Source organism: Luteimonas sp. A277 (genome assembly GCF_054052045.1).
In genome coordinates this window covers 1-112118 of record NZ_JBSVRG010000011.1, presented here as the reverse complement: position 1 = coordinate 112118, position 112118 = coordinate 1, and the positions used below count along the sequence as shown (strand labels likewise).

Annotated in this window: 110 protein-coding genes, 1 tRNA gene, 2 pseudogenes and 1 riboswitch (1 of these 114 running past the window's edge); of the genes and pseudogenes, 47 read left to right on the top strand and 66 right to left on the bottom strand. The window is 66.8% G+C overall.

Annotation, left to right across the window (positions count from 1 at the left end; translation table 11 throughout):
* The 9 genes from putP to ACW7G2_RS12070 all read left to right on the top strand — a co-directional run.
* On the top strand, positions 1-1170 hold the 3' portion of the coding sequence (gene putP, locus ACW7G2_RS12110; RefSeq protein WP_456976110.1) for a sodium/proline symporter PutP. The gene continues 321 nt to the left of window position 1, outside the view; only the last 1170 of its 1491 coding nucleotides appear in the window; the start codon falls outside the window, past its left edge; its stop codon occupies positions 1168-1170.
* A gap of 29 nt (positions 1171-1199) precedes the next feature.
* On the top strand, positions 1200-2153 hold the full coding sequence (miaA, locus tag ACW7G2_RS12105; RefSeq protein WP_456976108.1) for a tRNA (adenosine(37)-N6)-dimethylallyltransferase MiaA: 954 nt from the start codon (positions 1200-1202) through the stop codon (positions 2151-2153).
* Between the two features lie 89 nt (positions 2154-2242).
* Positions 2243-2536, top strand: a complete 294-nt coding sequence (gene hfq, locus ACW7G2_RS12100) for an RNA chaperone Hfq (protein ID WP_456976106.1) — start codon at positions 2243-2245, stop codon at positions 2534-2536.
* Positions 2537-2626: 90 nt separating this feature from the next.
* Positions 2627-3937, top strand: a complete 1311-nt coding sequence (hflX, locus tag ACW7G2_RS12095; RefSeq protein WP_456976104.1) for a ribosome rescue GTPase HflX — start codon at positions 2627-2629, stop codon at positions 3935-3937.
* A 102-nt stretch (positions 3938-4039) separates the two neighbouring features.
* The gene (hflK, locus tag ACW7G2_RS12090; protein WP_456976102.1) at positions 4040-5161 is read left to right on the top strand and encodes an FtsH protease activity modulator HflK; all 1122 of its coding nucleotides are present in this window, start codon (positions 4040-4042) and stop codon (positions 5159-5161) included.
* On the top strand, positions 5158-6024 hold the full coding sequence (gene hflC / locus ACW7G2_RS12085) for a protease modulator HflC (RefSeq protein ID WP_456976100.1): 867 nt from the start codon (positions 5158-5160) through the stop codon (positions 6022-6024). Before hflK ends, hflC begins: the two co-directional genes overlap by 4 nt.
* The gene (locus tag ACW7G2_RS12080; RefSeq protein WP_456976098.1) at positions 6021-6212 is read left to right on the top strand and encodes a DUF2065 domain-containing protein; all 192 of its coding nucleotides are present in this window, start codon (positions 6021-6023) and stop codon (positions 6210-6212) included. The genes hflC and ACW7G2_RS12080 overlap by 4 nt, the downstream gene beginning before the upstream one ends.
* A gap of 217 nt (positions 6213-6429) precedes the next feature.
* Entirely contained in the window at positions 6430-7722 is a 1293-nt protein-coding gene (locus ACW7G2_RS12075; RefSeq protein ID WP_456976096.1) for an adenylosuccinate synthase, read from the top strand.
* A gap of 72 nt (positions 7723-7794) precedes the next feature.
* Positions 7795-8694 (top strand): Nmad3 family putative nucleotide modification protein, encoded by a 900-nt coding sequence (locus tag ACW7G2_RS12070; RefSeq protein ID WP_456976094.1) that lies wholly within the window; start codon positions 7795-7797, stop codon positions 8692-8694.
* On the opposite strand, the gene mfd is transcribed toward ACW7G2_RS12070, so the two are convergent.
* From mfd to ACW7G2_RS11970, 20 genes are all read right to left on the bottom strand, one after another.
* Positions 8683-12192 carry a transcription-repair coupling factor gene (gene mfd / locus ACW7G2_RS12065; RefSeq protein WP_456976092.1) on the bottom strand — a complete coding sequence of 1170 codons (3510 nt, stop codon included), beginning with the start codon at positions 12190-12192 and terminating at the stop codon, positions 8683-8685. The two genes, ACW7G2_RS12070 and mfd, sit on opposite strands and share 12 nt — an antisense overlap.
* 62 nt (positions 12193-12254) lie before the next feature.
* A complete protein-coding gene (locus tag ACW7G2_RS12060; protein ID WP_456976090.1) occupies positions 12255-12800 on the bottom strand; it encodes an N-acetyltransferase family protein in 546 nt (181 codons plus the stop codon).
* A gap of 107 nt (positions 12801-12907) precedes the next feature.
* On the bottom strand, positions 12908-13765 hold the full coding sequence (locus ACW7G2_RS12055) for a 23S rRNA (adenine(2030)-N(6))-methyltransferase RlmJ (protein WP_456976088.1): 858 nt from the start codon (positions 13763-13765) through the stop codon (positions 12908-12910).
* A 46-nt stretch (positions 13766-13811) separates the two neighbouring features.
* Positions 13812-14369, bottom strand: coding sequence for a phosphatase PAP2 family protein (locus tag ACW7G2_RS12050; protein WP_456976086.1), 558 nt, complete (start codon positions 14367-14369; stop codon positions 13812-13814).
* Complete coding sequence (locus ACW7G2_RS12045; RefSeq protein ID WP_456976084.1) at positions 14347-15489, bottom strand: glycosyltransferase family 4 protein; 1143 nt, start codon at positions 15487-15489, stop codon at positions 14347-14349. The genes ACW7G2_RS12050 and ACW7G2_RS12045 overlap by 23 nt, the downstream gene beginning before the upstream one ends.
* Positions 15490-15581: 92 nt before the next feature.
* Positions 15582-16751 (bottom strand): OprO/OprP family phosphate-selective porin, encoded by a 1170-nt coding sequence (locus ACW7G2_RS12040; protein WP_456976082.1) that lies wholly within the window; start codon positions 16749-16751, stop codon positions 15582-15584.
* A gap of 72 nt (positions 16752-16823) precedes the next feature.
* The gene (gene gspN / locus ACW7G2_RS12035) at positions 16824-17585 is read right to left on the bottom strand and encodes a type II secretion system protein N (RefSeq protein WP_456976080.1); all 762 of its coding nucleotides are present in this window, start codon (positions 17583-17585) and stop codon (positions 16824-16826) included.
* Positions 17582-18094, bottom strand: a complete 513-nt coding sequence (gspM, locus tag ACW7G2_RS12030; RefSeq protein ID WP_456976078.1) for a type II secretion system protein GspM — start codon at positions 18092-18094, stop codon at positions 17582-17584. The genes gspN and gspM overlap by 4 nt, the downstream gene beginning before the upstream one ends.
* Positions 18091-19230: a type II secretion system protein GspL gene (gene gspL / locus ACW7G2_RS12025; RefSeq protein ID WP_456976076.1), complete on the bottom strand. Its 1140-nt coding sequence runs from the start codon at positions 19228-19230 to the stop codon at positions 18091-18093. Before gspL ends, gspM begins: the two co-directional genes overlap by 4 nt.
* The gene (gene gspK / locus ACW7G2_RS12020) at positions 19227-20207 is read right to left on the bottom strand and encodes a type II secretion system minor pseudopilin GspK (RefSeq protein ID WP_456976074.1); all 981 of its coding nucleotides are present in this window, start codon (positions 20205-20207) and stop codon (positions 19227-19229) included. Before gspK ends, gspL begins: the two co-directional genes overlap by 4 nt.
* On the bottom strand, positions 20204-20794 hold the full coding sequence (gene gspJ, locus ACW7G2_RS12015; RefSeq protein ID WP_456976072.1) for a type II secretion system minor pseudopilin GspJ: 591 nt from the start codon (positions 20792-20794) through the stop codon (positions 20204-20206). The genes gspK and gspJ overlap by 4 nt, the downstream gene beginning before the upstream one ends.
* Positions 20794-21174, bottom strand: a complete 381-nt coding sequence (gene gspI / locus ACW7G2_RS12010; protein ID WP_456976070.1) for a type II secretion system minor pseudopilin GspI — start codon at positions 21172-21174, stop codon at positions 20794-20796. The genes gspJ and gspI overlap by 1 nt, the downstream gene beginning before the upstream one ends.
* Before the next feature lie 2 nt (positions 21175-21176).
* Positions 21177-21677, bottom strand: a complete 501-nt coding sequence (locus ACW7G2_RS12005) for a GspH/FimT family pseudopilin (protein WP_456976068.1) — start codon at positions 21675-21677, stop codon at positions 21177-21179.
* A 6-nt stretch (positions 21678-21683) separates the two neighbouring features.
* On the bottom strand, positions 21684-22136 hold the full coding sequence (gspG, locus tag ACW7G2_RS12000; protein WP_456976066.1) for a type II secretion system major pseudopilin GspG: 453 nt from the start codon (positions 22134-22136) through the stop codon (positions 21684-21686).
* A gap of 22 nt (positions 22137-22158) precedes the next feature.
* Entirely contained in the window at positions 22159-23355 is a 1197-nt protein-coding gene (gene gspF / locus ACW7G2_RS11995; protein WP_456976200.1) for a type II secretion system inner membrane protein GspF, read from the bottom strand.
* Between the two features lie 2 nt (positions 23356-23357).
* Entirely contained in the window at positions 23358-24833 is a 1476-nt protein-coding gene (locus tag ACW7G2_RS11990; RefSeq protein WP_456976064.1) for a GspE/PulE family protein, read from the bottom strand.
* Entirely contained in the window at positions 24830-26968 is a 2139-nt protein-coding gene (gene gspD / locus ACW7G2_RS11985) for a type II secretion system secretin GspD (protein ID WP_456976062.1), read from the bottom strand. Before gspD ends, ACW7G2_RS11990 begins: the two co-directional genes overlap by 4 nt.
* Positions 26965-27792: a PDZ domain-containing protein gene (locus ACW7G2_RS11980; protein WP_456976060.1), complete on the bottom strand. Its 828-nt coding sequence runs from the start codon at positions 27790-27792 to the stop codon at positions 26965-26967. Before ACW7G2_RS11980 ends, gspD begins: the two co-directional genes overlap by 4 nt.
* 144 nt (positions 27793-27936) lie before the next feature.
* Entirely contained in the window at positions 27937-30567 is a 2631-nt protein-coding gene (locus ACW7G2_RS11975; protein ID WP_456976058.1) for a TonB-dependent receptor domain-containing protein, read from the bottom strand.
* Between the two features lie 88 nt (positions 30568-30655).
* On the bottom strand, positions 30656-32119 hold the full coding sequence (locus tag ACW7G2_RS11970; protein ID WP_456976056.1) for a hypothetical protein: 1464 nt from the start codon (positions 32117-32119) through the stop codon (positions 30656-30658).
* A gap of 301 nt (positions 32120-32420) precedes the next feature.
* On the opposite strand from ACW7G2_RS11970, the gene ACW7G2_RS11965 reads away from it, so the two are divergent.
* Positions 32421-33269, top strand: a complete 849-nt coding sequence (locus ACW7G2_RS11965) for a 2OG-Fe(II) oxygenase (RefSeq protein ID WP_456976054.1) — start codon at positions 32421-32423, stop codon at positions 33267-33269.
* Between the two features lie 33 nt (positions 33270-33302).
* On the opposite strand, the gene nth is transcribed toward ACW7G2_RS11965, so the two are convergent.
* From nth to ACW7G2_RS11950, 3 genes are read right to left on the bottom strand one after another with little or no spacing between them, the layout of a single operon-like run.
* Positions 33303-33947: an endonuclease III gene (gene nth, locus ACW7G2_RS11960; RefSeq protein ID WP_456976052.1), complete on the bottom strand. Its 645-nt coding sequence runs from the start codon at positions 33945-33947 to the stop codon at positions 33303-33305.
* Positions 33948-33988: 41 nt separating this feature from the next.
* Positions 33989-34327, bottom strand: a complete 339-nt coding sequence (locus ACW7G2_RS11955; protein WP_456976050.1) for a hypothetical protein — start codon at positions 34325-34327, stop codon at positions 33989-33991.
* Positions 34324-35106 carry an enoyl-CoA hydratase/isomerase family protein gene (locus ACW7G2_RS11950; RefSeq protein WP_456976048.1) on the bottom strand — a complete coding sequence of 261 codons (783 nt, stop codon included), beginning with the start codon at positions 35104-35106 and terminating at the stop codon, positions 34324-34326. Before ACW7G2_RS11950 ends, ACW7G2_RS11955 begins: the two co-directional genes overlap by 4 nt.
* 196 nt (positions 35107-35302) lie before the next feature.
* Here ACW7G2_RS11950 and ACW7G2_RS11945 point away from each other — a divergent pair, with 196 nt between their 5' ends.
* The 3 genes and pseudogenes from ACW7G2_RS11945 to ACW7G2_RS11935 all read left to right on the top strand — a co-directional run bounded on the left by ACW7G2_RS11945 (position 35303) and on the right by ACW7G2_RS11935 (position 37822).
* On the top strand, positions 35303-36004 hold the full coding sequence (locus tag ACW7G2_RS11945) for an FKBP-type peptidyl-prolyl cis-trans isomerase N-terminal domain-containing protein (RefSeq protein WP_456976046.1): 702 nt from the start codon (positions 35303-35305) through the stop codon (positions 36002-36004).
* Positions 36005-36141: 137 nt separating this feature from the next.
* A pseudogene (locus ACW7G2_RS11940) lies at positions 36142-36968 on the top strand (NUDIX hydrolase).
* Positions 36965-37822: a sulfurtransferase gene (locus ACW7G2_RS11935; RefSeq protein ID WP_456976044.1), complete on the top strand. Its 858-nt coding sequence runs from the start codon at positions 36965-36967 to the stop codon at positions 37820-37822. The pseudogene ACW7G2_RS11940 and the gene ACW7G2_RS11935 overlap by 4 nt, the downstream one beginning before the upstream one ends.
* A 34-nt stretch (positions 37823-37856) precedes the next feature.
* Here the strand turns inward: ACW7G2_RS11935 and ACW7G2_RS11930 are convergent, their stop codons facing one another.
* Genes ACW7G2_RS11930 through uvrA form a run of 3 tightly spaced genes read right to left on the bottom strand, consistent with a single transcriptional unit; the run spans position 37857 to position 42062 of the window.
* Positions 37857-38621: an enoyl-CoA hydratase/isomerase family protein gene (locus tag ACW7G2_RS11930; RefSeq protein ID WP_456976042.1), complete on the bottom strand. Its 765-nt coding sequence runs from the start codon at positions 38619-38621 to the stop codon at positions 37857-37859.
* A 50-nt stretch (positions 38622-38671) separates the two neighbouring features.
* Positions 38672-39112, bottom strand: a complete 441-nt coding sequence (locus ACW7G2_RS11925) for an acyl-CoA thioesterase (protein WP_456976040.1) — start codon at positions 39110-39112, stop codon at positions 38672-38674.
* A 7-nt stretch (positions 39113-39119) separates the two neighbouring features.
* Positions 39120-42062 carry an excinuclease ABC subunit UvrA gene (uvrA, locus tag ACW7G2_RS11920; RefSeq protein ID WP_456976037.1) on the bottom strand — a complete coding sequence of 981 codons (2943 nt, stop codon included), beginning with the start codon at positions 42060-42062 and terminating at the stop codon, positions 39120-39122.
* A gap of 274 nt (positions 42063-42336) precedes the next feature.
* Here uvrA and rplU point away from each other — a divergent pair, with 274 nt between their 5' ends.
* From rplU to cgtA, 3 genes are all read left to right on the top strand, one after another.
* Positions 42337-42660: a 50S ribosomal protein L21 gene (rplU, locus tag ACW7G2_RS11915; protein WP_456976035.1), complete on the top strand. Its 324-nt coding sequence runs from the start codon at positions 42337-42339 to the stop codon at positions 42658-42660.
* A 12-nt stretch (positions 42661-42672) separates the two neighbouring features.
* Entirely contained in the window at positions 42673-42933 is a 261-nt protein-coding gene (gene rpmA / locus ACW7G2_RS11910) for a 50S ribosomal protein L27 (RefSeq protein WP_456976033.1), read from the top strand.
* Between the two features lie 182 nt (positions 42934-43115).
* Complete coding sequence (cgtA, locus tag ACW7G2_RS11905) at positions 43116-44159, top strand: Obg family GTPase CgtA (RefSeq protein WP_456976031.1); 1044 nt, start codon at positions 43116-43118, stop codon at positions 44157-44159.
* Between the two features lie 103 nt (positions 44160-44262).
* Here the strand turns inward: cgtA and rpsT are convergent, their stop codons facing one another.
* Complete coding sequence (gene rpsT, locus ACW7G2_RS11900) at positions 44263-44535, bottom strand: 30S ribosomal protein S20 (RefSeq protein ID WP_456976029.1); 273 nt, start codon at positions 44533-44535, stop codon at positions 44263-44265.
* Between the two features lie 39 nt (positions 44536-44574).
* On the opposite strand from rpsT, the gene ACW7G2_RS11895 reads away from it, so the two are divergent.
* The 9 genes from ACW7G2_RS11895 to ACW7G2_RS11855 all read left to right on the top strand — a co-directional run bounded on the left by ACW7G2_RS11895 (position 44575) and on the right by ACW7G2_RS11855 (position 54785).
* Positions 44575-44697, top strand: coding sequence for a hypothetical protein (locus ACW7G2_RS11895; protein ID WP_456976027.1), 123 nt, complete (start codon positions 44575-44577; stop codon positions 44695-44697).
* Between the two features lie 53 nt (positions 44698-44750).
* A complete protein-coding gene (gene murJ, locus ACW7G2_RS11890) occupies positions 44751-46295 on the top strand; it encodes a murein biosynthesis integral membrane protein MurJ (RefSeq protein ID WP_456976198.1) in 1545 nt (514 codons plus the stop codon).
* A 29-nt stretch (positions 46296-46324) separates the two neighbouring features.
* Positions 46325-47284 (top strand): bifunctional riboflavin kinase/FAD synthetase, encoded by a 960-nt coding sequence (locus ACW7G2_RS11885; RefSeq protein WP_456976025.1) that lies wholly within the window; start codon positions 46325-46327, stop codon positions 47282-47284.
* 56 nt (positions 47285-47340) lie between these two features.
* The gene (ileS, locus tag ACW7G2_RS11880; RefSeq protein ID WP_456976196.1) at positions 47341-50151 is read left to right on the top strand and encodes an isoleucine--tRNA ligase; all 2811 of its coding nucleotides are present in this window, start codon (positions 47341-47343) and stop codon (positions 50149-50151) included.
* A gap of 58 nt (positions 50152-50209) precedes the next feature.
* A complete protein-coding gene (gene lspA / locus ACW7G2_RS11875) occupies positions 50210-50710 on the top strand; it encodes a signal peptidase II (RefSeq protein ID WP_456976023.1) in 501 nt (166 codons plus the stop codon).
* A gap of 249 nt (positions 50711-50959) precedes the next feature.
* On the top strand, positions 50960-51910 hold the full coding sequence (ispH, locus tag ACW7G2_RS11870) for a 4-hydroxy-3-methylbut-2-enyl diphosphate reductase (RefSeq protein ID WP_456976021.1): 951 nt from the start codon (positions 50960-50962) through the stop codon (positions 51908-51910).
* A 30-nt stretch (positions 51911-51940) separates the two neighbouring features.
* Positions 51941-52016 (top strand) — tRNA-Thr (locus ACW7G2_RS11865).
* Between the two features lie 156 nt (positions 52017-52172).
* The gene (gene radA / locus ACW7G2_RS11860) at positions 52173-53579 is read left to right on the top strand and encodes a DNA repair protein RadA (RefSeq protein WP_456976019.1); all 1407 of its coding nucleotides are present in this window, start codon (positions 52173-52175) and stop codon (positions 53577-53579) included.
* A gap of 69 nt (positions 53580-53648) precedes the next feature.
* A complete protein-coding gene (locus tag ACW7G2_RS11855) occupies positions 53649-54785 on the top strand; it encodes an alanine racemase (protein ID WP_456976017.1) in 1137 nt (378 codons plus the stop codon).
* A 6-nt stretch (positions 54786-54791) separates the two neighbouring features.
* On the opposite strand, the gene ACW7G2_RS11850 is transcribed toward ACW7G2_RS11855, so the two are convergent.
* Entirely contained in the window at positions 54792-55580 is a 789-nt protein-coding gene (locus ACW7G2_RS11850; RefSeq protein ID WP_456976015.1) for a cytochrome C assembly family protein, read from the bottom strand.
* 101 nt (positions 55581-55681) lie between these two features.
* On the opposite strand from ACW7G2_RS11850, the gene ffh reads away from it, so the two are divergent.
* The 7 genes from ffh (at position 55682) to ACW7G2_RS11815 (ending at position 60768) form a co-directional block, all read left to right on the top strand.
* On the top strand, positions 55682-57052 hold the full coding sequence (ffh, locus tag ACW7G2_RS11845; protein ID WP_343257486.1) for a signal recognition particle protein: 1371 nt from the start codon (positions 55682-55684) through the stop codon (positions 57050-57052).
* Positions 57052-57819 (top strand): aminotransferase class IV, encoded by a 768-nt coding sequence (locus ACW7G2_RS11840; RefSeq protein ID WP_456976012.1) that lies wholly within the window; start codon positions 57052-57054, stop codon positions 57817-57819. The genes ffh and ACW7G2_RS11840 overlap by 1 nt, the downstream gene beginning before the upstream one ends.
* Before the next feature lie 172 nt (positions 57820-57991).
* Entirely contained in the window at positions 57992-58270 is a 279-nt protein-coding gene (rpsP, locus tag ACW7G2_RS11835; RefSeq protein WP_456976010.1) for a 30S ribosomal protein S16, read from the top strand.
* Between the two features lie 37 nt (positions 58271-58307).
* Positions 58308-58829 carry a ribosome maturation factor RimM gene (gene rimM, locus ACW7G2_RS11830; RefSeq protein ID WP_456976008.1) on the top strand — a complete coding sequence of 174 codons (522 nt, stop codon included), beginning with the start codon at positions 58308-58310 and terminating at the stop codon, positions 58827-58829.
* 2 nt (positions 58830-58831) lie between these two features.
* Positions 58832-59581, top strand: coding sequence for a tRNA (guanosine(37)-N1)-methyltransferase TrmD (gene trmD / locus ACW7G2_RS11825; protein WP_456976005.1), 750 nt, complete (start codon positions 58832-58834; stop codon positions 59579-59581).
* Between the two features lie 124 nt (positions 59582-59705).
* Entirely contained in the window at positions 59706-60197 is a 492-nt protein-coding gene (rplS, locus tag ACW7G2_RS11820) for a 50S ribosomal protein L19 (protein WP_456976003.1), read from the top strand.
* 169 nt (positions 60198-60366) lie between these two features.
* A complete protein-coding gene (locus ACW7G2_RS11815; RefSeq protein WP_456976001.1) occupies positions 60367-60768 on the top strand; it encodes an RNA-binding S4 domain-containing protein in 402 nt (133 codons plus the stop codon).
* 71 nt (positions 60769-60839) lie between these two features.
* On the opposite strand, the gene ACW7G2_RS11810 is transcribed toward ACW7G2_RS11815, so the two are convergent.
* The 3 genes from ACW7G2_RS11810 to mutS form a co-directional block, all read right to left on the bottom strand.
* Positions 60840-62339 (bottom strand): catalase, encoded by a 1500-nt coding sequence (locus tag ACW7G2_RS11810; RefSeq protein WP_456975999.1) that lies wholly within the window; start codon positions 62337-62339, stop codon positions 60840-60842.
* Between the two features lie 129 nt (positions 62340-62468).
* Complete coding sequence (locus ACW7G2_RS11805) at positions 62469-63110, bottom strand: DUF937 domain-containing protein (protein ID WP_456976194.1); 642 nt, start codon at positions 63108-63110, stop codon at positions 62469-62471.
* A gap of 230 nt (positions 63111-63340) precedes the next feature.
* The gene (gene mutS, locus ACW7G2_RS11800; RefSeq protein ID WP_456975997.1) at positions 63341-65944 is read right to left on the bottom strand and encodes a DNA mismatch repair protein MutS; all 2604 of its coding nucleotides are present in this window, start codon (positions 65942-65944) and stop codon (positions 63341-63343) included.
* A 208-nt stretch (positions 65945-66152) separates the two neighbouring features.
* On the opposite strand from mutS, the gene ACW7G2_RS11795 reads away from it, so the two are divergent.
* The 3 genes and pseudogenes from ACW7G2_RS11795 (at position 66153) to ACW7G2_RS11785 (ending at position 70215) form a co-directional block, all read left to right on the top strand.
* Positions 66153-66788, top strand: a complete 636-nt coding sequence (locus tag ACW7G2_RS11795) for a DNA-3-methyladenine glycosylase (RefSeq protein ID WP_456975995.1) — start codon at positions 66153-66155, stop codon at positions 66786-66788.
* A 134-nt stretch (positions 66789-66922) separates the two neighbouring features.
* Positions 66923-69268: pseudogene (locus ACW7G2_RS11790) on the top strand (DEAD/DEAH box helicase); the annotation flags it as partial.
* Positions 69265-70215 (top strand): ribonuclease H-like domain-containing protein, encoded by a 951-nt coding sequence (locus tag ACW7G2_RS11785; RefSeq protein ID WP_456975993.1) that lies wholly within the window; start codon positions 69265-69267, stop codon positions 70213-70215. The pseudogene ACW7G2_RS11790 and the gene ACW7G2_RS11785, both read left to right, overlap by 4 nt.
* Positions 70216-70391: 176 nt before the next feature.
* Here the strand turns inward: ACW7G2_RS11785 and gcvP are convergent, their stop codons facing one another.
* On the bottom strand, positions 70392-73280 hold the full coding sequence (gcvP, locus tag ACW7G2_RS11780) for an aminomethyl-transferring glycine dehydrogenase (protein WP_456975991.1): 2889 nt from the start codon (positions 73278-73280) through the stop codon (positions 70392-70394).
* 72 nt (positions 73281-73352) lie between these two features.
* Positions 73353-73454, bottom strand: a riboswitch (glycine riboswitch).
* Positions 73455-73753: 299 nt separating this feature from the next.
* Here gcvP and ACW7G2_RS11775 point away from each other — a divergent pair.
* A complete protein-coding gene (locus tag ACW7G2_RS11775; protein ID WP_456975989.1) occupies positions 73754-75010 on the top strand; it encodes a multidrug effflux MFS transporter in 1257 nt (418 codons plus the stop codon).
* Positions 75011-75176: 166 nt separating this feature from the next.
* Here the strand turns inward: ACW7G2_RS11775 and ACW7G2_RS11770 are convergent, their stop codons facing one another.
* From ACW7G2_RS11770 to ACW7G2_RS11745, 6 genes are all read right to left on the bottom strand, one after another.
* Positions 75177-77108, bottom strand: a complete 1932-nt coding sequence (locus ACW7G2_RS11770) for a M2 family metallopeptidase (protein ID WP_456975987.1) — start codon at positions 77106-77108, stop codon at positions 75177-75179.
* Between the two features lie 47 nt (positions 77109-77155).
* Entirely contained in the window at positions 77156-77704 is a 549-nt protein-coding gene (locus ACW7G2_RS11765; protein WP_456975985.1) for a hypothetical protein, read from the bottom strand.
* An 18-nt stretch (positions 77705-77722) separates the two neighbouring features.
* Positions 77723-77986 carry a cell division topological specificity factor MinE gene (minE, locus tag ACW7G2_RS11760; RefSeq protein WP_456975983.1) on the bottom strand — a complete coding sequence of 88 codons (264 nt, stop codon included), beginning with the start codon at positions 77984-77986 and terminating at the stop codon, positions 77723-77725.
* A gap of 4 nt (positions 77987-77990) precedes the next feature.
* Positions 77991-78800 (bottom strand): septum site-determining protein MinD, encoded by an 810-nt coding sequence (gene minD / locus ACW7G2_RS11755; RefSeq protein WP_456975981.1) that lies wholly within the window; start codon positions 78798-78800, stop codon positions 77991-77993.
* Between the two features lie 90 nt (positions 78801-78890).
* Positions 78891-79652, bottom strand: a complete 762-nt coding sequence (gene minC / locus ACW7G2_RS11750) for a septum site-determining protein MinC (RefSeq protein ID WP_456975979.1) — start codon at positions 79650-79652, stop codon at positions 78891-78893.
* Positions 79652-80251 carry a GNAT family N-acetyltransferase gene (locus ACW7G2_RS11745; RefSeq protein ID WP_456975977.1) on the bottom strand — a complete coding sequence of 200 codons (600 nt, stop codon included), beginning with the start codon at positions 80249-80251 and terminating at the stop codon, positions 79652-79654. The genes minC and ACW7G2_RS11745 overlap by 1 nt, the downstream gene beginning before the upstream one ends.
* Positions 80252-80461: 210 nt before the next feature.
* Here ACW7G2_RS11745 and ACW7G2_RS11740 point away from each other — a divergent pair, with 210 nt between their 5' ends.
* From ACW7G2_RS11740 to ACW7G2_RS11720, 5 genes are all read left to right on the top strand, one after another.
* Positions 80462-81682: a sensor histidine kinase gene (locus ACW7G2_RS11740; RefSeq protein ID WP_456975975.1), complete on the top strand. Its 1221-nt coding sequence runs from the start codon at positions 80462-80464 to the stop codon at positions 81680-81682.
* A gap of 51 nt (positions 81683-81733) precedes the next feature.
* Complete coding sequence (locus ACW7G2_RS11735) at positions 81734-82375, top strand: response regulator (protein WP_456975973.1); 642 nt, start codon at positions 81734-81736, stop codon at positions 82373-82375.
* A 185-nt stretch (positions 82376-82560) separates the two neighbouring features.
* Entirely contained in the window at positions 82561-83715 is a 1155-nt protein-coding gene (locus ACW7G2_RS11730; RefSeq protein WP_456975971.1) for a polyketide cyclase, read from the top strand.
* An 89-nt stretch (positions 83716-83804) separates the two neighbouring features.
* A complete protein-coding gene (locus ACW7G2_RS11725; protein ID WP_456975969.1) occupies positions 83805-84182 on the top strand; it encodes a DUF423 domain-containing protein in 378 nt (125 codons plus the stop codon).
* A 5-nt stretch (positions 84183-84187) separates the two neighbouring features.
* The gene (locus ACW7G2_RS11720; RefSeq protein ID WP_456975967.1) at positions 84188-84862 is read left to right on the top strand and encodes a DNA-3-methyladenine glycosylase family protein; all 675 of its coding nucleotides are present in this window, start codon (positions 84188-84190) and stop codon (positions 84860-84862) included.
* On the opposite strand, the gene ACW7G2_RS11715 is transcribed toward ACW7G2_RS11720, so the two are convergent.
* From ACW7G2_RS11715 to ACW7G2_RS11695, 5 genes are all read right to left on the bottom strand, one after another.
* Positions 84843-85694, bottom strand: coding sequence for a M15 family metallopeptidase (locus ACW7G2_RS11715; protein ID WP_456975965.1), 852 nt, complete (start codon positions 85692-85694; stop codon positions 84843-84845). The two genes, ACW7G2_RS11720 and ACW7G2_RS11715, sit on opposite strands and share 20 nt — an antisense overlap.
* Before the next feature lie 2 nt (positions 85695-85696).
* Positions 85697-86665: an alpha/beta hydrolase family protein gene (locus ACW7G2_RS11710; protein ID WP_456975963.1), complete on the bottom strand. Its 969-nt coding sequence runs from the start codon at positions 86663-86665 to the stop codon at positions 85697-85699.
* A 54-nt stretch (positions 86666-86719) separates the two neighbouring features.
* Positions 86720-87151 carry a DUF3887 domain-containing protein gene (locus ACW7G2_RS11705; protein WP_456975961.1) on the bottom strand — a complete coding sequence of 144 codons (432 nt, stop codon included), beginning with the start codon at positions 87149-87151 and terminating at the stop codon, positions 86720-86722.
* 96 nt (positions 87152-87247) lie between these two features.
* On the bottom strand, positions 87248-87427 hold the full coding sequence (locus ACW7G2_RS11700) for an Arc family DNA binding domain-containing protein (RefSeq protein WP_456975959.1): 180 nt from the start codon (positions 87425-87427) through the stop codon (positions 87248-87250).
* Entirely contained in the window at positions 87427-87702 is a 276-nt protein-coding gene (locus ACW7G2_RS11695; RefSeq protein WP_456975957.1) for a hypothetical protein, read from the bottom strand. Before ACW7G2_RS11695 ends, ACW7G2_RS11700 begins: the two co-directional genes overlap by 1 nt.
* Positions 87703-87862: 160 nt before the next feature.
* Between ACW7G2_RS11695 and ACW7G2_RS11690 the strand changes: the two genes are divergently transcribed.
* The gene (locus ACW7G2_RS11690; RefSeq protein WP_456975955.1) at positions 87863-88153 is read left to right on the top strand and encodes a hypothetical protein; all 291 of its coding nucleotides are present in this window, start codon (positions 87863-87865) and stop codon (positions 88151-88153) included.
* An 11-nt stretch (positions 88154-88164) separates the two neighbouring features.
* Here the strand turns inward: ACW7G2_RS11690 and ACW7G2_RS11685 are convergent, their stop codons facing one another.
* On the bottom strand, positions 88165-89394 hold the full coding sequence (locus ACW7G2_RS11685; RefSeq protein WP_456975953.1) for an endonuclease/exonuclease/phosphatase family protein: 1230 nt from the start codon (positions 89392-89394) through the stop codon (positions 88165-88167).
* 15 nt (positions 89395-89409) lie between these two features.
* Entirely contained in the window at positions 89410-90117 is a 708-nt protein-coding gene (locus tag ACW7G2_RS11680; protein WP_456975951.1) for an arginyltransferase, read from the bottom strand.
* A gap of 141 nt (positions 90118-90258) precedes the next feature.
* On the opposite strand from ACW7G2_RS11680, the gene ACW7G2_RS11675 reads away from it, so the two are divergent.
* On the top strand, positions 90259-90942 hold the full coding sequence (locus ACW7G2_RS11675; protein ID WP_456975949.1) for an EF-hand domain-containing protein: 684 nt from the start codon (positions 90259-90261) through the stop codon (positions 90940-90942).
* Here ACW7G2_RS11675 and ACW7G2_RS11670 read toward each other — a convergent pair.
* The 3 genes from ACW7G2_RS11670 to ACW7G2_RS11660 all read right to left on the bottom strand — a co-directional run bounded on the left by ACW7G2_RS11670 (position 90923) and on the right by ACW7G2_RS11660 (position 92856).
* A complete protein-coding gene (locus ACW7G2_RS11670) occupies positions 90923-91330 on the bottom strand; it encodes a pathogenicity-like protein (protein WP_456975947.1) in 408 nt (135 codons plus the stop codon). The genes ACW7G2_RS11675 and ACW7G2_RS11670 overlap by 20 nt on opposite strands.
* Positions 91327-92211: an acyl-CoA thioesterase II gene (gene tesB / locus ACW7G2_RS11665; RefSeq protein WP_456975945.1), complete on the bottom strand. Its 885-nt coding sequence runs from the start codon at positions 92209-92211 to the stop codon at positions 91327-91329. The genes ACW7G2_RS11670 and tesB overlap by 4 nt, the downstream gene beginning before the upstream one ends.
* Before the next feature lie 75 nt (positions 92212-92286).
* A complete protein-coding gene (locus tag ACW7G2_RS11660) occupies positions 92287-92856 on the bottom strand; it encodes an N-acetylmuramoyl-L-alanine amidase (RefSeq protein WP_456975943.1) in 570 nt (189 codons plus the stop codon).
* A 124-nt stretch (positions 92857-92980) separates the two neighbouring features.
* Between ACW7G2_RS11660 and ACW7G2_RS11655 the strand changes: the two genes are divergently transcribed.
* The 3 genes from ACW7G2_RS11655 to ACW7G2_RS11645 all read left to right on the top strand — a co-directional run bounded on the left by ACW7G2_RS11655 (position 92981) and on the right by ACW7G2_RS11645 (position 96774).
* Complete coding sequence (locus ACW7G2_RS11655; RefSeq protein ID WP_456975941.1) at positions 92981-93511, top strand: hypothetical protein; 531 nt, start codon at positions 92981-92983, stop codon at positions 93509-93511.
* Between the two features lie 85 nt (positions 93512-93596).
* Positions 93597-95843, top strand: coding sequence for a bifunctional 23S rRNA (guanine(2069)-N(7))-methyltransferase RlmK/23S rRNA (guanine(2445)-N(2))-methyltransferase RlmL (gene rlmKL, locus ACW7G2_RS11650; RefSeq protein ID WP_456975939.1), 2247 nt, complete (start codon positions 93597-93599; stop codon positions 95841-95843).
* Positions 95844-95919: 76 nt separating this feature from the next.
* Positions 95920-96774: a pirin family protein gene (locus tag ACW7G2_RS11645; RefSeq protein ID WP_456975937.1), complete on the top strand. Its 855-nt coding sequence runs from the start codon at positions 95920-95922 to the stop codon at positions 96772-96774.
* A 61-nt stretch (positions 96775-96835) separates the two neighbouring features.
* Here ACW7G2_RS11645 and ACW7G2_RS11640 read toward each other — a convergent pair whose 3' ends face one another.
* Positions 96836-97288 (bottom strand): hypothetical protein, encoded by a 453-nt coding sequence (locus tag ACW7G2_RS11640; protein WP_456975935.1) that lies wholly within the window; start codon positions 97286-97288, stop codon positions 96836-96838.
* A gap of 149 nt (positions 97289-97437) precedes the next feature.
* Positions 97438-97986 carry a histidine phosphatase family protein gene (locus tag ACW7G2_RS11635; protein ID WP_456975933.1) on the bottom strand — a complete coding sequence of 183 codons (549 nt, stop codon included), beginning with the start codon at positions 97984-97986 and terminating at the stop codon, positions 97438-97440.
* 121 nt (positions 97987-98107) lie between these two features.
* Here ACW7G2_RS11635 and fdhD point away from each other — a divergent pair, with 121 nt between their 5' ends.
* Positions 98108-98950 (top strand): formate dehydrogenase accessory sulfurtransferase FdhD, encoded by an 843-nt coding sequence (fdhD, locus tag ACW7G2_RS11630; RefSeq protein ID WP_456975931.1) that lies wholly within the window; start codon positions 98108-98110, stop codon positions 98948-98950.
* 44 nt (positions 98951-98994) lie between these two features.
* On the opposite strand, the gene ACW7G2_RS11625 is transcribed toward fdhD, so the two are convergent.
* The 16 genes from ACW7G2_RS11625 to ACW7G2_RS11550 all read right to left on the bottom strand — a co-directional run bounded on the left by ACW7G2_RS11625 (position 98995) and on the right by ACW7G2_RS11550 (position 110996).
* On the bottom strand, positions 98995-99366 hold the full coding sequence (locus ACW7G2_RS11625) for a DUF1428 domain-containing protein (protein ID WP_456975929.1): 372 nt from the start codon (positions 99364-99366) through the stop codon (positions 98995-98997).
* A 39-nt stretch (positions 99367-99405) separates the two neighbouring features.
* On the bottom strand, positions 99406-99795 hold the full coding sequence (locus ACW7G2_RS11620) for a lysozyme inhibitor LprI family protein (RefSeq protein ID WP_456975927.1): 390 nt from the start codon (positions 99793-99795) through the stop codon (positions 99406-99408).
* A 243-nt stretch (positions 99796-100038) separates the two neighbouring features.
* Positions 100039-100779: an energy transducer TonB gene (locus tag ACW7G2_RS11615; RefSeq protein WP_456975925.1), complete on the bottom strand. Its 741-nt coding sequence runs from the start codon at positions 100777-100779 to the stop codon at positions 100039-100041.
* Positions 100780-100911: 132 nt separating this feature from the next.
* Complete coding sequence (locus tag ACW7G2_RS11610; RefSeq protein ID WP_456975923.1) at positions 100912-101181, bottom strand: SHOCT domain-containing protein; 270 nt, start codon at positions 101179-101181, stop codon at positions 100912-100914.
* 140 nt (positions 101182-101321) lie between these two features.
* On the bottom strand, positions 101322-101591 hold the full coding sequence (locus tag ACW7G2_RS11605; RefSeq protein WP_456975921.1) for a hypothetical protein: 270 nt from the start codon (positions 101589-101591) through the stop codon (positions 101322-101324).
* A 2028-nt stretch (positions 101592-103619) separates the two neighbouring features.
* The gene (locus ACW7G2_RS11600) at positions 103620-104192 is read right to left on the bottom strand and encodes a HEPN domain-containing protein (protein WP_456975919.1); all 573 of its coding nucleotides are present in this window, start codon (positions 104190-104192) and stop codon (positions 103620-103622) included.
* A gap of 639 nt (positions 104193-104831) precedes the next feature.
* Positions 104832-105263 (bottom strand): hypothetical protein, encoded by a 432-nt coding sequence (locus tag ACW7G2_RS11595; RefSeq protein ID WP_456975917.1) that lies wholly within the window; start codon positions 105261-105263, stop codon positions 104832-104834.
* A gap of 618 nt (positions 105264-105881) precedes the next feature.
* The gene (locus ACW7G2_RS11590) at positions 105882-106040 is read right to left on the bottom strand and encodes a hypothetical protein (RefSeq protein ID WP_456975915.1); all 159 of its coding nucleotides are present in this window, start codon (positions 106038-106040) and stop codon (positions 105882-105884) included.
* Positions 106041-106854: 814 nt separating this feature from the next.
* Positions 106855-107220, bottom strand: coding sequence for a hypothetical protein (locus tag ACW7G2_RS11585; RefSeq protein ID WP_456975913.1), 366 nt, complete (start codon positions 107218-107220; stop codon positions 106855-106857).
* 123 nt (positions 107221-107343) lie between these two features.
* A complete protein-coding gene (locus ACW7G2_RS11580) occupies positions 107344-107850 on the bottom strand; it encodes a DUF2199 domain-containing protein (RefSeq protein WP_456975911.1) in 507 nt (168 codons plus the stop codon).
* Between the two features lie 113 nt (positions 107851-107963).
* Positions 107964-108410 (bottom strand): hypothetical protein, encoded by a 447-nt coding sequence (locus ACW7G2_RS11575; protein WP_456975910.1) that lies wholly within the window; start codon positions 108408-108410, stop codon positions 107964-107966.
* A 75-nt stretch (positions 108411-108485) separates the two neighbouring features.
* Entirely contained in the window at positions 108486-108755 is a 270-nt protein-coding gene (locus ACW7G2_RS11570) for a hypothetical protein (protein WP_456975908.1), read from the bottom strand.
* Positions 108756-108812: 57 nt separating this feature from the next.
* Positions 108813-109127: a cupin domain-containing protein gene (locus tag ACW7G2_RS11565; RefSeq protein WP_456975906.1), complete on the bottom strand. Its 315-nt coding sequence runs from the start codon at positions 109125-109127 to the stop codon at positions 108813-108815.
* 59 nt (positions 109128-109186) lie between these two features.
* Positions 109187-109480: a hypothetical protein gene (locus ACW7G2_RS11560; RefSeq protein ID WP_456975904.1), complete on the bottom strand. Its 294-nt coding sequence runs from the start codon at positions 109478-109480 to the stop codon at positions 109187-109189.
* A 643-nt stretch (positions 109481-110123) separates the two neighbouring features.
* Positions 110124-110543: a hypothetical protein gene (locus tag ACW7G2_RS11555; RefSeq protein WP_456975902.1), complete on the bottom strand. Its 420-nt coding sequence runs from the start codon at positions 110541-110543 to the stop codon at positions 110124-110126.
* A gap of 18 nt (positions 110544-110561) precedes the next feature.
* Positions 110562-110996: a hypothetical protein gene (locus ACW7G2_RS11550; RefSeq protein ID WP_456975900.1), complete on the bottom strand. Its 435-nt coding sequence runs from the start codon at positions 110994-110996 to the stop codon at positions 110562-110564.
* Positions 110997-112118 lie beyond the last annotated feature (1122 nt).

Genomic DNA, 112118 nt, shown 5'->3' with positions numbered 1-112118 from the left:
GCGCTGACCCTGCCGGATTTCATGACCAACCGGTTCAAGGACGACAGCAAGGTGCTGCGGGTGTTGGCGGCGGTGGTGATCCTGGTGTTTTTTGCTGTGTACTGCGCCTCGGGTGTGGTCGCCGGGGGGCGACTGTTCGAGAGCGTGTTCGGCCTGACCTACGCCCAAGCCATCTGGTGGGGCGCGGCGGTAACGGTGCTCTACAGTCTGGTCGGCGGGTTCCTGGCGGTGAGCTGGACCGATGTGGCCCAGGGCACGATGATGCTGTTTGCGCTGTTGATCACGCCGATACTGGTGGTGACGCACAGCGGCGGGCTGGGTGATGGCCTTGAGCTGATCCGCGAGCTGGATCCCACCAACCTGAACTGGATTGGCGCCGGTGGCCTGGTCGCGGTCGTGTCCGCGCTGGCCTGGGGACTGGGCTACGCCGGCCAGCCGCATATCCTGGCGCGGTTCATGGCCATCGACAGCATCCATTCGATCCCGAAAGCACGCCGGATCGGCATGACCTGGATGATCCTGTGCATGCTGGGCGCGCTGGCGGTGGGCTTCTTCGGCATCGCCTACTTCGCGCTCAACCCGCAATTCGCGGCCCCCGTGGAGGCCAATCCGGAGCGGGTCTTCATCATCGCGGTGGAGCTGCTGTTCAATCCCTGGATCGCGGGCATCATCCTGTCGGCAATCCTGGCCGCGGTGATGAGCACCCTGTCCAGCCAGTTGATCGTGTGTTCCAGCGTGCTGTCGGAGGACTTCTACCGCGGCTTCTTCCGCAAAGATGCCAGCCAGCGCGAGCTGGTCTGGGTCGGCCGCGCCAGCGTGCTGCTGGTCGCGCTGGTGGCGCTGTGGCTGGCGCGCGACCCGGACAGTCGGGTGCTGGGGCTGGTGGCCTATGCCTGGGCCGGCTTCGGCTCGGCGTTCGGTCCGGTGTTGGTGCTGTCCCTGTTCTGGGGCCGCATGACCCGCAATGGTGCGCTGGCGGGAATGATTACCGGCGCAGTCGTTGTGATTGCATGGAAGCAGTTGGGGTTCGCACTGTATGAAATGGTGCCCGGCTTTGTGATGGCGACGCTGGCGATTGTGCTTGTCAGCCTGATGGGGCGGGCGCCTTCGCCAGAGATCCAGGGCCGGCACCAGCAGGTGAGGCAGTCGCTGCGGGAGACCGGCTACTGACTGGTTTCGGGCAGCGCCATAATCCGGGTATGTCAATCCACCATCGCCCGGCGGCCATCGCCATCATGGGCCCGACCGCTTCGGGTAAAACCGCGTTCGCGCTTGAATGCGCGCGCGCGCTGGGCGGGGAAATCGTCAGCGTGGATTCGGCGCTGGTGTATCGCGGCCTGGACATTGGTGCTGCCAAGCCCAGCGCCGCCGAACGCGGGCAGGTGCCGCATCATCTGATCGATGTCCGCGATCCCTGGCAGCCGTACTCGGCCGCGGAGTTCGCCGCTGACGCCCGCGTCGTGCTCGACGACATTGCCGGTCGCGGGCGGCTTCCGATCCTGGCCGGCGGCACCGGACTTTATTTCCGCTCGCTGTTGCGTGGCCTGTCGGCGATGCCGCCGGCAGATCCGGAGACACGTGCGCGGCTGGCGACACGGGCCGAAGCGCTGGGGTGGCCGGCAATGCATGCCGAACTGGCCCGGGTTGACCCGGACGCGGCGCGCCGCATCCACGCCACCGATCCGCAGCGGATCCAGCGGGCGCTGGAGGTCTATGAGCTGACCGGGCGCAGGATCAGTGAACTGCAGGCCGCGCCGTCTTCCGCACCCCTGCCGTTCCGGGTGCTGAAGCTGGTGCTGGCGCCGGATCACCGCGCCGTGCTGCATCAGCGCATCGCCCAGCGCTTCGACGCCATGCTGGAAGCCGGCTTCATTGAAGAGGTCCAGGCGCTCTTCGCCCTGCCCGAGCTGCGCAATCATCCGGCACCGCTGGACTTGCCGGCGCTGCGTGCGGTGGGCTACCGCCAGGCCTGGGAGCATCTGGATGGCGAGGTCGATGTCGACGGCTTCCGCGACCGGGCCATTGCTGCCACCCGCCAGCTGGCCAAGCGCCAGCTGACCTGGCTGCGCGGCGAACTGGACGCGCTCTGGTTTGATCCGCAGTCGCAGGCAGCGGCGCTGCGTGGCACCGTGTCCCGGTTTCTGGGGCGGTGATTTGTGTACCATCGGCCGTCACCGCCAAGGGGATCGAGGCGGTGCGCGGCCTCGGCCGCTTACAACAATAACCAAGCTGGGGATATTCCATGTCCAAGGGACAGTCTTTGCAGGATCCTTTCCTGAATGCCTTGCGGCGCGAGCGCGTGCCGGTTTCGATTTACCTGGTCAACGGCATCAAGCTGCAGGGGACCATTGAATCGTTCGATCAATTCGTGGTGTTGCTGCGCAACACGGTCAGCCAGATGGTCTACAAGCACGCCATCTCCACCGTGGTGCCGGCGCGCAACGTGCGCGTGGGACCGGGCGGGGGGCATGTGCAGGCCACATCGGAGGCTGGCGGCGCCGAGGTGGCGGCTGAGCGCGGGCCGGCTGAGCAGTAATTCCACGGGGCGCCGCGCAGGCGCCCCGCTTGACATCCGGCGTCCGCGGCCCCACATCTGCTGACATACCCCGTCAGGAGCGCACGCCGCTTGTTTGAACGCAGTGACAAGGGCGAGCACGCCCTGTTGATCCAGCCGCAGATCGGTGGCTCGGCCACCGAGGCAGCGCTGGAAGAATTTTCCGAGCTGGCCCGCTCTGCGGGCGCCAGCGTGGCCGCCGTGCTGGCCGCACGTGTCGAACGGCCCAATCCTGCCACCCTCGTCGGCAGCGGCAAGCTGGAGGAAATGAAGGCTGCCGTGGCGGCTACCGGGGCTGACCTGATCCTGGTCAACCACCCGCTTACTCCGATTCAGGAGCGCAACCTGGAGAAGGCCCTGCAGTGCCGGGTGGTTGATCGGACCGGCCTGATCCTGGACATCTTCGCCCAGCGCGCCCGCAGCCATGAGGGCAAGCTGCAGGTGGAGCTGGCTCAGCTGCGGCATATGGCCAGCCGCCTGGTGCGAGGCTGGACCCATCTGGACAGCCAGCGTGGTGGCGCGATCGGCCTGCGCGGACCGGGTGAAACCCAGCTGGAAACCGATCGCCGATTGCTGCAGAAGCGTGTGGATGCGTTGCAGAAGCGCCTGGAAAAGGTACAGGTGCAGCGAGGCCAGATGCGCCGCGCACGGCTGCGCAGCGAGCTGCCCAGGGTGGCCCTGGTGGGCTATACCAACGCCGGCAAATCAACCCTGTTCAACGCCCTGACCGGTGCCGATGCCTACGCTGCGGACAAGTTGTTCGCCACCCTGGACCCGACCGTGCGCAGGATCACCCTGCCCGGGGGCAACGTCGTGCTGGCCGATACCGTCGGCTTCGTGAGCGACCTGCCGCATGAACTGGTGGCGGCGTTCCGCTCGACCCTGGACGAGGCCCGCGAAGCCGACCTGTTGCTGCACTTGGTGGATGCGGCCGATCCGCTGCGCGACGAGCGCATCGGCCAGGTGGATGCGGTGCTCGAAGACATTGGCGCCGGCGACATCCCGCAGCTGCTGGTATTCAACAAGATCGATCGCATCGATGGCGCGACGCCGCGACATGACCAGCCGCATGCGGCCGCTGGCACAGACCAGCCGCAGCGCGAGCGGGTGTGGATCTCGGCCCGTGATCACGATGGCCTGGATCTGCTGCGTTCCGCGCTGGCCGGGAATCTCGGGCTTCGCCGCGTCATGGGCGAGCTGGAGCTGCCCTCCAGTGCCGGTCGCCTGCGCGCCCGCCTGCACGAGCTGGACGCCGTGCGCGGCGAGTCCCATGACGAGCAGGGCTGGCGTCTGCAGGTGGACCTGCCCCACGCTGATGCCGCCCGCTTGGCGGCCGAGGCCGGGGGCGCGCCGCTGCAGGCGCTGGTGGAGCAAACGGGATAAATCAACCGTGGGTGGGGCAGAGCCATCCCATCCTTGTAGAATGTGCGGTCCCGCGTCGGCGGCCCTGCCGTGGCGGCGTGAAATTTCTTTACTGGAGCAGGCATGCCCTGGAACATTCCCGGCAATAACAACCGCAGCGGTGGAGGCGGCAATGGCCGCAGCCCCTGGAAGCCCGGTGGCGGCGGACGCGGCGGCGGTGGCGGTCTCGACGGCCTCATCGACCAGCTGCGCAATCTGTTTGGCGGCGGTGGCGGCCATCCGCTGCGTTGGCTGGTGCTCGCCCTTGTCGCGTGGCTGGTGCTCACTTCCGTGGTGCTGGTGGCAGAACGCCAGCGCGGCGTGGTGCTGCGCTTCGGCCAGGCCGTACGGATCATCCAGCCGGGCCCGAGCCTGAAGCTGCCGTGGCCGATCGAGCGTGTGATCAAGGTCGATGCCACCGGCATCCGTACCTTTACCAACACCGTGCCGGTGCTGACCCGCGACGAGAACATCGTGGTGGTGTCCTTGAACGTGCAGTACCGGGTTGGCGATCCGGAGCTGTTCCTGTTCGGTACGAGGGATGCGACCCGGGTTCTGGAACAGGTGGCACAGGGCGTGGTGCGCGAGCAGGTGGGCCGTGCCGACCTGGATACCGTGCTGGGTGCCCGTGGTCCGCTTTCCGCAGTGGCTGCCAAGCAGCTGCAGGATTCGCTGGATATCTACCGCACCGGCTTGATCGTCACCGAACTGAACCTGCAGGACGCGCGTCCGCCGGACCAGGTCAAGCCGGCGTTCGATGAGGTCAACAGCGCCCAGCAGGTGCAGGAAAGCCTGATCAACGAGGCGCGTGCCTACGCGGCCAAGGTGGTGCCGGAAGCGCGAGGCGCCGCGGCCCGTACCCGTACCGTGGCGGAGGGCTACAAGACCGCTTCGATCGCACGTGCCACCGGTGACGCGACCCGTTTCACCCTGCTGCGCGACGAGTACGCGAACGCGCCGGACGTTACTCGCAAGCGCCTGTGGCTGGAGACGGTGCAGGAAGTGCTGGCTGACAACCGCACCGTGGTCGGCGGTGATGGCCGCCAGCTGATCTACGTACCGATGGATGGCGAGGCCCGCAGTGGCTCGTCGCCACCGATGGTGCCGATCGAAATGCCGCCGGCCAGCGCCGGCGGTTCGACCCAGGATCAGCCCACGCGCAGTTCGCGCACTCCCCGCCCGACCCGTGAAGGAGGCTCGCGATGAGGTTCAAGGCATTGATTCCCGTGCTGGCCGCACTGCTGGTGGTCGGAGTGATGGGTTCGGTTTACATCGTCCGCGAAGGCCAGGTGGGCCTGGTGCTGCAGCTGGGTCGCGTAGTGCGCACGGACATCGGTCCGGGCCTGCACTTCAAGATTCCGCTGATGCAGTCCGCGCACGTGTACGACCGCCGTTTCAACGCGGTCGACTTCTCGCCCGAGCGTTACCTGACCTCGGAGCGCAAGGACGTGGAGGTGGACTTCGTAGCCATCGGCTACATCTCCGACGTGGCCGATTTCTACCGCGCCACCGCCGGTGACATGGCCGTCGCCGAAGACCGGCTGGCGCCGATCATCAAGGACTCGCTGCGCAACGAGATCAACGCCCGCACCCTGACCCAGCTGGTGTCTGGTGACCGGGCGGAGGTGATCGCCAAGCAGCTGACCTCGATCAACGACGGTGCGAGCACCCTGGGCATGCAGATCATCGACATCCGCCTCAAGCGGATCGACCTGCCGACCGACAGCGACGTGATCCAGCAGGTCTACAACCGCATGAGCGCCGAGCGCAAGCAGGTGGCCTCGAGGCTGCGCGCCGAAGGTGAGGAGCAGGCCCGCGAGATCCGCGCCCAGGCCGACCGCGACCAGGCAGTGATCCTGGCCGAGGCCGAGCGCGACGCCCAGACCCTGCGCGGTGAGGGCGATGCGGAAGCGACCCGCATCTTCGGTCAGGCCGCCATGCGCGATCCATCCTTCTATGCCTTCCAGCGCAGCTTGGAGGCGTACCGGGCCGCGTTCGCGGACGGCAACGCGGTGATCGTGCTGGAGCGCGACGATCCGTTCCTGCAGTACATGCGCAGCGACAGATGAGCGAGCTCTGGGCGGCGCTGTGCCTGGTGGCGGTGCTTGAAGGGCTGTTTCTGTTCGCCGCCCCAGGCAGCTGGAAGCGGGCGGCGCATCAGCTGCTGATGATGCCGGACCGCCAGATCCGGACCATCGGCGGCGTGCTATTGGCGGCCGGCCTGCTTGCCCTCTACCTGCTGCGCGGCTCCCTGTAGGAGCGCGCCATGCGCGCGAAGCCGCGTGAATCCAGGCGATGCCACGTGGCTTCGGAAGCCGCGTCGCAACCGACGCCACGCCCGCTGTCCGTATTCACACGGCTTCGCGCGCATGGCGGCGCTCCTACTGGCGGGGGGCTGCTGATTCGCGGATAATCCATTAAAGCCGGTCGGGCACTTCGCCTGCCGGCTTTTTCCGTGTTTGCAGGAGTGTGCCGTGGGTCAGTCAGTAGTGGTTCTGGGCGCCCAGTGGGGCGATGAAGGCAAGGGCAAGATCGTCGATCTGCTGACGCAGGACATCGGTGGGGTGGTCCGCTTCCAGGGCGGGCACAACGCCGGCCATACCCTGGTGATCGGTGGCAAGAAGACCGTGCTGCATCTGATCCCCTCCGGCATCCTGCGTGAAGATGCGCTGTGCCTGATCGGCAACGGCGTAGTGCTCAGCCCGGCTGCGCTGATGAAGGAGATCGGCGAGCTGGAGGCGGCGGGGGTGGAGGTGCGCTCGCGGCTGAAGATCAGCCCGGCCACGCCGCTGATCATGCCGTACCACATTGTCCTGGACCAGGCGCGTGAGAAGGCCGCCGGCGGCAAGGCGATCGGCACCACCGGCCGCGGCATTGGCCCGGCCTATGAAGACAAGGTGGCCCGTCGCGGCATCCGCGTAGCCGACCTGCACTACCCGGACCAGCTGGCCGAGCTGCTGCGCAGCGCGCTGGATTATCACAACTTCGTGTTGACCAAGTACCTGGGCCAGGAAGCGATCGATTTCCAGGAGACCTACGACGAAGCGCTGGCTTTCGGCGAGTACGTGGAGCCGATGAAGTCCGACGTGGCCGGGATCCTCCATGACCTGCGCAAGCAGGGCAAGCGGGTGCTGTTCGAAGGCGCGCAGGGTTCGCTGCTGGACATCGACCACGGCACCTATCCCTACGTCACCAGCTCCAACACCACCGTTGGTGCTGCGCTGGCCGGCACCGGCGTGGGAGCGGATTCGATCGACTACGTGCTGGGCATCTGCAAGGCCTACGCCACCCGCGTCGGTGGCGGACCGTTTCCCACCGAGCTGGAGGACGAGGCCGGCCAGCGCCTGCGCGACCGCGGCCAGGAATACGGCGCCACCACCGGGCGCCCGCGTCGCTGCGGCTGGATCGACATCGTGGCGCTCAAGCGCGCGGTGGCGATCAACGGCATCACCGGGCTGTGCATCACCAAGCTGGACGTGCTGGATGGCTTCGAGCGGCTGAAGATGTGCATCGCCTACCGCTATCGCGGCAAGGAAACCGAATACGCCCCGCTCGATGGCCAGGGCTGGGACGAATGCGAGCCGGTGTACCTGGAGTTCCCGGGCTGGAGCGAGAACACCCACGGCGTCACCGACTGGGACGAACTTCCTCCTGCCGCGCGCGCCTACCTGCGGGCGCTGGAAGAACTGGCCGGCTGTCCGATCTCCATTGTCAGCACCGGCCCGGATCGTGCCCACACCATGGTGCTGCAGGATCCGTTCGCCTGAATCGAAAGCGATGACCGGTGGCGCCGCCGTTACCCGGCCTGCCACCGGTCGCCGTGAAACGGAAAGGCAGGCATGTCGGACATGCACAGGCTGATCCTGTCGCGCAAAGGCTTCGACTCCGGCTACGGCGGCATGGCCAGCCCGATCCTGCCGGACGGGCGGCTGCTGCCGCTGCCGATCCCGGCATCACAGGATGCGTTCCGCCTGGGCGACCTCAACACCGAAGGAGTCCCGCTGGGTCCGCTGCTGCGTGACCTGTCCGGTGGGCGTCATTCACGCCGCACGCGGGTGCATCTGGATCCCGATCTCGACCGCCGCCCGGACCTGCGGCTGCCGGGCTGGCGTCCGGCGCTGGGCCAGAATGGGGCGGCGCAGTCACACCTTGAGCGGCAGGGGGTAGGTCCGGGTGCCGTGTTCCTGTTTTTCGGCTGGTTCCGGCAGACGGAGCGGCATGCAGGGCGCTGGCGGTACGTACCCGGCGCGCCGGATCTGCACCTGCTCCATGGCTGGCTGGAGGTGGAGGAAGTGCTTCCGATCGTGCGCGAACGCGAGCAGTGCCTGCATCGGCATCCGTGGATTGCCGATCATCCGCATGTGGCCAATCCGCAGCATTACCGCGGTGCCGGCAACGTGCTTTACGTCGCTCCGGAACGCTCCGCTTTTGCAGTGCAGGGGCAGGGCGGCGGGTGCTTTACCCACTACACCGACGCGCTGCGGCTGACGGCCGCGGGTGCCAGCCGCAGCGTGTGGGCGCTGCCGGAATGGTTCCATCCCGGCGCCGGACTCACCCCACTCACCTATCACGCCAACCCGGCGCGATGGAGCGTGGCGGAAGGGCGCTGCGTGCTGCGCAGCGTGCCTAAAGGGCAGGAGTTCGTGCTGGATACGGCTGGCCGCAGTGAGCCGCAGGCCTGGGTGCGCGCGCTGGTGGCCCGCCACGCGGCGGGCCAGGCAGGCATGTCAGGCCGGTGACAGCGCGATCAGCAACCCGCGCGCAGCCTTGAGCCGGTCTTCGGGATCCGGCAGATCCAGCTTGATCCGCAGCTTGTCTGGCCCGTCCATGCGGTAGTGCTTGGGCTGGCCCTGGATCAGGCGGATCACCGCCATCGGGTCGACCTTCGGCTTTTCCACGAACTCCACCCGGCCGCCGCTGGATCCCACGTCGAGCTTGCGGATGCCGAGCGCGGTGGCCTGCAGCTTCAGCTCGGCCACGGTGAACAGGGTCTTGGCCTGGACGGGCAGCAGGCCGAAGCGGTCGATCATCTCCACCTGCAGCTCGCGCAGCGCTCCGGTGTCGGCGGCGCTGCTGATGCGCTTGTACAGGGTCAGCCGGGTATGCACATCGGGCAGGTAGTCCTCGGGGATCAGCGCGGGCGAGTGCAGCTCCACCTCGGCGCCGCGATCGGGCGGCTCGTCGGCGTCGGGCAGCTTGCCCTGCTTGATCGAGCGCACCGCGCGCTCCAGCAGCTCGGTGTACAGGCTGAAGCCGACCTCGGCCATCTGCCCGCTCTGGTCCTCGCCCAGCAGCTCTCCGGCGCCGCGGATCTCAAGATCGTGCGTGGCCAGGGTGAAGCCGGCGCCGAGCTCGCCCATCGATGCGATCGCGTCCAGGCGCTTCTTTGCATCCGCGCTGATCGAACGCTTGTCCGGCACCAGCAGGTAGGCATAGGAGCGGTGGTGGGAGCGGCCCACGCGTCCGCGCAGCTGGTGCAGCTGGGCCAGGCCAAAGCGGTCGGCGCGGTTGATGATGATGGTGTTGGCATTGGGAATGTCGATGCCGGATTCGATGATGGTGGTGCACAGCAGCACGTTGAAGCGCTGGCGGTTGAAATCCAGCATCACCTTTTCCAGCTCGCGCTCGGGCATCTGGCCGTGGGCGATGCCGATCCGGGCATCGGGCACCATCTCGGCCAGTTCGCGCTGCATGCGGCCGATGCTTTCCACGTCGTTGTGCAGGAAGTACACCTGGCCACCGCGCGAGAGCTCGCGCTGGAAAGCCTCGCGCAAGAGCGCGCCGTCCCACTCGCCGACGAACGTCTGCACCGCCATGCGATGTGCCGGCGGCGTGGCGATGATCGACAGGTCGCGCATGCCGGCCATGGCCATGTTGAGCGTGCGCGGGATCGGGGTGGCGGTGAGGGTGAGCAGGTGCACGTTGGCGCGCAGGGCCTTGAGTGCTTCCTTCTGGCGCACGCCGAAGCGCTGCTCCTCGTCCACGATCACCAGGCCGAGATCCTTGAACTTCACGTCCTTCTGCAGCAGCCGGTGAGTGCCGACGATGATGTCGATTTCCCCGCGTTCCAGCTTCTCCAGCTCCGCCTTGATCTGCTTGGTGCTCTTGAATCGTGACAGCACTTCCACCCGGATCGGCCAGTCGGCGAAGCGGTCGGCGAAGTTGCGGAAGTGCTGTTCGGCCAGCAGGGTGGTGGGCACCAGCACCGCCACCTGCTTGCCTGCGTTGGCGGCCACGAAGGCGGCGCGTACGGCCACCTCAGTCTTGCCGAAGCCGACGTCGCCGCACACCACCCGGTCCATGGGCTGGCTCGAGGCCAGGTCACCGATCACCGCCTCGATGGCCGCGTGCTGGTCCGGGGTTTCCTCGAACGGGAACGCGGCCGCGAACGGCTCGTACTCGGCGCGGTCCAGGTCCAGCGCCAGGCCGCGACGGGCCATGCGCTTGGCCTGGATCTCCAGCAGCTCGGCAGCGACGTCGCGAACCTTTTCCGCGGCCTTCTTCTTGGCTTTGGTCCAGGCCTCGCCGCCCAGCGAATGCAGTGGCGCGGTCTCCGGCGAGGCGCCGGAGTAGCGGTTGATCAGGTGCAGCTGCGCGACCGGCACGTACAGGCGGTCGCCCTTGGCGTATTCGATTTCCAGGAATTCGGCAGGACTGCCGCCGGCTTCCAGCACCACCAGGCCGCGATAGCGACCCACGCCGTGGTCTTCGTGGACGATGGGTGCGCCTTCGCTCAGCTCGCCCAGCTCGCGGACGATCGATTCCGGGTCACGCCCGACGCGGCGTGTGCGGCGCGGCTGCGTGGCCCGCTCGGGGAACAGCTGGCGCTCGGTGAGCACGGTGAAACGCGGCTCGTCCAGCGCGAAACCATCCTCCAGCGCTGCCACCGCGATCGCGGGCGTGCCCGGCGGCGGGGGCTGCTGCAGGAAAGAAGGGAAGTCGGCCAGCACCACGGGCGAGAGGTCCGCCGGCTGCAGCATTTCCAGCAGGGCCTCGCGCCGCCCGGCGCTGTCGGCGGCAATCAGCACGGCGCCGGGATAGCTGGCCAGGAAGGACTTGAGCGCTGCGGCCGGTTCCTGGTTGCGGACGGTCAGCGGAAGGTCGGGCGCGGGCTGGTCGCCCAGCGGGATGGCGTCGCCATGGCGCGGGTGGGCCGGATCGGCAATCTCCACCACTTCGCCGCGGTTGAGGCGCTCGCGCAGGGCTTCGGCCGACAGCCACAGCTCGTCGGGCGGCAGCAGCGGACGCTCCACATCGTGGCGGCGCTGTTCATAGCGCTCGGCAACCTGGTCGTGGAAGCGGTCGGCGGCCTCCAGCGCGCCCGGGGAGATCACCGGCATCGCATCTGCAGCCAGGTAATCGAACAGGGTCGCAGTGGACCGCTGCGTGGCCGTCGCGCCGAACCGTTCGCGTGGCGGGGCGAAGAACAGCGGCAGGTAATACTCCACCCCGGCCGGAGCAAGCCCGGCCTTGAGGTCCTGGAACAGGGCGCTGCGGCGCTGGTCCAGATCGAAGCGCTCGACCAGCGCATCCATGGCCAGCCCGCGCGCAGCTTCGTCCAGCGGCACTTCGCGGCCGGGGAGCATGTGGATCGCGTCCACCTTGTCCAGCGAGCGCTGGCTCTCGGGCTCGAAGCGGCGGATCGATTCGATCTCGGTGTCCAGCAGCTCGATCCGGTACGGCGTGGCCGCGCCCATGGGGAAAACGTCCAGCAGACCGCCACGCACCGAGAAATCACCCGGGTCCATCACCTGGGGCACGTGCCGGTAGCCGGCGGATTCCAGGCGCCGCTTTTCCGCGTCCAGGTCCAGTTCCTGGCCGACCTTGAGATCGAAGGTCTGGCCGATCACGTAGCCCAGCGGCGGCAGCCGCTGCATCAGCGTGGAGACGGTCACCACCACGATGCCGCGTTCCAGCGTGGGCAGCCGGTGCAGCGCAGCCAGGCGCTGGCTGATGATGTCCGGGTGCGGGCTGAACTGGTCGTAGGGCAGCGTTTCCCAGTCGGGGAACGGCAGCACGGGCAGCGTGTCGTCTTCACCCAGCAGGGTGCGCAGATCGCCTTCCAACTGGTGGGTGTGCTGGCTGTCGCGGGCCACCGAGAGCAGCGGCCGGTCGTGGGCGCGCGCAGCGCTGGCCAGCGCCCAGGCCAGGGCGGAGGGCGAGGACGGGGCACGCCACCAGGCGCGCTGCTGGCCGCGGCGGGGCAGCGGAGGGGCGGAAGAAGTAGGGGATTTCATCGAACCGCCTATTGTAGACCGCCGGCGCTACGGCTGGTCAGCGGTCCGGGCCCGAAACTGCCTCAGGACTCGGCCTCGAGATCCAGGACCACCCGCACCAGGCCGTCCTGGGGCACGCCTTCGCGCTGGAACCCGAGCGATTCGGCCAGTGCCAGCATCGGCTCGTTCTCCTCGGGCACCCTGCCGTAAAGGCGCAGCAGCTTCTTGCCCTTGGCCCAGCGCACCAGGCGCAGCATCAGCTGCCGGCCAATGCCCATGCCGGCGATGTACTGCGCCACCAGGATCGCGAATTCGGCGTCACGGCTGCCGGGCTGGGCCGCAACGCGGGCCACCGCGCCCACAAGGGCTTCGCCCGGGGGCAGGTTCTCCGCGGCAACCAGGACGAAGGCATAGCGCGGATCCGGGCGGGTCAGGCGCTCGGCGAGTTCAGGGGTCAGTTCCCGCATTTCCTGCAGGAACCGGTGGCGGATGCGGTCGGGCTGGAGCAGGCTGAACCCGGCCCGGATCGGCACCGCGTCATCGGGCCGGATGGGGCGGATCAGCAGCTCGCGGCCATTGGCGAGCCGGACTTCATCGTGCCATGGGGGGAGTCGGTTTCTGGCGGCCATATGCTTCCATTGCTGCCAAGGGTGGGTGATCCAGTGTCGCCGCTGCTATCTGAACAGCGCATCGACATCTACGCCAAGCGGTGTGGAGATGGTGCGATGGCGTGCCTTTACGGTGGCGTGCGCAGCCAGCGCACCGAATGGCTCGCGCCCGGTTCGCCCAGGCGGGTGCGCAGATGGGCCAGGGCCGGTGCCAGGGCCTGGTCCAGCTGCCACGGCGGGTTGAGCAGCAACATGCCGCTGCCGTTCATGCGCAGCGGTGAGTCGTCGCTGCGCACCAGCAGTTCGCACGTCAGTGCGGATTTCGCCTCCAGCGCGGCCGCCGCGCGCAGGAAGGGATTCAGGCTGCGGCGCAGCTTGATCGGATACCACAGCGCATAGCAGGCCTGCGGCCAGCGGCGCAGGCCCTCTGTAAGCGCCGCCAGCGCAATGTCGAATTCAACCAGCTGGCGCTCATAAGGAGGGTCGATCAGGACCAGGCCGCGGGCAAAGCGGACCTGGTCGATGCGCGGCGGCAACAGCGCGCCCATGGCCGCATAGCCATCGCGCTCGTGCACTGACACGCGCGGCTCGCCGCGGAAAACATCGCGCAGGGCCTGGGCCTCTTCCGGATGGAGCTCGCAGCTGGCGATGGCATCCTGCTCGCGCAGGGCGTGCGCCAGCAGCCAGGGGGAGCCCGGGTAGGCGGATACGCCATGTTGCTGGCGGCAGGCCTGTACCGCCTCCAGGTAACGGCGCACGGGAGCCGGCGCGCCGGCTCCGTCACCGAGTCTGGTCACGCCTGCGGCCGATTCGCCGGTGCGGACGGCTTGGCTGCCGTCTAGCTGATAGAGGCCGCGGCCGGCGTGGGTGTCCAGGGCGAAACAGGGTGCGGGCTTCACGGTCAGCGCGTCGCAAAGCGCCAGCAGCACGACGTGCTTGAGTACATCGGCATGGTTGCCGGCATGGAAAGCGTGGCGGTAATTCATCCGTCCATGGTATCGATTTGCGGCCGGCGCACGGGCAGTGCTGCGCTTATCCCCAGCCGAGCAGGCTGACCCCCGGTGCGAGCCGGATCGACAGGCCGGCCAGGGCGCAGGCGATGGCAGTGGCGGCCAGCACATCGCTGGGGTAATGCAGGCCCAGGAACACCCGTGACGCGGCCACGCTGACGGTAAATGGCAGCAGCACCCAGCCCAACGGCGGGTAGTAGGCCAGCGCCACCAGGGTGAAGGTGACCGCGTGCAGGGTATGACCGGAAGGGAAGCTGAACTCGTCCAGGGGCGCTGTCCAGGCGCGGATGCGCACGTCGGAGGCGAATGGCCGGGGCCGCCGGGTCCAGCGCTTGAGCCACTTGTACAGGCTGAGAGCCACCGCGCCCGTTGCCGCAAGATGCAGCGATGCCTGCAGGCCTTCCATGCCATCGAGCAGGATCATGGCGGCCATCAACACGTACCAGAACACGCCATCGCCCAGCCGGCTGACGGTGCGGAAGTAAGCCCGCACGGCCCGCCGGGCGGCCATGCGGTTGGCGGCCAGGCACCATCCCGAATCGCTGGCCAGAAGCCGGCTACGCAGTGGCAACGGTTGCATCTTCACGCTCCTTCATGGCGATCTCGCGCAGCAGGGCATCAAACTCCGCGGCCACCCGCTGCGGACGCAGGGCTGCTACCGATTGCCGTGCCCGCACGCCCATGGCCTCACGCAACGGACGGTCGCTGCCGATGCGGACGGCGGCCTGGATGAACTCCGCTTCACTGTCCACGCAGGCGCCGTGGACGCCATTGGCAAGGTGCTCTCCCGCTGCGCCGTAATTGAAGGCCACGGTGGGGATACCGCTGGCCATGGCTTCCAGGGTGACGTTGCCGAAGGTTTCCGAGACGCTGGGAAACAGGAACAGGTCGGCACTGGCGAAATGGCGCGCCAGGTCGGCCCCGCGCTGGATCCCGCAGAAGATGAAATCCGGGTTGTCGCGCTGGATGGCCGCCCGCTGCGGGCCTTCGCCCACCCACACCATGCGCGCCTGCGGGCGATGCGACTGCAGCTCGCGGAAGGCCCGCACGGCCAGTTCCAGGTTTTTTTCCGGGGCGATCCGGCCCACGTGGATCACCGCGGCTTCCTCGCGGCCCACGCCCCAGGCCTGGCGCAGGGACTGGTCGCGCAGTTCCGGATCGAAACGGGTGCTGTCTACCGCCCGCGCAAGCCTGCGCACCCGATCAAAGCCCGCCTGCTGCAGGAACTGCTCCAGCTCGCGGGTAGGGACCAGGGTGGAGTCGCAGCGGTTGTGGAAACGCCGCATCCATCCCAGCGCCGGACGTTCCATCCAGCCCAGGCCGTAATCGCGCATGTACAGGTCGAAGCGGGTATGCACTGCCGAGGCCACCGGGATCGACAGGCGTCGCGCTGCGCGCAGTGCGCTCCAGCCGAGCGGTCCTTCGGTGGCAATGTAGATGGCGTCGGGGCGGTCCTTGGACCAGGCCTGGCGCAGTCGGCGTGCCGATGCCAGGCCGAATTTCAGCCCGGGATAGTGGGGCAGGGGCACCCCGCGGACCAGCATCTCGTTCGCGTCAGGCGTGTGGCCAGGATGCTGGCGGGGGCGGACCACATCCACGCGATGACCGCGACGGCGCAGGCCTTGCTGCAGGCTGCGAACGGTCAGGGCCACGCCGTTGACTTCGGGAGGCCAGGTTTCGGTAACGATGGTGTAGTGCATCGGACTCTCCAGTTATGCCCAGAGTGTCCGTGCGCGGTGTCGCCCGTATTGCGGTCAGGTGACCGCAAGATGACGCCGATTTCAGGTAGCGATCACCAGTGCAGCTGCACCCGTGCGCTGGCGATCTCCGGCTCCACGTCAAGGATGCTTCCGGTGGCGGCGTCACGGCGGCTGGTATCGGCCAGCACGTAGTTGAACGCAACCTTCAGCCGTTCGCTCCAGTACCAGTTCACGCCGACGGTCAGGGCGTCCATGCTGCCACCAGCGATCCCCTCGACGCCGGTCGAGCCGGACAGTACGCGATAGTCGTCCAGATCAACGCGATCCCAGCGCAGCCCCAGCTGCCACAGGCCGGCCTGGCCATCGCCATCGGTCGGGGTGCGGATCACGCCGTCGCGATAGGTCCAGCGCTCACCGGTCACATTCCACAGCGCCGAGACGTAGCCGCCGCTGGCGTCGAAGTCGGGCTCAAGGCGCCGCTCAACGCGCGACTCGAACCACTCGGCCTGCAGCTTCACCGGGCCGCGGAACCACGCGGCTTCGGCGCCAATCGTCAGCTGCCGCTGGGCATCCCCCATCAGGCCGGTATCAATCAGCCGCTGGTCAGCCAGGTCGGCCTGGGGTCGTGCCCGCAGCCTGCTTCCGCTGTCCGGCGCATCGAACCTGGCCGCGGACAGCCCCAGGTGCAGGGCTTCGCCATCTCCAAGCAGCGGTGCCCACGTACCCCGGGCGGCAACGCCCTGGCCTGCAGTCCCGCCGCGGCTCATTTCACGATCAAACCAGCTGCCGGCAACGCTCCAGTTTCCGCGGTCCAGGCCCCAGCCCGCACCCAGCCGCCGGGATACGGCGAACACGTTGGTCGCAGCGGCCTTGGAAATGAAGTCATTGGTGCTGGCAGAGCTCAGTTCCTCCAGGCCCACCGGCTGTTTGAACTGGCCCACGCGCAGGTACTGGCTGTCTTCGGCAAAGCGGAGCCGGCCGTTGACGTCCAGCCAATTGTCCCCGTGGGCGTCATAACCCACCACCCAATCGAACCCGCCCGGGCCTTGGCCCTTGAGCACCAGCTCGGCGCGGCGGAAATCGGTGTCGTCGCCCAGGTGGTTCCAGTCGCCCCGGTAGCGGTAGCCATCCACCTGCAGCATGCCCTCGAAGGCGATCTCGAACGGGCCGGCGGTGCCCCAGTCAATGGCGCGCGCCTGCGGGGCTGCGGCCACGCACGCGGCCAGGGCCACGGAAGCACAGAAGGTACGGGAAGAGCGCATGGGGGCAAACCGTCAGGAGAAAGACCGTGCAGTTTACTGTCTCCCTCCTGACGCCCGCATGAAATGAAACCGTCACATTGGAGGAACGGAACGATCTGCAGACCCGCTCGCTGGCGGGGACGTGGTCTGGTAAAGGTTGCCCCGTTCCAGCCGCGACCAGCCTCCGGGGCCGGGCTGGAAGCCCATTGCTTCCAGTACCGAGCCTGCGGCGGGATCGTCGACCACCGGCAGCCGGGCTTCCATGTCCCAGCGGCCATCGGGATCGATCCGTGCGGTCAGGTGCATCCGGGCCAGCGGGCCTTCGCCGGATTGGGCGGCCAGCCTGAAGACCGCGCTGCGACCTTCGCAGGTGGGAGCGCCGTGCAGCACGGCCAGAGTGGTGCCGTCGGGCCGGGAGGCGATGATGCCCAGCTGTCCGCTCGCCTGATGACATGAATCGCCGGAAAAAAGCAGCTGCAGCTGCTCGGCCTGCAGTTCCAGCCCGGCCCCGGGCAGCAGCGCTGTAGCCGGCAGGGACAGCTTGCCCGCCGCCGCGGCCAGACCGCGACGGCGCCCGTGCTGCAGCCGCAGGGTCGCGGCGGACGTGTCCAGTGCGACCGTACCGCTGCCCGTCACCAGCCACAGCGGGGACAGGCGGATCCTGGCATCGCCCAGCGCTACGTGGCCGATGCTGGCCGCATGGAGGCGGCCGTTCCAGACGCTTCCCGTGGCGCTGCGGGCGGACAGGGCCGCCTCCCCATCCACCAGCTCCAACGCCAGCCGCAGCGGGAAGCCCGCGGCCAGCAGTACCGGCAGCGCGAGGGCGAACACCAGCAGCAGGGTGCGTAGTCTCACGCCGGCGGCCCGAACCGCAGGCGCGCGCGCAACCGTCCTTCGCGGCGCTCGATATCAACCGCCTCCGGTGCGATGCCGTGCTCAAGCCGCAGCGTATCCAGCCAGGCGAACAGTGCGTTTGCAGGGACGGCATCGATGCCGACCTCCACACCGCCGTCCGGCGACGGTTCCTGGCGCTCGAGGCCGATGCCGGCCGCGCCGGCGCTGTCGGCGACCAGCGCGTGGAAGCGGTCGACCGGGGGTGGAGCGGGCCGGTCCTGCGATGCCGCCGCGACCCGCGCCAGGGTTTGTTCGATCTCGACCCGGTCCTGGATTGCCGATGCATGGCGCTCCGCAGCCCGGTCACGCGCGACCAGCAGCGGGGCCAGCACCCCGTACCAGCCGATGAATACGGCAATCGCCGCACACATCAGCGAGAGCATCCACTGCTCACGGCGCGCCCGGCCGTGCCACCAGTCGACCAGCCGGGCGCGGGCATTGGGTTCCGCTTTCCCCAGGGAGAGGTTCATCGGGTTGGCTCCAGTTCGATCCCGCTGTGCAGGCGTCCATCCGCGCGCCGGGTTCCGGCGGATGTCACTTCCATGCCGCCCTCGGTTGCGACCCCGGCCAGGATTTCCAGCTCCTCCGGGGTCTGGTGGACGACGGTGGCGTGCAGCGGCGCCCCGGCCTGCCAGGCCAGGCGTTCGATCGCCGCGCCTTCGAGCCGTTGCAGTCCGGCCGACAGCGTGCCGAATGCGCGGGGGAAACCGTCATGGGCGTGCGCACGGGCCAGTGCGGAGCGAGCGGCAGCCAGCGGCGCGAGACCCGCCGGGGCGGTGGGCAGGGCGGCGGCCACCAGACTGGCGCTGTGGGCCTCCAGTGTGCGTGCCGACAGCAGGTGGCGGGCGGTTTCCGCTGCCCACAGCAGCGGTAGCGAAGCCAGCAGCACCGCGGCAAGCACGGCGGCCCGCCGCCATGCGCGCGTGCCCGTAACGTTCGCATCCTCCCGCGCGTATCGGTCCTGCAGCAGGTCCAGGGGGGCGGACAGGGCGCCACGCGCCAGCAGGCCTTCGAGCGCCGCGGTATCGACGGGCGGTGCGTGGGGGCGTTCGCCCAGGATCATCGCGGCCAGCGGTGCTTCGGTGCGGAACGACCGGGTGGCGGTGCGCACCAGCCAGTCACCGTTGCATATCGCAACGGTCGCCTCGTCCGGGTCCCGGGGCGGCGGGAGGGCCAGATGGTCCGGCAGCACGGCATCGGGCCGCAGGCCGAGCGCGGCGGCACGGGCCAGCCAGTCGTCCATCACCGCGCTGTTCACCGCCACCACCGCACGGGGCGAATCCGGTTGGCTGGAGAGGGCGATTGCCAGGTGTGTCTGTGATCGGTCCGCCGCCAGTTGGCCCTGCAGCTGCGCCCGCGCGGCTGCGCGCACCTGCGCCGGGCTGTGTGCAGGCACTGTCAGCCACTGAGCCGGTGCATCCGTACCGGGTACCACCAGCACCACCCGCGATCGAGGCATTGATGCCGGCGCGGATTGGCTGTCTCCGGCGGCGAGCAGTTCGCGGGACAGGACCTGGCCGTCGGGGCCGACCGTCAGGCAGGGTGCCGGGGCAGTGACAGTGGATGGAAGCAGGACCACGCGGGTCGTGCGTTCGGGTGGATTCATTCTTCAGGGCTCCAGCGTCGGGACAGCAGGCGGGCAGGAGAGTCCGGGGGGGCGTCGATGAGGGCGGTGAGAACGACCTGGGCAGGACCGCTGTCGACCTCGGCGTGCAGGCGGAAGTAGCGACTGCGCAGCTGCACCTGGGTGAGCACGGCATCGTCCGGCACCGCCTCCGCCATGCCTGGCGTGTCCCAGAATTCGTCATGACTGCGCCAGCCGCCAACCGGGCGCGAGGCGATCACCCGGCGTGCGCGCTCCACTTCGACCAGGCCACCGGTGAGCATGGACAGCACCGGAGCGTCGTGGTCCTGCAGGGTGTTCGGATTGACGGGTGCCAAGGCGGTGCTTGGCAACGCACACAGGTGCGGTCGCAGGCGTGCGTATACCGCCGGGGTATAGCCGTGGATGGCACGCAGCTCGCTGGGTTCGGCCAGCAGCGTGTCGCCGGTGCGGTAGCCATCGCGGCCCCGGGCATAGCCGGCGTCCTCGTGGCCCAGGCCCTGGCGCTGCTGGTCGCTGTCGATCCAGTCGGCCAGCGCGTCGGCCAGCGCCTGCGCCTGGCCGGCGTTGAAGCCGAGCGCCTCCAGCAGCGCGACGTATTGGAGCACGCCGGCCTCGCGCCGGCTGAGCATCTCGCCGGCGCCCTGGACCACGCTGTTGAGGTTGAAGCATGCGCTGGCATCGCTGAGGGTGGCGCGGATCACCCCGTCGTCGAGCGGAAACAGGAAGGCGCGGCCGTTCCAGCCGCCCTCCAGCGTGGTTATCCCGGGATCGCGCAGTGCCAGCCGTTCGATCTGCGCCATCGCCAGCGCCTCCGCTCCCAGGGCGTGCCATTGCGCCTGGGCGACGGCCTGGGCATTGCCAACGCGGCGCAGGCCGAAGCGGATGTCGTCGAGCATGGCCATCACCAGCACCGCCATCACCGCCACCAGCAGCAGCACGGTGAGCAGGGCCAGCCCGCGCTGGCGACGCTGGCTCATGGCCATTGCCCCGGCATCAGGAACGCTTGTCCGATCCGGCCCAGGCCTTCCAATTCCAGCTCCAGGCGCAGTGCCTCGGGCACCTGGTCAATGCCACCGGGCCAGCCATCCAGCCATTGGCCCTGGTAGCGGTAGTGCACCCGGGCCGCGCGTACGCCGTCGATCACGGTCTGCGGAGGATCCAGACGGGCCCCGTCGAGCATCGGCCGCGCGCTGCGCTCCAGCCGGCCATCGTGCAGGCGGTACTCCACGTACTGCAGCGAGGCCCGCGGCGCGCCCTGCGGGTTCTGCCAGCCACGCCGGGTGAATGCGAACAGCACGGGGCCTTGCGGGTCCGCACTGCCGGTGAAGGCCTGCACTGAGCCGCCACCAGCGGCATTGCGGGTGCGACGCGGCGCTGCCTGTGAGAGATCGGCGTGAAGCATTGCCCGCGCGCGCTGCAGTTCGCCCACGCGAGCCATCCGCGCGCCGGCGATGCCCTGGCTGGTGCTGGCCCAGGCCATCACCGTGACCCCGCCGGCGGCCAGCAGCGCGAACACCGCCAGCGCGACCAGCATCTCGACCAGGGTGAAGCCACGCGCGTGCATCAGCGGACGCTCCGGAACAGCACGGTTTCCGCGGCGACACGATCGCTGCCAGTGGCATGGACCGTGATGTCGATGCGCACCAGGGCCTCATCGTCGGTACCGCCGAGGGAGCGGGTCCAGCGCCAGTCGCGGTCGCCCAGGTGCTCCTCGCCCCCGGTGTGCGCGGCCAGCGTGTCCAGCGGCTCAACCGCCGCCTCGACCGCGCGGTTTCCGGCCACGATGCCGGCCAGCACCCGCTCTTCCACGATCACCGCGGTGCGGGTGCTTTCGCCCGCCAGGTTGAGCAGGGCCAGCACCACCAGCGAGAACACCGCCAGCGCCACCAGCAGCTCCAGCAGGGTAAAGCCGTGCATGCGGCGCGGGCAGTTGGCACGCCCCATCGTCAGCGCGCCTCCAGTACCTGTATCGCGCCGCCGGCATCCACCTGCACCCGCAGGGCGCCACGGCCGTCGGCCAGGTCCAGTGCCAGCGGTTCGGCGGTGCCGATGGGATCGAACATGAACCACATCGCCCCGCCATCGTCCGGCAGCGCCGGCGCCACACCGGTCGGCCAGGCGACCGGATCGAACGGGGTCTCGCCCAGTGGTTGCCAGCCGCCGCTGCGCGCAACGTGGAAGCGGTATCCGGCCGGGTCCACTTCCACCCGCACGGCGCGCGTGGACAGGATTGCCTCCTGCTGGGCGCGCATCAGCCGCGCTGCCAGCATGTCGGCCTCGCGCCGCAGCGTGGCTTCCGGCGAGGGTGCCGTCAGCAGCACTACCGAGCCGAGCAGGCCCACGATCGCCAGGACCACCATCAGCTCGACCAGGGTGAAACCGGCACAGCCCCGCGTGCGCACCCTTGGTGACGAAAGGGGATGACGTGCGTGCAGCGGCCCGGTCACGGCTTGCTAGTTCCAGTTGCCAATGTCGGCCGCGTCGCCCTCGCCCCCCTCGCTGCCGTCGGCACCGAAGGAGAACACGTCAAAGGCGCCGCCTCGCGCGCCGGGATAGCGGTACTGGTAGGGGTTGCCCCACGGGTCCTCGGGCAGGCGCCGGATGTAGCCCCCCTGGCGGTAGCGTTCCGGGCGGGCCAGGCCGGCCGGAGCCCGCAGCAGGGCCTGCAGGCCGTCCACCTGCGGCGGATAGGACAGGTTCTCCAGGCGGTAGGTTTCGGTCGCCTGTTCGAGCACCGAAATATCGGCGCGCGCCTTTTCGGCCATGGCCCGGTCCTGGCTGGGCATCACGTTGATCATCACTACCGTGGCCAGCAGGCCGATGATCACCACCACCACCATCAGTTCGACCAGGGTGAAGCCGGTGGCGTTACGGCGGCGGCGGAAAGTACGGGGGATGGGGGGCATGGGACGACTCCGGACGGTGTGCTCAGCCGAGCACCAGGGTGTTGAACTGAAGGATCGGCAGCAGGATCGACAGCACGATCAGCGCCACCAGCGCGCCCATGGCAACGATGATCGCCGGCTCGAGCAGGCTCATCGCGGTCGAGGTGAAGGTGGCGAACTCGCGCTCCAGGTAATCGGCGGCGCGCTCGAGCATCGGCGCCAGCCGGCCGCTGTCCTCGCCGCTGGTGGCCATGTACAGCAGGGTGGGAGGGAACACGCCGGCCCGGCGCATCGCCGAGGACAGGCTGGCGCCTTCCCGGATCGCTTCGGCCATGCCTTCGGTGGCGTCGTGCAGCACGCGGTTGCCCACCGTGCGCGCGGTGATCCGCAAACCCTCCATCACCGGCAGTCCACTGGCGAGCATGATCGCCAGGGTGCGGGCCAGGCGCGCGGCGTGCAGGTCGCGCAGCAACCGGCCCAGGAACGGCGCACGCAGCAGGGCGGCGTCAAAACGCAGTCGTGGCCCGGGCCGGCGCAGCAGCGCCGCGAAGGCCACTGCGGCCAGGGCAAACGCTGCCAGCAGCGCCAAGCCCCAGCCGGTCATTACCTCCGACACCCCGATCACCGCCCGCGTCAGCCAGGGTAGGGCGCGGCCCATGGAATCGAACTGCTCGACCACGCGCGGCACCACGAAGGTCATCAGCGCAATCACCACCAGCAGGGCGGTGGCCGCCAATGCGGCGGGATAGACCAGGGCGGCCAGCAGCCTGCCGCGGACCTGCTGCTGGTGCTCAAGCAGCGCGGCGAGGCGCTCGAGTATTTCCGGCAGCGCGCCCGTGCCTTCGCCAGCGGCCACCATCGCCCGATACAGCGGCGGGAAAGCCTTGCCCTGGCGCGCCATCGCTTCCGACAGCCGGAAGCCCTCCACCACGGCGGCATGGGTTGCCAGCAACACCCGGCGCGTGCCCGCCCGTTCGGCCTGGGTGCCGATGGTGCGCAACGCTTCCTCCATCGGCGCCACTGTTGCCAGGGTTGCCAGCTGGCGTGTCACCAGCGCCAGGTCGCGCGCGGTGAAGCGTCCCCGGCCCGCCGACGCAGCGGGGGCTGCAGGCGACAGCCGCACCGGCACCAGACGGCGTCCAGCCAGCCGCTCGCGGGCCTCGTGTTCGCTGCCGGCAGACACGGTGCCGCTGCGGCTGCGACCTTGGGTATCCAGCGCCTCATAGTCGAATGCAACCACGCTCACGCCCGGTCCCCGTCCTGGCGGACCACGCGCAGCGCTTCCTCGGGCGTGGTGTCACCGGCGGCAACGCAGGCTCGGGCCGAATCGCCCAGCCAGTCGCCGGATACCGCGGCCTCACGCGCCAGCGCATCCTCGTCGGCCCCGGCGGCGATCAAGGCGCGCAGGCGGCCATCGATGGCCACCGCCTCGTACACGCCCAGGCGCCCGGCAAAGCCGGTGTGCTGGCAGTGTGGGCAACCCGTGGCCGCGAATAGCGGACCGCCGTAGTCGGCCCCCATCAGCCGCGCGCTCAGCGCGTCGGCCACGCGCGGCTGGCGGCAGTGCTGGCACAGCCGCCGGATCAGCCGCTGTGCCAGCACCACGCGCACGGTGCTGGCGAGCAGGAACGATTCGGTGCCCATGTCGCGCAGGCGGGTGATCGCGCCCAGCGCGTCGTTGGTATGCACGGTGGAGAGCACCAGATGGCCGGTCAAGCTGGCCTGGACCGCGATCTGCGCGGTTTCCGGATCGCGGATCTCACCCACCATCACCACGTCCGGATCCTGGCGCAGGATCGCGCGCAGGCCCGCGGCAAAGCTCATGCCCACCCTTGCGTTCACCTGGGTCTGGCCGACGCCTTCCACGGCGTATTCAACCGGGTCCTCAACGGTGAGGATGTTGCGGCTGCCATCGTTGAGCCGCTGCAGACCGGCGTACAGCGTGGTGGTCTTGCCAGAACCGGTGGGGCCGGTCACCAGCACGATGCCGTTGGGCTGGGCCAGCGCGGCGGTGAATGCGGCCCGTACCGGCGGCGGCATCCCCAACTGGTCCAGCCCGCGTGCGCCCTGGTCCTTGTCCAGGATGCGCATCACCACCCGTTCGCCGTGGCGTGCGGGCAATGTGGATACGCGCACGTCCAGCGCCTTGCTGCCCATCGCCAGCGAGATCCGACCATCCTGCGGCAGCCGACGCTCGGCGATGTCGAGTCGCGCCATCACCTTGACCCGCGACACCAGCATCGGCGCCACCCGCGGTGCCAGGTTGAGCGCCTCGCGCATCATGCCGTCGATGCGGAAGCGGACCCGCAGCACGCTCTCGAACGGTTCGATGTGCACGTCCGATGCGCCGTTGCGCGCGGCCTCGGCGATCAGCCCGTTGATCAGCCGGATCACCGGCGCATCGTCGCTGGTGTCGAGCAGATCCGCCGCGGCGGGCAGGTCGCCCGCCAGCGCGTCCAGGTCGGCCGCCTGTTCCAGCCCGTCGGCGCCGGCCAGACCGTCGACGGCGTAGGCCTCCGACAGGCGGCGGTCGAACTCCGGCGCCGGCAGCACCTGGACGTCCAGCGCCCGGCCCAGTGCACGCCGCGCCTCGACCAGGCCATCCGGCGGGCTGCCTGCGCGCAACCCGAGCTGCACGGGATCGCCCTGGGACAGCACCACCAGTCCATGGCGGTGGGCGAAAGCGTAGGGCAGCGGCGGCGTCACCGTGGGGGTCACGGCAGCGGCTGTTCCTGCGCCGATGTGTCGGGCGCGGTCGGGGCAGGCAGGGGCGCGGGTGGCATCACCGGTGCGGTGGTGCCGAAGTAGTCCTGGATCAGCGCGTCCAGCAGCGCGCGGCCGTCGGCGGCAGTGCCGCCGCCGCCCAGTTGCCGGGCCCGCATGTAGTCGTAGCGTGGCGCGGTGATCGCCTGTGCCTGGGCGGCGTCACGGACGATGGTGGGGCGGATGAACACCATCAGGTTGGTCTGGTTGCGTTCGCGCGCGGTGCTGCGGAACAGCGCACCCAGGCCGGGGATATCGCCCAGCACCGGCACCTTGTTGACCGTGTTGCGGTCGGCCTGGTCCAGCAGGCCGCCCAGCACCACGATCGAACCGTCGTCGGCCAGCACCCGGGTATCGATCTGGCGCTTGCTCAGGATCAGTTCGTTGAAGTCCTCGCTGACCGGTCCGGCGATCGAGGACACCTCCTGGCGCAGGGCCAGGGTGATGCCGCCGCCCGCGTTGATCTGCGGCCGCACCACCAGCTGCACGCCCACGTCCTGGCGCTGGATGGTGCGGAACGGGTTGCTGTTGGAATCGCCCAGCACCTCGCCGGTGGTGATCGGCACTTCCTGGCCAACCAGGATCCGCGCCTCCTCGTTGTCCAGGGTCAGGATCGACGGCGTGGACAGCAGGTTGGAGGCGGTATCGCTCTTCACCGCGTCGATGATCAGCCCGAACACCGCGCTGCCGGTCTCGCCGGCCAGGCCCATCAGGCCGCCGTTGTAGCCAAGCAGAGAGCGCACCGCGTTGTTGACCGCCGACGAGTCGAGGTCGCCAGCGCGGGCCGCCGCTGCGCCTGCCGCCAGTTCGCCCACGCCCGGCGCGCTGCCCGGGAAGTTCGTGTAGCCAAGAGGGATATTGCCGTCGCGGCCGGCCACCATCAGCTGGGCACCGAGCTTGCGCGCGGCGGCGTCGGAAATCTCCACCACCAGCGCTTCCACCAGCACCTGCTCGCGGCGCGTGTCCAGTTGGGTGATCACGTCGACCAGCATGCGCTGGGTCTCCGGATCGGCGTTGATGATGATCGCGTTGGCGCCCGGGTAGCGGGCGATGGTGGCGCGGCGGCCGGGCGCCAGCATCACCGAGGCGGCCAGCGGCCCGCTGTGGCCCTGGGCATCGCGGCCAAGGGCCATCGCGGTATCCATCATTCCCGTCGTGCCGGCATCGGTTGCAGGCATGGACAGCTGGCGCGAAGGCGTCATGCCGCTCCCGCCCCGCTGGGCCGACGCCGCTGCGGTGTCTTCCGGGGTGCCGAGGACCTGCTGCAGCACCGGCAGCAGGTCCTCGGCGCTGGCGTGCTGGAGCCGGATCACGCGCACGTCGCCGCTGCTCTCGGCGCGTCGGTCCAGGTCCTCGACCACCCGCCGTACCGTGTCCACCAGCTCGGCGTCGCCGCGCAGCATCACGGCATTGCTGCTCTCCACCGGCAGCACCGTCAGCACGCCGCCGCGGCCCTGACCGCCGTACAGGCCGTTGACCACGCTGGCGATTTCGCGCGCCGAACTGTTGCGCAGGCTTACCGCTTCCACCCGCGAGCGGTCCTGGTCGATCTGCCGGATCAGCCCGCGCAGGCGGCGCAGGTTGTCGACATAGTCGGCCACCAGCAGGCTGTTGCCCTGGGGCGTGGCCAGCACCACGCCGCCGCGGCCCACCAGCGGGCGCACGGTATCCACCGCCGAGCCCGCATCGACATGGCGCAGGGTGAAGACCTCGGTGGAGAATCCAGCGCCCCCCGCGGACACCGCGCCCGGCTGCTGCGCGGCGGTGTCGTCGGGGACCACCCGGTACACGCCGTCGCCCGCCGGAACCGCGATCAAACCGTTGGCGCGCAGCGTGGCCACCAGGATCCCGAGCAGTTCGGGCTCGGTCAGCGGCTCCTCGTTGGACAGGGTGATCGTGCCCTGCACCCGCGGATCGACCAGGAAGGTGGTTCCGGTGGCCCGGGCCACGTCCTGGATGAAGGCTCGGATATCCGCGTTCTGCACGCTCAGCGCCGGGGCCGGCAGCGTTGTCTCCTGCGCACGCAGCGTTGCCGGCGCGGACGCAGCGAAGACGGCTGCAAGCAGCCACGGGGCGATTCGAAGATTCAAGGTGATGTCGTCCGCAGGGTCAGGGTCTGCAACTGGCCGTCGCGCTGCACGGTCAGGCGGACCTCGTCGCGGCCGGCAAGCTGGGATTCCAGCTCGGCCAGCCGTTCGGGATTGAGCTGGTTGCCATCAACGGCCACCAGCACGTCGCCGGCCTGCAGGCCGGCCTGGCGCAGCAGCTCGCCGCCGCCGCGGGGGATCAGGGTGTAGCCGGTGATCCGGCCGCCTTCGGTGCGGGCACGCAGGCCGGCCTGGGCAAGCAGCGCCGCCGGGTCGACTGCGACGCTTTCCCGGTTTGCGGCTGGAGGCGCCGCCGAGGGCAGGTTGCCGGTGGCCGGCGCGGCCCGGGAAGGCAGGGTGGATGCAGCCGACTCCAGTTCCAGCCGCTGGTCACCGCTGCCGGTATGCAACACGGCGTGGCCCGCCCCGACACTCGCCAATGTCACGCCCGGGGTGATTTCATCGCCAACCTGGAAGGCGGCCTGGTCGCCGCCGCTGGCGGTCGACAGGATTGCCGAGCCGGAGGCGCCGGCAACGCGCACCGCGTGCAGGCGATAGCCGCTGGTATTGGCCGCTGACGGGCCGCTGCCCGAACCGGGATGGAAAGGGTCGAAGGCGAGCGCAAGGGCAGGGACCGGCCCGACGGTGAGTCCTGCATCGCTCGCAGGCCAGTCGCCCACCGGCCCCGACGGAGTGACCAGCAGCCAGATCAGGCGCGCGGCCTGGGCGGCAAGCAGCAGCACCAGGACAACTTCAACGGCTGATCGCAGCAGGGCGCTGCGATCAGCTTGAGCCAACGACTGCAATGACGCGGGGAATCGGGGCACGGGCGTCCGCGGTGGCGCGGCCAGGTTCCAGGAGTCCGCACAGGATGCGACCGGTCAATGACAGTTCCGCGTCAACTGCCATATTTGCCCCGGGACACCCATCCACCCGGCCAGGATCGCCGGGTGGTTGGGCGCAGCAGCCGGTCAGAACGACGCTGACAGACTCAGGGTGTAGGACACGCCCGGCTCGTACCGGTACACGTCCACCTTGTTGCCGCCGGCCTGCTGGTACTCGCGGAAATCGGCTTCCAGGATGTTGCGGGCGCTCAAGCCCAGGCTCATCGCGTGGCCGCCCAGGTTGAACTTCTGGCGAAGCACGAGATCCAGCGAGGTGCCCGGGTTTTCCATGTAGTCGGGCTGGCCGGGACGGCCGCGGGCGCTGACCCGCTCACCCACGTAATTGGCGATCAGGGTGGCCTGGGTCCCCGAGGTCTCGCTCTCGATGCCCAGCTGCAGGTTGCCGATATGGCTGGACTGGCCCTGCAACTGGCTGCCGTCGCGCACGAACAGGGTGGCGTCCTGCGAAGTGGAGAAGCCGTACGGATGCACGGTATCGCCATCCTTGACCTCGACTTCCGAGTCCGACCAGGTGTAGTTGGCCGCCAGGTACAGGCGCTTGTCGCCCCACCAGTTGGCCTGGATGGGCAGGTCGACGTACTTCTTCACTTCCGCCTCGAACCCGAACAGCGTGGCCGACGGCGCGTTGAGGAAGCTCTGCAGGATGCCGCCGCCCGGGGCGTCGTTGACGTTGCTTTCGATCGGGCGGTCGATGTCCTTGTAGAACGCGCCCAGGGTGACGTATTCGCCGGAGCCGAAGAACCACTCGTAGCGGGCGTCCAGGTTCACCAGCTCGCTGTCGACGAGGTACGGGTTGCCATAGAAAGTGCGGTCGATGTCCGGGTCCAGGTACTGCAGCGGCGACAGCTCGCGGAACTGCGGCCGGGCAATGGTCTTGGATGCGCCGAAGCGGATCTGCTGGTTGTCCGAAAAGTTCCAGGTCACCGTCGCCGCCGGTAGCACGTAGCTGTTGCGCAGTGGCTCCACGCCGCCCTGCCGCTCGCCGGTGAAGATGTTGTAGGTATGCACTGCCTGGGTCGCGTCCTCGTAGCGCACGCCCACGGTGGCGCGCACGAACGGGTTGATCTCCGCCTCGGTCTGCAGGTACCCGGCCTTGACCTTGAGCGTGGCGTCGTAGGCGGCGTCGCCGGAGTTGCCGGTGACCTCGCGCAGGCGCAGCAGATCGTTGCTCAGGTTGTAGTCGGAGAACAGGTAGTCCGGCCGCTGAAAGCGGTTGTAGTGCGGCAACGGGCCATCCAGCGCCAGGAAGCGGAACTCGCGGTTTTCGGCGTTGCGGTCGTTGTCCGAGTACGCAAAGCCGCCGGTCAGGGTGATGTCGCGTTCGACCGGCAGGCGCCAGGTCACGTCGACGCCGCCGCTGGCGACTTCGTCTTTGACATTGCTGAAGCGCAGGTAGTTCTGCACCCGCGACCCGTCATGCGACCAGTAACCGTCGATGTTCTCGTAGCGGATGCCGGTCTCGTAGGGGGCGTCGCGGGTGGCCCGGGCCACCGCTCCGCGCCATTCGATCTTCAGGTCGTCGAACTCGCCGAAGCTGTGGCTGCCGCTGACCTGGTTGTTGATCAACTCGCGTTCGAACCACTCGGTGTAATCGTCACGGGCGTCGAAGCCGGCGAGGTTGTCGTGGCCGGCGCGGCTGCGGGTTTCCTTGAGCGTGTCGTGCACGTACAGCGAGGTCAGCGCCACCCGGTGGCGCGGACTCTCCCAACCTGCGCCCAGCAGCACGTTGACCTTGGCGTTGTTGGTGGTGGAGAGGAAATCGTAGCTGGAGTTGTACTGGACCACGTCATCGATGAACACCGGATCCTGCTGGACGCCGAAGCGGGTGCGCCACTCGTTGTCGAAGCCGCCCACCGCAATGAAGCCCAGGCGGGCGTCGTTGCCCATGTCCATCGACCAGCCGGCGCTGCCGCCGAAGCTCAGGTCCGGGTCGATGCTGTCCTTTTCCTGCAGCACGCGGATGTTGGCATTCTGCAGGCTGCGGCCGATGCGGCGGATGTCCTCGCGGCCGAACTCGCCCAGGTCCACGCGGCGACCGGTCGCCATGGCGTCGGCAAGCTCGCGTGGGACCTTGCGGGTGCCGTCGTCGTAGCCCCAGAAATCATCGTCCGAGCCGAAATGGGTCAGACCCTTCTCGAAGGTGGTGACGCTGTTGCCGCCGGTCCCGATGGACAGGTTGAAGAACGGCTGCTCCGGCACCGCCAGCGACTGCAGGTCGATCACGCCGCCGCCGAACTCGCCGGGATAGCGGGCGGAGTAGGTCTTCTGCACGGTGACGCTCTCGAGCACTTCGCTCGGGAACAGGTCCAGCGGCACCACCCTTTGCAGCGGCTCGGGGCTGGGCAGCGGCGAGCCGTTGAACAGCGCCGAGGAATAGCGCTCGCCCAGGCCGCGCACGTACACGAACTTGCCGCGCACCAGGCTCAGGCCGGTGACGCGGGCCAGTGCGGCGGCGGCGTCGCTGTCGCCGGTGCGCTCGAAGTCCTCGCGGGTGACGAACGAGGCCACCTCGGAGGTCATCAGCATCGGTTCGGGAATGTATTCGCCGCGCACCTGCACGGCATCGAGCTGGGTGGCCGACGGCAGCGTATCTGCGGCCGGGTCGCCGGCCAGTGCCGCGCATGGAGCGAGCAGCGCGGAAATCGCCAGCGGAAGATGGCGCCGGACCAGCCGGTTTCGGTTGGAAATGCGGTTCATTGGTTGGCCTCTGCGAACGGGACGGTCCTGGTGGTGATTGCAACGGGGCGGCGTTGCCGCCGCCCCGTGCCGTGTCGGTCGTTTCCGGTCAGCAGCCCGGGGAATCGGCCGTCAATCCGCAGGTCCAGCCCTGCCACCAGGTGTCGTTGGCGTCGCGCACGCCGCCGATGTAACCCACGTCCTCAAAGAACGCGTGTTCCGCGCTCAGGTTCTGGTAGGCCGGTACCGCGCTTTCCTCCGGGCCGTTGATGAAGCCGTTCACCAGACTGGAGGTGCCGACCACGTTGTTGCTGCCGGCTTCGAAGGCGTCCTGCGCGCGCTGGTCCTCGAACGCCACCGGGCATGAGAAGTGCACCGAGTGGAAGGTGCCGGCGGTGTTGGCGTCACGGATCTCCAGGCAGCGCTCACCCGAGCCGCTGCCACCCGCCGGGCGGGTCACCACGGTGTTGTAGAACGAGGCCTGGGTGCCCTGGTTGAGGTGGATCGCGGCGCCGCCGCCGGGACGGCCGATGTATGTGATGTTGGCCACGCGCGGCTGCGAGTACGGGGTGCGGTTGATGCTGCTCCACTCGTTCATGCGGTCGCCGCCGCCGGCACGCTGGATCACGATGCCGAACTGGATGCCGCCGTCCCAGCCGGTGTCGGTGTCGATCGAATCGTCGTCGGCGCCGGTCACCACCAGGTAGCGGGCGTTCATGGTGCCGCCGAAGATTTCGATGCCGTCGTCGGAGCTGTTGTGGATGTGGAAGTACTCGAGCACGGTGCCGGCGCCGGCGCCGGCGGCGGTGATGCCCTGCAGCTCGTTGTTGGGCGAAATCTCGAAGCCCGAGTACTTGACCTGCACGTAGCGGATGCGGCCGCTGCTGTCGTTGGGTGCGTTGCCGCCGTAGAAGGCATTGGTGCCCTCGACCTGGCTCTGGCACTGCGGCGTGCCCGACACGGTGTCGCCCGGGCAGGCGTTGATCGGCGCGCGGCCGGCCAGGATCAGGCCGCCCCACAGGCCGATGGTGTCGGCGGTGGTCTCGCCTTCCACATCCGCGCGGGCGGTGAAGATCACCGGCTCGTCCGCGGTGCCCTCGGCATGGATTTCCGAGCCGCGGTTGACGATCAGGTAGTCGTTGCCGGATGACGCGTATACGGTCACACCGGGCTCGATGGTGAGCGAGCCGCGCGGCACCGGGTTGGGGTTGGCGGCATCGCCGCCCTGGTCCTGGCCCACCTGCACCGCGCCGGAGATGGCGTACACCGTGCCGTCGCGCTTGGGCACCACCAGGTTGCCGGTGATCAGCTGCGGCAGGCGGCAGGCCCGCAGCGAGCCGTCGGCCACGGTGCCGACGTTGGAAAAGCCGGTCGGGCAGTCATCGGCCGGGCCACCGCTCGGCGGGGGCTGGCTCGGCGGCGGCGGGGCCGGCGGTGGCGGGGCGGTGGGCGGGGGCGGAGGAAACGCGCCTTCGCCAGGGGATGCAACGCGATCGGCGCCGTTGCCGCAGGCACTCAGGGCGAGCGCCGCGCCAAAGGTCATCATCAGGGTCCGGTAATTGTTCGCAGCCATCGTGAATCTCTCCGAGATCATTCGGTAAGGCGGTTGGATGAAGGGACGTGGTGGTACGGGAGGGGCGGCGCTGACAGCCAGCGTTCGTGCCTCCGCCTTCCCCGGCGGAGCAAAAGACAGCGCTGTTTTAGCGGTGGCCGATGACAATTTCGGGACGCGGGGATGACATCGCCCGGCTCTTGACAGCGCGCCCGCTCCGGCCGTGAGCCCGTTCCCGTGATGTCATGCCGCCGTCATTGACGGCCGATAGCCTCGCGGGGCCGTCGTGCCGGACCGGCGACGAACTGTGCAGGGGAACCGCGTGGGACAGCAGATCGATCCTGAACTCGAGGCCTGGATCCTGGGCCAGGTGCGCGCCGGCCATCCACCCGAGGCGGTGGTAGCGCCGATGCTGGCCCGCGGCTGGCAGGAACAGGTCGCAATCGACGCCGTCGAGGCGGTGCTGCGCCGGCACCTTGAGGATCACGCCCGTGACAGTGAGCTTCCGGTTCCAGTCCCGGTGCCCGCACCGCTGTCGTGGAACGGGGCATCGGTTGTGCACGCCGGTGATCGGCAGGTGCAGGTGCTGGCACACCTGGTGCACCCGCAGCTGATCGTGTTCGGCGGTTTGCTATCGGATCAGGAGTGCGACGCGCTGGTTGACCTCTCGCGTGATCGGCTCGCGCGCTCGTCGACGGTGAACCTGGATACCGGCGCCGACGAGGTGCACGTGGCGCGCACCAGCCAGGGCATGTTCCTGCGCCGCGACGAGAATGCCCTGGTCGCGCGGATCGAGGCCCGGATCGCCGCGCTGCTCGAATGGCCGGTGGAAAACGGCGAGGCCATGCAGGTGCTGCGCTATGGCGTCGGCGCGGAATACAGGCCGCACTACGACTATTTCGATCCCGACCGGCCCGGCGTAGGCGGCATCCTGGCTCGTGGCGGCCAGCGCGTGGCGTCGGTGGTGATGTATCTCAATACGCCTGCCCGCGGCGGCGCGACCACCTTCCCCGATGCGCGCTTCGAAGCCGGCGCGGTCAAGGGCAACGCGGTGTTCTTCAGCTACGACCGGCCGCACCCGATGACCGGCACCCTGCACGCGGGAGCGCCGGTGCTTGAGGGTGAAAAGTGGGTGGCAACCAAATGGCTGCGGGAGCGGGCCCACAAGTAACCCGCGCATCCCTCCCGCAGCAGTCGTGACGGGTCAGGCCGGCTCGCCGGGGGTCTTGTCGGGATAGCGGCACAGGTCGCGGATCACGCAGACCGGACAGTCGGGCTTGCGCGCCTTGCACACGTAGCGGCCGTGCAGGATCAGCCAGTGGTGCGCGTCCAGCAGATACTCGGCCGGCACCCGCTTCAGCAGTGCATCCTCGACCGCGCGCACGTCCTTGCCGGGGGCCAGGCCGGTGCGGTTGGAGACGCGGAAGATATGGGTGTCCACCGCCATGGTCGGCTCGCCGAAGGCGGTGTTGAGCACCACGTTGGCGGTCTTGCGGCCGACGCCCGGCAGGGCTTCCAGCGCGGCGCGATCGCGCGGCACCTCGCCGCCGTGCCGTTCCACCAGGATCCGGCAGGTGGCCATCACGTTTTTGGCCTTGGTGTTGAACAGGCCGATGGTGGCGATGTGGCGCCGCACCTCCTCCTCGCCCAAATCCAGCATGGCCTGCGGCGTGTTGGCGACCGGATACAGGCGCCGGGTGGCCTTGTTGACGCCCACGTCGGTGGCCTGGGCGGACAGCAGGACCGCGATCAGAAGCTCGAACGGCGTGGAATATTCCAGTTCGGTCTCGGGATTCGGATTGAGCTCACGCAGGCGCGCGAACATTTCCCCGATTTCGGCGCGTGTCATCTGTCGGCCGCGGCGTCGGCGCGGCGCGTCCACCACCGTACTCAATTGCCGGTGCCCCGCGCACGCTGGCGTGCCCGCTCCAGTGCGGCGGCCGCCGTCGCTGGCAGTCCGGGCCTGTTGATGGACGGTGCCGCAGCTGCCCGGCGCTGGCGCAGGGTCTCGGCACGCCGGGCCAGCCGTGCGTTGCGGGCCTGGTGGCGCGCACGTGCGGCCCAGGCCTGCAGCCGCCGCTCGCGTGCAGCCTGCAGCCGCTCCTGGTCCGCGGGCGGCAGGGCGCAGTCCGCAGCCTCGAAGTTGGCCAGGCCGGCATCAATGGCCGCGTCCAGTTCGTCGTGGTCAAGCAGGTCCAGCAGTCGCCGGGCCTGCGCTTCGCTGCTCACTTGCCGCTGAACTCCGGCTTGCGCTTTTCCAGGAATGCGCGGGTGCCTTCGCGCATGTCATCGGTGGAGAACACCAGGCCGAACTGGGCGGTTTCGAATTCCAGCCCTTCGGTGATCCCGCATTCCCCACCGGTGTTTACGCAGTCCAGGATGCCGCGCAGGGCCAGCGGTGCGGCCTTGGCCAGCTGCCGGGCCAGGGCCATGGTGCCGTCTTCCAGCTCCGCGGCCGGCAGCACCCGGTTGACGACGCCCAGCTGCAATGCGCGCGCCGCATCCACCGGGGCGCCGACCAGGCACAGCTCCAGCGTGGCGGCGCGTCCAGCCAGGCGCAGCAGGCGCTGGGTGCCGCCAAAGCCGGGTACCAGGCCGAGGTTGATCTCCGGCTGGCCCATCTTTGCCGTGTCTGCTGCCACCCGTAGATGGCAGGCCATGGCCAGTTCCAGGCCGCCGCCCAGGGCGAAGCCGTTGATCATGGCGATCACCGGCTTGGGCAGGGTTTCGATCCGGCGCATGGTGCGCTGGCCGCGCTGGGAGAAATCCCGCGCCTGGGTCGGGGTCAGTTGGGACATTTCGGCGATATCGGCCCCGGCCACGAACGCCTTGGGACCCGCGCCCGTCAGCACGGCAACGCGGATATCGGGATCGTTGGCGACGTCTTCGAACGCGTCGTGGAGTGCGTCCAGGGTGGCCGCGTTCAGCGCGTTGAGTCTGTCGGGTCGGTTGACGGTAACCACGCGGATGCCCTCGTGGTCCTCGATCTGCAATGGTGAATGGCTCATGAGCACCTTGGTTTGGAAATTGTTAAGCGCCCGAGGACAACGGAACTTTGCAGACATTTTGCAAGTCCCAGTCGCTGTCCTCAGTGACAGTTAAGTACCCGGGCCGCTATCCTAGCGCGTTCGACCGCAGGTGGTCCGCCGCCAGCGCGGGCTGGATCCCATCCCTGAAACACCGGAAACTCTGGAGAACCACTGCATGAAGTTGCGCTTTCTGGCCGTCACCGTTGCGGCCCTGACCCTTGCCGCTGGCACCGCCTCGGCCCAGGACACCTCTACCGAACAGGGCCAGCTCAGCTACGCGCTGGGTTACGACCTGGGCCGGAACCTGGTGGAGAGTGGCGAGCAGATCAATGTCGACACCGTCATCCAGGCGCTGCGCGATGGCTACGCACGCCGCGATCCCACGGTCTCCGTCGAGCAGCTGCGTACCGCCGTGGAGAACATGCAGCAGCGGCAGATGACCCGGGCCCAGGAGGCTTTCAACCAGGCCGCGGCTGAGAACAAGACCAAGAGCGACGCCTTCCTGGCCCAGCATCGCAGCCAGTCCGGCGTGCAGGTGCTGCCCAGCGGCCTGCAGTACCGGGTGATCGAGAACGGCAGCGGCGCCACGCCTGCGGCCGACAGCCAGGTGCAGGTGCACTACAAGGCCAGCCTGCCGGAAGGACCGACCTTCATCGACACCACCGCCCCGCGGCCGGATGGCGAAAGCGGCCCGATCGATGCCCGCGTGAGCGAAATTCCGCTGGCGGGCCTGCGTGAAGCCATTGGCATGATGCAGGCCGGATCGCGCTGGGAAGTGGTGATGCCGTCGAGCCTGGCTTACGGTGATACCCCGCAGTCCCCGATCGGCCCGAACCAGGTCGTGGTGTTCGAAGTGCAGCTGGTCAGCGTCAACTGATCCATGCTGCGGCCGCCGCCGTCCGCGCGTGCTTCGCGCGAACGGATGCGGCCCGATAGGCAAACAGCCGTGCCGGTGCAAGCCGGCACGGCGTTTTTCATTGCGGCGCCCGCGCGCCGCCTGTGTCGTGCGAGCTCATGAACGTTCCATTCCGCGCTGTCCTCAGCCCCTGTATCGGCGTATGCACGCTTGATGAAGCGGGCAGCTGCCTGGGCTGTCACCGCACGGCCACTGAAATCGCCCTGTGGAGCCAGCTGGGCGATGACGAACGCCTTTATCTGATGGAAACGGTGCTTCCGGAAAGGGAAGCACGGCGAACGTGACCCCGTATCCGTCGCTGCCGGCCCTGGCACGGGCACTGCACCCGCTGCAGTCGCCCCCAGCCAGCGAGGCCTGGAACAGCGACGAAGTGGCGGATTTTCTGCCCCCTGGCCATGTCCACCGCGAGGCGGCGGTGCTGGTCGGACTGGTGCTGCGCGAGGATGGGCCCCGGGTGGTGCTGACCAGGCGCACCGAAATGCTCAGGCATCACCCTGGCCAGGTCAGTTTTCCCGGTGGCGGCATCGAACCGGCTGATCGCGATGCATTGGCTGCGGCGCTGCGCGAGGCGCGCGAGGAAATCGGCCTGCATCCCGGCCAGGCGCGGCCGCTGGGCTGGCTGGATCCGGTCGTCACCATCAGCGGCTACCGGGTGATGCCTGCCGTGGCCACCATTGATGCCGCCTTCGTGCCGGTTCCGGATCCGGGCGAGGTAGCCGAGGTGTTCGAGGTCGAACTCGGATTCCTGCTTGCTCCGGGCAATCTGCGCCGGCTCGAGGTTGAATACGCCGGGCGTCGGCGCCCGCTGCTGGAGTTCCGCCACGGGCCCGGCCAGGCGCCACACCGCATCTGGGGGGTGACCGCGTCTATCATTTACAACCTGCGCGAGCGGCTGTCGCGCGTGGCGAAGGAGGAAGGCGCATGAATCTCCAATGGACCACCCTGGTACAGGCGGAAGTCCTTGCCAGCGTGCTGGACGACGAGGACATTGTGGTGGTCGACTGCCGCCATTCATTGGCCGATCCGGAGCATGGCGTCACCGAGTTCGCCCGGGGCCACGTGCCCGGAGCGGTCCACGCCCATATGGACCGCGATCTGTCTGCTCCTGCCGCTCCCGGCCGGGGAGCGGGGCGCCATCCGTGGCCACCGGCCTCGCAGCTGTGCGCGCGGCTGGGCGCCTGGGGCATCACCACGCATCACCAGGTGGTGGCCTATGACGGCGGCGACGGTGCGTTCGCGGCGCGGCTGTGGTTCCTGCTGCGCGCGCTGGGTCATGCGCGGGTGGCGGTGCTTGACGGTGGCTGGGCGCGCTGGCGCGGATTGGGCCTGCCGGTGGAAACGGCGCTGCGTAATCCCGCCCCGGCGCGCTATGTGGCCGAATTCGATCCATCGCAGCTGCTGGGCGCGGACCAGGTGCAGGCGCATCTGGAGGCCGGTGGATTGTTGCTGGATGCGCGTGCCGCGGAACGCTTCCGCGGCGAGATCGAGCCCATCGACCGGGTGGGCGGGCACGTGCCCGGGGCCACCAATCGACCCTTCACTGAAAACATGGGGGCGGACGGGCACCTGCGCGAGCCGGGCCAGCTACGCGAGGATTTCCTGGCACTCATGGACGGGCGCGAAGCCGAACAGGTTGCGGTGATGTGCGGTTCCGGCGTCACCGCCTGCCACCACCTGCTGGCCATGGCCCATGCGGGCCTGCCCGGCGCCCGGCTGTACACCGGCTCGTGGAGCGGGTGGATCGAAGCGGGCAGCCGTCCGGTGGCCGTTGGTCCGTAGCGGGCCGACTTGTAGCGGCCCGAGCGGACCGATCTCAGCCTTTTCCGATCCGTGCCACCATCGCCCGCAGCGCCTGCTGAGTGTCGGGTGAGCGCCAGGATTCCAGGCACTGTTCCAGCTGCATGCTTTGCGGCGCCACAGCTTCGACCAGGTCGGCGCGCAGAAGCTTGCGGGTGGCCAGCATCGGTTCGCGCGGCAGGCTGAGCAGCAGCTCGATGCGTTCAACGGCGCGTGCCAGCACGTTGTCCATTTCCGCCAGCTCGTCGACCAGGCCGATCTCGAACGCGCGCGTGGATTCCACCATCGCACCGGCCAGCAGCAGGGCTTCGGCCTGGCGCGCGCCCACCGTGCGCTGCATCAGGTGCATGATGCCCGGCGGAATGGCGATCCCCACCTGGGTTTCATTCAGGCCGATGGCGAACGGGCCTTGCGCCATTACCCGCCAGTCGCAGCACAGGGCCAGCACGCAGCCGCCGGCCGGGGCATGGCCGGCGATGGCCGCCGCGACCGGCACCGGGCAGGAGGCGAGCGCACGGGCGGCATCGAAGAAGTCGTTCCAGGCCTCATGGAGCGCAGGGCCGTCGTCCTGGATCGACAGCAACAGCGGAACATCCAGTCCGGCGGAAAACACCTTCGGGCCGCCGGAGAGCACCAGACCTTCGGCGCCGTTGCCGATCGCCGCGTCCATGGCCTCGCGCAGGGCCTGGCACAGTGCCGGGTTGATGGCGTTGACCGGCGGCCGGGCCAGCCGCAGCTCGTGGACGCGGCCGTGGGAAATGGTCTGGACCAGCTCGCTCATGCGGATGCCTCTTTGCGGGTAGGCCGCGGATTATCCACCGCGCGGAGGATTCACGCTCCGCCGGGTCCCGCGGCAGCGCGTCGCACGGCACCGGGAAGCGGGGTGGGACGGCCGGAGGCGCGTTCCACCCACACCATCACTACATGGCCGTCCGCATACAGCGTGGCGCCGTCCGCGCTGACAATACGATGGCCGATGGTGACGCTGGTATTGCCCAGTCGCTCGCAGTACAGCTGCACCAGCGGCTCGGACGGGTACGGGATCGGCGTGCGGTAGTTGATCTGCACCGCGGCCAGCAGCGGCGCGGTGGTTTCGGTCACCCACTCCTCGTCCAGGGACTCGAACCAGCGGATCCGGGCTTCTTCCAGGTAAGTGAGGAAGTTGGAGTTGTTGACGTGGTTGAAAGCGTCCAGGTCGCGCCAGCGCACGCTCAGCGGCATCTGGAACAGCGGGGCCCGGGCGCCGGGATGGTTCGGGGGAACGTTGCTCATGCGGTCCTCAGCTGCTGGCGCGCTTGCTGGCAGCGCGTTTCTTCGACACCGGCCGCGCGAAGCGCTTGGGGTCCGGTTTGGCGGCGGGAGCCGTGCCAGGCGCCGCGTCGCCCAGCATCTTCGCCAGGAACTGGCCGGTATACGATTCCGGCACCGCGGCCACTTCCTCCGGGGTGCCCTGGGCGATGATCATGCCGCCGCGATGGCCGCCTTCCGGGCCCAGGTCGATCACCCGGTCGGCGGTCTTGATCACGTCCAGGTTGTGTTCGATCACCACCACCGTGTTGCCGTCGTCGCGCAGCTTGTGCAGCACCGCCAGCAGGTGCTCGATGTCGTGGAAGTGCAGGCCCGTGGTGGGTTCATCGAGGATGTACAGGGTGCGGCCGGTATCGCGGCGCGAGAGCTCTTTGGACAGCTTCACCCGCTGCGCCTCGCCGCCGGAAAGCGTGGTCGCCGGCTGGCCCAGGCGGATATAGCCCAAGCCCACGTCCATCAGGGTTTCCAGCCTGCGCGCGATCGCCGGCACCGGGGTGAACAGCTCCAGCGCGGCCTCGATCGTCAGGTTCAGCACGTCGTGGATGCTGTGGCCCTTGTAGAGAATGTCGAGGGTCTCGCGGTTGTAGCGCTTGCCTTCGCACACGTCGCAGGGCACGTACACGTCGGGCAGGAAGTGCATCTCCACCTTGATCAGGCCGTCGCCCTGGCAGGCTTCGCAGCGGCCGCCGCGCACGTTGAACGAGAACCTCCCCGGCGAGTAGCCGCGCGCGCGCGCCTCCGGCACCTGCGCGAACAGCTCGCGCAGCGGGGTGAACAGGCCGGTATAGGTGGCCGGGTTGGAGCGCGGCGTGCGGCCGATCGGCGACTGGTCGATGTCCACGACCTTGTCGAACAGGTCCAGGTTCTCGACCTCCCGGTAGGACGAGGGCTTGTGCGATGCGCCGTTGATCTCGTTGGCGGCCAGCTTGTACAGGGTGTCGTTGATCAGGGTCGATTTGCCCGAGCCCGACACGCCGGTGATGGCGGTGAACAGCCCCGAAGCGATAGCCAGGTCCACGCCCTTGAGGTTGTTGCCGGTCGCGCCGCGCAGGTGCAGCTGCATCTTCGGGTTGGCCTTGTGGCGTCGCGCGGGGATCTGGATGCTGCGCGCGCCGGACAGGTATTGCCCGGTCAGCGAGCGCGGTTCGGCCAGGATGTCCTCGAAGCTGCCCTGGGCCACCACCTCGCCGCCGTGCACGCCGGCCCCGGGGCCGATGTCGACGATGTGGTCGGCCTGGCGGATGGCGTCCTCATCGTGCTCCACCACGATCACCGTGTTGCCAAGGTCGCGCAGCCGTACCAGGGTGTCGAGTAGGCGCGCGTTGTCGCGCTGGTGCAGACCGATGGAAGGCTCGTCGAGCACGTACATCACCCCCACCAGCCCGGCGCCGATCTGCGATGCCAGGCGGATCCGCTGGGCCTCGCCGCCGGACAGGGTGTCCGCCTTGCGCTCCAGGCTCAGGTAATCCAGGCCCACGTCGACCAGGAAGTTCAGCCGCTCGCGAATTTCCTTGAGGATCTTGTCGGCCACTTCGCCGCGCCAGCCGGGCAGGCGCAGTTCGCTGAAGAACGCCAGCGCATCGCCGATCGGCAGCACCACCAGGTCCGACAGCGGACGCTCGGCCACCAGCACGTTGCGGGCCGAGCGGTTCAGGCGCGCGCCTTCACAGGTGGGGCAGGCGCGCTCGCTGATGTATTTGGCCAGCTCTTCCCGCACGGCCGCCGACTCGGTCTCGCGGTAGCGGCGCTCCAGGTTGGGCAGGATCCCCTCGAAACGGTGGCTGCGCTGGCTGCGGCTGCCGCCCTCGGTGATGTAGGTGAAGCTGATTTTTTCCTCACCGCTGCCGTGCAACACCGCCTGCCGGGCTTCTTCAGTGAGCTCGTTCCAGGGCGTGTCCACGCTGAAGCCGTAGTGCCTGGCCAGCGAGGCGATGAGCTGGAAGTAGTAGTGGTTGCGCCGGTCCCAGCCGCGCACCGCGCCGGCTGCCAGGCCCAGCTCCGGATGCACCACTACCCGGTCCGGATCAAAGAATTCGCTTATGCCCAGGCCGTCGCAGCCGGGGCAGGCGCCCACGGGCGAGTTGAACGAGAACAGCCTGGGTTCCAGCTCCGGCAGGGCGTAGTCGCAGACCGGGCAGCTGTAGCGGGAGGAGAACAGCATCGGCTCGGCGCCGTCGTCGTCCAGCGGGCGCACCTCGGCCATGCCGTCGCCCAGCCGCAGCGCGGTCTCGAACGATTCGGCCAGGCGCTGCGGGATGTCCTCGCGCACCCGGAAGCGGTCGATCACCGCCTCGATGGTGTGCTTCTGGCGCAGTGCCAGCGTCGGCACTGCATCGATCTCGTACACCACACCGTCCACCCGCACGCGGACGTAACCCTGCGCGCGCAGCTGTTCGAACACCTGGGCGTGTTCGCCCTTGCGTCCGCGCACCACCGGGGCGAGCAGCATCCAGCGCCGCTCCGCGCCGCCGTCGGTGTCGCCCAGCGCCATGACCTGGTCAACCATCTGGCTGACGGTCTGCGCCTCCAGTGGATAATGGTGGTCGGGGCAGCGCGGCAGGCCCACCCGCGCGTAGAGCAGGCGCAGGTAGTCATAGATCTCGGTGATCGTGCCCACGGTGGAGCGCGGGTTGTGCGAAGTGGACTTCTGCTCGATCGAGATCGCCGGGCTCAGGCCCTCGATATGGTCGATGTCCGGCTTTTCCATGACACTAAGGAACTGACGCGCATACGCTGACAGCGACTCGACGTAGCGGCGCTGGCCTTCGGCGTAGATGGTGTCGAAAGCCAGCGACGATTTGCCGGAGCCGGACAGGCCGGTGATCACGATCAGCTTGTCGCGCGGCAGCTCGATGTCGACGTTCTTCAGATTGTGGGTGCGGGCACCGCGGATGCGGATGTAGTCCAACGCCATCGGGGAAGTCCGGAGTTGTCCCGGCGGGTGGCCGGGCGGGTGGGGGAGGGTCGAAAGGCAATCAATCAGCCTACCGAGCCATGGATATGGGGGCAAACGGCGTAATGCCCACCCCCGCGGGCAGCCTGACGGGGAGCTGTCCGCGGGTTGCGGCGAATGGGCCCGTTGTTGACCCGAAATCACCGCATCCCCTACAATTCCGCTTCTGTCCGCCCGCAAGAGGCTGGGCAGATCAAATAATAACTACAGAATCGAACATCACGAGAGGCTCCACATGTACGCAGTCATGGTCACCGGCGGTAAGCAGTACCGCGTGGCGCAGGGCGAAACGCTCCGCGTAGAAAAGCTCGAGGTCGAAGAGGGCAATGAGATCACCTTCGACAACATCCTGATGCTGGGCGACAGCGATGGCATCAAGGTTGGCGATGTGCTGAACGGCGCAGCCGTCACCGCCAAGGTCGTGTCCCACGGTCGTGGAGAAAAGATCAGGATCATCAAGTTCCGCCGCCGCAAGCACAGCATGAAGCGGAAGGGACATCGCCAGTACTACACCGAAATCGAGATCACCGGAATCAGTCCTTCCGGCGACGGCAAGTAAGGAGAAGCAGGCATGGCACAGAAAAAAGGCGTAGGTTCCTCGCGCAACGGCCGCGACTCCAACCCGAAATTCCTCGGCGTGAAGATGTACGGTGGCCAGGCCATCGAGGCCGGTAACATCATCGTCCGCCAGCGCGGCACCCGGTTCCATCCGGGCAGCGGCGTCGGCCTGGGCCGTGACCACACCCTGTTCGCGCTGGTCGACGGCAAGGTGGAGTTCACGACCAAGGGCGCCAAGAAGCGCCGCACGGTGAGCGTGATCGCGGACGCCTGAGGGCTCTGCGCAAACCGTGCAAGCGAAAGCCCCGCACCTCGCGGGGCTTTTCTTTTCCCCGGGTTTTGTTTGCCGGGCGGCCTGTTGGCGGGTGAGGTTCCGGCGGCAACTAGCAGTTAAACTCGTTCAGGCATCACCCATGCTTTTTCCACCACTTCCATCAGCAACCACGAACCCAGCCAATGAAACTCGTCGACGAAGTTGAAATCACCGTAGCCGCCGGAAAGGGTGGCAACGGCTGCGTGAGCTTCCGGCGCGAGAAGTACATTCCCAAGGGCGGGCCGGATGGCGGTGATGGAGGCGCCGGTGGCAGCGTGTGGCTGGTGGCCGATGAAAGCCTCAACACCCTGGTCGACTTCCGCCACCAGACGCGCTTCCATGCGCGCAAGGGCGAAGGCGGCATGGGCCAGCAGAAGTACGGCAAGGGTGGCGACGATCTCGTCATCACCGTGCCGGTGGGCACCGTGGTCACCAACGTGGATACCGACGAGGTGATCGGCGACATGACCGCGGATGCCGAGCGCCTGCTGGTGGCCCGCGGCGGCAAGGGCGGGCTGGGCAACATCCATTTCAAAAGCTCCATCAACCGTGCGCCGCGCCGGTCGACACTCGGCGATCCGGGCGAAGAGCGCGTGCTGAGGCTGGAGCTGAAGCTGCTGGCCGATGTCGGCCTGCTGGGCTTCCCCAATGCCGGCAAGAGCACCCTGGTCCGCGCCGTTTCCGCGGCCACGCCCAAGGTGGCGGACTATCCCTTCACCACCCTGTATCCAAACCTCGGCGTGGTCAGCGTGGAGCCGCACCGCAGCTTCGTAGTGGCCGACATCCCGGGCCTGATCGAGGGTGCCGCCGATGGTGCCGGACTGGGCGCGCTGTTCCTACGTCATATCCAGCGCACCCGGCTGCTGTTGCACCTGGTGGAGATCCAGCCGCTGGACGGTGGCGATCCGGTCGATCAGGTGAGGGCGATTGAGCGCGAACTGGAGAAGTTCGACGCCGGGCTGCTGGACAAGCCGCGCTGGCTGCTGATCAACAAGGCCGACCTGATGGATCCGGCGGACGCCCAGGCCGAGGCGACCCGGGTGATTGCCGGGCTCGGCTGGGATCAGCCCTGGTTCCTGGTGTCCGGACTGGCCCACGAGGGCACCCGCGAGGTGATGCTCAAGATCCAGACCGAGCTCGACCGGCTTGATGAGCAGGCGCGGATTGAGGCGCAGGATGCGGGCTGAGACGCCCGCCGCCAACAGCGGCCAGGAGTGTCGTAGTCAAGAATGGCGCACACGAAAAAGCCCGGCCGGAGCCGGGCTTTTCAGTCATGCGGTGCGCTTTGCCTCAAGCGGCGCTCTGCAGCGCTTTGATGCGGGCGCTCAGGCGGCTCTTGTGACGGGCAGCCTTGTTACGGTGGATCAGGCCGCGAGCGCCGAAGCGGTCGAGCAGCGGCTGGGCGGACTTGAACGCCTCCTGCGCGGCCGCGGCGTCATTGGCGTCAAGCGCCTTGATCACCTTCTTCACGGCGGTGCGGAGCTGCGAGCGCTGGCTGCCGTTGCGCTGGTTGCGCCCGACGGCCTGCTTGGCGCGCTTCTTGGAAGATTTGATGTTGGCCACGGTGGAATCCTGGAAACTTTGGGTGGTCAGGCGCGTCCAATGACGCAGCCCGAAGGCGGGGCCGTGATTGACGACCCGATTGAAAAGACAAGCGAGCAGGAAATTATGGAGGATTCAGTGGCTTGGGTCAACACCGCCCGTCAGGGCAGGGTGCTGGCATGAGCGTGCCCGACCCGGCACCGGCCGCGCCGGCCCGCCAATCCAGGGGTGCAGGCCTGTTGCGGTCGACCGCCGTGTTCAGCGCCATGACCCTGCTGTCGCGGATCGCCGGCTTCGCCCGCGACATGCTCCAGGCCACCCTGTTCGGCACCGGTGGCGCTATCGGCGCCTTCATCGTGGCTTACCGGATTCCGAACTTCCTGCGCCGGATCTTCGCCGAAGGGTCGATGGCGATGGCCTTCGTGCCGGTGCTCAACGAGATCCGCGAGAAGGGTGACCGGGCCGCGCTGAAGGATTTCATCGACCACATGGCGGGTGCCCTGTGCGCCGTGGTTCTGGTGGTGTGCGGGATCGGGGTGATGCTGGCCCCGTGGCTGGCACGGCTGTTCGCGCCCGGCTGGCTGGACGATCCCGAGCTGCTGCACCAGACCGGGCAGATGCTGCGCATCACCTTCCCGTACCTGCTGTTCATCTCGATGATGTCGCTGGCGGCTTCGGTGCTGAACACGTTTGGCCGTTTCGCCCTGCCGGCGTTTACCCCGGTGCTGCACAACCTGACCATGATCGCCGCCATGCTGTGGCTGGCGCCCAGGTTCAGCGTGCCGCCCCATGGCCTGGCCTGGGGCGTGCTGATCGCCGGCTTCCTGCAGCTGGCCCTGCTGTGGCCGGCGCTGGGGCGGCTGGGACTGCGGCCGCGGCTGCGGCTGGGTTTCGGCCACGCCGACGTGCGCAAGGTGGGACGGCTGATGCTGCCCACCCTGTTCTCCTCCTCGGTGGCCCAGGTGAACCTGATCGTGGGCACCGCGTTCGCGTCGCTGCTCGCCGCCGGCAGCGTGGAGTGGCTGTACTACTCCGACCGGCTGGTGGAATTCCCGCTGGGCCTGTTCGGCGTGGCGCTGGGCACGGTGATCCTGCCGCACCTGTCGCGACGCCACGCGGCCGGGGATCCGGAGGGCTACAACCATTCCCTGGACTGGGGGTTGCGGATGGCCCTGCTGGCCGGGGTGCCGGCAGGGCTGGGGCTACTGCTGCTGGCCGAGCCGATCGTGGCCACGGTCTACAACTACGGTCAGTTCAGCCCGTTCGATGCGCGGATGGCGGCGATCAGCCTGTCGGCGATGAGCCTGGGCGTGCCGGCGTTCATGCTCAGCAAGGTGCTCTCGCCAGCGTTCTTTTCCCGCCAGGACACCAGGACTCCGATGCGCGCCGCGATATGGACGGTGGCGGCCAATGTTGGCCTGACGGTGGCGATCACCACGCCGCTGTGGCTGAACGGAGTGCAGGGCGCGCACGGCGGGATCGCGCTGGCCACGGCGCTGGCGGGGATCATCAACGCGCTGCTGCTGTGGCGCTACCTGCGCCGGGCGGGGCTGTACCGTCCGCTGCCGGGCTGGGGCGCGTTTGCACTGCGGTTGCTGCTGGCGTGCGTGGCCATGGCCGTGGCGGTGCTGGCGCTGCGGGGGTGGGTGGGGGAATGGGCAGCAATGGACGGGTGGCAGCTGCGGGTGGGCTGGCTGCTGCTGATCGTGGCTGCCGGCGCTGTCACCTATGGGGCGGCGATGTTCGCCTGCGGCCTGCGGCCGCGGCATCTGCGGTTGTAGCGGGTGCACCGGTATACTGCCCGGTTCCTATGAACAGGCTTTTTCGCGACGTCGACGGCGGGCTCCTGTGCCCGTACGGCAGCGTGGTCTGCATTGGTGCTTTCGACGGGCTGCATCTTGGCCATCGGGCGCTGGTGGGCCATGCGGTGGCGCGTGCCCGTGTGCTCGGCGTGCCGGCCGTGGCGCTGGGCTTCGAGCCGCTGCCGCGTGAGTACTTCGCCCCGGCCGAGCCGCCCGCGCGGGTGATGCTGCCGCGGGCCAAGGTGGAGGGTCTCTGGCGCCTTGGCGTGGACGTGGTGGGACTGCTGCGCTTCAACGGGCCGTTCACCGCCATGTCCGCGGAGGATTTCGTGCGCCGGGTGCTGGTGAAACGGTTGCGTGCATCCGAAGTGTGGGTAGGGCCGGACTTCCGCTTTGGCCACCGTCGCAGTGGCGATCTCGAGACCCTGCGCCGGGAAGGGGCCGAACATGGCTTCCAGGCCGGCGAGATCGCGCCGGTGCTGCTGGACGGAGAGCGGGTTTCAAGCACCCGCATCCGCGCCGCCCTGGCCGCGGGCGATTTCGATACCGTGACGCGCATGCTGGGCCGGCCCTATGCCATTTCCGGGCGCGTGGTGCACGGTCGCCAGCTGGGGCGCACGCTGGGCTTTCCCACCGCCAACCTCCGCTTCGGCGGCAAGGTGCCGGCGCTGCGCGGCATCTACGCCACCCGGGTCCACGGGGTGGGCGATGACGGCCGCTCCTGGCCTGCGGTCTCCAGCTTTGGCACCCGGCCCACCGTTGGCGGCGTGGAGCCGCTGCTGGAAGCCCACCTGTTCGATTTCGAGGGCGACCTGTACGGGCGCCGCATTGAAGTTGAATTCGTCGCCAGGCTGCGCGACGAGGAAAATTTCCCCGACCTGCCGACCCTGGTCGCGCAGATGGATCGCGACGCCGTCCAGGCGCGCCAGATCCTGCAATCCACACCTTCCCGACAGGCCTGCGCGTGAGTCCCGATCCCAATCGCTACAAATCCACCATCCTGCTCCCGGCCACGGAGTTCCCGATGCGCGGGGACCTGCCCAGGCGCGAGCCGCAGACGCTGGCCCGCTGGGAAGAGGAGGGCCTGTACGGCCAGATCCGCAGCCACGCCAAGGGGCGGCCCACCTGGGTCCTGCATGACGGCCCGCCGTATGCCAACGGCGTGATCCACATCGGCCACGCGGTCAACAAGGTGCTCAAGGACATGATCGTCAAGTCGAAGCTGCTGTCCGGCTTCGACGCGCCGTATGTGCCCGGCTGGGACTGCCACGGCCTGCCGATCGAACACGCAGTAGAGAAGAAATTCGGCAAGGTGGGCCAGAAGCTCGACGCCGCCGCCTTCCGCCAGAAGTGCCGCGAATACGCCGGCGAACAGATCGAGCTGCAGCGCCAGGACTTCAAGCGCCTGGGCGTGATTGGTGACTGGGACAACCCCTACCGCAGCATGGATTTCCGCTATGAGGCGGACATGCTGCGCGCGCTGGCGCGGATCCATGAGCGCGGCCACGTGGTGCGCGGCTTCAAGCCCGTGCACTGGTGCTTCGACTGCCAGTCGGCGCTGGCCGAGGCGGAAATCGAGTACGCCGACCGCGTCTCTCCGGCCATCGATGTGGCCTACCTGGCGCAAGACCCCGCCGCTGTCGCCGCCGCTTTTGGCGCCAGCATCGGTGCCGGTACCCTGGTGGCGGTGCCGATCTGGACCACCACGCCTTGGACCCTGCCGGCTTCGCTGGCGGTTTCCCTGGGTGCGGATCTGGACTACGTGCTTGTGGAAGGCCCGGAGCGTGACGGCCAGCCGCAGCTGCTGGTGCTGGCTGAGGCGCTGGCCGAGGGTGCGCTGAAGCGTTACGGCGTCGAATCGATGCAGGTGCTCGGCCATGCCAAGGGCCAGGCGCTGGAAAACATGCCGCTGCAGCATCCGTTTTATGCGCAGCGCGACATCCCGCTGATCCTGGGCGAGCACGTCTCGGCCGAGGACGGCACCGGTGCCGTGCACACCGCCCCCGGCCACGGCCAGGAGGACTTTGCGGTCGGCCAGCAATACGGCATCAACGCCCGCTACGGCGCCGCCGAGCTCAATCCGGTTGACGCCCGCGGGGTGTATCTGGACGCGACCGCGCCGGTCGCGGGGACGGTCATCGCCGGCCTGCACATCTGGAAGGCCAATCCGCTGATCGTCGAGGGCCTGCGCGAGGGCGGCAGCCTGCTGGCCCACCAGGACCTCAAGCACAGCTATCCGCACTGCTGGCGGCACAAGACGCCGGTGGCGTTCCGGGCCACGCCGCAGTGGTTCATCTCCATGGACCAGGCCAACCTGCGCCGCGACGCGCTGGCCGCGATCGAGGACGTGCAGTGGGTACCCGACTGGGGCCGCGCGCGCATCGCCGGCATGGTCGGTGATCGACCGGACTGGACCATCTCGCGCCAGCGCTACTGGGGCGTTCCGATCGCCCTGTTTGTCGACCGCGAAACCAGCGAGCCGCATCCGGATTCGGCCGAACTGATGCGCAAGGTGGCCGAACGGGTGGAGCGCGAGGGCGTGGACGCCTGGTACGCGCTTGATCCGGCGGAACTGCTGGGCGCGGAAGAGGGCGCCCGCTACGAGAAGGTCACCGACATCCTCGACGTGTGGTTCGATTCCGGCGTGAGCCATGCCTGCGTGCTCGCGCAGCGCCCGGAAGACGGCCTGCGCAAGCCCGCCGATCTGTACCTGGAAGGTTCCGACCAGCACCGCGGCTGGTTTCAGTCCTCCCTGCTCAGCGGCGTAGCCATGGACGGGGTGGCGCCGTATCGCCAGGTGCTCACCCACGGCTTCACCGTGGACGCGAGCGGCCGCAAGATGTCCAAGTCGCTGGGCAACGTGATTGCCCCGCAGAAGGTGATGGACGCGATGGGCGCCGACGTGCTGCGGCTGTGGATCGCCGCGGCCGACTACCGCCACGAGATGTCGGTGTCCGATGAGATCCTCAAGCGTGGCTCCGACGCCTACCGCCGGATCCGCAATACCGCCCGCTTCCTGCTGGGCAACCTCAACGGCTTCGATCCGTCCGAACACCTGCGTCCGCTGGACGACATGGTGGCGCTGGACCGCTGGATCGTGCATCGCGCCTACCTGCTGCAGGAGAAGATCACCGCCGCCTACGCGCGCTATGACTTCCCCGAGATCGTGCAGGCGCTGTCCAATTTCTGCAGCGTCGATCTCGGCTCGCTGTACCTGGACGTGACCAAGGACCGCCTGTACACCATGGGCGAGGATTCGCGCGGCCGGCGCAGCGCGCAGAGCGCCATGTACCGGATCACCGAGGCCTTCGTGCGCTGGATCGCGCCGATCCTGGCCTTCACTGCCGAAGAAATGTGGCAGCACCTGCCGGCGGTGACCGATACCGGTCCGCGTCCGGAGAACGTGCTGTTTGCCACCTGGTATGAAGGCCTGGCGCCGATGTCGGCCGATGCGGCCCTGTCGGCGGAGGAGTTCGACCGGTTGCTGGACCTGCGCGAGCGGGTCGCGGCGGTGCTCGAGCCGATGCGTGCCAGCGGCGAGATCGGCGCCGCGCTGCAGGCGGAGATCACCCTGCGCTGCGATGAGGCCACCCGCGATTGGCTGGAGCCGCTGGCCGATGAGCTCCGCTTCCTGCTGATCAGCGGTGATGTGGCGATCGAGACCGGCGGCGACAAGGCCGAGCCCGGTATCGTTGCCAAGGCCTCTGCAAAGCCCAAGTGCGGACGTTGCTGGCACTACCGCGCCGACGTCGGCACCCATGAGGAGCACCCGCAGATCTGCGGCCGCTGCGTGTCCAATATCGAAGGTCCCGGCGAGGACCGCCAATGGTTCTGATGCCAATGCCCACCGTCACGCGGCTTCGCGCGCATGGCGCGCTCCTACGGGGGGAGTCATGAGTCCGGTGGTCAAACCCAACGCGTTGCCGTGGCTGCTGGTGTCGGTGCTGGTGCTGGTGCTTGACCAGCTGACCAAGTGGTGGGTGCTCACCAGCCTGCCCGAATACACCCCGATCCCTGTCATCGAAGGCTTCTGGAACTGGTACCGCACCTACAACACCGGGGCGGCGTTCAGCTTCCTGGCCGGGCAGGGCGGGTGGCAGAAATGGTTCTTCACCGTGCTGGCCTTCGGCATCAGCGCCATGCTGGCGTGGTGGATGGCGCGCACTCCGCGCGGCGACTGGAAAACCGCGCTGCCGTTCGCGCTGGTGATCGGCGGCGCGATTGGCAACGTCATCGACCGCCAGCTGCATGGCCACGTGGTGGATTTCATCCAGTGGTACTGGGGTGACTACTACTGGCCGTCGTTCAACGTGGCTGATGCGGCCATCGTGGGTGGCGCCATCGGCATCGCCCTGTTCGGCATCCTCGGCGCCAAAAAACCTACACCCCAGTAGCAGTGCCCCGCCCCCGGCACGAGCGCACCGCTCCTGGTAGGAGCGCGCCATGCGCGCGAAGCCGCGTGAATCCAGCTGTGTTCCGCTGCTTCGTCAGGGAACTGGCTCCGGCACCCACGCAGTCGGGCCGGGGGCAACTTGGCGTCCGGGAGGGTGCGGGATTGCAGACGTCACGCGGCTTCGCGTCTATGAGACGCTCCTACAGGGCTGGTGCAGGTAACCCGTTGCGGCGACAGGTAGAATTGGCCCATGGATATCGTCCTTGCCAACCCCCGCGGCTTTTGCGCGGGCGTCGACCGCGCCATCGAGATCGTCAAGCGCGCCATCGAGACCCTGGGCGCGCCGATCTACGTGCGCCATGAAGTGGTGCACAACCGCTACGTGGTCGATGACCTCAAGCAGCGCGGCGCGATCTTCGTCGAGGAACTGGACGAGGTGCCGGACGGCAATACGGTGATCTTCAGCGCCCACGGCGTGTCCCAGGCGGTGCGCGCCGAGGCCGACCGCAGGGGCCTGAAAGTGTTCGATGCCACCTGCCCGCTGGTCACCAAGGTCCACTTCGAAGTAGCGCGCAACTGCCGCGCGGGCCGCGACGTGGTGCTGATCGGCCATGCCGGCCACCCGGAAGTGGAAGGCACCATGGGTCAGTGGCAGCGTGAGGCCGGCACCGGCGAGATCTATCTGGTCGAAGCCCTGGAAGACGTTGCGGGACTGGAGCCGATCCAGCCTGGGAATCTCGCCTACACCACCCAGACCACGCTGTCGGTGGACGATACCCGCGAGATCATCGAGGCCCTGCAGGCGCGCTTCCCCACCATTCAGGGGCCGAAGAAGGACGACATCTGCTACGCCACCCAGAATCGCCAGGACGCGGTGCGCGAGCTGGCCCGGGTCTGTGACCTGGTGCTGGTGGTAGGTTCGCCCAACAGCTCCAACTCCAACCGCCTGCGCGAGCTGGCCGAGCGCGACGGCGTGGAATCCCATCTGATCGACGGTGCGGAGGAGATCGAGCCGCGCTGGCTGGAAGGCCGAAGCCACGTTGGCGTTACCGCCGGTGCCTCCGCCCCGGACGTGCTGGTGCAGGGCGTGCTTGACCGCCTGCGTGAGCTGGGCGCCAGCGGCGTGCGTGAACTGGATGGCGAGCCGGAGAACATGGTGTTCGCCCTGCCCAGGGAACTGCGCGTACAGCTGGTGGACTGAGCGGACACCAGATAGAATTCCATCCCCAACGCCGTTGTAGCTCAGTCGGTAGAGCAACTGATTCGTAATCAGTAGGTCGGGGGTTCGACTCCTCTCAACGGCACCATACGCTGCACAGAAGCCCCGTGAATCGATGATTTGCGGGGTTTCTGCTTTCCCGGGGCCGCCCAGCCCTTTCCCGTGGCGCCAGGGCAGTGGCGCGATCTCTCCGGCTGCGACCCGGGCCGGCTAAAGTGGTCGCCAGTCCAATCCGGTCCAGTCCATGTCCCAGCCAGCTGCCAAGTCCGCGCGTTCCGCCTCCAAGGCCAAGATCGCCTACGTCTGCACCGAGTGCGGCGCCGACCACTCCAAGTGGCAGGGCCAGTGCGGGGAATGCAGGGCCTGGAACACGCTCAGCGAATTCGTGGTGGAGCCGGCCGCCGGCAAGGCCGGCCCTGCGTCCCGACGCAGCGGCTGGGCCGGCAAGGTGGATGCGCCCAAAGTCACCGCGCTCAAGGACGTGCGCCACAGCGAAGATGCGCGTGTATCCACTGGCATTGGTGAGCTGGACCGGGTGCTGGGTGGTGGCCTGGTCGAAGGGGCGGTGGTGCTGGTGGGCGGCGATCCGGGCATTGGCAAGTCGACGCTGCTGCTGCAGGCGGTGGCCCGGTTGGCCCCGGTGCTGCCCTCGCTCTACGTCACTGGTGAGGAATCGCTGGCCCAGGTGGCCGGGCGCGGGGCGCGCCTGGGATTGGATCTGGACGGCGTGATGGCACTTGCCGAGACCGGGGTCGAAGCGATCCTGCGCCACGCCGCGGAAATGAAGCCCAAGCTCATCGTGGCCGATTCCGTGCAGACCCTGTGGACGGAAACCCTCACCGCGGCCCCGGGCTCGGTCAGTCAGGTGCGTGAATCGGCCGCGCGCCTGGTGCGCTACGCCAAGGAAACCGGTGCGGCCGTGTTCCTGGTCGGCCACGTGACCAAGGAGGGCGGCATTGCCGGCCCGCGCGTGCTTGAGCACATGGTGGATGCGGTGCTGTATTTCGAAGGGGAGAGCGGCAGCCGGTTCCGGGTGCTGCGCGCGTTCAAGAACCGCTTCGGCGCGGTCAACGAACTGGGCGTGTTCGCCATGGGCGACAAGGGGCTGAAAGAGGTGTCCAACCCCTCGGCGATCTTCCTGTCCGGCGCCTCGCAACAGCCCGGCAGCTGCGTGATGGTCACCCGCGAAGGCACCCGTCCGCTGCTGGTGGAGGTGCAGGCGCTGGTGGATTCCTCGCCGCTGTCCAACCCGCGCCGGGTGGCGGTGGGCATGGAGCAGAACCGCATGGCCATGCTGCTGGCGGTGCTGCACCGCCACGGCGGGGTTGGGGTGGGCGACCAGGACGTGTTCGTCAACGTGGTCGGCGGTATCCGCGTGCAGGAAACGGCGGTGGACCTGCCGGTGCTGCTGGCAGTGCTGTCGTCGCTGCGCGACCAGCCGCTCGCGGACAAGACCGTGGCGTTCGGCGAGGTGGGCCTGTCGGGTGAAATCCGTCCGGTGCCCAACGGCGAGGAGCGGCTGCGTGAAGCCGCCACCCACGGATTCAAGCGCGCGATCGTGCCCAAGGGCAATGCGCCCAAATCGGGTGCATTCAAGGGGCTGGAGGTGATCGCCGTGGAGCGGCTGTCCGAGGCATTGGAAGTCGCGTGAACGGCCCGGGCCGGCGCCAGCGGGGATGCGCGCTATGCTCGCTGTTCCGTGATCACAGGCGTGGGCAGCATGCAGGCAGACACTCTCGAACAGCTTGATACGCCGACGCTGGTCCTCGATCGCGCACGCATGGAAGCGAACATCCGCAGCATGCGTGATCGCGCCACGGAGCTCGGCGTCACCCTGCGACCGCACCTGAAGACCTGCAAAAGCGCCGACGTCGCCCGCCGGATGGCCGACCTGGGCGACCCGGTGACCGTATCGACGCTGCGCGAAGCCGAATATTTCGCCGGCGAAGGCTTCACCAACATCTTCTACGCGGTGGCGATCGCGCCGCAGAAGCTGGAGCGGGTGGCCGCGCTGCGCCAGGGTGGGGTGCGGCTCCTGCTGGCCGCGGATTCGTTCGAAGCCGCGCGGGCGATCAGCTTGGGTGCTGAACGCCTGGGCGTGGGCATGGAGGTTCTGATCGAAATCGACAGCGGTGATGGTCGCTCCGGCATCGCCACGGACGCGCCGCAACTGCTGGATATCGCCGCCGCGCTGGGCGGCGCTGCCAAGCTGGCCGGGGTGTTCACCCACGGCGGGCATTCCTACGCGGCTCGCAGCGCCGAGGCGCATGCAGCAGTGGCCGAACAGGAGCGGCTGGCGGTGACGGCCGCGGCCGCCAGGCTGCGGGAAGCCGGGCACGCCTGCGACATCGTCAGCCTGGGTTCCACTCCGTCAGTGGTGCACGCACGTGACCTGCAGGGCGTGACCGAAGTGCGCGCCGGCGTCTACGTGTTCTTCGACCTGTTCCAGGCCGGCATCGGCAGTTGTCGCCGCGAGGATATTGCCCTGGGCGTGTTGACCACGGTGATCGGCAACCATCCCGGGCGTGGCCAGATCGTGGTCGACGCGGGCGCCCTGGCTCTGAGCAAGGACATCAGCACCCATGCGCTGGGTGAAGCAGGCGACTGCGGCTACGGCCTGGTCGCCGATGCACAGACCGGCGTCATCATGGATGGACTGTATGTGCACGGGGTATCGCAGGAACACGGCATCATCCGCAGCCGCAGTGCGATCGAGCACGCCGGCTTTCCCATCGGGCGACGCCTGCTGATCCTGCCCAATCACGCCTGCATTACCGCCGCCGCCTACGACCGTTACCACGTGGTCAATGGCAGCACCGCGATCGAAGCGCTCTGGCCGCGCGTCAACGGCTGGTAACGCGTTTCAGCCGCGCTGCAGCACCAGCTCCAGCACAAACTTGCTGCCAAAAAACGCCAGCACCAGCAGCGCCATCGCGGTCAGCGTCCAGCCGATTGCACGCGAGCCGCGCCAGCCATAGCGCCAGCGGCCGACGAGCAGCGCGCCGAAGACCAGCCACGACAGGATGCTGAGCACGCTTTTGTGGATCAGGTGCTGGGCGAAGAAGTCGTGCACGAACAGGATGCCGGTGAGCAGCGTGGCGCTCAGCAACACGAAGCCCGCCAGGATGGTGCGGAACAGCAGGAATTCCAGCGCGGTCAGGGGCGGCAGGGCGCGCAGCCAGTTGCGGAATTCACGCCGGCGCAGCCCCCGCTCCTGGGCCCACAGCAGCACCGCCAGCAGTGCTGCCACTGCCAGGGTGGCGTAGGCCAGCAGGGCAAACCAGGCGTGCAGCTGCAGCCGCCAGTCCAGCGCCGCGTTGCCGACATGGGGCGTATTGGCGTAGAGGATCACCGACACCGCGGACAGCGGAAACACGATCACGCCCAGGGCGCCCAGGCGCCCGCGCAGGCCCACCATCACGGTCAGGGTCGCCATGCCCAGTCCCACCAGCGACAGCGCCGAGAAGAAGTGCATGTCCGCGCCGCCGACTTCGCGCCAGGTGAGCACGTGGTAAATCGCGTGCATCACCACTGCGGCCACCGCCGGTGGACCCCAGCCGGAGGTGCCTGGCTGATGTCCATGCGCCACCCTGCGGGTCAGCAGTCCAGAGGCGAGCAGGTACAGCCCCACGGCAATGAGAACGGATGTCATCGGGGCAGTTTCTCACATGCCGGCCGGTCTGGGGCGCGGAGGCATGGGCCGGGAAGGGCGGCGGGCTATAATCGCCGGCCCGTTCCGAGAGCTGATTCCCGATGTTCGAATCCCTGACCCAGCGCCTGTCCGGCACCATGGAGCGCCTGCGCGGGCGCGGCCGGCTGACCGAGGAGAACATCCGCGAGGCCACCCGCGAGGTCCGCATCGCCCTGCTGGAGGCCGACGTGGCCCTGCCGGTGGTGCAGGCCCTGATCGAGCGGATCAAGGTGCGCGCGGTCGGCCAGGAGGTGCTGAAGTCGCTGACGCCGGGCCAGGCCCTGATCAAGGTGGTGCGCGACGAACTGACCGCGGTGATGGGTTCGCAGGCCAGCGGACTGGACCTGAGCGTGCAGCCGCCGGCGGTGATCCTGATGGCCGGCCTGCAGGGCGCGGGCAAGACCACGACGGTTGGCAAGCTCGCAAAGCACCTCAAGGAACGACATAAAAAGAAGGTGATGGTGGTCAGCGCCGACGTGTACCGTCCGGCCGCCATCGAACAGCTCAAGACCCTGGCCGAACAGGTCGACGTGCAGTTCTTCCCGTCCGATGCCGGACAGAAGCCGGAAGCCATCGTCCGCGCGGCAATCGATGATGCGCGCAAGTCCTATGTGGACGTGCTGATCGTCGATACCGCCGGCCGTCTGGCGATCGACGAAGCCATGATGGCCGAGATCAAGGTCCTGCACGCCGCGGTGGATCCGGTCGAGACGCTGTTCGTGGTCGACGCCATGACCGGCCAGGACGCGGCCAACACCGCCAAGGCCTTCAGCGAGGCGCTGCCGCTGACCGGCGTGGTGCTGACCAAGACCGACGGTGATGCCCGCGGTGGTGCCGCGCTGAGCGTGCGTTACATCACCGGCAAGCCGATCAAGTTCATCGGTACCGGCGAAAAGACCGATGGCCTGGATGTGTTCCACCCGGAGCGCGTGGCCAGCCGCATCCTCGACATGGGTGACGTGCTCAGTCTGGTCGAGCAGGTCGAGCAGCAGGTCGACAAGGACGCCGCCACCCGCTTGGCGGAGAAAGTGGCCAAGGGCCGCAAGTTTGATCTCAACGACATGCGCGAGCAGCTCGGCCAGATGCAGAACATGGGCGGCATCTCCGGCCTGATGGACAAGCTGCCGGGCATGGGCAACATCCCGGACCACGTCAAGCAGCAGGTGCAGCAGGGCAAGGAAGTCCCGCAGATGATCGCCATCATCAACTCGATGACGAAGAAAGAGCGCCGCAATCCGACGCTGCTCAACGGCTCACGCCGCAAGCGCATCGCCGCTGGTGCCGGGGTGACCCCGGCCGATGTGAACCGGATGATGAAGCAGTACCAGCAGATGGAAAAGATGATGGGCAAGATGGCCCGCGGCGGCATGAAGGGCATGATGCGCGGCCTGCAGGGCATGATGGGCGGTCGCGGCGGCATGCCGTTCCGCTGATGCGCGGGGAGGCCGCCAAAGCCGGCCACTTCACCACCATGCAGGTAAGGGGTGGCCTCGTTCAGGGGCGGGACCTGCACCTGGCGCGGCTGCTGACGGCTTCGCGCAGCCTGTACGGCGCCAGCCCCGGCAGGTCTGTGTTGAGAAGGCGTATCCGCGAGGCACTTGCGGTCGCCGGGCAGGAGACGGGCGACTGCACTGTCAGGGTCAGGGTGCTGCCGCCGCATCCGGACTGCCACAGCGACGGCGAGCCGGACGGCCGCGACCCGCAACTCCGCATCGAAGTGGACATCGAGCCGCCGCGTGAGCCGCCCGCCTCACCGCTGCGGGTGCGCACGCATCCCGGCCTGCGCGCTGTTCCTTGCGTGAAACATCTGGCGCTGGATTTCCAGCTCAAAGCGCGCGCGCAGGCCCGGGAGGCCGGGTTCGACGACGCCTTGCTGCTGGCGGCTGACGGCCGCATCAGCGAGGGCACGTTCTGGAACGTCGTCTTCTGGGACGGCGAGGCCGTGGTCTGGCCCGACGCCCCGGCCCTGGCCGGGGTCACCCGACAGCTCCTGCGCACGGCGCTGGATCAGGCCGGACTGCCGCAGCGGTGCGAAGCTTTGGACACGGGTTCGCTGGGCGGTTTCTGCGCGGCCTTTGCGCTCAACTCATCGGGTATCGGCGACATCGCCGCCATTGACGGCCACGCGTTCCCCGGCGATGCCCGGGTCGGTGCCTTGCTGCGCCGGTTGCTTGCCGCCGTCCCCCGCGACCCGCTCTGAGGGCAGGGCGACCGCGGATCGCCTGACTTTGCCATTGCGCCCCCGAGGAGGGGCCATGTGGCGGGCCTGAACCATATTCCGCCGCGGCCACTTTCCTGCGGCCTGGCGATGGATTACAATTGCCCGCTTACCTCGCCGTCCTGGCGACTGGGCAACACAGGAAACTCCCGAAATGGTCAAGATCCGACTGACCCGTGGCGGCGCCAAGAAGCGTCCGTTCTACCACATCATCGTCACCGATTCGCGCAGCGCTCGTGACGGCCGCAACATCGAGCGTCTGGGTTACTACAACCCCGTCGCCGCCGGCGCCGAGCCGCGCGTGGTGCTGGACACCGCACGGGTCGAGCACTGGGTCGGCCAGGGCGCGCAGATGAGCGACAAGGTGCGCTCGCTGTACAAGGAAGCGAAGAAGGCTCCGCAGCCCGAGCAGACCGAGCAGGCCGCGGCCTGACTCCCCGGCCGCGCCACGCGCGCGGCCGTTTCCTCATATGAATGATTCCGAACGTCGAATCCTGCTGGGCAGGGTTGTCGGCGCCTTTGGCGTGCGCGGAGAACTCAAGTTCGAGTCGCATACCGAGCCGCTGGCGCAGGTGCTCCGTTACCAGCCGTGGATCCTGCGCGATGCGCAGGGGGTTGAGCGCGAGCTGTCCGGCGTGCGTGGCCGTGAGACCGCGAAAGGCCTGGTGATCCGCATTCCGGGGGTGGAGGACAGGGATGCCGCGCAAGCCCTGCGCGACAGCGAAGTCCATGTGCCGCGCTCGGCGCTGCCGCCGCCTTCTGAAGACGAGTTCTACTGGGTCGACCTTGAAGGCATGGCAGTGGAAACCGTCGACGGCGTGGCCCTTGGCATGGTCTCGCACCTGTTCGCCACCGGCGCCAATGACGTGGTGGTGGTGCGCGATGGCGCCGATGGGCGCGAGCGCATGATTCCGTTCGTACGCCCGGATTTCATCACCAGCATCGATATGGACGCCAGGCGCATGGTGGTCGATTGGGACCCGGACTTCTGAGCATGCGCATCGACGTCATCAGCCTGTTCCCGGACTTCATCCAGACCTGCGCCGGCTTCGGCGTAACCGGGCGGGCGGTGGAGCGGGCGCTGCTGACGTTGCACGGCTGGAACCCGCGCGACTATGCGGAAGGCAACTACCGCCGGGTGGATGACCGCCCGTTCGGCGGCGGGCCGGGCATGGTGATGATGATCGACCCGCTGCGCGCGGCCATCGCTGCCGCCCGCGCCGCGGATCCGGAGCCGGTGAAGCTGGTCTACCTCAGCCCCCAGGGGCGCCGCCTGGACCAGGCGGGCGTGCGGGAGCTGGCCGGACGCAAGCGCCTGATGCTGCTGTGTGGGCGCTACGAAGGGGTTGATGAGCGCTTGGTGCGGACAGAGGTGGACGAAGAACTCTCGATCGGGGACTACGTGCTGTCCGGTGGCGAGCTGGCCGCCGCGGTAGTGGTGGACGCCGTGGCCCGGCTGCAGCCGGGCGCGCTCAGTGACGCCGACTCCGCCGAGCAGGACAGTTTCGAGACGGGGCTGCTGGATTGGCCGCATTACACCAAGCCGGTCAACCACGATCTGGGCGAGGTGCCGCCGGTGCTGCTGTCGGGCAACCATGCGGAAATCGACAAGTGGCGGCGCCAGCAGGCCCTGCTGCGCACCCTGGAACGGCGTCCGGACCTGCTCGAGTCCGCAAGCCTCGACGACGCGGACCGCCGTTTCCTCGCCTCCCGGGAGGCGCCCGGCTCACCCGGCAGCCGCTGAATACCCGATTTGATCTGTCACCCTGATATCGGGCTATAATAGCGGGCTGTTTTGTTTTGCAATCCATGCCAAGAGCGTGCGTCCACGTGCACCACGCCTACAACTACACCAACAGGCCATTGCCATGAACACCAAATCGTCCATCAGCACCCTCCTGCAGGACTTTGAGACCGCGCAGGTCCAGAGCAAGCTTCCCGACTTCGGCCCCGGCGACACTGTCGTCGTCAACGTCAAGGTCAAGGAAGGCAACCGCGAGCGCATCCAGGCCTATGAGGGCGTGGTCATTGCCCGCAAGCATGCAGGTCTGAACTCCTCCTTCACCGTGCGCAAGATCTCCCACGGCTTCGGAGTGGAGCGCGTCTTCCAGAGCCACAGCGCCCTGATCGACTCGGTTGAAGTCAAGCGCCGCGGCGCCGTCCGCGCCAGCAAGCTTTACTACCTGCGTGGCCTGGAAGGCCGCAAGGCGCGCATCAAGGAAGACCTGTCCGCCCGTGCCCGCGCCCGTAACGAGCGCGCACGTGAGGACATCAGGGCTGCCAAGGCCGCTGCTGATGAAAAGGCCGCCGCCGACGCTGCAGCTGCAGAAGCGGCTGCTGCGGAATCCGCTGCAGAATAAAAGTCTCCCGCCGCCGGCAACGGCGGTCCGGAGGATTGCCAGAGGCCCGCGTAAGCGGGCCTTTTGGCGTTGGGCGGTCGGTCCGGCGCAGGCAGGAGCGGTCTTACGATGGAATCCTGCGCCGGGACGATCGGCGGCAAAGAGAGAAGCCCATGATGGCTGCACGATTGTGAACGAACCCCTGCAATCCGTCCGCCTCGACATCTGGCTGTGGGCGGCGCGGTTCTTCAAGACCCGTGCGCTGTCCAAGCAGGCGATCGAGACCGGCAAGGTGGAAATCAGCGGCCAGCGCGCCAACAAGCCCGCGCGCGCGGTGCGCGTGGGAGACATGCTGCGGGTGGAGCGGGGCGAGGAAATATTCCAGATCCAGGTGGCGGATCTGTCAGACACCCGTGGTCCGGCCAAGGTGGCGCAGACGCTCTATGTTGAATCCGAAGAGTCACGTCGGGACCGGCTCGAACGCTTGGCCCGGGTGCGCGCCGAGCGCGCCGGCTATCGACCTCCGGAACAGCGCCCGGACAAGCGTGCCCGCAGGTTGATCCGTGCCCTGGGCGATATCGACGCCAGCTGACGGAAAATACCTCGCACCACGAAAAAGGCCGCGATCCCGGGGGATCGCGGCCTTTTTGCCATCAGGCGTGATCAGTCGATGCTGTTGGGCGAGTCCTCACCCGCAAACGCCCCGAGCTTGCGCAGGGCTTCTTCCACCCCCGCACCGTAGGCCGGGTCGGCCTTGGTGCAGTTGCCCACGTGGCGCCGCTTGATGAAGTCCGGCGCATCGCCCATGGCGCGGGCGGTGTTGTCGAACAGCGCCTGCTGCTGCTCCGGCGTCATCAGCCGGAACAGATCGCCCGGCTGCTTGTAGTAGTCCGAATCGTCCTCACGGAAATCCCACCAGTCCGCATTGCCGTTGATCTTCAGCGGCGGCTCGCGGAACTGCGGCTGTTCCTGCCACTGATTGAAGCTGTTGGGCTCGTAGTGGGGCAGGCTGCCGTAGTTGCCGTCCATCCGGCCCTGGCCATCGCGGTGGTTGCTGTGCACCGGGCAGCGTGCGGCATTGACTGGAATCTGGTGGTAGTTCACTCCCAGCCGGTAGCGCTGCGCGTCGGCGTAGTTGAACAGGCGCGACTGCAGCATCTTGTCCGGCGATACGCTGATGCCCGGTACCAGGTTGCTGGGGGCGAACGCGCTCTGCTCCACGTCGGCGTAGAAGTTCTCCGGATTGCGGTTGAGCTCGAACTCACCCACCTCGATCAGCGGGTAGTCGCCCTTCGGCCATACCTTGGTCAGGTCGAAGGGGTGATACGGCACCTTCTCCGCGTCCTCTTCCGGCATCACCTGGATGTACATCTTCCACTTGGGGAAGTCGCCGCGCTCAATGGCTTCGTACAGGTCGCGCTGGTTGCTCTCGCGGTCGTTGCCGACGACTTCCGCCGCCTCGGCATCGGTGAGGTTCTTGATGCCCTGCTGGGTGCGGAAGTGGAACTTGACCCAGTAGCGCTCGCCGGCCTCGTTCCAGAAGCTGTAAGTGTGCGAACCGAAGCCGTGCATGTTGCGGTAGCTGGCCGGGATGCCGCGGTCGCTCATCACGATCGTGACCTGGTGCAGGGCCTCGGGCAGCAGGCTCCACCAGTCCCAGTTGTTGGTGGCCGAGCGCATGTTGGTGCGCGGGTCGCGCTTGACCGCCTTGTTGAGGTCGGGGAACTTGCGCGGGTCACGGATGAAGAACACGGGGGTGTTGTTGCCCACCATGTCCCAGTTGCCTTCCTCGGTGTAGAACTTCAGCGCGAAGCCGCGGATGTCGCGCTCGGCGTCGGCTGCGCCGCGCTCGCCGGCCACCGTGGTGAAGCGGCTGAACATCTCGGTCTTCTTGCCGACCGATTCAAAGATTTTCGCGCGGGTGTACGCGGTGATGTCGTTGGTGACGGTGAAGGTGCCGAAGGCGCCCGAGCCCTTGGCGTGCATGCGCCGCTCGGGGATCACCTCGCGGGCGAAATTGCCCAGTTTTTCGTGCAACCACACATCCTGAGCCAGCAGCGGGCCGCGCGGGCCGGCCGTGAGGCTGTTCTGGTTGTCGGGCACCGGGGCGCCGAACTGGGTGGTCAGGTAAGTCGGCTTGGACTTGTCGGACGGGTTGGACATGCAAGGCGCTCCGGAGAAAGGTGTTCACTTACCTTACTGGGCACCAGAAAAAAGGGAAGTCGATAGATATGAAGGAGTTGATAGGCCCTATCTATAGTGAGGGATTCATAGGAATCGCCTATCCGGCGCTCATCGCTTGCCGAACAGGCTGCCGCCGATCTTGAGCAGATCGCCCACGCCCAGCTTGCCGTCGCCATCCTGGTCCAGGACGGCGCCAAGCAGATCCGCGGCACCCCCCGACTGCTGGCGGATCTGCTGCTGCTCCTGACCGAGCAATGCGCCGAGCGCCTGCGGATCGGCCTTGCCCTGCTGGGTCGCCTGGCGGGCCAGGAATGCCATCACCAGGGGAGCGAGGATCTTCATCAGTTGGCCGGCCTTGTTGCTGTCCAGCCCGGCTACCTGGGCCAGCCCGGTTTCGGCACGCGACTGGTTGCCGCCCAGGATGTGGCCGAGGATGCCGGCGCCATCGGTCTGGCGCCCGTTGTCGCCGCCCAGCACCTGGCCCAGCAGGCCGGCGATGTTGCTGCCGCTGCCCGCATGGTCCTTCTGCAGCGCACCCAGCAGCGCCTGCGCGCCCTGCGGCTGGCTGGCATTTTTCCCCAGCGCGCCCAGCAGCAGGGGCAGGGCAGCGGCCACCGCCTGGCCCGTCTGCTTTTCGTCGATGCCGAGCTGGCCGGACATCTGCTGCATGGGGGAGCCCTGGAGCTGGGCGAGCAACTGCTGGGTCAGGGATTCGGCCATGGTCGGCTCCGACAGGAATGGAGCCGCCATGGTACGTCGCCAGACGCCGAAACGTGATGAGCGACAGGTTTCGGCCGGCCCGTGGATGCCGTGCACGCGGCGGTCGCCCTGCTGGTCGCCGGCCAGCCCCGCTTCGTCGATCATCACCATGCCGTCCACGGGGCGTTTGTCGATCGCGCTCATGCTCCCGGGCCGCGTATAGGGCCGGGCGATGCCGGTCAGCAGCGCATCCACCCGTACCTGCACTGGCACATCGCCGGTCATTTGAGCGCCTTGAGCCGGTAGAGCGCTTCCAGCGCCTGCTTGGGCGTGAGCTCGTCCGGATCCAGCGCCGCCAGCGCATCAAGGGCGGCGGATGAGGGCGCGAACAAGCCGATCTGGCGCGGCTCATCCAGCGCCTGCGGACGCATGCCGCCGGCCTGGGTATCGTTGCCGCGCTGTTCCAGTTCGGCCAGGCGCGCGCGGGCATCGGCCACCGTGGCGCGGGGCAGGCCGGCCAGTGCCGCCACCTGCAGGCCGAAGCTGCGGTTGGCCGGACCGTCTTTGACCGTGTGCATGAACACCAGCGTGTCGGTCCCGCTTCTATCGGTATGTTCCACCGCATCCAGATGCACGTTGGCGATCCCGCTGCCCGGCGCCGCGAGTGCTGTCAGCTCGAAATAGTGGGTGGCGAACAGGGTCATGCTGCGATTGGCGGCGGCCAGGTGCCGGGCACAGGCTTCGGCCAGGGCCAGGCCGTCGTAGGTCGAGGTGCCACGGCCGATCTCGTCCATCAGCACCAGGGAATGCTCGGTGGCGTGGTGGAGGATGTAGCTGGTCTCGGCCATTTCCACCATGAAGGTGGATTGGCCCTTGGCGAGGTCGTCGCCGGCGCCGATGCGGGTCAGGACGCGGTCGACGGGGCCGAGCCGTGCACGCGCCGCCGGCACGAAGCTGCCGATGTGGGCCAGCAGTACGATCAGCGCGTTCTGGCGCATGTAGGTGCTCTTGCCGCCCATGTTGGGGCCGGTGATCACCAGCATCCGTCGTTCGGGATGCAGCTCCAGGTCGTTGGGCTCGAAAGGCTCCTCGCGTACCGCTTCCACCACCGGGTGGCGGCCGCGTTCGATCAGCAGCCCAGGTTCATCGGTCAGTTCGGGGCGCGACCAGTCCAGCGCCTGTGCGCGCTCGGCAAACGCGGCCAGCACGTCCAGTTCGCTCAGCGCCGCGGCGCAGCGCTTGAGCGGCTCCAGGCGCTGGTTGAGCGCGTCCAGCAGCGTCTCGTACAGCAGGCGCTCGCGGGCCTGCGCCCGTTCGCGCGCGCTGAGCACCTTGTCTTCGAACTGCTTGAGCTCCTCGGTGATGTAGCGCTCGGCGTTGGTCAGGGTCTGCCGGCGGGTGTAGTGGGTTGGCGCCTTGGCTGCCTGCGCCTTGCTGATCTCGATGAAGTAGCCGTGCACCCGGTTGTAGCCGAGCTTGAGGTTGGAAATGCCGCTGGCCGCGCGCTCGCGCGCCTCCAGGTCGACCAGAAACTGGTCGGCGTTGGCGGACAGGGCGCGCAGCTCATCCAGCTCGGCGTCGTGGCCTTCGGCGAACACGCCTCCGTCGCGTGCCAGCACCGGTGGCTGCTCCACCAGCGCGGTGGCCAGCAGGTGGGCCTCGGCCGCGTGCTCGCCAAGCCCGTCGCCCAGCGCCTGCAGCCGCGGCGAATCCAGCGCCGCCAGCGTTTCGCGCACATCGGGCAGCATCGCCAGGCCGTCGCGCAGGGTGGACAGGTCCCGCGGGCGCGCCGAGCGCAGCGCGATCCGCGACAGGATCCGCTCCAGGTCGCCCAGCGCGCGGAACCCTTCGCGTAGATCAGCTTCGGTGCCGTTGTCGATCAGCGTCTGCACCGCGTGGTGGCGCTGCTCCAGCGTGCGCTGCTCGCGCAGCGGCCGGTGCAGCCAGCGACGCAGCAGGCGGCCGCCCATCGGCGTCACCGTGGTGTCCAGCACGCCGAGCATGGTGTTGCGGGTGTCGCCATCTACCCGGGTATCCAGCTCCAGATGCCGGCGGGTGGCGGCGTTCATGGCAATCGCACCATCGCCGGTTTCCACCGCGATCGAGGTCAGGTGCGGTAGTTGCTGTTTCTGGGTTTCCTCCACGTAGCCGAGCAGGGCGCCCGCAGCGGCAATCGCCAGTGGGCGGTCCTCGAGGCCGAAGCCGGTCAGGTCGTGCAGGTTGAAGAACTTCAGCAGCTGGCGGCGGCCGCTGTCGGCGTCGAACAACCACGGCGGACGGGCACGCAGGCCGCTGAGCCCACGGAGGAAATCCGGCCAGCCGTCCTCGTCGGGCATCAGGACTTCCGCGGGATCCAGGCGCGCCAGTTCGGCTTCCAGCTGATCCTCGTTGGCGACCTCGTTGGCCAGGAAACGTCCGCCGGCCAGGTCCGCCCATGCCAGGCCGTAGCCCTGCTTGGAGCGCGCGACAGCCAGCAGCAGGGTGTCGCGGCGCTCGTTGAGCAGTGCTTCGTCAGTCACCGTGCCCGGGGTGACGATGCGCACCACCTGGCGTTCGACCAGTCCCTTGCTGGTGGCCGGATCGCCGATCTGCTCGCAGATCGCCACCGACTCGCCCAATGCCACCAGCCGCGCCAGATAGCCTTCCGCCGCGTGGTGGGGCACGCCGGCCATCGGGATCGGCTGCCCCGCCGAGTTGCCGCGCTGGGTCAGGGTGATATCCAGCAGCCGCGCCGCCTTGCGCGCATCCTCAAAAAACAGTTCGTAGAAATCGCCCATGCGGAAGAACAGCAGCACGTCCTGATGCTCGGCCTTGACGCTGAAAAACTGGCGCATCAGGGGCGTGTGTTCGGGCGCTTTCACCGCGGCGGCGGCGGGTTTCGACATCGGCTCTGGATCCTTGGGGGAAGGGTGGGACAGGACCCTTTATGGTAACTGCCGTGCCTATACTCGGGGCTCACCTCTGGAGGAAGGACATGCTCAAGGCGCGGAACGGGGGTCCAACGGCACCATCGACTGCGTCGAGCTGCTTTCCGAAGGGAGCTGAGGGGTCGCCGGCAGGATGACCGATGGTGGTGCGACGGAGTCCGGTTCGATGAAGGGGCTGCCTGACGGCTGGCAGCCGCTGCCGCGCGACTTCTACCGACGCCATCCGGTGGAGGTGGCGCCGGAGCTGCTCAACAAGATCCTGGTACGCGATGACGGCCGCGCCGGGCGGATCGTGGAGACGGAAGCCTACGGGGGCGGAGATGACCCGGCAGCGCATTCGTACCGCGGCAAGACGGCGCGCAATGCCACGATGTTTGGCGAGCCCGGGCATCTCTATGTGTACTTCACCTATGGCATGCATTGGGGCTCGAATGCCGTGTGCGGTGAAGCGGGCGAGGGCGTGGGGGTGCTGCTGCGCGCGCTGGAGCCGCTGCGCGGCATGGACCTGATGCGCGAGGTGCGCCTGGCGGCGCGCCGCGATCGTGACCTGGCCAGTGGACCAGGCAAGCTGTCGCAGGCGATGGGTATCAACGGCGAGCTGGACGGAGCCGACCTGGTCACTGGCGGCCAAGGAATGTGGCTCGTGTCCGACGGCATGCCGCCGCCTCCGCGGCCGGCCGTCGGCCCGCGGATCGGCATCAGCAGGGCGGTGGAGTTTCCCTGGCGCTGGCATGTGCCGGGGCATGAGCACGTTTCAGTGCGCTCAGGCATACGGTCCGGGCGGCCCCGCCGCGGCAGCTGAGCACGCGCCGGGTTCGCGTCTCACCCATTGAGACGCCACGGCCGGAGAGTGGCTGGCTCCTCTTCTGTCCTTCGGCCATGAACGCCATCATCCACGACCGCCCGTTTTCCGCGCCTGCCCCGACCAGCACGCAATTGGCCCAGCGCCTCGCCGACCGTTACGGCGACCGCATCACCGGCCACTTCACCATCCCCGCCCATCCCGCCGACATCCGCCCGCTGCCGCCGGACCTGCCCGCGGCGCTGGCCGAGGCCCTGCGCGCGCGCGGCATCAAATCGCTGTATTCGCACCAGGCCCAGGCCTGGAAGGCGGCGCGTGAGGGACGCCATCTGGTGGTGGCCACGCCCACCGCTTCGGGCAAGTCGCTGTGCTACACGCTGCCGGTCATTGCGGGGGCCATGGAGCAGGGCGCCAAGGCGCTGTACCTGTTCCCGACCAAGGCGCTGGCCCAGGACCAGGTGGCCGAGCTGCTGGAGCTCAACGCCGCAGGCAATCTCGGCCTGCGCGCGGCCACCTTCGATGGCGACACCCCGGGTGATGCGCGCCAGTCGATCCGCATCAACGGCGACATCGTGGTCAGCAATCCGGACATGCTCCACCAGGCGATCCTGCCGCACCACACCAAGTGGGCGCAGTTCTTCGAGAACCTGCGCTACGTGGTGATCGACGAGGTCCACACCTACCGCGGCGTGTTCGGCGCGCACGTGGCCAACGTGATCCGTCGGCTCAAGCGGGTGTGTGCGTTTTACGGGGTGCGGCCACAGTTCATCCTGTGCTCGGCCACCATCGGTAATGCCGCCGAACACGGCCGCGCGCTGATCGAGGACGAACTGGAATCGATCACTGAAAGCGGCGCGCCCAGCGGCGCCAAGCACATCCTGCTGTGGAACCCGCCGGTGGTGAACCCGGACCTGGGCCTGCGCGCCTCGGCGCGCTCGCAGTCCAACCGCATTGCCCGGCTGGCGATCCGCTCCGGGCTCAAGACCCTGGTGTTCTGCCAGAGCCGGCTGATGGTGGAGGTGCTGACCAAGTACCTCAAGGAAGTCTTCGACAGCGATCCGCGCAAGTCGCGCCGGATCCGCGCCTACCGCGGTGGTTACCTGCCCACCGAGCGGCGCGAGGTGGAGCGCGAGATGCGTTCGGGCCGGGTCGACGGCATCGTCAGCACCTCGGCACTGGAACTGGGTGTGGATATCGGCAGCCTGGATGTGGTGGTGCTCAACGGCTATCCGGGCTCGATCGCCCAGACCTGGCAGCGCTTCGGCCGCGCCGGCCGCCGCCAGCAGCCCTCGATCGGCGTGCTGGTGGCCAGCAGCCAGCCCCTGGACCAGTACGTGGTGCGGCATCCGGAGTTCTTCGCCGAGGCCACGCCCGAGCAGGCGCGGATCGAGCCGGACCAGCCGCTGATCCTGATGGACCACATCCGCTGCGCCGCCTTCGAATTGCCATTCCTTGATGGCGACAGCCTGGGTCCGGTGGACGCCGCGCCATGGCTGGAAGTGCTGGCCGAAAGCGGCGTGCTGCATCAGGAGGGCGGACGCTGGGAGTGGATCGCCGACAGCTATCCGGCCCAGGCGGTGAACCTGCGCTCCGTTGCCGATGGCAACTTCGTCGTGGTCGACCGTACAGACGGGCGCCAGACCATCATCGCCGAGGTCGATTATTCGGCCGCCGCGCTGACCCTGTACGAGGGCGCGATCCACATGGTCCAGTCCGCTCCATTCCAGGTCGAGCGCCTGGATTGGGAAGGCCGCAAAGCCTACGTGCGCCGCACCCGGGTGGACTACTACACCGACGCCATCGACTACACCAAGCTCAAGGTACTGGATGAGGCCGACGGCGCGCCGGGTGGGCAGGGCAGCGCGCACCACGGCGAGGTGCACGTGGTGCGCCGGGTATCGGGCTACAAGAAGATCCGCTTCCACACCCACGAGAACATCGGCTACGGGCCGGTCAACCTGCCCGACCAGGAGCTGCACACCACCGCGGTGTGGTGGCAGCTGCCGCAGCGCGTGCTCGATCGCCAGTTCGACAGCCGCCAGCAGGCGCTGGACGGATTCCTTGGCGCTGCCTACGCGCTGCACCTGGTGGCAATGGTCTCGGTGATGGCCGAAGGCCGGGACCTGCAGAAGGCGGTGGGCAGCGGCGACGGGGCCTGGTTTGTGTCGGCCGATCGCGGCGGGCGCGGTCAGCTGCGCTCCGCCGAAACCGGCGAGGAGGTGGTCAGCGAGGTACGCGGCTTCACTCCCACGATCTTCATCTACGACAACTATCCGGGCGGGGTGGGACTGTCGCTGCCGTTGTTCGAGCGGCGGGAAGAACTGCGCCGGCATGCGCTGGAAGTTGTGCGTGACTGTTCCTGCAAGGCAGGCTGCCCGGCCTGCGTGGGGCCGGTGCTGGCTTCCGACGAGGATGCCAATGGCATGACCCCGCGACAGGTCGCACTGGCGGTGCTGGAGCTACTTGGGGAGACGGCGTGAGCGCGCTGGCGCAAAAGCTGGCCAGGCTGAAGCAGCAGGCGGGAGCGGATGTCGCTGTGGGGTCTTCATCAGCAAGGTTTCCAGCGCAGCCTGCAAGCCCGGGCGGCAGGTCGCATGGTATTGCCGGACAGGATCCGCGCGGCGTGCGGCACCGCCAGCAGGTCGCCCAGCTGCGCAAGCTGATGGGGCTGCGACCGGGCAATGCCGCCATGCAACCGCTCAGCCGGGACCGCAGTCTTGATGGTGAAGAAATCGCGCCGGGACTGCGCCGCATCGAGATGCGCCAGCCTGCGAAGCCACCGGCGGCAGTGCTGGATCTGTCCGCGCTGCGCATGGAGCCGGTGGCCGCCTCGCGCATCCTCGCCTTCGATACCGAAACCACCGGCTTGGCCGGCGGTACCGGCACCCGCGCCTTCATGATTGGTGCCGCCGATTGGCGCAACGGCGAACTGCGCATCCGCCAGCTGCTGATGACCACGCTGGCCGCGGAGCAGGCGATGCTGGCCGAGTTCTCGCGCTGGCTGGCCGATGACACGGTACTGCTGTCCTACAACGGCAAGTCCTACGACCGGCCGCTGCTGACCACCCGCTACACCCTGGCCCGGCAGCCGGACCCGTTGCCGGGGCTGGGGCATATCGACTTGTTGCATCCGGCCCGCCGCCGCTGGCGCGGGGTGTGGGAGAACTGCCGTCTGGCCACCATCGAGCGCCAGGTGCTCGGCGTCATGCGCGAAGACGACCTGCCCGGCAGCGAGGCGCCGGCCGCGTGGCTGTCCTACCTGCGCGGTGGCAGCGCCGAAAAGCTCCGCCGCGTCGGCCACCACAACGCCCAGGACCTGCGCAGCCTGTTCGGCCTGCTGGAGCATTTTGTGGGATTGGCAGGCGAGCCGCCGCCCGACGCCGGCAGACTGCCGCTGCCGGCTGTTAAAGCCCGCGATCCCCTGTAGGAGCGCGCCATGCGCGCGAAGCCGCGTGAATACTGGCATTGCGGGGTGGCTCCGGCCGTGACGCGGCAACCGACGCCCCGCGGCAATGCCATGTGTCACGCGGCTTCGCGCGCATGGCGCGCTCCTACAAAAGGCTGGCCGTCCCTGAAGACGGCCAGCCCGGTGCCGCGGCCGGCTCAGGCCTCGGCGGTTTCCTCGTCGTCCTTGTAGGCGTCGATCGGGATGCAGGAGCACATCACGTTCTTGTCGCCGTACACGTTGTCCACGCGTGCCACCGGTGGCCAGTACTTGTGGCTGCGCAGCGACTCCAGCGGAAATGCCGCCAGCTCACGCGGATAGCCGCGGGTCCACTCGCTGGCGGTGACCATGACAGCGGTGTGCGGGGCATTGACCAGCGGGTTGTCCTCGCGGTCCAGGCGGCCATCTTCCACCGCGCGGATCTCCTCGCGGATCTCGATCATGGCGTTGATGAAGCGGTCCAGCTCAACCAGCGATTCGCTCTCGGTCGGCTCCACCATCAACGTGCCAGCCACCGGGAAGCTCAGGGTCGGGGCGTGGAAGCCGAAGTCGATCAGGCGCTTGGCCACGTCCTCCGCGCTCACGCCGCTGGAGTCCTTCAGCGGCCGCAGGTCGAGGATGCACTCGTGGGCCACCAGTCCGCCACGGCCGGCGTAAAGCGTCTCGTAGTGGTCGGCCAGGCGCTTGGCCACGTAGTTGGCGGTCAGCAGTGCCACCTGGCTGGCCTTGCGCAGGCCGTCCGCGCCCATCATCACCACGTACATCCAGCTGATCGGCAGGATGCTGGCCGAACCGTGGGTGGCCGCCGACACCATGCCCCCTTCTGCCTCGCCATTGGGGCCGAAGGCCTTGGGAAGGAACGGTGCCAGGTGCGACTTCACCGCGCACGGGCCAACGCCCGGGCCGCCGCCGCCGTGCGGGATACAGAAGGTCTTGTGCAGGTTGAGGTGGGACACGTCCGAACCCCACGCACCGGGCTTGGCCAAGCCGACCATGGCGTTCATGTTGGCGCCGTCGGTGTACACCTGGCCGCCGTTGGCGTGGATGATCTCGCAGATCTCGACTACCGCTTCCTCGAACACGCCGTGCGTGGACGGGTAGGTGATCATCAGCGCGGACAGCTTTTCCTTGTGCTTCTCGGCCTTGGCCCGCAGATCATCGACGTCCACGTTGCCGTTCTCGTCGCACTTCACCACCACCACGCGCATCCCGGCCATCTGGGCCGAGGCGGGGTTGGTGCCGTGGGCGGATTCGGGGATCAGGCACACGTCGCGCTGCTCCTCGCCGCGCGAGGCGTGATACGCCCGGATCGCCATCAGCCCGGCGAACTCGCCCTGGGCGCCGGAGTTGGGCTGGAAGCTGACCGCGTCGTAGCCGGTGATCTCGGCCAGCATCTGCTCCAGGCCGTCAATGAGTTCCTTGTAGCCTTCGGTCTGGTCGGCCGGTGCGAGCGGATGGATGTTGGCGAATTCGGGCCAGGTGATCGGCACCATCTCCGCGGTCGCGTTGAGCTTCATGGTGCACGAGCCCAGCGGGATCATGGTGCGATCCATGGCCAGGTCCTTGTCTGCAAGCTGGCGCATGTAGCGCAGCAGCTCGTGCTCGCTGTGATGGGTGTTGAACACCGGATGCTGCATGAACTCCGACTCGCGCGCCAGCGCCGCCGGCAGGGCGTCGCCGGTCTCGACATCCAGCGCGTCGATGTCATCGATGCTGGCGCCGAACAGGCCCGCCAGTTCGATCACGTCGGCACGGGTTGTGGTCTCGTCCAGGCTGATGCCGATGCTGCCCGCGTCGATGTCGCGCAGGTTGATCCCGGCAGCGCGCGCCTTGGCGTGGATCGATGCGGCGTCAACGCCGGTGATGTGCAGGGTGTCGAAGAAGTCATCGCCCACCGTCACGCCGGCCTTGCGCAGGGCAGCGGCCAGGATCGCGGTCAGGCGGTGGGTCCGGCCGGCAATGCGCTTGAGGCCATCGGGGCCGTGGTAAACGCCGTACATGCCGGCCATCACTGCCAGCAGCACCTGCGCGGTGCAGATGTTGCTGGTCGCCTTCTCGCGGCGGATGTGCTGCTCGCGGGTCTGCAGGGTCAGGCGGTAGGCAGGGTTGCCTTCCACGTCCAGCGACACGCCGATCAGGCGGCCGGGGATATTGCGCTTGTACGCGTCACGGCAGGCAATGAAGGCCGCATGGGGGCCGCCAAAGCCGAACGGCACGCCAAAGCGCTGGGTGTTGCCGACCACGATGTCGGCGTCCCAGTCGCCGGGGGAGGCGATCAGGGTCAGGGCCAGCAGGTCGACCGCCACGGTGACCAGACCGCCGCGCGCGTGCACGGCCTTGGCCAGGGCACGGTAATCGCCGACCTTGCCAAAGGTATCCGGGTACTGCAGCAGCACCGCGAAGCAGTCCGCTTCGCCGGCTTTCTCCTCCGGCCCCACATGCAGCTCGATCCCCAGACCCTCGGCGCGGGTGCGCAGCACTTCAAGCGTCTGCGCGTGCACCCGGTCGGACACGTAGTACACGTTCGACTTCGAGCGACCGGCGCGCTTGGCCAGGGTCATGGCCTCGGCGGCGGCGGTGGCTTCGTCAAGCAGCGAGGCGTTGGCGATATCCATGCCGGTCAGGTCGGCACACATGGTCTGGAAGTTGATCAGGGCTTCCATCCGGCCCTGCGAGATCTCCGCCTGGTAGGGGGTGTAGGCGGTGTACCAGGCCGGGTTCTCGAGGATGTTGCGCAGGATCACCTGGGGCACGTGGGTACCGTAATAACCCTGGCCGATGAAGCTGCGGAAGACCTTGTTCCGGTCGGCCACCGCGCGGATCTTCGCCAGCGCTTCCTCCTCGGTCATTGAGGCGGGCAGGTCCAGGGTGTTGTTGCGGATCGATTCGGGCACCACGGCTTCGGTGAGTCCGTCGAGCGAATCGAGGCCGATCACCTCGAGCATGTGGGCGATTTCCGCGTCGTTGGGGCCGATGTGGCGCTCAACGAAGGCGTCGTGGTGTTCGAGGTCGCGAAGGGAGGGTTTGGCAGGGGACATGGCAGACATCCGGCGTGGCAGGGTGGGCGATCCGGGGTCAGCGCGGCCCACGCAAGGTGGCCGGCCCGACCTGACCGGTAGGGGTGCCCCTCTGTCCTTTTGCCTGAGAGTTTGGGGGTGCTTGCTGCTGCACCCCGTGCCCCTTCGGCGCCGGCTGTGGCCGGTCTCTCCAGAGTTTTGCTGCCCGGGTGGTATCTGGCCTGAGCGATTACGGGCGTTGCGCCTTCGGCAGCCGGCAGTGCCGGCTTCTCCCACCACGAACGGACGATTATACCGTGCGCCCCGCCATCTGCCGCCGGCCGGCAGCGGATCCGCCGCACCTCGGCGGGAAGCAGCGTTGCGCCTGCCCGGTATCGCCGCGGGCGGTAGAATCGGGGCCTCGCTGTCCCCCCGACCCCCATGACTGCATTCCTCCCCCATGCCCGCCGCTTCGCGGCGCCGGCCGCCGTTCCCTGCCTGCATGACTGTTGCGGGAGGCGCCCATGAGCGCTGCCCCCATCCATGAACGTGGCCGGTGGAGGCTGCCGTGGCTGCTGGCCGGGCTGGCCATGTTCGGCCCGTTCACCATCGACACCATCTTCCCCGCCTTCGTGCAGATGGGCGAAGAGCTGCGCGCCGACAAGCTGGCCATGCAGCAGACGATCAGCGTGTATCTGGTGGCCTATGCGTTGATGAGCGTGGTCCACGGGCCGCTGTCGGATGCGCTCGGGCGGCGGCGGGTGATCCTGGGTGGATTGGTGGTGTTCACACTGGCCTCGGCCGGATGCGCCATGGCCGATGACCTGGGCACGCTGCTGGTGTTCCGCGCGGTGCAGGGGCTGTCGGCGGGCGTGGGCGTGGTGGTCGGGCGTGCGGTGATCCGCGATCTGTTCCAGGGCGATGACGCGCAGAGGCTGCTGAGCCAGGTATCAATGATCTTCGGCATTGCCCCGGCGATCGCGCCGATCATCGGCGGCTGGATCCTGGGCTGGGCACGCTGGCCTGCGATTTTCTGGTTCCTGGTGATCTTTTCGGTGGTGCTGCTGGTGGCCACATGGCGCTGGCTGCCGGAAAGCCTGCCCCCGGCCGAGCGCCGCTCGCTGGCCCCGCGCCACCTGTTGCGCGACTACGTCACGATCTTTGCCAATGCCCGCTTCCAGCGCCTCGCGGCGGGAGGCGCGTTCAATTTTTCCGCGCTGTTCCTGTTCATCGTCTCCGCACCGGCGTTTGTCATGGACATCCTGTCGCTGGACGAGAACCAGTTCGGCTGGCTGTTCATCCCCATGATCAGCGGGATGATGGTGGGCGCGTGGGTCTCCGGCCGGGCAGCGGGGCGCATTCGCGGGGTCACCCTGGCCAACATCGGCTTCGCCTGCAGCGCAGTCGCCATCGCTGCCAACATGCTCTATTACCTCATGGTGGACGTGCCCACCGTGCCCTGGGCGGTGTTGCCGCTGGTGCTGAACGCGTTCGGCATTGCCCTGGTGTTCCCGATCGTGACCCTGGCGATCCTGGACATGTTCCCGGCCCAGCGTGGCGCCGCCGCCTCGCTGCAGGCTTTCACCGGCCTGGTGCTCAACGCCATCGTCGCCGGCCTGCTCTCGCCGCTGGTCAGCGGGACCGGGCTCGGCCTGGCCGGCCTGGCGGCCACGTTCCTGGTGATCGGCTGGTTCTTCTGGCGCTGGGAAACCCGCCGCGGTCGCGTGCAGCCGGAGATTCCCGCGGAACCGGCCGCCTACGAGCCCACCGACCACCTGTAAACGTCTTCCACCCGTAGGAGCGCGCCATGCGCGCGAAGCCGCGTGACATAAGGCACCGGAGAGTTGCCTCGGCTACGACGCTGTAACCGATGCCGCGCCGGGCAGGATGCTTCACGCGGCTTCGCGCGCATGGCGCGCTCCTACGAGCTGGCCCGGGTCTGCTGGCTCAGCTGCCGCCCGGCCAGCCGCAGGCCTGGCCCTCGTTCTGCGCTTCCAGCCAGCTCTGCAGCGGGGCGAAATACTCAAGGATCGCGCCGCTGTCCATCTGCTCGCCGGCGGTCATTTCGAGCATGGTCTGCTGCCAGGTCTGGCCGGCGCCGCGCGCCAGCATGTTCCAGAAGCGCTCGCCCGCGGCCTGGTTGCCGGAGAAGTTGCACTCGTGCAGCGGGCCGTCGTGGCCGCTGGCCTCGCACAGCGATTTGTAGAACTGGAACTGCAGCACGTGCGAGAGGAAGTAGCGCGTGTACGGGGTATTGCCCGGCACGTGATACTTGGCACCCGGGTCGAAGAACTCTTCCCCGCGCGGTTCCGGCGGTGCCACGCCCTGGTAGCGTGCCTTCAGGTCCCACCAGGCCTGGTTGTAGCTGTCCGGGGTGATCGAGCCGTCGAATACGCCCCAGCGCCAGCGGTCGATCATCAGCCCGAAGGGCAGGAACGCCACCTTCGACAGGGCCATGCGCATCTGCGAGTTGATCAGCGCTGCCTGATCCTGCGCCTGCTCTTCCACCAGGCCGATCGAGGCCAGGTAGTCGGGCGTCATGGACAGCACGATCACGTCGCCGATCGCTTCGTGGAAGCCGTCGTGGGCGCCGTTCTGGAACAGAGGCGGCTGGTCCTTGTAGGCCAGGAAGTAATAGATGTGGCCGAGCTCGTGGTAGATCGTGGTGAAGTTTTCCTCGTTCGGCTCGATGCACATCTTGATGCGCACGTCGTCGCCCATGTCCATCGGCCAGGCGCTGGCGTGGCAGACCACGTCGCGGTCGCGCGGTTTGATGAACTGGCTGTTGGCCCAGAACGGCTCGGGCAGCTCGGGCATGCCCAGCGAGGTGTAGAACTCCTCGGCGCGCCGGGTCATGCCCACCGCCACGTCATGCTGCGCCTGGCGTTCCAGCTCCACGCGCTCGGCGGGCGTTGGCAGCGTATCCAGGCGGGACATGCGCGCATCCAGGCCTTCCTGGTACTGGCGCTGCAGGGCGCTGGACACGTCCAGACTGCCGGCATTGGGGTAGGGCGCCAGGATGTCCCACAGGTGGCTCCAGTCCTGCTGCCACATGTTGCCCATCAGGTGCGCGGGCAGCAGCCCGTCGACCGAGCCGCGGTCAGGATATTGCGCTTCAAGACGGGTGCGGGCGTAGCAGTGCAGCTGGTCGTACAGCGGCTTGACCTGGTTCCACAGCCGATCGGTCTCGGCCGACATTTCCACCGGACTCATGTCATAGCCCGAGCGCCACATCTCGCCGGCGTCGGCGTAGCCCATGTCGCGCGAGCCCTCATTGACCAGCTCCACGAAGCGCACATAGTCCTGGCGCATCGGCTTGGCGATCGAATGCCAGCCCTGCCAGGCATCCAGCTGGGCGTCGTAATCGCGGCTGGTGCGCAGCACCTCTTCCAACTGGCCAAGCTGGCGGCAGTCTTCGGGGCGGCCCTCCGCGCAATAGGCGCCCGCGCCGTACATGCCCTCCATGCGGGTGGCGATGCGGGTCAGCTCCGCCAGACGCTCCGGGTCACGCGGGGCCGGCATGGCCGTGCCAAGCTTGAGCAGGCTGATCGCGCGCGCGGTTTCCGGCGCCATCTCCTGGCCTTCAAAACGCCGGGCCTGCTCGATCCAGTCGTTGAGCGCAGTCAGCCAGCGCTCGTTGCCCTTGGCGGCCAGCAGCTGGCTGTCTTCGTTGATATAGGTCGACGAGAGCCACTGCGATGCGGTCAGCTCGCGGTACATCTCGCGCATCTCATCGTTGACCCGGGCGACGAACTGGTCGGCAGTCTCGTCCTGCGGCACCCCGGCCGGGAGGGGCGACTGGGCAGAGTCGCGCTGGCAGGCAGGGAGGGCCAGACAGGCGGCCAGGGCGGTGATGCAGAGCAGGCGGCGATAGGTCACGGTGATTTCCTGGGCGGCCCGCGGCCGCGTGGGACGGAAGCGGCAGGCTATGGGAGCGCAGTCGGGTCCGCAAGTGGCGCCGCCGCGGGCAGCAGCTGGCGTTCGGCCAACCAGGCCTGGGCATCTTCGGCGTCGCGCTCGAACCAGGCGCGCGTACTGCCGAGACGGAAGCTGTAGCCCCAGGCGTCCATGTCGACCATCAGCCGGTCCCGGCCGACGCCGGGCAGCTGGTCGGCCAGCAGGATCTGCAGGTAGCAGGTGGCGTCTTCCTCGGCGACCGAATCGGTGGCGTCGGTGTGCACCTGGGCGCGACGCTCGGCAGGCAGCACGATCAGGTGGCAGGCCTCGTGCAGCATCGAATGCACGGGGGTGTCCGGGCGTACGTACACATTGCTGGCGATGATCCCCGCTTCCGGCTCCCCCCAATAGCTGCCGGGGATCGACGTGCCCGGTTCAACCATGTGCAGGGTCAGCCCGTGGCGCGCCATCAGGGCAGCGGCATGGGCAAAATCGATATCGCCCAGGCACACCACATCCGGGCCGGCCGATGCATCATCGGCAGCCGTGGGGGAAGCAGGGAGCGGGGCAGTGCCCATCAAAGGGGGCCGCCGGATTCAGGCGGTGCCGGTGCCCTCCTCGGGCAGCGCCACCGAAATATCAAGCACGTCGTGCTCGCCTTCCTTCACCAGGTCCACCTTGACCGCGTCGGCGTCGATGCTCACGTACTTGCGGATCACTTCCAGCAGCTCGCGCTGCAGCAGCGGCAGGTAGTCGGGAGCATCACGACTACCGCGCTCCTGCGCAACGATGATGCGCAGGCGCTCCTTGGCGATCGAAGCGGTGTTCTTCTTGGTCTTCAGGAAATCAAACAGGCCCATTGGCTCAACCCCCGAACAGCTTGCTGAAGAAACCCTTTTTCTCCAGCTGGGTGAAGCGCATCGGCCGGTCCTCGCCCAGCAGCCGCGCAACGGCGTCGTCGTAGGCCTGACCGGCGCCCGACTCCATATCCAGGATCACCGGCTCGCCCTTGTTGGAGGCGTTGAGCACGTCGCTGGACTCCGGGATCACCCCGATCGTCTTCAGTCCCAGCACCTCTTCCACGTCGGTGATCGAGAGCATTTCGCCGGTTTCGACCCGGCTGGGGCTGTAACGGGTCAGCAGCAGGTATTCCTCCACCGATTCGCCGGCTTCGGCACGCTGGGTCTTGGACTGCAGCAGGCCGATGATGCGGTCGGAGTCACGTACCGAGGACACTTCCGGGTTGACCACCACGATCGCCTTGTCGGCGAAGTACATGGCCAGGAAAGCACCCTTTTCGATGCCGGCCGGGGAGTCGCAGACGATGTAATCAAAGCCGTCGTCCGCCATTTCCTTGAGCACGCGCTCGACGCCCTCGCGAGTCAGCGCGTCCTTGTCGCGGGTCTGCGATGCAGCCAGCACAAACAGGTTGTCAAAGCGCTTGTCCTTGATCATGGCCTGCCTGAGCGACGCCTCGCCCTGGACCACGTTGACGAAGTCGTACACCACCCGGCGCTCGCAACCCATGATCAGGTCGAGGTTGCGCAGGCCGACGTCAAAATCGATCACCGCGGTCTTGTGGCCACGCCGGGCCAGGCCGCTGGCGATGCTGGCGCTGCTGGTTGTCTTGCCCACGCCGCCCTTGCCTGAGGTGACTACGATGATTTCGGCCAATGTCGTGATCTCCGTGTGGATCGTTGGTTGTTATTGTCCTGGGTACTGCAGATGCGGCGGCTGGTGGCCACCGAATCATGAAATCGGGCGCTATTCAAGCGCCTCGATCTTCAACTCTTCGTCTTCCAGCCAGACCTGTACGGCCTTGCCGTGCAGGTCTTTTGAAATATCGTCCAGCACTTTGTACTGGCCGGCCACAGCCACCAGTTCGGCGTGGAAGGCGCGGCAGAAAATGCGCGCCTTCGCATTGCCCTGGGCGCCGGCCAGCGCCCGCCCGCGCAGCGGGCCATAAATGTGGATGGAGCCATCGGCCAGGACTTCCGCACCTGCGCTGACCGCATTGAGCACCGTCAGGTCGCGATTGTCCGCGTACACCTGCTGACCCGAGCGCACCGAGTTCGGCACGATCATGCCCGGCTGTCCAGCGGCCGCCTGGGACTGCGGAGCGGGCGCGGGGGCCGGCTCTGGCGCCGCTGCCGCCGGCTGGGGCGGGGCGGGCGTGGAGCCGTCTGCGCGCTCGTACTGGGCGCGGAAACGGGCCAGGACCGGCATACCAAGCTGCACCGCCAGCGCCTCGTTGTCGCCGCTGCCCCAGGCCAGGGCGACGGGCAAGGCCCCCGCCGAACGCAGGGCGTCCAGCAGGGTGCGGGCAGTGGCGGCATCCGGAATCGCCGGCAGGCCGCCGAAATCGATCACCAGCGCGGCGCGATCAAACATTTTTGGCGCGCGCTGCACCCGCTCGCGCATCTCCGCGCCCAGGCGCTCCACGTCCAGGGTGCGCACGCGCAGGTTGGCAATACCGACCTGGCCGAACTTCAGTTCGCCCGCCGGCTCGAAATCACTCACCATCATCAGGTTCCAGTTGCTCGCTCGGCCGGGTCATCCCGGTGTCGGCGCGGCTGCAGCAGCCACGGTACGTCAGGCAGGCGATCGCCGTAGCGTTCGCGGATCCAGGGGTAGCTGCACATCTTCTTGACCAGCATCGAGGCACGTACGTCGATCTTCGGCATCACGTGCTGGCCTTCCTCCTGGAAGCCGAACGCGCCGTGGAACAGGCGCGCGGGATCGCTGTCGTGCTCGATCAGCACTTCACAGGTCAGCAGCGGCCAGCGGGCCTCGGCGAAACTCTGCACATCGGCATAAAAGGCGCGGCCCACGCCACCACCGCGGCGGCGGCTGGCCACCACGATCCGGTCGATATAGAAAAAAGACGCGTGGCGCTCGCCGAACCAGGAGAAATTGCTGCTGTCATGGTCCGATCCGGATCCGAACCCCACCAGGAACCCGGCCACGTTGCCGTCGTTCTCGGCGACCCGGAAATAATCCGCGGTGTCGAAAAAGTGGCGCAGGCGTGCGGCGTCCAGCGGCAGGATGGCCGGCCCGGCAGCGTTGTTCAGGGCAAGGATGGAATCCAGCTCGTGTTCGTACACGTCGCGGATCAGGGTCGACATTCACAGACTCCGGGGGAGATCCGCTCCTCGGGAAGCGGGCGCTCTACAGCGCAGGAATTATCGCACAGGCAGCCATGGGCGGCGAACGTGGCGGACGCGCCCCGCGATCTGCCGCCGGCCGCTATGGGACCGGCCATGCCTTTCCGGCCTTGCGCGAACAGGGCCGTTCGATAACCCTGCGCCCTGACTTTGGGCGATGCGCGGGAAAACATGCTGGTCCGCATTGGCAACAGCCGGATGCTGCGTTACGCAGGCCTGTTTACATGGGCCGCGGTCGGGCTGTGGCTGATCATTTTCCTGATCGATCCGCAGTCGCTTCCGCTCGACGAGCTGGGCGGGGAGCCGGTGCTGCTGATCCTGCGCTGGCTGGTGGTGTACCTGCTGTTCGGGGCGGCCTACTGGCGGATCACCCGCTCCCTGGGCGATCGCAAGCCCGGCGCCTGGGACCATTTCGGCCTGCTGCTGCTGACCTGCTGCGCCATCGGGGTCAGCTACCTGTCCGGCACCGCCCTGGGCAGCATCCTGCTGATGGTGGTGGCCGGGCTGCTGCCCTGGATCCTGCCACTGCGGATCGGTGTGGCCTGGCTGGTGGTGGGCAACATGGCGGTCCTGCCCATCTATACCGGCCCGCTCGGCTTTCCCCTGCTTGTGGGCGTGCTGCAGGCGCTTGGCTACATGGGCTTTTCCAGTTTCGTGTTCACCACCGCGCTGGTGGCCCGGCAGCAGGCCCAGGCCCGGGATGAGCAGCGACGGCTGAATTCGGAACTGCGCGCCACCCGCGCCCTGCTGGCCGAAAGCGTGCGCGTGAACGAGCGCACCCGCATCGCCCGTGAGCTGCATGACCTGCTCGGCCATCACCTGACCGCGCTCAGCCTGAACCTGGAAGTGGCCAACCACCTCACCTCCGGCGCCGCCCAGGAGCATGTGGGCCAGGCTCACACCCTGGCCAAGCTGCTGCTGAGCGACGTGCGCGAGGCGGTCAGCCAGATCCGCGATGACGGCGCCATCGACATGAGCGCCACGCTCAGGCCGCTGGCCGAAAACGTGCCCGGGCTGGCGGTGGAAATGCGCATGCCCGATCCATTCCTGATCGATGACGCAGAACGGTCCCACGTGCTGCTGCGCTGCACCCAGGAAATCATCACCAATACGGTGCGCCACGCCCAGGCGCAGCGGCTGGAACTGGATTACAGCGTGGCAGGCGGCTGGATCCGGCTGCGGGCGCAGGACGACGGGCGCGGCGCCAATCTGGAAGGCTTCGGCAACGGACTGCGGGGCATGCGCGAGCGGCTGACCGCGTACGGTGGGAAGATGGTGGTCCGCACCGCCCCCGGCGAAGGATTCGGGCTTGACCTGGAGCTGCCGGTTGACGACCCGGCCGACCAGCCGGGCGGGCTGGCGGACGAATCCTCGTCGGCCGCGGAGCCCTGAAACCGTGTGGAACCCTGAGGCCGTATCATGATCAAAGCAACGGAGAAGCCCATGATCCGAGTTTGCCTGGTGGACGACCAGACCCTGGTCCGGCAGGGCATCCGCTCGCTGCTGGCGCTGGACGACGGCATTGAAGTGGTGGCTGAGGCCTCGGACGGGAAGCAGGCCGTGGAAGTGATTCCGCAGGCGGCGCCCGACGTGGTGCTGATGGACATGCGCATGCCGGTGATGTCCGGCTTGGAAGCGCTGCAGATGCTGTCACGTGAAAAGCGGCTGCCACCCACCATCATCCTGACCACCTTCGACGACGACCAGCTGGTGCTGGCCGGGCTCAAGGCGGGCGCCAAAGGCTACCTGCTCAAGGACGTGTCCCTGGAGCAGCTGGTCGGCGCGATCCGCACGGTGGCCGGCGGCGGCTCGCTGGTGCAGCCGGCGATGACCCAGCGCCTGCTGTCGGGCCTGGAACACATGCGCAACGAATTCGTCAGCCTCGACCGTCCTGATCCGCTCACCGACCGTGAGACCGAGATCCTGCGGCTGATGGCAGGCGGATTTTCCAACAAGGAGATCGCCAACTCCCTCGGCGTGGCCGAAGGCACCATCAAAAACCATGTTTCAAACATACTGAGCAAGCTGGGGGTCCGCGATCGCACTCGTGCGGTCCTGAAGGCGTTCGAACTGGGGCTGGTGTAATGCCCGGTGAAGCGCTTGCCCACGCATGTTCCGGCGTACCTGGCCCGGCTTTGGCCGTGAAGGGTGGCCGGGGGATGCGGATCAGTGCCGGAAATGCAATTCCGGTCTCGCTCATGACCTCTCAACTTGTTAGGATTGCCCGCTTGCGAGCCGGCACGGCTGGATATAGGTGTGGAGAACCCTGAATGACCCGTTTGCTCGAAATTCTGATTTCCCTGGTGATCGTCGCCGTGCTGTTCGTTGTGGTTGGCGTATTGCTGCCCGCCAACCGCACGCTGGTCGAGCAGGTGGAAACCAACCGCCGTCAGACCATCGTGTTCGACACGATCAACAGTTTCCGCCGCTTCCATGAGTGGCATCCCATGGCGCTTTACGATCCGGGCATGAGTCTGGATCGCTCCGGCCCGGAAGCGGGTGAAGGCGCCACCATGTCCTACCGTTCCGATGTGCGCACGGTTGGTACCGGTACCTGGACGATCGTCGAGTCCGTGCCGCGCCGCGAAGTGAAGATCGCGATCGAGGATGATCGCCAGGGCAGCAACAAACAGACCACCTTTGCCCTGCGTCCGACCGGTCGCGGCGGCCGCAACCTCCAGATCACCCAGACCTACAGCGTCGACTACGGCTGGAACTTGATCGGTCGCTACGCCGGCCTGTACGTCAGCCGCAGCGTGGGTGACGGCATGGCCCTGGGCCTGAGCCGGCTGAGCAACATGCTCTCTTCGGTGCCGAACGTGGATTACGCCGTTGAAGGCAGCACCCTGGAGAACCTGCGCGTGGTCGAGCGCCCGGCAGAGAACCTGCTGGCGGTCCGCGCCGGTGCGATCGAGCGTCGCACCGCCGAGATCAAGAGTTCGATGGAAAGCAACATGGAGTGGATCAACCGCACCATGGCTGCCAACAACCTGGAAGCGGCCGGTCCGATGCGGATCGTTACCACGGAACTGGGTCGCGACACCTACAACTTCGACGTCGTCCAGCCGGTGCGTACCGCAGGCAGCGGCCCCGCCGCGGACGAAAACGGCGAGGAAGAGGGCAACGGTGAAGAGGCTGAGGCGGCTACCGCTGCAGTCCAGCCGATGGCCGATGAAGGCGAGCTGGCCGATCTCGACCTGCTTGGCCCGGTGGAGTACATGCGTACCGAGCCGAGTGTCCTGGCAGGCGGTGATTACACCGGCTTCATGGCCGAGCTGGAGAACGTGCGCAACGCGATCCGCGCCTGGGCAATGACCCAGGGTCATGAGGTGACCGGCCGTCCGTTCGAGCTGTACAAGTCCGGCATCGAAGACTCGTTCACGCCGGAAGGCGAGTACGAGGTGTACTGGACCGTGAAGCAGTAACGGCCAGCGTCGCACTGCATCATGGTGTTTGACCAACACGCCGCGCCCCCAGGGTGCGGCGTGTTGCGTTTGGAGAGGTGGAGAGCGTGATGACTGTAGAGACAGGCCGGCCGGGTGCCGGAGGTGGACGCTCCATCCTGGCGGCGCTGGGCGCCCTGTGTGCGGGCCTGGCAGTGGCGATGGCGGCTTACGCCTCCCATGGCGTCGACGGTGCCGCTCAGGCATGGCTGCAGACTGCGGGCCTGTTCGCATTCGGCCATGGCGTGACGCTGGCCCTGTTGGCGCCGCTGCCGGCCCGCCGTCTGCGGATGGCTGCGCTGCTGTTGCTGTTTGCCGGCACGCTGTTGTTTTCCGGAAGCCTGGCGGGCGCCGCCCTGCTGGGCTGGCCGACCGCCGCAGCGCCGCTGGGCGGGAGCTTGATGATCCTGGGTTGGCTGACGCTGGCCGCCGACCTGCTACGGGACTGACCGCCATGACCCACTACCGGCGTGGATTTGATCCGCAGGCGGCCCGCCGCCAACTGATGCGGATTGACCCCGCACTCGGGGCCTGGATGCGCAGGATCGGTCCGCTGGAGCCGGAGCGGCGCTGGAAACAGGCGTTCGACCCGGTCGACGCGCTGGCCCGGGCCATCCTCTACCAGCAGCTGAGCGGCAAGGCCGCCGCCACGATCGTTGCCCGCGTGGAGGCCGCCATCGGCAGCTCGCGGCTGCATACAGATACCCTGGGCCGGATCGACGATGCCGCCCTGCGGGCCTGCGGCGTGTCCGGCAACAAGGCCTTGGCGCTGCGTGACCTGGCTGCGCGTGAGGCGCGGGGCGAAATTCCCAGCACCCGCCGCATGGCCTGGATGGATCAGGAGCAGATCATCGAAGCCCTGGTGCCGACCCGCGGCATTGGCCGCTGGACGGTGGAAATGATGCTGATGTTCCGCCTGGGGAGGCCCGACGTGCTGCCGGTCGACGACCTGGGCGTGCGCAAGGGCGTGCAGGTGATCGACGGCCTGGATTCCCTGCCCACGCCCCGCCAGCTGCGTGAGCGTGGCGAATGCTGGGCGCCGTGGCGCACCTGCGCCAGCCTCTATCTGTGGCGTATCGCCGACGCGGCCAGCGGGGCGACGGAGCCGGTCAAGCGCTCGCAGGAATAGGCGCGCTCTGCCGGGCCAGTGCAAAGCACCAGTGCCAGGGCTCGTAGACGATCCCGTGTGGATTGCCCCGCGGATAGCTCATGTGGAAGCCGTGCGTTTGCGCCTTCTCGCGCAGCCAGACAAAGGCCGCGGTGGATTCGAATGACTCCTCGGCTGGCGGCTCGCCCGGCGCGCTGATATCCAGCGCCAGCCCGGAATGGTGCTCGCTGTAGCCCGGCGCCGCGTTGACCTGCAGGATCTGCTCCACCTGCTCACCCCGGGCGCGCTTGCGGGCGAAAATGCCCAGCTGGTAATCGTGGCTGCGGTATCCGGAGATGGCTTCCAGCACCACGCCGTCGCCCCGCGCCGCTTCGCGCATGCGCAGCCAGGCGCCGGCGGCCTCCACGTGCAGCCATAGTGCCCGGCGGTAGCGGTCGAAGCCGGCGAAAGCCAGCCAGACGGGTTCCGCGACCAGTTCCAAGCCCGTATTGCTGGCGTAGCCGTCCGCATCCACCCCCAGGGCATCGAGCCGCTCGTGCAGGCGATGCAGGGGCAGGGTGCCGATTGGCTCGACGCCGGGGCGCAGGTGGCCGGGGTGGGCGCGGAGCGCGCGAAGGGCCTCATCGATCCCGGGCTCGCATTTCCACCGCGGCAGCAGCGGTACCAGCCCATCGGGAAGTACTGCCGCCAGGTAACGGCCGTCGCGCTTGCGCCGCAGCACCCGCCGGGCGCGGGCCAGCAGGCGTGCGTCGTGGTTCGCGCGGGCCTGCAGCAGGCCGCCGGGCCACACCTCGACCTCAGCGGTGTTGAGCAGGTTCGCCGGTCGCCGGCGCACGCCGGTCGTCTTTTCCATCTTCAGTGCTCCCTGATCCACGCGGCCACCGCATCAATCAGCGCCGGGCTCACCGGGCCCGGTTGCTGGTAGGTGGCGAGCGGATCTTCCACGTCGGCAGAAATCCCCAGATGCCCGAGCTCCGGCCAATACTTCAGGGTGACCCGCGCATCGCCTTCGAACGCCGCTTGCCAGGCTGCCCAGTCGGTATCGGTTACCTGGATGTCCAGTCCGCCGTGCATCACCAGCAGCGGCCGATCCAGGGCTCGCGCCTCGGCCACCGGGTCGAGCGCCTCGGTGCTGCGGAAATAGGCGGCCGACGCGCCCAGCCGCTGCTGGATGTCCGGCACCTCTTCGCCTGCGCGCAGGCGGGCAATGGCGTCATTGATGGCGTCCACCGACGCCTGGGTTTGCGCCGCATCGGCGCCACGCAGATCCCCCAAGCGCTGGACCTGTTCCGGCATCAGGTCCAGCAGCGGCCGCGCCGCAGCAGCGAACAGGATCCCTCCGGCAGCGCCCGAGCGCCCAACGATCCGCGGGGTGAGCATCGCCCCCAGGCTGTGGCCGAATACGAACACGCGCTCCGGATCGATGCCCGGCAGTTCCTTCAACAGCGCCACGGCGGCCACTGTGTCGACCGTGCTTTCCCGGTCCAGGTCAAAGTCCGGATCGAATGCGGCGGCGATGGGATACACCCGTGTGCGCTTGTCATAGCGCAGCGTGGCGATCCCCCGTTCGGCCAGACCCTGTGCGATGTCGCGCAACGGGTGGTTGGGGCCGATGGTGCCATCGCGGTCGTTGGGGCCGGAGCCGTGCACCAGCACCACGGCGGAGAAGGGACCTTCGCCGCCGGGCAGCGCCAGGGTGGCGGGCAGCGCGAAGTCGCCCGGGACAATCTCCAGATCCTGCTCACTGAAGCCGGTGGCCGTGGCAGTGCCGCAGACCAGCAGGGCCAGGAGCAGGCCACCCAGTCGTTCCATCAATCGGGCCATGTGCTGTGTCCTTTCTGGCGGCCGGCGACGGGTTGTCGCCGGCCGGGTACAGGATTACTGATCTTCTTCGGGTTCGACCGGCTGCGGGGCGGCAGGCGCAGGTGCCGCGGGCTGCGCCGGCTGCACAAACAGTCCAGCCAGCTGGCCTGCGTCGTTGAAGCTCAGGATGGCGTTGGCTGCGGCACGCTCGTACTGCAGCGGCACTACCACCACGTCGTGGCCGTCCTGACGCTGTTCCTGCGGCGTGCCGCGCTGCTGCAGGGCGCCGAGCTGCTGGGGAAGCGAGGCCCACAGCTGGCCCAGGGTGGCGGCGTCCAGGCCAGCCGCCATCTCATCGGTGAACGTGGCGGTGACCTCTTCAATCTGGCCAGCATCCAAGTGGTCAAGCACCTGCAGCGCCCGTTCCGACGGGCTCTGTGCCCAGGCGCTGGAAAAGGCAAAGGCTGCAAGCAGGGCGAGGGCGAAACGGATCGTGCGATGTGTCATGTCAAAACTCCTTCTTGAGGTAGGCAAATACCGGATAGCCGGCTCCCTGGGATGCGACGGATATCAGCTTGATCGTCTGGTAGCTCCATTTTCTGCTCAATTGCCCTCCCCTTTCAGCTGTGGTTTGGCTGGCAGGCGCCCGGCCTTGCGCAGTGCATCACGCAGTACGTACTCGATCTGCGCATTCAGGCTGCGCAGCTCGTCATCGGACCAGCGTTGCACCGCGGCCAGGATCTCGGCATTGATGCGCAGCGGATAGCTCTTCTTCCGGGACATCACCTGCCATCCCGGCGGCGCCTTCGCAGGATGTCCCAGAGCACGAACAGGCCCAGCCCGTTCACCGCCAGGGCAACTCCCACGGCAACCGCCAGCTGTCTTGAGCGGTCATCCCCGGCCCAGGCCAGGCCCAAGGCGCCGGCCAGGATCGCCATGCCCACCAGCCGCATCAGCGTGGCCAGCCGCGGCCGGTCACTGGCAAAGGCGCGGGCCGCCAGGAAGGCCGGCACGCTGCTGGCAGCGACGATCAGCGGAATCACCAGTGCATGTTCCATGGTCAGTACAGCGCTCCGCTGGATGGTTGGAATAGATTGATATCAAAGTGATATCAATTCGTCAATTATTCCGCTTTGGGCTGGCCCAGCGTGGCTGCGGGCCGCTACCCTCCGGGAGCGGGCCGCGCGCAGCGTGCAGCCGCCATCCACAAGGGGACGCATGAAAGGCAACGACGGATACGCAGTGTTCTTTTTTCCGCAGGCGTTGGAAACGCTGGGCGAAGCGATCAAGCCCTACCTGCGGGAAGGCCCGTTGGGCGTGCACGTGGCCTGCGACGAGATCGACACCGGCGGTGCCTGGATCGAAATGACCCTGCACGGACATACGCCCGAAGGCCGCGATGTCAGGCTGGAAATGATGGTGCCGGGCAGCATGGTGAAGATGATCGTCTCCACCGACAGCGATTCCAGCTTCGGCTTCGGGCCTCGGGGGGTGGAGGGCCAGGCCTGAGCCTGGGGCCGCTACGGAATCCGCAGGTCCACCCACACCAGCCGGTGATCGCTGCCTTCCACGATTGCGGCGGAGGGGTCATCCGGTGGCGGCCAGTACACCTGCCCGCCCAGATAGTCGAAGCCGGTGGAGGGCAGTGCATAGTCGGCCCGCAGGTTGCCATTGCGCGGACCGAAATCCGCGGTGTCGTGGGCGTGGGCGCCGCGGTGTTCCAGGTTGGCGCCGTCCGCCGTCAGCGCCGAATGCACCGCACCCTCGCTGCGCGGGGTGCGATGGCGCAGCACGCGCGGATGTTCCAGCAGACCCAGGATTGCCCCGGCCACGCCGGCGCCGTCGGCCGGATCGTTGTTGAGGTCGCCGAGGATCACGAAACGCGCGTCCGCTGCCAGCCCGCCGCAGCGGCCGGCGTCATCGCACAGCCACGGCAGCTCGCCGCCGGAGAGATACTCCTCCCACAGCCGGATTTCGTCGGCGTTGCGCGCCTGGTTGCGCTTCTCCGGACCGTCGAACACCGGCGGCGTGGGGTGCGAGGCCAGTACGTGGACCACGCCGCGCGGGGTGCGCACCGGCACGTCCCAATGTGACTTGGAAGACAGGCGCAGCCGGGTCCAGACTTCTTCCGGGTGCCAGGGCGCACCAGTCTCCGGATCCAGTGGCCGGCGGGCGTCCGGCATCTCACTCCACTTCAACAGCTGGAAGGTACGCACCGCATCGGCATCGATCGGGTGGTGTGAGAGCAGCAGCATGCCGTACTGGCCCGGGTGCAGGCCGTAGCCCCAGGCGTCGTTGCCGCGCGCGCGGCCTTCGCCGCCCACGGTGCCGTCGCCGTCCAGGTCCAGTCCGCTGGGCACGCCGGTGTTGACCGGAGCCAGGTAGCGGTAGGGGTAGCGCAGCGGCTGCCCGCCGCCGGGCTGCGCACGCTCAAGGTACGCGCGCTGGAACAGGTCAGCCGCACTGCCATCGGCGACGTAATCGAACTCGTTGAGCAGCACGATATCCGGTCGCACCCGCTGCAGCACCGCCGCCACCCGGCTGGCGCCCTCGTCGGCTTCCTCCAGGCGCTGCATCAGGCCGCCGGCCTCATCCGAGTACAGGGACACGTTGTAGCTGGCAATGCGGAGCGTATCGGTCATGGCGGAACGCGAAAGGGCCGGGTCGCCGTACACATTGACGCGCACGCAGGCGGCCAATGCGAGAACGGCGGACAGCAGGATCAGGGAGCGCAGCGGACGGAGCTTCATCGGTTGGCAGGGCCTTCAGTCAAACGGACGCCAGCCGCGGCCGTCGAACGACTCCAGCGGGCGGAACCTGCGTTTGTAGTCCATCTTGCCGTGGCCGTCGATCCAGTAGCCCAGATACAGGTGCGTGCGGCCCTCGCGCTGGCCCCATTGGATCTGGTGCAGGATCGCCAGCGTACCGAGGCCGCGCGCAGTTTCGTCCGGTTCAAAAAACGTGTAAACAGCCGACAGGGCGTCCTCAACCATGTCAGTGGCGGCCACCGCCAGCAGGCGCCCGCCGCTGCGTAGCTCCAGGAACCGGCCGCTGGTCCAGCTGCCCACCAGGAACTGGTCGAATTCGGCTGCGCCGTGCGCATCCATGCCGCCTTTGGGATGACGCGCCTGCAGGTAGCGCTGGTACAGGGCCAGCTGTTCTTCGGTGCGCTCGGTCGGGAGCACCCGCATCTGCACGTCGGCATTGCTGGACAGGCAGCGTCGCTGGCTGCGGTTGGGTTGGAACTGCTCGACCGGGATCCGCACCGCAACGCAGGCGCGACAGCCTTGGCAGTGGGGCCGGTACACGATGTCGCCGGAGCGGCGGAACCCCCATTGCAGTGCCCGGGCATAGAAGCCAGGCAGCCGCGGATCGTGCGGATCCAGCACCAGGTCGCGCGCCGTGCGCTCGGGCCAGTAGCCGCAGGGATGCTGGCCGGTGTGGAACAGGCGCAGGGATTCGGAGTCACCCATGCGGCCAGCATACTGCTCCCGGTCGCGTTTGCTGCGACTGTCCGCCTGCTGAACGCATTCCGGCGAGGGTCAACCATGGCGGGGACAGCTGCGTTGACCGGTACACAGGTGGCATGGCGCCGCCGTACCAGGAGTTCACCAATGAAGACCACATCCCTGTTCGCAGCCACCGTCATCGCCCTTGGCGCACTGTCCTCACAGGCCTTCGCGGCAGATCCGGCCCAAGTTGCAGATCGCGCCGCCAACGCCTCAGAACGTGCAGACGCATCGGAAACGCAGGCGCGTCGTGGCGGCAAGCATCACCGCGGCCATCGCTTCGGCCATGCGGGCCCAGGAATGGCAATGGGTGGGGGCATCGCGCGCCTGGATACCGATGGTGACGGCCGCATCAGCCGTGCAGAACTGGAGCAGGCCGCCCAGGCACGGACCGAGCGCGCGGAAAAGCGCGCGGAACGCACCGGCCGGACGGGGAAGGGCGAGCGGGGGCAGCGCGGTCATCGCGGCATGGGCGGCATGGGCGGCGGCTCGCTGTTGGAGCAGTTCGATGCCATCGATGCCAACAGTGACGGCTACATCGTTCGCACCGAGCTGCGTGCCTGGCAGCAGGCCCAGCGCCCGCAGCGCGAAGCCGAGCGCGAGCGTCGTTTCCAGGAGCGCTTCACCGCCGCCGACCTCAATGGCGACGGCGTGCTGAGCCGGGTGGAAGTCGAGGAAAAGATGCCGCGCCTGCTGGCCAGCTTCGCCTGGATGGACGACAACCGCGACGGCTTCCTGAGCCAGGATGAACTGCGACCGCAGCGCACGCTTAGAACGAGCGGCCGATAACCAGTGCGGCCAGGATCGCGATTGCCACCAGCAGCAGGCGCCGATAGCGCATGATCTTCCGCTGCCGCGGCGTCTGCTGCGGCTTTTCCGGGGTGATCGGAGGCAGGTCCGCCGATGACAGGTAGCTGTCGGTGATCGGGCGGGTGGTGGGCCCGGGCATGCCGATGTCGCGCATCAGCTGGCGCGCCCGGGCTTGGTCTTCCGAGCGCACCACCCACAGTGCGGGCTGCTGCCGGGCGGGTGGGGTGTCGCGGTAGTTGAAAACCCGCCGGCGCCCGCTCCTGTAGGAGCGGCCGTTGGTGATCTGCACCTCGATCCCGTCCTCGCGCATGATCTGCGCCAGGCGCTCCACGTTCTCCACCCGCATGCTGCTGAAAATCTGTCTCATTGTTTCACTTCACCGGCCGCAACCGCGGCCATGCGGATCAGGCCTTCCTGGGCAGTGCTTGCCACCAGATGGCCCTGGATATCGTAGATCATGCCGCGGGCAAGGCCGCGTGAGCCGCTGGCGCTCGGGCTGTCGATCGAATACAGCAGCCACTCGTCGGCGCGGAACGGGCGGTGGAACCACAGCGCGTGATCCAGCGAAGCCATCTGCACGTGGGGCTGGTAGTAGCTGATCCCGTGCGGGAAGGTCGCCGTGCCCAGCAGGTGGAAATCGGACGCGTAGGCCAGCAGTGCACGATGCAGCTCGGGCGCATCGCCCACCTTTTCGGCAAGGCGGAACCAGACCTGCTGGTAGGGCGGGCGCTTGGGCGGATCCAGGTCGTCGCGCGGGTACACGTGGCGGAATTCAAACGGCCCGGCCCGGTCCAGCCATCGCTGCACCTTGGTCGGCAGCTTCTCCAGTGCCTGCGCCGACAGCGGCGGCAACGGTGTGATGTCCTCGGGCCGGGGAACCTCCGGCATCGACAGCTGGTGTTCGGCGCCCTGTTCGGCCTCCTGAAACGAGGCCGCGCAGAAAAAGATCACCTTGCCGTGCTGCACGGCGGTCACCCGGCGCACCGAGAACGATCCGCCATCGCGGGTGCGGTCCACCTCGTACACGATCGGATGGTCCACATCGCCGGCGCGCAGGAAGTAGGCGTGCAGCGAATGCGCCGGCCGCGGATGGGTCATGGTGGCCTGGGCCGCCGACAGCGCCTGGCCCAGCACCTGGCCGCCGAACACGTAGCGGGTGCCGATATCGCGGCTCTGGCCGCGGAACAGGTCCTGTTCCAGGCGTTCCAGCGAGAGCAGATCAATCAGTTCGGAAGCGGGGGAGGGCATGCGCGCTGCGGGCCGTTTCAAGGGGCCGCAATTGTACCTGCCGGCCTTGGGCTGGCGCAGGCAGGATCCTGCCTGCTATGTGGGCAGCCGCTCCAGCGGAATCCGCGCCAGCACCTCGTCCCAGGGAAACAGCGGGCCTGGATCCACCTTGCGGGCCACCGTCAGCGCCGGGTCGTCGCTGGCCTGCATGCGATCGGTATCCAGAACCTCGTGGCCGGCGATCCAGCGCAGCTGTGGCAGCGTGGCCCGCAGGTACCGCAGCAGGTGGAGCAACGCTTCGATCTGCGGACCGGTATAGGGCTCGGTCATGGCCTGGTGTCCGCTGTCGTACCAGTGCGGGTAGCGGCCGATGTTGACCAGCTCGATCCCCACCGAGCGCGGGTTCCAGCCGCGCACGTGGTGGGCGATGCGTTCGGCAGGCACGTATTCGGTGATCGCCCCGGCGCGGTCCACATACCAGTGCCCCGCCGCGCCGGTGCCGGCCTCCGGATACAGGATGCGCTCGCCGTACTCGCGCGCCATGGCCATGTCCGGCAGCTCGGTGCAGTGGATCACCACCAGGTCGATGTCATTGACCGTGCGGTGGCCCAGGCGCTCGACATAGGGCAGGTGCTGGCGGGTGATGGAGGGTGCGGTATCGGTCATGTGCCGATGCTAGGCGATTTATCGCCGCACAACCGCAGGCGCGACGTCCTGGCGGCCGGCAAATGCTCTAGCATTCCTCCATGGATAAGTTTGCGTGTTGCAACGATGACAGCGGAGCGCGGGCATGAGCGCACGCGGCCACGTCATCCTTTCCCACGGCTTCGAGAGCGGCCCGGGCGCCACCAAGGTGACCGCGCTGACCGAGGTGTGTGAACGTCTGGGATGGACCCACGAGCGACCCGACTACACCGATCTGGACGCCCGTCAGGAGATCAGCGACCTGGGCGATGTGCCCAGCAGGCTGCAGCGCCTGCTCAAGTGCGCCCAGGGTGCGGCCGCGCGCGGCCCCCTGGTACTGGCCGGCTCCAGTCTGGGCGCGTGGATCTCCGGCCGGGTGTCGCTGCAGGTCCCGGTGGCGGGCTTGTTCCTGATGGCGCCTCCGGCGCGCCTGAGCCCCGCGCCGGCGCTGGATGCGGCTGAAGTGCCGATCTCGATCGTGCACGGCTGGGACGATGAGCTGATTGACGCGGCCCACGTGATCGACTGGGCCCGCCCGCGCCGCGCCCGCCTGCTGCTGGTGGATGACAATCACCGGCTGGAACGCCACGTGCAGGCCTCCGCCGACGCGTTCGCTGAGCTGCTTTCCTCGCTGTAATCGGGCAACTTCGCGGCTTCCGCGGACCGCCTCACTGCCACCCCCGGCGCCACTTGCGTGGCCCGGCGCCCTGTACCCTGTCGCCATGAATTTCTTTGTCTCCTGCGCCAAAGGCCTGGAATACCTGCTTGCCGATGAGCTGCTGGCGCTGGGCTGTGAAAAAGCCACCGCCACCGTGGCCGGCGTCAACGCCACCGGCAGCCTGGCTGTCGCCCAGCGCGCCGTGCTGTGGGCGCGCACCGCCAGCCGGGTGCTGTGGCCGCTGGCCGACTGGGACTGCCCGGATGAGCACGCCCTCTACGACGGCGCACGCGCGCTGGATTGGCACGATCACCTGGCCCCCGGCATGACGCTCGCCGTGGATGCCCATGTGTCCGGTACCGCCATCACCCACGCCCGCTACGCCGCCCAGCGCACCAAGGACGCGGTGGTTGATGCCATGCGTGAGCGCGACGGTACCCGCCCCGATGTGGATCTGGAGCGGCCCGATCTGCGCCTGAACCTGGTGGTGCGCAAGGGCAGGGCGCTGCTGTCGGTGGACCTGGGTGGCGGACCGCTGCACCGCCGCGGCTGGCGCAAGGCGCAGGGCGAAGCACCGCTGAAGGAAAACCTGGCAGCGGCCGTACTGCTGCGCGGCGATTGGCCACGGGTATACGCCGATGGCGGCGGGCTGCTGGATCCGATGTGCGGCAGCGGCACCCTGCTGATCGAAGGCGCGCTGATGGCGGCCGATGTAGCCCCGGGCCTGCTGCGGCTGCGTACGCTGGCTGGTCACGCGGGTACGCAGGCCGGCACGCAGATTGACCAGGCCATCCTGCCCACCCGGTGGCCCGGATTCGACCGCGAAACCTGGAACGACCTGTGGCAGGAGGCCATGGTGCGTGAGCAGACCGGCCGTGCCGCATTGCGTCCGGCCTTTTACGGCAGCGATATCGACCGGCGGGCCATCGATGCGGCCATCACCAACGCCGCGGCGGCCGGGTTGGCCGATTCGATCAACTTCCGGGTCGCCCCGATCGAGCGCCTGGCCGATACATTCCCAGCGCTTGGTGCCGGTGTCGACGCGCAGGCCATAACGGGCCTGGCAGTGTGCAACCCACCTTATGACGCCCGCCTGGCGGCCGACCCGGCGCTGTACCGCGCATTGGGCGACGCCCTGGCCGCAGCGGCTCCCGGCTGGCGCGCCAGCCTGCTGTGTGGCGATGAAGAGCTGGCTTTCGCCACCCGCCTGCGGGCCCGCAAGCGCTACCGGCTGTGGAACGGTTCGCTCGAGTGCAGCCTCATCGTCTGTGACGACGTTGCCCCGGCCAGGCGCGAAACATCCGCCCCCCGGCCGCTGGGCGAGGGCGCGCAGATGGTGGCCAACCGGCTGCGCAAGAACCTGCGCGGGCTCAAAACCTGGCGCGCGCGCGAAGGTGTCGGTTGCTTCCGCATCTACGATGCCGACCTGCCGGAATACGCCGCCGCCATCGATGTCTATACCGAGGCCGACGCCCCGGATCGGCATTGGCTGCACGTGCAGGAATACGCCCCGCCGGCCACCATCCCGGAGCAGACCGCCCGCCGCCGCCTCGGTGACCTGCTGGCTGCCGCCCGCGAGGTGTTTGAACTTCCGCAGGAACGCATTGCGGTCAAGACCCGCACCCGCGGCAAAGGCGGCAGCAAATACGGGCGCATGGACGCGCGTGGCGACTACATCGTGGTGAACGAAGGCCCGGCGCGGCTGCGGGTGAACCTGTTCGATTATCTGGATACCGGCTTGTTCCTCGATCATCGCCCGCTGCGCGCCCGCATCGGTGCAGAAGCGCAAGGCAAGCGCTTCCTCAACCTGTTCTGCTACACCGGCGTGGCCACCGTGCAGGCCGCCATGGGCGGCGCGGCACAAACCACCAGCGTGGATCTGTCCGCCACCTACCTGCAGTGGCTGGTCGACAACCTGGGCGAAAACGGCATCGGCGGCAGCGACCACCGCATGGTGCAGGCCGATGCCCTGGCCTGGCTTGAGGCCGAGCGCGGCCAGTACGAGCTGATCTTCTGCGACCCGCCCACCTTCTCCAACTCCGCCCGCGCCAGCGATTTCGATATCCAGCGCGAACATGTGCGCCTGCTGCAGGCCGCGGTCGCCAGGCTGACGCCGGGGGGCGTGCTGTACTTCAGCAACAACTTCCGCCGCTTCCGCCTGGATGAGGAGGCGGTGGGGGAGTTTGCCCAGTGCGAGGAAATCACCCCCACCACCATTCCCACCGACTTCTCCCGCAACCAGCGCATCCATCGCGCATGGCGCCTGCAGCCGCCGTCGGTGTGGAAGACGACCATCGGCAGTCGTGCGTAACCCACTGTTCCATCTGCACTGACTGCCCAAGCGGCGGCGCGCCCCCATTATTCCTGTTCCCGCACAGGAGCCCGCCATGAACAACACCGACCGCTACGCCCGCATCGCCAGCAAGCTGCGCGGCATCCCCGCGTCTGACGGCGCCGGGGTCAAGCTGACCCGGGTAATCGGCAGCCCCCAGCTGCAGGATCTGGATCCCTTCCTGCTGCTGGATGAATTCGGCACCGATCGCGCGGAGGACTACATCGCCGGCTTCCCCGAGCATCCGCACCGGGGCTTTGAAACCGTCACCTACATGCTTGATGGCCGCATGCGCCACCGCGACAACCATGGCAACGAAGGCCTGCTGGTACCCGGGGCCGTGCAGTGGATGACCGCCGGCCGCGGGCTGGTGCATTCGGAAATGCCCGAGCAGGAGGAAGGCCGCATGCGCGGCTTCCAGCTGTGGGTGAACCTGCCGGCCAAGGACAAAATGACCGCGCCGCGCTATCAGGAATTCGGCCCCGAGCGCATTCCCACGACCGCTCCCGCGGCGGGCGTGGAAGTGAAGGTGATTGCCGGCAGCGTGGGCGATACGATCGGCCCGATCGCGCAGCCCGCGACCGATCCGCTGTATCTCGACATTGCCCTCGCGCCGGGCAGCAACTGGGAATATGCGCTGCCCGAAGGGCATAACGCGTTCGCCTACGTGTTCGAGGGGAGCCTTGAAATCGGCGCCGGCGAAGAAGCGCGCGCGCTGGACACACAGGAGATCGGTATCCTCGGCGGAGGCGGCCTCCTGCGCCTGCAGGCAGGCGACGCCGGTGCGCGCCTGATCCTGGTGGCCGGCCGGCCGCTGCGTGAGCCCGTCGCCCGCCACGGGCCCTTCGTCATGAATACCCGCGAGGAGCTGATGCAGGCATTCGTGGACTTCCAGGAAGGCCGCTTCTGAAAGCAGGAAGGCCGGCTTGCGCCGGCCTTCGTTGAGTTTGGATGGCAGGAGCGGGTGCGCCTCAGTTGCTGCTCACCCGGTTATCGCTGAAATCCAGACGCTCTACCATCTGCATGTTCTCCAGCAGAGCCTCTTCGGAAAACGTGCGGGTCCAGATGTGGGCTACCTGGTCCCGGCTCAGCTCCACCAGCGTTTCCCGGACCAGGATGTCGGGCTGGGTGCCCACTTCCGCCCGATACCAGCGGATATCCTGTCCGGCCACCACGCCGCGCTCCTCCCGATACGCACGGCGGGGCTGGAACGGCGAGTCGCCGGATAGTGATAGGCCGAATGCTTCGGTGCCGTCCGCGCCCACCGCGCTGCAGATCAGGAATGCATCGTTCCCACGCTGTTCCCAGCTCAGGCCTGAATTGGCCGGCAGCTGCGGGCAAGTCGCCCCCGTCTGCGCGTTGGCTCCCGTCGCAGTGCCCCATACCAAAGCAAAAACGACAAGCGGCAGCAGTCGTCTGGTCATGGAATTCATTCTGGTTTTCCCCTTTTGGATGCGCTGTTCGCACAGCGTGGCGCTGCACAAACGCTCCTCCCATCCGGACCATACCTTCCATTGGCGCCTGGATTTGTGATGCGCGTCACCGTTTTGGCGCGCTTTGTGCACTTGGCGGCTCAGAACCGGTCGCGCTCCAGCGTTGCCTTGCCGCCTGATGCAATGCGCACGCGGAACAGATCCCCGTACTCCTCCTCGCTCATCGCCTCCACCGGGCAGGCGCACAGCGCCGTGACGATGTCGGGCACGGTATTGCTGTGCCCCACCAGCAGGACCGCATCGCCAGCGTGGCGGATATGCAGCAGCGTGGCCAGTTCGGTGGCCGGCAGCTCAGGATCGTAGTCGCGCACTTCCAGCGACTTTTCAGCTGCCACGGGCGCTGCCGTAGCGCGGGTGCGCCGGGTGGGGGTGGAATAGATCGCTTTCAGCGGCACATCAGCCAGCGCCTCCGCCAGCGCCCGGGCGCGGGCCTGGCCGTCGGCATCAAGCACGGGGTTCTCCGGGTCGTCAGTTGCCTTTTCTGCGTGGCGGACCACGATGAACGTGGTTTCCAGCTCCAACTCCGGCTCGGGCGACTGTGCAATGCCATCAGCCGGGGCAGGGGCGGGCTGCAGCAGCGCGCAACCGGCCAGTCCAACAAGCAGCAGTGGCAACAACAGCAGGCGCATCGGGAACTCCGTTCTGGGTCTGCCAGCATGATGCCCGCCGCGGCGCGCCGGGAAAAGCCCCGGTGCACGGCGGGCCACCGCTCTGCCTGCATCCCGAGGCCGATTGCGGCATGCTGGCAACATGTCGAATTCCCCTTCTGTCGCGCCCGATCCGGACACCACCCCCGGCAGCGTTGTCCGCCCTGTACACCGCTGGCGCGGCGATGCCGGGCGCCTGCTTGACGACCACATTGCCGAAGAGGTGCCGGTCGCGTTCGTCTACAACGACCAGCCGTTCGCAGTGATGATGGCCACCCCCGCGGACCTGGAGGATTTTGCCGCCGGTTTTGCACTCAGCGAAGGCATCATCGAGTCGCGGGGGGATCTGCTCATCGAAAGTGTCGAACACCTGATCGAAGGCATCCAGATCCGCATGCGCATTCCCGCCAGCCGCGCCAAGGCGCTGGAGAACCGGCGGCGCAGCATGAGCGGGCGCAGCGGCTGTGGCGTCTGCGGCAGCGAACTGCTGGAGGCGGCCCTGCGTTACCCGTCGCCGGTCGTCGCAGACGTGCGCGTGACCGTGCCGGCACTGCAGCGGGCCCTGCGCGAGCTGCGCTCCGGCCAGGACATCAACGCCCGCACCGGCGCCACCCACGCCGCAGGCTGGGCCGCCCTGGATGGCAGCCTGCAGCTGCTGCGGGAAGACGTGGGCCGGCACAACGCCCTGGACAAGCTCATCGGGGCAATGAGTGCGGCAGGCGCTGACCCGGCAGCCGGGTTCGTGGTGGTCACCAGCCGTGCCAGCTACGAGATGGCCATGAAAGCCGCCAGCGCCGGCGTAGCCCTGATGGCCGCCGTGTCCGCGCCCACCGCCCTGGCGATTTCACTCGCGGAACGCGCCAATCTGACCCTGATCGGTTTTGCCCGCGATGATGGCCATGCGGTATACAGCCACGGTCATCGCCTGCTGGCGGGGGATGGCTGACACCCGGGTTGTCGCACCCCGTCCGGTATTGCGGTGGGCCGCCCTCAGCCCTTGCCGGGCAGTTCGACCACAGGGTTGAAGCCCCCGAAGATCATCCGCTTGCCGTCGAACGGCATGGGATTTTTCTCCGGGTTCATGCGCGGGTCGCTTCCATCCATCATCTTCGCGAACGCGACGTCGCGCGTGGCTTTGTCCGGCCATTCGATCCACGAGAACACTACCGTCTCGTCGTCCTTTGCCTGGACCGCCTTGCGGAAATCGGTCTGCTTGCCGTCGGGCACGTCATCGGCCCAGCATTCCAGGACGCGCGTGGCGCCCAATTCGACGAAGAACGAATCGCCGAGGTTGGCGTGATCGGTGAACTTCTGCTTGTTCGCCGTGGGCACGGCGAGCACGAAACCGTCGATGTAGGCCATTGCATCGTTCCTGTGGGGGAGGGCCGCCTGCGAGGGCAGTCAGTGCACTGCGCCGAGAGTCTCCAGCTCCTCTGCGCGCTGGGTCGTCTCATCAAGCACGCACTGGTTTGATGCGAGCGTTGCAAAGGTGCCGCCTTCCGGATCAGCGTAGAACCCGCAGTTCGCATCCCGATACTGGATCCACAGACGCTGGGCTGCGGTAAGTTCTTGTTTGCGCTCGGAACTCAGCTGCGCTTGAAGCGTCCTGTAAGCGCTGTTGAGCCTCGCATCCTGGGTCTGCAGCTCCGCGGCGATACAGTCGAGCATATTGCTCGTTACGCTATTGGACTGCTCCATGCATGCGGAATAGCTTGCAGAGTCGGTTGCATCGGCGGTACACGACATTGAGAGCGATATGAGACACGCCAACGCGATTGAGTGCTTGCTCATTCACATTCTCCTGCTACCTGACGACCGGGTTAGGCGAAACCGCGTGCAAGCAGAACCAAGTAGTTGAGCTGGGCGTTCAAGCCGCTGTGCCTACGAGTGCCTGGTGACGCGCAGTGGCTTCACATTGAACGCGTTTCCACGCCGCGCACGGCCATCACGCCGTGCCTGGAGTCACAGGAAAAAGCGGACGGAGGTCGCCGCGTTGGCGAGCAGTGCCGCAGAACGCCGGCTCAGCAAGTACGCCTATGGCGAAGCACCCTCCAACCCGCTGCCGAAGAAGCTGGTGATGTCAAAGTAAACCACCCGCCGGTCACCGGATGGCAGCTCAACCTCAATCTGGTCATAGACACGTGGCCCTTGGCCCTGCAGCAGGCGCTGCCGCGTCACCTCGGCGCCGGGAAGGTGCCTCCTGAGCCAGGCGTGTTCAGCGCGGATGCCCTCCAGTGTTTCCGTGGCCTGGATGATCACTGCCGTGGCCAGCGATTCCCCTGGACCTGGCGGGTCAGGGAGCTCGAATGGAAACGGCACCCGCATGGTCATCCGCACTGGCTCGCCCTGCAGCGTGGCCGGGCGGAACCACCACCGCTCCACGGCCGTGAGCACCGCATCGCCGAATTCCGGATTCGTCGCTGATTCCACACGCAACCTTGTGGGGCGGCCTTCTTCGTCCACAGTGAAAACCACTGCCGCGAGCCCCGTCAGCCCCTCTGCCAGCGCTTGTGGTGGATAGATCGGCGCGTAGCCGTCCAGCAACTCCGGCAGCGTGTCACAGGCCGCGTCGGCGCAATGATGCTCCAGCCCCTGTGCAGCAATCCCCCGGTTGTACGCCTCCACGTCGATCCGCGAAGCAGACGGGGCGGTCACGCCGGAATCGCCCCGCACCAAACTGATGCCCGAAATCGCATACGCCAGCAGAAAAGCCCACATCCAAGTTCGCATCACAACTCCGGTCCGCGCGGTCCCTTCATGAAGGGCGTCGATCAATCTCGCTGAAACGACTGATGACGCGTGGCCGCGTAAGTATCCTGAATCTCCCCTAACGCTTGAGTTAACCCGACCTGCATGTTGTTGGTGGAACGGAGCGGGTTCGGGTTGAACGAACTGTTAGGCGCGTGCCTAGACGCTTTGAAGAATAGCGGAACGGCGCTCTTCATACTCGGAGTCCGTGATGAGGCCCTTTGACTTGAGGTTGGCAAGCTCTTGTAGGCGCGACTCCACTGTCAGAGACGAGGCGGTAGCAATTGCTGGGGGCGTGCTTGGCGCTGTGGCCGCATGGGGCCGACGGGTAACGCGAACAATGAGCCAGATGATGAGGCCAATGATTGCTGCAAGAATGCCGAGAACAAACAGCACGATGATCCAGTGCCACAAGCTAAATCCCCCCATGAACTTCCCTCAGTTGCGATAGAAATGAGTGCGCGCCTAACACCTAAGTTAAGCCGAGACGCGTAGTGGAGCGAACCACATGGCAAGCTTTTTCTGCCATGTGGTTTGCGTAGCGAAGCGGCTTCGGCTTGAACGCATTGTTAGGCCTCACGTGCATTGAGCACCGAGGCCATTTGAACGGCATCTGGCCGCTGTAGGAACAGATACAGAAGTCTGCAAGCTCCGAACTCACGATGAAGCTCGGCCTGGCGAACTGGATGGTTGCCAAGGCGATAACGGCGCGTGGAACCTGACTTGGCGGGAAGCTCATAGACACCGAAGCTGCGTGGCACGGTCAGGTTGCCGTCGTGCCGTACGTTGGCTGGCGGGACTGCACGGCTGATGAGATTGCGCTCTGTTGAAGTTGCCATGATCTCGCTCTGTGAGGCCTAACACCTAAGTTAAGCCGAGACGCGTAGTGGAGCCAACCACATGGCAAGATTTACCTGCCATGTGGTTGGTGGAACGAAGCGGCTTCGGCTTGAACGCATTGTTAGAGCGCGGCCGCACGGGCCTGCCGGCGCTCATGAATCGTGTGATGGCACTTGTTGCAAAGCGCTACCAGCTCAAACAAGAATTCATCCCCCATGTTCTCGTACGTTAGGTGGTGCACCTCTACGGCAGGCTGTTCTCTGCAGCCCTCGCAGAGATTGTCTGCTCGCTCCAAGACTAGCCGGCGCTTCTTTGACCAGCCAGATGATGCCAAGTAGTTGTTGTACCTTACTTGCCACTCGTCGTTCGAGGTAGCTCCTGGCGCGGCAAGCGCGTTTGTCCGGTTGCGATAGTCGAGATCTACTTGATCATAGGCTAGCGACTTCTTCCGCCCCCAGTCTTCCATCAAATCGTCATCAAAAGGCGGCGGGATGACGCTCCCGTTCTGGTAGATAGCGTCAGCGCGTTTTATTGGGTTGGTTGTCGGCTTTCCGCAGCGTAGGCATTGCCGCACATACTGAAACCCTCCGTTCGCAACGCGACGCTCCCGGAAAGCGGTCTCCTCGTGACCACAGTCAAACGCGGCTTGACACTCGCGCAATGCATTGGATCTAAGCGACCACGGAGACTGAAAATCTGTCATAAGCGCACTAACACCTGAATTAAGCCGACCCGCGAAGCGGGTTCGGCTTGAATGAATTGTTAGGCCTACCACTTGCGAGCAAAGCTTTTCCTGACCGTTGTACCAATGTATGAGTTGAGCCCATGACCTTGAGCAGCGAGGGCTTTCATGTGGTCGATCATGGCCTTACCAGGCCTCGAGTAATCGTAAAGATAGTTACGGTACGCGCCATCTCGAAACACCACATGAATCGAATCGTCTGTGGTTGCGTATGAGACGACGTTCGAGTTTCCATTTAGGTTGCGGTAGGGAGTCATGCAATTCTCTCCTTGGTAGGCCTAACACCTAAGTTAAGCCGAGCTGCGTAGTGGAGCCAACCACATGGCAAGCTGTACCTGCCATGTGGTTGGCGGAACGAAGTAGCTTCGGCTTGAACGCATTGTTAGGCCGGTCACTTCGCTTGTCTCGGCTGGAACTGCTCCACAGTGATGGAGTGGAGCACCTCGCCGGTAGTCTCGGAGGCCATAAACCTTCCAACTACCAAGACAGGTAGCTCTTCGGGACTCGCCCCCATGTTGCGATGCGCATAGCTGACCAAGCGTGAGTAATTAGACTCTCCTTCTCTGGGCTCTTTGATGTCAACGTTAGGACGCCGCTTGCCGCAAGGAAGAAGCGCAACCCCATGGATGATGACGTTGATGCAAGCCCCTACCGCGATACGCTGCCCGTCGTACTTGGCGGGGTTTGAGATAACGGCGTCTAGCCCAAGAACTTGGTCTGTGGGTACTGTCGCGCAACTAGCTAGGCATGCGGCGGCAATAGCGGAGATGAACTTGGCTGCCAATTGAACTCTCCAGACCGGCCTAACACCTAAGTTAAGCCGACTTGCGTAGCGGAGCCAAACACATGGCAAGCTTTTTCTGCCATGTGTTTGGTGGAGCGAAGCAAGTTCGGCTTGAACGAATTGTTAGGCCTCACGCCCGGGTTTGTTGCGCCCGTTGGTGCGGCCGCCTGTTGAAAGCTTAAATGCAACTGCGGCTGCGATAAGAGCCAACAAGGTAGCCGAGCACATGACAGCAGGAAGCACCCAGACCGGCGCCCCAGGGAACTGCGCGACAATACCTGGCCCAAGAAGAATTCCTATAACCGCCCCCAAGAGTGCGACCGAGAAAGCGGCGAGCGCGCTTCGTGGGGTGATTTTTGGGCTGTTCTGCACGGATCTCTCCTGTGAGGCCTAACACCTAAGTTAAGCCGAGACGCGTAGTGGAGCGAAGTACATGGCAAGCTCTTCCTGCCATGTACTTTGCGGAACGAAGCGGCTTCGGCTTGAACGCATTGTTAGGCCTCATAGCGGCCATGGGCTTGGAACATGCAACTCATCGGCAAGGTAGGCACGAACCCCGCCGTCTGTTGCCTTTCCAAGGCTACGAAACAGTCCCGGTAGTCTTGAAGCGTACTGATTGTGAATAGTTGGGCGCGGATTAACGCCATGGGCGATCTGGTGACGAAAAGTGATCGCCTCAGTCAAGCGAGCGATAGCTTGCCCGGGCGAGGTGTTCTGCCACTGCCACACCAAAGTTATGTCTTCCAGTCCGATCGTGTCCGCAATGAGCCGCTTAACATTGTCCGCGTTTGGAGTGTTGAAGCGACCGATTTGCGACCTGGCGCTGGCATTTATCGATTGCCACGTGGTGTTGGCAGGATTGGTCGGACGGAACGTCGAAACTGACTCTTTGACCAGTTCTTCTACGTACGCTTCCCAAGCGGACAAACACATAACAACCGCCGCGCGGTTCAACGCGCCGAGGCCGTGTTGCCTGCCTCGATTCCCGGTGCGTAAACGACGATGAGCAGCCTCGATATCGACGGCGTCGTTGAGCAGTGGCTGGAGAAAATTGTCGTAAGCGAGAGATGTCATATGTGAGGCCTAACGCCTAAGTTAAGCCGAGCCGCGAAGCGGCTTCGGCTTGAACGCATTGTTAGGCGGCTGCGCCCGCGAGGTGGCCCGCCGCCAATACCCTGAGAGACCATATGCGTACAACTATGACGCGAGCAAGCTCCGTGACTGCCAGAAGAGCGAACGCCACGCCTGGATGAAGCGCGACTCCGAAAGTGGGCAGCACCACAAACACCGGGAAAACCGTGGGCAGAGCGAAAATTACCCGGAGCGGGAAGAGCGCATAGTTGAGCCATGCGAGTGACGGGCGCCGGAGAAGCAAGCCAAGTCCGCAGGCAAGGATGGCGACATAGACGCCAAAGATCGCTGCAGCTTGGAGTGCGGGATATGGAAGCCCGAATGTGATGAGGCTTTGCCAGTAGCCTGGGATCCCCGAGCCGCCGAGCACGCCAATTGCGGCCCAAGCGACGTACGTCAGGTCAAGTGCACCGAGAACTCCGATAAGCCGCGGAAGTGATGTCATAGGAATCCGGCTTTTGCTGCCGCCTAACACCTAAGTTAAGCCGACCCGCGCAGTGGAGCGGAACACATGGCAAGCTCTTTCTGCCATGTGTGTCGCGTAACGAAGCGGGTTCGGCTTGAACGCATTGTTAGGCGCCACTAGCCGAGAAACACGCTGACTATGGCGCCCAACGCCAAGAGCACGATAACAGCCCCGAGAGCGCCGATGACAAAAGGAAAGGCTACTGCGCCCACACCAAGGACAGCTGCTCCTATGCAGGGCCTCCTGGGCTCTCTCCGGACGAACCCGAAGATGGCCAAGACAATTGCAAGTCCGCCCAGCAGCGATGTGGCCGCAATCACCAACTGTTCGCGATCCCACGAACCGTCGCCTTGAGGCTCCTCCGCCCGGCCGGTGAATCGGTTGACCGTGGCGTCGCGAATGGCCACGACCTTGTCCGCAATCATGTCCTCGAGCGGCGGCGAGGGTGCAGCCGCCACAATCCAGAAATGTACGATCGCGACAAGAAGTGCCAGAGCGCCTAGGCCCAAGCCGAGCGTGCTGAGTTTGAGGGACCGGTGATTTGTCATGTGACGCCTAACACCTAAGTTAAGCCGACGTGTGTAGCGGAGCCAATCACATGGCAGGCTCTTTCTGCCATGTGATTGGTGTAGCGAAGCGCGTTCGGCTTGAACGCGTTGTTAGGCTTACCCCTCTTTGACCGCAGTAACATTGCCGGACCTGTCCATATGTATATGGTAGATAACGGCGTTATTACCGTCGTCACAGAAAGCGTAATAAACCGGAGCGTTGACAGACGATTTGAACGGGGCTTCGTAGTATCGGACAGCTCGACCGCACCAAAGTCCCCGGCTCTCGATGATCGCCTTTACTCTTCCTTGTGTCTGCACATCTATATCTGGCGTCGTGGCGTTGCTTATATTCGTCGCCCTGCGGGGAAACTCCTCTTTTTTACTGGGAGAGCAGGCCCAGAAAAATGCAGCGATAAGGGATATGACAATAGCAATTGGCCAAAACCAGCTATGCGCGACGTCGACGTGCGCTTGAGGCTGAGCAGGCGCGACTGGAGTCGGTTTAACGGGAGCTCCGCAATGTGGGCAGGCGTTCGCTGTATCCGAGACCGTGCCGTGACATTCTGCGCATTGGATGAGCGCCATCTATTCCCTCCTTTGAGCCTAACACCTAAGTTAAGCCGAGCCGCGAAGCGGCTTCGGCTTGAACGCATTGTTAGGCGCCTGCCCGGTGAGCCGCGCCTCCCGAAGCAGTTTGCCTGAAACCCAGAGGTTCTTGGCCGGAACCACCAGACCTGACTCGAAGGGAGTGAACAGCACGGTCATGATGAGCATCGGTACCAATCCTATGGTCTTGGCACGGGGATCGATAGATCGGCAGGTCCGGTGAACGGCGGTTGCGTACGCGATCACCGGTGGCACTGTGACTAGCGCCAGCACGATTGCGGCAGCGATTGTGGTCTTGGATGCCTGAGTGACAGCGGTAACGATCATCGCAGTGAACCAAGCGACGTGAATCACGTAGCTTTGTAGCAGACGCCTCCGTTGCTTTTTTAGCTTCGTGACGACGCAAGGTTCCATGGGCGCCTAACACCTAAGTTAAGCCGAATTGCAGCGCGTAGCCGGCAACATGGCAAGCTCTTTCTGCCATGTTGTTGGCGTAGCGGTGCAATTTCGGCTTGAACGCATTGTTAGGCATCAGCCGGTCCGCTGGCGCTATGCCGAAGACCGATGCCCACTGACGTGCCAGCAACGAGAGCGACAACGAGCACAGTCCACTCCAGTGCGACAGAAGCCCACGGCGTGCTACCGAGCCAAGCGGTAAGTACCGCCGAGAGTCCGACCGCGACGAGAACTTGCAGCAATAGACCGCCCCAAGCGTGGGCGAATGGCTTCGCGGGATAGCGCACTGCAAAGAAGGCGAAGATTGCCGAGCAAACGACGAATGAGGTGGCATGGCCAGCGAAAAGCCAAGAAGCGCCAGAGTCAGGAGACTGAAGAGCACCTTCTACGAAGCCGAGTACGACCTGGGCAACGAACAGAAGAGTTGCGAGCAGGACTATTTTGTTCCAGTTCACGACGCCCTCCATCTGATGCCTAACACCTAAGTTAAGCCGAGCCGCGAAGCGGCTTCGGCTTGAACGCATTGTTAGGCGCCACCCGCCGCAATCGTCAGCGTGAGACTCACGTCACCGCCAGCCACGACAATCGGCTTGTCAGCCCGAGTGGTGACTGCGGTCGAGACCGAACCTCTCGAGGTCTCTGCTTTAACAGTGACATCCAGTAAGTCTTCCTCTCTTGGAGTGACCGTGACCGTAAGGGTGTAGCCGCCCTCGCCGTGCACAGCGACTGACGCCGGAGCCCCAGGCCTTACGACCACGCTTGGCTCTCCCACCAGCTCGCCGCCATGCTCGATAAGCGCGGTCACTTGGTAGCTGTTTGTAGCAAAGCTTGGTGCGGCGAAGAGCGCAGCCGCTGCGATGACAACGGAAGTGAACGCAGTCTTGAAATTCACGGGGAACTCTCCTTGGTGCCTAACGCCTGAGTTAAGCCGACCTGCGTAGCGTAGCCGACAACATGGCAAGCTTAACCTGCCATGTTGTTGGTGTAGCGAAGTAGGTTCGGCTTGAACGAATTGTTAGGGCCCACCCACGGACCCTGTGGCTACAAGTATCTGGTGGTAACGATGATTGTCTATGCCCGTGGCCTGTTCCGCCGCTATGGGGTGGCCACCGGCCGGCACTGCAACACTGGGGCGGCTAGTGCTGCTTTGGAACTGCACGCTCACAGCTAGGCCAAGAGTAGGCGGGTAGCCAGGCATAGAGTTGGCGATAGTGCCTGGCGCCGGCGGCTCAGCAACCCCGTCCTTGTCGTAGATCTCGACGTAGCGGTAGAAGTCTGGCTCCGTCACCTCCACCCAAACGCCCCAAGCGTAGTAGTCGGGTTGCTCTTTGAACGGAAGCTTGAGAAGGCAGCGGATGAAAAAACGGTTGCCTAGCTGGCACAGGTCGCTGTTGAACTTGGCCGCGTTAGATCGCTCGTCCTCCGGAATAGCCCATACGTCGTCGGGAAGTTGCCAGCCATGATCCGTGGGCAAGCCTTCGTGAGTTTCGCCGCAAGTGGAGCAGTTGAACGATGAAGTCACGTGTGGGCCCTAACACCTAAGTTAAGCCGAGACGCGTAGTTCCGCAAAGCACATGGCAAGCTGTATCTGCCATGTGCTTTGCGGAACGAAGCGGCTTCGGCTTGAACGCATTGTTAGGCCGCACCGCCAGAAAGCCTGCCCCAAGACTGCCGAAGGCCCACAAGATGGATGAGGCCGATCAGTAGGCAGATGGAAGAACTCACAACCCAGAACGTCATGCTGTTCCCGGGGAAGTGCGCCATGACCGGCACGAATGCGACGCCCCGAACGATGTAGATGGTCGTGATTGCGGAGAGGATGGTACGTCGCAACGGCAGCTGGCGAACTACACCGGCACCGGAGAGAGCGTAAGCACTCCACCCAGCAAGAACGGCGGCAATGACCAGGGTAACGACGATGGGATACCAGTGGCCGGCCAAGTGCAGTTGTGCCATTTGCTCTCCGGCGCCCAAGAGCCGAAACAGCGGAGCGCCCACGGCCAGGCACGCCAGATGCATCAGCGCTGCGATCCCGCTAAGGGCGGCGCCGACTACCAGAAACTTGTTGGTTGGACTGGCCATGTAGCTCCCCAGCGGCCTAACGCCTGAATTAAGCCGCGCCGCGAAGCGGTGTCGGCTTGAATGAATTGTTAGGCCTCATCCTGTGACCTTGCGGTACAGCACTGATCCGGACTCTGGAGCTACCAGAAGTAGAACCTTGTCCGTAGTGAAGAAGTCCACGGTGTGCGGGGAATCGGGAGCGGGCGAAATGTTTGTGGTGATGTGATCAAAGGGCTCGCCCATGTCACGCCCCCAAGCGACATTATGGATCTCGATGCTCTGTCCGTCAGCCAGGGTAGCTACGGTAAGCGAGCCACAACGCGCCTGGAGTGCTTCTGAAACCGGATCAACGTGTTCGATTGTCATGAGGCCTAACGCCAGAATTAAGCCGCGCCGCGAAGCGGTGTCGGCTTGAATGAATTGTTAGACACTGCCCTCGCGCTCCACGACTAGAATTCTGGCCTCGCCGATAGGGTGTGCCACATGCTCCGTTCCTATCGACGCATAGAACACATCACCGCTCTCCAGGATTGTGCTTTGCTCGGCACCCGTGTCGTCGCGGAACCGCATCTCCACGCGCCCGGCAAGAACGGCAAAAACTTCCTCACCGTCATTGATATGCCATTTGTATGGCTGGTCCGTCCAATGGAGACGAGTGGTGACACCGCCCATATTGGCAATATCAACTGCGCCCCAAGCGCGATCTGCTTTGAACGTGCTGCCGCGAAATACTTTCATGCAGTGTCTAACGCTTGAGTTAAGCCGCGCCGCGAAGCGGCGTCGGCTTGAATGAATTGTTAGGCCGCTACGCCATAAACGGTGCCGGCCAAGAGTAGAACTTGTACTGTGAGGATCCCCACGATGAACTGCCACACGGGTCGCCGCGGATACATCCGGTGCACGAAGAAATAGAGTGCCTTGGAATAGAGGAACGTGTAAATGAAGAACGCACCAAAGAGAACGACAAGCGTCGCGCCCGGAAACCACGAGGCAGCGAGTAGGCCCACAAAGACGGCCCAGAGATAGAAGGGCACGCCCAAGAGCAACATCACGTTGGTGCCGAGCCGAGGCATTTGCGTGTAGATGAGCACCGAACCCTCCGAGCGGCCTAACGCCTGAATTAAGCCGAACCGCGAAGCGGTTTCGGCTTGAATGAATTGTTAGACCTGCCAGCCGAGGAGCTGGATGAGTCGTCCACTTGAAACTCTACCGGAACCTGATGGCGACACGCATGCTCTCTGGGTGGGTAGCGCCATTCGGCCACAGCGGAAAGAATGGCTTCGTTGTACCCGACGGGGTGCTTGTTGTGGTGCCCGCTCGGACGCCACTCTGCAGAGACAACGGCGGGGGAATGCACCTTACCCGCGGGGGTAATGACGAACGAAACGTGGGCCTTGCCAATGAACTCGTTGTGCAGTCGGGGCGGCAGCTTTGGAGGCACTGTGGATGTAGGAGTAAGGCCAGGAGTGCAAGCTTGGAGAGACTTTGCTGCAGAGCATGCGCTCATAATGCTGCAAAGAATCAGGATCACCAGACTGTACATTGCTCTCATGGCAGGTCTAACACCTAAGTTAAGCCGAATTGCAGCGCGTAGCCAGACACATGGCAAGCTCTTTGTGCCATGTGGCTGGCGTAGCGATGCAATTTCGGCTTGAACGCATTGTTAGGCCGCCGCCACCAGACATCGCGAACACTTGCCTGGAAGCACCGCAGCCCAACCCCTGAGACGGAACATTACAACAACTTGCTGCAATCTGGCCGCAAACTTGGGTCTGATTGAGTAGAAGCACCGGGCCCTGCCGAAGCAGACTGATGCTGCCGCACCAACCTGCCAGATACCAATAGGTTCTTGGCTGGGACCACCAGACCGGACTCGAATGGGGTGAACAGCACCGTCATGATGATCATTGGGATGAGGCCAATTGTCTTGGCGGTTGGATCAATGGCGCGGCACGTTCGGTGCACCGCAGCCGCGTAGGCAATGACCGGAGGGACCGTTACCAGCGCCAGAAGAATTGAAGCCGCAATTACGGTCTTGGACGAATGGGCAATGGCTGTGACGATCATGGCGGCGAACCAGACGACATGGACAATGTAGCTTTGGAACAAGCGCCGTCTCTGCCTGATGAGCTTGGGGATCAGAGAGGAGTCCATTGCGGCCTAACGCCTGAATTAAGCCGCGCCGCGAAGCGGTGTCGGCTTGAATGAATTGTTAGGCGCAAACCGACGCACCAGAAGGCCGGCCAACAAGACTGCCGCAGGAACAATGAGCAGTTCCATGACCCAGCCGAAAGCGAAGGCGGGCAATAGCTGCCCTAGTATCGGATCACCAACAAGGTGGGCATTGCTGTATGCGAAATACGGAAGCACCGCAAGTACCACATAGAGCCAGATTCTTGAAGGGCGAAGCCTGAGCAAGATGATGGCTAGCGGGACGGAAAGAAGAACGGAGGTGAGAAAGTCCACTGGATAAAGGACCCAGCGGTAAGCCTCACCCATCCCTGCGTCCGTGATCAGGAAGGACGGCAAAGGGTTCTGCGCTGCCCACAATCCCCAGAACCGGAGCAGGAGATAGAAATGCACTACTCCAAGCAACAGGGCGATCATGATCGATACGAGCTTTGTCACTTAGCTGCGACCTGCAGAACGGACACAGCTTTGCGGCCGGAAGAATGAGTTCCGCACAGTGCGGGCATGCGACGCGCTTAGGATTATCAGTAGATCCTATGGACGATTGGTCAACTCCATCCTTCACCTGTTTCGGCCCACGACCGGCGACTTTATCGAACCCGCGCAAAAACCAGATCGCCAGGGCAATGACAACAACGGCAACTATAAAACCTTCCACAGCACTCCTCCGGGGAGATGGTTTGGATAGCGGCCTAACGCCTAAGTTAAGCCGAGACGCGTAGTGGAGCAAAGCACATGGCAAGCTGTATCTGCCAGGTGCTTTGCGGAACGAAGCGGCTTCGGCTTGAACGCATTGTTAGGCCCCAGCCCCAACTGTGTGGATGTACAGCTTTTGAGATTGTGGCCGAATGTCCAAGAAGTACTGCACGTTGCAGCCCTTGCAGGCTGCAGGATGCTCCTCATCACTCCCGCGCTGATTATCGAGAGCGATGGCTAGCACAGGGTGACCGCAAGTCCAGCAGCAGAACGCCAAATTATTGCCATGAGAATCAGCAGCAATTTCTGACCCGTTTGTGTCTAGCACCAGAAAGTTAGAGATCTTCATGATGTGTGCCGGTTGGACCTTGGAGGTACGACAGATTGGGGCCTAACGCTTGAATTAAGCCGCGCCGCGAAGCGGCGTCGGCTTGAATGAATTGTTAGGCGCAACTGTAGCCGAAGCCGAGGTCGGTACAACCCTGCGCGCTGACCGAAGCCCGTAACGAGCTTGCCGCAGAACCCGGTCCTCCGTGACAGAGATCTTTCCGGAGCTCGGCCGACCGGTCGCGCGGCCCCGAAGTCGTATACGCAGCCCGCACGAAGCCGGCTGCCGATATCGCAATCTCGGCTCGGGGTTGCGTGTGGCCGAAGCCGAGGCGCCAGATGCCGCCGCTCACCGCGCGTGCGCCGTGAACAACGAAGACCAGGAGCCAGGACGACGCGAGCTGAAGCACGAAACCTGAGCTACAGCTACTGCGGAGCTGTGAGCGCCTAACACCTAAGTTAAGCCGAACCGCGTAGTGGAGCGAACCACATGGCAAGCTGTACCTGCCATGTGGT

Bases quoted from the DNA above. Each gene is read 5' to 3' on its own strand.
- gspI (WP_456976070.1), bottom strand. From the start codon at position 21,174: ATGGGGCGTGCCAACTGCCCGCGCCGCATGCACGGCTTTACCCTGCTG.
- ACW7G2_RS11885 (WP_456976025.1), top strand. From the start codon at position 46,325: ATGAACAGGCTTTTTCGCGACGTCGACGGCGGGCTCCTGTGCCCGTAC.
- gspK (WP_456976074.1), bottom strand. From the start codon at position 20,207: ATGAGCCAGCGTCGCCAGCGCGGGCTGGCCCTGCTCACCGTGCTGCTG.
- ACW7G2_RS12080 (WP_456976098.1), top strand. From the start codon at position 6,021: ATGAGCGAGCTCTGGGCGGCGCTGTGCCTGGTGGCGGTGCTTGAAGGG.
- ACW7G2_RS11855 (WP_456976017.1), top strand. From the start codon at position 53,649: ATGCAGGCAGACACTCTCGAACAGCTTGATACGCCGACGCTGGTCCTC.
- ACW7G2_RS11675 (WP_456975949.1), top strand. From the start codon at position 90,259: ATGAAGACCACATCCCTGTTCGCAGCCACCGTCATCGCCCTTGGCGCA.
- ACW7G2_RS11745 (WP_456975977.1), bottom strand. From the start codon at position 80,251: ATGTCGACCCTGATCCGCGACGTGTACGAACACGAGCTGGATTCCATC.
- ACW7G2_RS12055 (WP_456976088.1), bottom strand. From the start codon at position 13,765: ATGAATTACCGCCACGCTTTCCATGCCGGCAACCATGCCGATGTACTC.
- ACW7G2_RS11935 (WP_456976044.1), top strand. From the start codon at position 36,965: ATGAATCTCCAATGGACCACCCTGGTACAGGCGGAAGTCCTTGCCAGC.
- ACW7G2_RS11805 (WP_456976194.1), bottom strand. From the start codon at position 63,110: ATGGCGGCTCCATTCCTGTCGGAGCCGACCATGGCCGAATCCCTGACC.
- gspL (WP_456976076.1), bottom strand. From the start codon at position 19,230: ATGAATCCACCCGAACGCACGACCCGCGTGGTCCTGCTTCCATCCACT.
- ACW7G2_RS11590 (WP_456975915.1), bottom strand. From the start codon at position 106,040: ATGCTCATCATGACCGTGCTGTTCACTCCCTTCGAGTCAGGTCTGGTG.
- ACW7G2_RS11635 (WP_456975933.1), bottom strand. From the start codon at position 97,986: ATGCGCCTGCTGTTGTTGCCACTGCTGCTTGTTGGACTGGCCGGTTGC.
- hflK (WP_456976102.1), top strand. From the start codon at position 4,040: ATGCCCTGGAACATTCCCGGCAATAACAACCGCAGCGGTGGAGGCGGC.
- ACW7G2_RS11925 (WP_456976040.1), bottom strand. From the start codon at position 39,112: ATGAGCAACGTTCCCCCGAACCATCCCGGCGCCCGGGCCCCGCTGTTC.
- gcvP (WP_456975991.1), bottom strand. From the start codon at position 73,280: ATGTCTGCCATGTCCCCTGCCAAACCCTCCCTTCGCGACCTCGAACAC.
- nth (WP_456976052.1), bottom strand. From the start codon at position 33,947: ATGACACGCGCCGAAATCGGGGAAATGTTCGCGCGCCTGCGTGAGCTC.
- ACW7G2_RS11610 (WP_456975923.1), bottom strand. From the start codon at position 101,181: ATGGGGGGATTTAGCTTGTGGCACTGGATCATCGTGCTGTTTGTTCTC.
- ACW7G2_RS11660 (WP_456975943.1), bottom strand. From the start codon at position 92,856: ATGACCGATACCGCACCCTCCATCACCCGCCAGCACCTGCCCTATGTC.
- ACW7G2_RS11795 (WP_456975995.1), top strand. From the start codon at position 66,153: ATGAAGGGGCTGCCTGACGGCTGGCAGCCGCTGCCGCGCGACTTCTAC.
- ACW7G2_RS11625 (WP_456975929.1), bottom strand. From the start codon at position 99,366: ATGGCCTACATCGACGGTTTCGTGCTCGCCGTGCCCACGGCGAACAAG.
- rlmKL (WP_456975939.1), top strand. From the start codon at position 93,597: ATGAATTTCTTTGTCTCCTGCGCCAAAGGCCTGGAATACCTGCTTGCC.
- ACW7G2_RS11685 (WP_456975953.1), bottom strand. From the start codon at position 89,394: ATGAAGCTCCGTCCGCTGCGCTCCCTGATCCTGCTGTCCGCCGTTCTC.
- ACW7G2_RS11555 (WP_456975902.1), bottom strand. From the start codon at position 110,543: ATGGACTCCTCTCTGATCCCCAAGCTCATCAGGCAGAGACGGCGCTTG.
- ACW7G2_RS12060 (WP_456976090.1), bottom strand. From the start codon at position 12,800: ATGGCCGCCAGAAACCGACTCCCCCCATGGCACGATGAAGTCCGGCTC.
- ACW7G2_RS11655 (WP_456975941.1), top strand. From the start codon at position 92,981: ATGAGCGCACGCGGCCACGTCATCCTTTCCCACGGCTTCGAGAGCGGC.
- minE (WP_456975983.1), bottom strand. From the start codon at position 77,986: ATGGGCCTGTTTGATTTCCTGAAGACCAAGAAGAACACCGCTTCGATC.
- uvrA (WP_456976037.1), bottom strand. From the start codon at position 42,062: ATGGCGTTGGACTACATCCGCATCCGCGGTGCCCGCACCCACAATCTG.
- ACW7G2_RS11975 (WP_456976058.1), bottom strand. From the start codon at position 30,567: ATGAACCGCATTTCCAACCGAAACCGGCTGGTCCGGCGCCATCTTCCG.
- ACW7G2_RS11550 (WP_456975900.1), bottom strand. From the start codon at position 110,996: ATGATCGCCCTGTTGCTTGGAGTAGTGCATTTCTATCTCCTGCTCCGG.
- ACW7G2_RS11775 (WP_456975989.1), top strand. From the start codon at position 73,754: ATGAGCGCTGCCCCCATCCATGAACGTGGCCGGTGGAGGCTGCCGTGG.
- ACW7G2_RS11895 (WP_456976027.1), top strand. From the start codon at position 44,575: ATGACGCAGCCCGAAGGCGGGGCCGTGATTGACGACCCGATTGAAAAG.
- ACW7G2_RS11605 (WP_456975921.1), bottom strand. From the start codon at position 101,591: ATGGCAACTTCAACAGAGCGCAATCTCATCAGCCGTGCAGTCCCGCCA.
- ACW7G2_RS11640 (WP_456975935.1), bottom strand. From the start codon at position 97,288: ATGACCAGACGACTGCTGCCGCTTGTCGTTTTTGCTTTGGTATGGGGC.
- ACW7G2_RS11575 (WP_456975910.1), bottom strand. From the start codon at position 108,410: ATGGCCAGTCCAACCAACAAGTTTCTGGTAGTCGGCGCCGCCCTTAGC.
- rimM (WP_456976008.1), top strand. From the start codon at position 58,308: ATGAATGATTCCGAACGTCGAATCCTGCTGGGCAGGGTTGTCGGCGCC.
- ACW7G2_RS11595 (WP_456975917.1), bottom strand. From the start codon at position 105,263: ATGACAAATCACCGGTCCCTCAAACTCAGCACGCTCGGCTTGGGCCTA.
- ACW7G2_RS11970 (WP_456976056.1), bottom strand. From the start codon at position 32,119: ATGGCTGCGAACAATTACCGGACCCTGATGATGACCTTTGGCGCGGCG.
- rplS (WP_456976003.1), top strand. From the start codon at position 59,706: ATGAACACCAAATCGTCCATCAGCACCCTCCTGCAGGACTTTGAGACC.
- rpmA (WP_456976033.1), top strand. From the start codon at position 42,673: ATGGCACAGAAAAAAGGCGTAGGTTCCTCGCGCAACGGCCGCGACTCC.
- hflC (WP_456976100.1), top strand. From the start codon at position 5,158: ATGAGGTTCAAGGCATTGATTCCCGTGCTGGCCGCACTGCTGGTGGTC.
- ACW7G2_RS11725 (WP_456975969.1), top strand. From the start codon at position 83,805: ATGACTGTAGAGACAGGCCGGCCGGGTGCCGGAGGTGGACGCTCCATC.
- gspG (WP_456976066.1), bottom strand. From the start codon at position 22,136: ATGCCCCCCATCCCCCGTACTTTCCGCCGCCGCCGTAACGCCACCGGC.
- hfq (WP_456976106.1), top strand. From the start codon at position 2,243: ATGTCCAAGGGACAGTCTTTGCAGGATCCTTTCCTGAATGCCTTGCGG.
- mutS (WP_456975997.1), bottom strand. From the start codon at position 65,944: ATGTCGAAACCCGCCGCCGCCGCGGTGAAAGCGCCCGAACACACGCCC.
- rpsP (WP_456976010.1), top strand. From the start codon at position 57,992: ATGGTCAAGATCCGACTGACCCGTGGCGGCGCCAAGAAGCGTCCGTTC.
- ACW7G2_RS11765 (WP_456975985.1), bottom strand. From the start codon at position 77,704: ATGGGCACTGCCCCGCTCCCTGCTTCCCCCACGGCTGCCGATGATGCA.
- ACW7G2_RS11850 (WP_456976015.1), bottom strand. From the start codon at position 55,580: ATGACATCCGTTCTCATTGCCGTGGGGCTGTACCTGCTCGCCTCTGGA.
- ACW7G2_RS11715 (WP_456975965.1), bottom strand. From the start codon at position 85,694: ATGGAAAAGACGACCGGCGTGCGCCGGCGACCGGCGAACCTGCTCAAC.
- ACW7G2_RS11710 (WP_456975963.1), bottom strand. From the start codon at position 86,665: ATGGCCCGATTGATGGAACGACTGGGTGGCCTGCTCCTGGCCCTGCTG.
- fdhD (WP_456975931.1), top strand. From the start codon at position 98,108: ATGTCGAATTCCCCTTCTGTCGCGCCCGATCCGGACACCACCCCCGGC.
- ACW7G2_RS11840 (WP_456976012.1), top strand. From the start codon at position 57,052: ATGCGCGGGGAGGCCGCCAAAGCCGGCCACTTCACCACCATGCAGGTA.
- ACW7G2_RS11680 (WP_456975951.1), bottom strand. From the start codon at position 90,117: ATGGGTGACTCCGAATCCCTGCGCCTGTTCCACACCGGCCAGCATCCC.
- ACW7G2_RS11930 (WP_456976042.1), bottom strand. From the start codon at position 38,621: ATGAGCGAGCTGGTCCAGACCATTTCCCACGGCCGCGTCCACGAGCTG.
- ACW7G2_RS11730 (WP_456975971.1), top strand. From the start codon at position 82,561: ATGACCCGTTTGCTCGAAATTCTGATTTCCCTGGTGATCGTCGCCGTG.
- ACW7G2_RS11565 (WP_456975906.1), bottom strand. From the start codon at position 109,127: ATGAAAGTATTTCGCGGCAGCACGTTCAAAGCAGATCGCGCTTGGGGC.
- radA (WP_456976019.1), top strand. From the start codon at position 52,173: ATGTCCCAGCCAGCTGCCAAGTCCGCGCGTTCCGCCTCCAAGGCCAAG.
- ACW7G2_RS11810 (WP_456975999.1), bottom strand. From the start codon at position 62,339: ATGTCCAACCCGTCCGACAAGTCCAAGCCGACTTACCTGACCACCCAG.
- ACW7G2_RS12045 (WP_456976084.1), bottom strand. From the start codon at position 15,489: ATGCACTACACCATCGTTACCGAAACCTGGCCTCCCGAAGTCAACGGC.
- ACW7G2_RS11945 (WP_456976046.1), top strand. From the start codon at position 35,303: ATGAAGTTGCGCTTTCTGGCCGTCACCGTTGCGGCCCTGACCCTTGCC.
- ACW7G2_RS11740 (WP_456975975.1), top strand. From the start codon at position 80,462: ATGCTGGTCCGCATTGGCAACAGCCGGATGCTGCGTTACGCAGGCCTG.
- minC (WP_456975979.1), bottom strand. From the start codon at position 79,652: ATGATGGTGAGTGATTTCGAGCCGGCGGGCGAACTGAAGTTCGGCCAG.
- ACW7G2_RS11570 (WP_456975908.1), bottom strand. From the start codon at position 108,755: ATGACAATCGAACACGTTGATCCGGTTTCAGAAGCACTCCAGGCGCGT.
- ACW7G2_RS11690 (WP_456975955.1), top strand. From the start codon at position 87,863: ATGAAAGGCAACGACGGATACGCAGTGTTCTTTTTTCCGCAGGCGTTG.
- cgtA (WP_456976031.1), top strand. From the start codon at position 43,116: ATGAAACTCGTCGACGAAGTTGAAATCACCGTAGCCGCCGGAAAGGGT.
- ACW7G2_RS12040 (WP_456976082.1), bottom strand. From the start codon at position 16,751: ATGCGCTCTTCCCGTACCTTCTGTGCTTCCGTGGCCCTGGCCGCGTGC.
- ACW7G2_RS11600 (WP_456975919.1), bottom strand. From the start codon at position 104,192: ATGACATCTCTCGCTTACGACAATTTTCTCCAGCCACTGCTCAACGAC.
- ACW7G2_RS11950 (WP_456976048.1), bottom strand. From the start codon at position 35,106: ATGAGCCATTCACCATTGCAGATCGAGGACCACGAGGGCATCCGCGTG.
- ileS (WP_456976196.1), top strand. From the start codon at position 47,341: ATGCGCGGGGACCTGCCCAGGCGCGAGCCGCAGACGCTGGCCCGCTGG.
- ACW7G2_RS11645 (WP_456975937.1), top strand. From the start codon at position 95,920: ATGAACAACACCGACCGCTACGCCCGCATCGCCAGCAAGCTGCGCGGC.
- tesB (WP_456975945.1), bottom strand. From the start codon at position 92,211: ATGCCCTCCCCCGCTTCCGAACTGATTGATCTGCTCTCGCTGGAACGC.
- rplU (WP_456976035.1), top strand. From the start codon at position 42,337: ATGTACGCAGTCATGGTCACCGGCGGTAAGCAGTACCGCGTGGCGCAG.
- miaA (WP_456976108.1), top strand. From the start codon at position 1,200: ATGTCAATCCACCATCGCCCGGCGGCCATCGCCATCATGGGCCCGACC.
- ACW7G2_RS12050 (WP_456976086.1), bottom strand. From the start codon at position 14,369: ATGCAACCGTTGCCACTGCGTAGCCGGCTTCTGGCCAGCGATTCGGGA.
- ACW7G2_RS12070 (WP_456976094.1), top strand. From the start codon at position 7,795: ATGTCGGACATGCACAGGCTGATCCTGTCGCGCAAAGGCTTCGACTCC.
- ACW7G2_RS11670 (WP_456975947.1), bottom strand. From the start codon at position 91,330: ATGAGACAGATTTTCAGCAGCATGCGGGTGGAGAACGTGGAGCGCCTG.
- gspM (WP_456976078.1), bottom strand. From the start codon at position 18,094: ATGAACCTCTCCCTGGGGAAAGCGGAACCCAATGCCCGCGCCCGGCTG.
- ispH (WP_456976021.1), top strand. From the start codon at position 50,960: ATGGATATCGTCCTTGCCAACCCCCGCGGCTTTTGCGCGGGCGTCGAC.
- ACW7G2_RS11720 (WP_456975967.1), top strand. From the start codon at position 84,188: ATGACCCACTACCGGCGTGGATTTGATCCGCAGGCGGCCCGCCGCCAA.
- ACW7G2_RS11700 (WP_456975959.1), bottom strand. From the start codon at position 87,427: ATGTCCCGGAAGAAGAGCTATCCGCTGCGCATCAATGCCGAGATCCTG.
- trmD (WP_456976005.1), top strand. From the start codon at position 58,832: ATGCGCATCGACGTCATCAGCCTGTTCCCGGACTTCATCCAGACCTGC.
- lspA (WP_456976023.1), top strand. From the start codon at position 50,210: ATGAGTCCGGTGGTCAAACCCAACGCGTTGCCGTGGCTGCTGGTGTCG.
- mfd (WP_456976092.1), bottom strand. From the start codon at position 12,192: ATGAAATCCCCTACTTCTTCCGCCCCTCCGCTGCCCCGCCGCGGCCAG.
- ACW7G2_RS11620 (WP_456975927.1), bottom strand. From the start codon at position 99,795: ATGAGCAAGCACTCAATCGCGTTGGCGTGTCTCATATCGCTCTCAATG.
- ACW7G2_RS11705 (WP_456975961.1), bottom strand. From the start codon at position 87,151: ATGACACATCGCACGATCCGTTTCGCCCTCGCCCTGCTTGCAGCCTTT.
- ACW7G2_RS11695 (WP_456975957.1), bottom strand. From the start codon at position 87,702: ATGGAACATGCACTGGTGATTCCGCTGATCGTCGCTGCCAGCAGCGTG.
- ffh (WP_343257486.1), top strand. From the start codon at position 55,682: ATGTTCGAATCCCTGACCCAGCGCCTGTCCGGCACCATGGAGCGCCTG.
- ACW7G2_RS11735 (WP_456975973.1), top strand. From the start codon at position 81,734: ATGATCCGAGTTTGCCTGGTGGACGACCAGACCCTGGTCCGGCAGGGC.
- gspJ (WP_456976072.1), bottom strand. From the start codon at position 20,794: ATGCACGCGCGTGGCTTCACCCTGGTCGAGATGCTGGTCGCGCTGGCG.